The sequence below is a fragment of the Desulfurellaceae bacterium genome, from assembly GCA_021296095.1.
GTDB lineage: Bacteria > Desulfobacterota > Binatia > Bin18 > Bin18 > JAAXHF01.
Genome location: JAGWBB010000001.1, coordinates 1 through 96,636, shown reverse-complemented (window position 1 = coordinate 96,636; position 96,636 = coordinate 1). Strand labels below are relative to the sequence as shown.

97 protein-coding genes and 2 tRNA genes are annotated in these 96,636 nt (G+C 63.0%); 61 read left to right on the top strand and 38 right to left on the bottom strand.

Annotated features, from left to right (window positions below; genetic code table 11):
* From J4F42_00495 to gap, 11 genes are all read right to left on the bottom strand, one after another.
* The coding region (locus J4F42_00495) for a hypothetical protein (protein MCE2483959.1) at window positions 1–301 on the bottom strand (301 nt) is incomplete at its 3' end.
* A 227-nt stretch (window positions 302–528) separates the two neighbouring features.
* A tRNA-Phe gene (locus tag J4F42_00490) sits at window positions 529–601 on the bottom strand.
* 90 nt (window positions 602–691) lie between these two features.
* Window positions 692–1,660 (bottom strand): glutathione synthase, encoded by a 969-nt coding sequence (gshB, locus tag J4F42_00485; GenBank protein ID MCE2483958.1) that lies wholly within the window; start codon window positions 1,658–1,660, stop codon window positions 692–694.
* Between the two features lie 80 nt (window positions 1,661–1,740).
* Entirely contained in the window at window positions 1,741–2,475 is a 735-nt protein-coding gene (locus tag J4F42_00480; GenBank protein ID MCE2483957.1) for a 16S rRNA (uracil(1498)-N(3))-methyltransferase, read from the bottom strand.
* Window positions 2,476–2,488: 13 nt separating this feature from the next.
* The gene (gene prmA / locus J4F42_00475; protein MCE2483956.1) at window positions 2,489–3,385 is read right to left on the bottom strand and encodes a 50S ribosomal protein L11 methyltransferase; all 897 of its coding nucleotides are present in this window, start codon (window positions 3,383–3,385) and stop codon (window positions 2,489–2,491) included.
* 20 nt (window positions 3,386–3,405) lie between these two features.
* Window positions 3,406–5,991, bottom strand: coding sequence for an insulinase family protein (locus J4F42_00470; GenBank protein ID MCE2483955.1), 2,586 nt, complete (start codon window positions 5,989–5,991; stop codon window positions 3,406–3,408).
* A gap of 75 nt (window positions 5,992–6,066) precedes the next feature.
* Window positions 6,067–6,150: transfer RNA gene (locus tag J4F42_00465), tRNA-Leu, on the bottom strand.
* 96 nt (window positions 6,151–6,246) lie between these two features.
* Window positions 6,247–7,677 (bottom strand): FAD-dependent monooxygenase, encoded by a 1,431-nt coding sequence (locus J4F42_00460; GenBank protein MCE2483954.1) that lies wholly within the window; start codon window positions 7,675–7,677, stop codon window positions 6,247–6,249.
* A gap of 81 nt (window positions 7,678–7,758) precedes the next feature.
* Entirely contained in the window at window positions 7,759–8,178 is a 420-nt protein-coding gene (gene secG / locus J4F42_00455) for a preprotein translocase subunit SecG (GenBank protein ID MCE2483953.1), read from the bottom strand.
* Window positions 8,179–8,188: 10 nt separating this feature from the next.
* On the bottom strand, window positions 8,189–8,977 hold the full coding sequence (gene tpiA, locus J4F42_00450) for a triose-phosphate isomerase (GenBank protein ID MCE2483952.1): 789 nt from the start codon (window positions 8,975–8,977) through the stop codon (window positions 8,189–8,191).
* A 3-nt stretch (window positions 8,978–8,980) separates the two neighbouring features.
* On the bottom strand, window positions 8,981–9,988 hold the full coding sequence (gap, locus tag J4F42_00445) for a type I glyceraldehyde-3-phosphate dehydrogenase (protein ID MCE2483951.1): 1,008 nt from the start codon (window positions 9,986–9,988) through the stop codon (window positions 8,981–8,983).
* A 250-nt stretch (window positions 9,989–10,238) separates the two neighbouring features.
* On the opposite strand from gap, the gene tolQ reads away from it, so the two are divergent.
* The 30 genes from tolQ (at window position 10,239) to gspE (ending at window position 39,784) form a co-directional block, all read left to right on the top strand.
* Window positions 10,239–10,979, top strand: coding sequence for a protein TolQ (gene tolQ, locus J4F42_00440; GenBank protein ID MCE2483950.1), 741 nt, complete (start codon window positions 10,239–10,241; stop codon window positions 10,977–10,979).
* A gap of 39 nt (window positions 10,980–11,018) precedes the next feature.
* Window positions 11,019–11,468 carry a protein TolR gene (tolR, locus tag J4F42_00435; protein ID MCE2483949.1) on the top strand — a complete coding sequence of 150 codons (450 nt, stop codon included), beginning with the start codon at window positions 11,019–11,021 and terminating at the stop codon, window positions 11,466–11,468.
* Window positions 11,469–11,991: 523 nt separating this feature from the next.
* Window positions 11,992–12,357: a TonB C-terminal domain-containing protein gene (locus J4F42_00430; protein MCE2483948.1), complete on the top strand. Its 366-nt coding sequence runs from the start codon at window positions 11,992–11,994 to the stop codon at window positions 12,355–12,357.
* 59 nt (window positions 12,358–12,416) lie between these two features.
* Window positions 12,417–13,739 carry a Tol-Pal system beta propeller repeat protein TolB gene (gene tolB / locus J4F42_00425; protein ID MCE2483947.1) on the top strand — a complete coding sequence of 441 codons (1,323 nt, stop codon included), beginning with the start codon at window positions 12,417–12,419 and terminating at the stop codon, window positions 13,737–13,739.
* Window positions 13,740–13,995: 256 nt separating this feature from the next.
* Window positions 13,996–14,358, top strand: coding sequence for a peptidoglycan-associated lipoprotein Pal (gene pal / locus J4F42_00420; GenBank protein ID MCE2483946.1), 363 nt, complete (start codon window positions 13,996–13,998; stop codon window positions 14,356–14,358).
* 3 nt (window positions 14,359–14,361) lie between these two features.
* Complete coding sequence (gene ybgF / locus J4F42_00415; protein ID MCE2483945.1) at window positions 14,362–15,159, top strand: tol-pal system protein YbgF; 798 nt, start codon at window positions 14,362–14,364, stop codon at window positions 15,157–15,159.
* A gap of 34 nt (window positions 15,160–15,193) precedes the next feature.
* Window positions 15,194–16,117, top strand: a complete 924-nt coding sequence (locus J4F42_00410; GenBank protein ID MCE2483944.1) for a bifunctional riboflavin kinase/FAD synthetase — start codon at window positions 15,194–15,196, stop codon at window positions 16,115–16,117.
* A gap of 18 nt (window positions 16,118–16,135) precedes the next feature.
* On the top strand, window positions 16,136–17,131 hold the full coding sequence (locus J4F42_00405; GenBank protein MCE2483943.1) for an RluA family pseudouridine synthase: 996 nt from the start codon (window positions 16,136–16,138) through the stop codon (window positions 17,129–17,131).
* Between the two features lie 316 nt (window positions 17,132–17,447).
* Window positions 17,448–18,695 carry a transcription termination factor Rho gene (rho, locus tag J4F42_00400; protein ID MCE2483942.1) on the top strand — a complete coding sequence of 416 codons (1,248 nt, stop codon included), beginning with the start codon at window positions 17,448–17,450 and terminating at the stop codon, window positions 18,693–18,695.
* 143 nt (window positions 18,696–18,838) lie between these two features.
* Window positions 18,839–19,741 carry a 30S ribosomal protein S2 gene (rpsB, locus tag J4F42_00395; GenBank protein ID MCE2483941.1) on the top strand — a complete coding sequence of 301 codons (903 nt, stop codon included), beginning with the start codon at window positions 18,839–18,841 and terminating at the stop codon, window positions 19,739–19,741.
* Window positions 19,742–19,758: 17 nt separating this feature from the next.
* Entirely contained in the window at window positions 19,759–20,358 is a 600-nt protein-coding gene (gene tsf, locus J4F42_00390; GenBank protein MCE2483940.1) for a translation elongation factor Ts, read from the top strand.
* A 33-nt stretch (window positions 20,359–20,391) separates the two neighbouring features.
* Entirely contained in the window at window positions 20,392–21,129 is a 738-nt protein-coding gene (locus J4F42_00385; GenBank protein MCE2483939.1) for a UMP kinase, read from the top strand.
* Window positions 21,126–21,683: a ribosome recycling factor gene (gene frr / locus J4F42_00380; protein ID MCE2483938.1), complete on the top strand. Its 558-nt coding sequence runs from the start codon at window positions 21,126–21,128 to the stop codon at window positions 21,681–21,683. The genes J4F42_00385 and frr overlap by 4 nt, the downstream gene beginning before the upstream one ends.
* 77 nt (window positions 21,684–21,760) lie before the next feature.
* Window positions 21,761–22,591 carry an isoprenyl transferase gene (locus J4F42_00375; protein ID MCE2483937.1) on the top strand — a complete coding sequence of 277 codons (831 nt, stop codon included), beginning with the start codon at window positions 21,761–21,763 and terminating at the stop codon, window positions 22,589–22,591.
* A gap of 8 nt (window positions 22,592–22,599) precedes the next feature.
* Entirely contained in the window at window positions 22,600–23,391 is a 792-nt protein-coding gene (locus J4F42_00370) for a phosphatidate cytidylyltransferase (GenBank protein ID MCE2483936.1), read from the top strand.
* 27 nt (window positions 23,392–23,418) lie between these two features.
* Window positions 23,419–24,495: an RIP metalloprotease RseP gene (rseP, locus tag J4F42_00365; GenBank protein ID MCE2483935.1), complete on the top strand. Its 1,077-nt coding sequence runs from the start codon at window positions 23,419–23,421 to the stop codon at window positions 24,493–24,495.
* A gap of 52 nt (window positions 24,496–24,547) precedes the next feature.
* Window positions 24,548–25,267, top strand: coding sequence for a tRNA (adenosine(37)-N6)-threonylcarbamoyltransferase complex dimerization subunit type 1 TsaB (gene tsaB / locus J4F42_00360; GenBank protein MCE2483934.1), 720 nt, complete (start codon window positions 24,548–24,550; stop codon window positions 25,265–25,267).
* Window positions 25,268–25,324: 57 nt separating this feature from the next.
* Complete coding sequence (sucC, locus tag J4F42_00355; GenBank protein ID MCE2483933.1) at window positions 25,325–26,494, top strand: ADP-forming succinate--CoA ligase subunit beta; 1,170 nt, start codon at window positions 25,325–25,327, stop codon at window positions 26,492–26,494.
* A 79-nt stretch (window positions 26,495–26,573) separates the two neighbouring features.
* The gene (gene sucD, locus J4F42_00350) at window positions 26,574–27,470 is read left to right on the top strand and encodes a succinate--CoA ligase subunit alpha (GenBank protein MCE2483932.1); all 897 of its coding nucleotides are present in this window, start codon (window positions 26,574–26,576) and stop codon (window positions 27,468–27,470) included.
* Window positions 27,467–28,555 carry a tetratricopeptide repeat protein gene (locus tag J4F42_00345; protein ID MCE2483931.1) on the top strand — a complete coding sequence of 363 codons (1,089 nt, stop codon included), beginning with the start codon at window positions 27,467–27,469 and terminating at the stop codon, window positions 28,553–28,555. Before sucD ends, J4F42_00345 begins: the two co-directional genes overlap by 4 nt.
* Window positions 28,556–28,753: 198 nt before the next feature.
* Window positions 28,754–29,176, top strand: a complete 423-nt coding sequence (ndk, locus tag J4F42_00340; GenBank protein MCE2483930.1) for a nucleoside-diphosphate kinase — start codon at window positions 28,754–28,756, stop codon at window positions 29,174–29,176.
* On the top strand, window positions 29,176–30,198 hold the full coding sequence (rlmN, locus tag J4F42_00335; GenBank protein ID MCE2483929.1) for a 23S rRNA (adenine(2503)-C(2))-methyltransferase RlmN: 1,023 nt from the start codon (window positions 29,176–29,178) through the stop codon (window positions 30,196–30,198). Before ndk ends, rlmN begins: the two co-directional genes overlap by 1 nt.
* Before the next feature lie 134 nt (window positions 30,199–30,332).
* Complete coding sequence (gene mtnP, locus J4F42_00330) at window positions 30,333–31,187, top strand: S-methyl-5'-thioadenosine phosphorylase (protein ID MCE2483928.1); 855 nt, start codon at window positions 30,333–30,335, stop codon at window positions 31,185–31,187.
* A gap of 11 nt (window positions 31,188–31,198) precedes the next feature.
* Entirely contained in the window at window positions 31,199–32,206 is a 1,008-nt protein-coding gene (locus J4F42_00325; GenBank protein ID MCE2483927.1) for a glycosyltransferase family 2 protein, read from the top strand.
* A 37-nt stretch (window positions 32,207–32,243) separates the two neighbouring features.
* Window positions 32,244–33,584 carry a UDP-glucose/GDP-mannose dehydrogenase family protein gene (locus J4F42_00320; protein ID MCE2483926.1) on the top strand — a complete coding sequence of 447 codons (1,341 nt, stop codon included), beginning with the start codon at window positions 32,244–32,246 and terminating at the stop codon, window positions 33,582–33,584.
* 7 nt (window positions 33,585–33,591) lie between these two features.
* Complete coding sequence (locus J4F42_00315; GenBank protein ID MCE2483925.1) at window positions 33,592–34,533, top strand: SDR family oxidoreductase; 942 nt, start codon at window positions 33,592–33,594, stop codon at window positions 34,531–34,533.
* A 26-nt stretch (window positions 34,534–34,559) separates the two neighbouring features.
* Complete coding sequence (locus tag J4F42_00310; GenBank protein MCE2483924.1) at window positions 34,560–35,486, top strand: NAD-dependent epimerase/dehydratase family protein; 927 nt, start codon at window positions 34,560–34,562, stop codon at window positions 35,484–35,486.
* 9 nt (window positions 35,487–35,495) lie between these two features.
* The gene (gene lepA, locus J4F42_00305) at window positions 35,496–37,307 is read left to right on the top strand and encodes a translation elongation factor 4 (protein MCE2483923.1); all 1,812 of its coding nucleotides are present in this window, start codon (window positions 35,496–35,498) and stop codon (window positions 37,305–37,307) included.
* A gap of 72 nt (window positions 37,308–37,379) precedes the next feature.
* The gene (gene lepB, locus J4F42_00300; GenBank protein MCE2483922.1) at window positions 37,380–38,075 is read left to right on the top strand and encodes a signal peptidase I; all 696 of its coding nucleotides are present in this window, start codon (window positions 37,380–37,382) and stop codon (window positions 38,073–38,075) included.
* 11 nt (window positions 38,076–38,086) lie between these two features.
* Entirely contained in the window at window positions 38,087–39,784 is a 1,698-nt protein-coding gene (gene gspE / locus J4F42_00295) for a type II secretion system ATPase GspE (protein MCE2483921.1), read from the top strand.
* Window positions 39,785–39,819: 35 nt separating this feature from the next.
* Here the strand turns inward: gspE and J4F42_00290 are convergent, their stop codons facing one another.
* The 4 genes from J4F42_00290 to J4F42_00275 form a co-directional block, all read right to left on the bottom strand.
* Entirely contained in the window at window positions 39,820–40,260 is a 441-nt protein-coding gene (locus tag J4F42_00290; protein ID MCE2483920.1) for an NUDIX domain-containing protein, read from the bottom strand.
* Window positions 40,261–40,263: 3 nt separating this feature from the next.
* Window positions 40,264–40,749 (bottom strand): molybdopterin-dependent oxidoreductase, encoded by a 486-nt coding sequence (locus J4F42_00285; GenBank protein ID MCE2483919.1) that lies wholly within the window; start codon window positions 40,747–40,749, stop codon window positions 40,264–40,266.
* Window positions 40,750–40,842: 93 nt separating this feature from the next.
* Complete coding sequence (locus tag J4F42_00280; GenBank protein MCE2483918.1) at window positions 40,843–42,414, bottom strand: hypothetical protein; 1,572 nt, start codon at window positions 42,412–42,414, stop codon at window positions 40,843–40,845.
* A 60-nt stretch (window positions 42,415–42,474) separates the two neighbouring features.
* Window positions 42,475–42,837, bottom strand: a complete 363-nt coding sequence (locus tag J4F42_00275) for a DsrE family protein (protein ID MCE2483917.1) — start codon at window positions 42,835–42,837, stop codon at window positions 42,475–42,477.
* Between the two features lie 190 nt (window positions 42,838–43,027).
* Between J4F42_00275 and J4F42_00270 the strand changes: the two genes are divergently transcribed.
* From J4F42_00270 to metW, 3 genes are read left to right on the top strand one after another with little or no spacing between them, the layout of a single operon-like run.
* Window positions 43,028–44,326, top strand: coding sequence for an O-acetylhomoserine aminocarboxypropyltransferase/cysteine synthase (locus J4F42_00270; GenBank protein MCE2483916.1), 1,299 nt, complete (start codon window positions 43,028–43,030; stop codon window positions 44,324–44,326).
* Between the two features lie 31 nt (window positions 44,327–44,357).
* Window positions 44,358–45,578: a homoserine O-acetyltransferase gene (locus J4F42_00265; protein ID MCE2483915.1), complete on the top strand. Its 1,221-nt coding sequence runs from the start codon at window positions 44,358–44,360 to the stop codon at window positions 45,576–45,578.
* A 16-nt stretch (window positions 45,579–45,594) separates the two neighbouring features.
* Window positions 45,595–46,197, top strand: coding sequence for a methionine biosynthesis protein MetW (gene metW, locus J4F42_00260; GenBank protein ID MCE2483914.1), 603 nt, complete (start codon window positions 45,595–45,597; stop codon window positions 46,195–46,197).
* 59 nt (window positions 46,198–46,256) lie between these two features.
* On the opposite strand, the gene J4F42_00255 is transcribed toward metW, so the two are convergent.
* Window positions 46,257–47,180 carry a Dyp-type peroxidase gene (locus J4F42_00255; GenBank protein ID MCE2483913.1) on the bottom strand — a complete coding sequence of 308 codons (924 nt, stop codon included), beginning with the start codon at window positions 47,178–47,180 and terminating at the stop codon, window positions 46,257–46,259.
* A 127-nt stretch (window positions 47,181–47,307) separates the two neighbouring features.
* Here J4F42_00255 and yidD point away from each other — a divergent pair, with 127 nt between their 5' ends.
* Entirely contained in the window at window positions 47,308–47,604 is a 297-nt protein-coding gene (gene yidD, locus J4F42_00250) for a membrane protein insertion efficiency factor YidD (GenBank protein ID MCE2483912.1), read from the top strand.
* 15 nt (window positions 47,605–47,619) lie between these two features.
* Window positions 47,620–48,429: an exodeoxyribonuclease III gene (gene xth / locus J4F42_00245; protein ID MCE2483911.1), complete on the top strand. Its 810-nt coding sequence runs from the start codon at window positions 47,620–47,622 to the stop codon at window positions 48,427–48,429.
* Here the strand turns inward: xth and J4F42_00240 are convergent.
* Both J4F42_00240 and J4F42_00235 read right to left on the bottom strand, forming a co-directional pair.
* Window positions 48,426–49,376 carry a hypothetical protein gene (locus J4F42_00240; GenBank protein MCE2483910.1) on the bottom strand — a complete coding sequence of 317 codons (951 nt, stop codon included), beginning with the start codon at window positions 49,374–49,376 and terminating at the stop codon, window positions 48,426–48,428. The genes xth and J4F42_00240 overlap by 4 nt on opposite strands.
* 130 nt (window positions 49,377–49,506) lie before the next feature.
* Window positions 49,507–49,680, bottom strand: a complete 174-nt coding sequence (locus J4F42_00235) for a hypothetical protein (GenBank protein MCE2483909.1) — start codon at window positions 49,678–49,680, stop codon at window positions 49,507–49,509.
* Between the two features lie 137 nt (window positions 49,681–49,817).
* On the opposite strand from J4F42_00235, the gene J4F42_00230 reads away from it, so the two are divergent.
* Window positions 49,818–50,429, top strand: a complete 612-nt coding sequence (locus J4F42_00230; GenBank protein ID MCE2483908.1) for a urate hydroxylase PuuD — start codon at window positions 49,818–49,820, stop codon at window positions 50,427–50,429.
* A gap of 13 nt (window positions 50,430–50,442) precedes the next feature.
* On the opposite strand, the gene J4F42_00225 is transcribed toward J4F42_00230, so the two are convergent.
* A complete protein-coding gene (locus tag J4F42_00225) occupies window positions 50,443–51,591 on the bottom strand; it encodes an N-acetylmuramoyl-L-alanine amidase (protein ID MCE2483907.1) in 1,149 nt (382 codons plus the stop codon).
* 170 nt (window positions 51,592–51,761) lie between these two features.
* Window positions 51,762–52,016 carry a Trm112 family protein gene (locus tag J4F42_00220; GenBank protein MCE2483906.1) on the bottom strand — a complete coding sequence of 85 codons (255 nt, stop codon included), beginning with the start codon at window positions 52,014–52,016 and terminating at the stop codon, window positions 51,762–51,764.
* Window positions 52,017–52,174: 158 nt separating this feature from the next.
* On the opposite strand from J4F42_00220, the gene J4F42_00215 reads away from it, so the two are divergent.
* The 3 genes from J4F42_00215 (at window position 52,175) to J4F42_00205 (ending at window position 55,169) form a co-directional block, all read left to right on the top strand.
* On the top strand, window positions 52,175–52,942 hold the full coding sequence (locus J4F42_00215; protein ID MCE2483905.1) for an SDR family oxidoreductase: 768 nt from the start codon (window positions 52,175–52,177) through the stop codon (window positions 52,940–52,942).
* 28 nt (window positions 52,943–52,970) lie between these two features.
* Window positions 52,971–53,255, top strand: a complete 285-nt coding sequence (locus J4F42_00210) for an SEC-C domain-containing protein (GenBank protein ID MCE2483904.1) — start codon at window positions 52,971–52,973, stop codon at window positions 53,253–53,255.
* 138 nt (window positions 53,256–53,393) lie between these two features.
* Entirely contained in the window at window positions 53,394–55,169 is a 1,776-nt protein-coding gene (locus J4F42_00205; GenBank protein MCE2483903.1) for a gamma-glutamyltransferase, read from the top strand.
* 29 nt (window positions 55,170–55,198) lie between these two features.
* Here the strand turns inward: J4F42_00205 and J4F42_00200 are convergent, their stop codons facing one another.
* Both J4F42_00200 and J4F42_00195 read right to left on the bottom strand, forming a co-directional pair.
* Window positions 55,199–56,971 carry an Rne/Rng family ribonuclease gene (locus tag J4F42_00200; GenBank protein ID MCE2483902.1) on the bottom strand — a complete coding sequence of 591 codons (1,773 nt, stop codon included), beginning with the start codon at window positions 56,969–56,971 and terminating at the stop codon, window positions 55,199–55,201.
* Window positions 56,972–56,973: 2 nt separating this feature from the next.
* Entirely contained in the window at window positions 56,974–59,838 is a 2,865-nt protein-coding gene (locus tag J4F42_00195; GenBank protein ID MCE2483901.1) for a TIGR03960 family B12-binding radical SAM protein, read from the bottom strand.
* Between the two features lie 238 nt (window positions 59,839–60,076).
* Between J4F42_00195 and J4F42_00190 the strand changes: the two genes are divergently transcribed.
* From J4F42_00190 to J4F42_00180, 3 genes are all read left to right on the top strand, one after another.
* Complete coding sequence (locus tag J4F42_00190) at window positions 60,077–60,679, top strand: HNH endonuclease (GenBank protein MCE2483900.1); 603 nt, start codon at window positions 60,077–60,079, stop codon at window positions 60,677–60,679.
* A gap of 175 nt (window positions 60,680–60,854) precedes the next feature.
* Entirely contained in the window at window positions 60,855–62,213 is a 1,359-nt protein-coding gene (locus tag J4F42_00185; protein MCE2483899.1) for an AAA family ATPase, read from the top strand.
* A gap of 23 nt (window positions 62,214–62,236) precedes the next feature.
* Window positions 62,237–62,734, top strand: coding sequence for a hypothetical protein (locus tag J4F42_00180; GenBank protein ID MCE2483898.1), 498 nt, complete (start codon window positions 62,237–62,239; stop codon window positions 62,732–62,734).
* Window positions 62,735–62,780: 46 nt separating this feature from the next.
* On the opposite strand, the gene J4F42_00175 is transcribed toward J4F42_00180, so the two are convergent.
* On the bottom strand, window positions 62,781–63,389 hold the full coding sequence (locus tag J4F42_00175) for a Uma2 family endonuclease (GenBank protein MCE2483897.1): 609 nt from the start codon (window positions 63,387–63,389) through the stop codon (window positions 62,781–62,783).
* A 199-nt stretch (window positions 63,390–63,588) separates the two neighbouring features.
* On the opposite strand from J4F42_00175, the gene J4F42_00170 reads away from it, so the two are divergent.
* Together J4F42_00170 and J4F42_00165 are read left to right on the top strand one after the other, a co-directional pair.
* Window positions 63,589–66,015 (top strand): MMPL family transporter, encoded by a 2,427-nt coding sequence (locus J4F42_00170; GenBank protein ID MCE2483896.1) that lies wholly within the window; start codon window positions 63,589–63,591, stop codon window positions 66,013–66,015.
* A gap of 74 nt (window positions 66,016–66,089) precedes the next feature.
* Complete coding sequence (locus tag J4F42_00165) at window positions 66,090–67,553, top strand: dynamin family protein (protein MCE2483895.1); 1,464 nt, start codon at window positions 66,090–66,092, stop codon at window positions 67,551–67,553.
* An 11-nt stretch (window positions 67,554–67,564) separates the two neighbouring features.
* Here J4F42_00165 and J4F42_00160 read toward each other — a convergent pair whose 3' ends face one another.
* The 7 genes from J4F42_00160 to J4F42_00130 all read right to left on the bottom strand — a co-directional run bounded on the left by J4F42_00160 (window position 67,565) and on the right by J4F42_00130 (window position 71,618).
* Window positions 67,565–68,173: a Spy/CpxP family protein refolding chaperone gene (locus J4F42_00160; protein ID MCE2483894.1), complete on the bottom strand. Its 609-nt coding sequence runs from the start codon at window positions 68,171–68,173 to the stop codon at window positions 67,565–67,567.
* Window positions 68,174–68,189: 16 nt separating this feature from the next.
* Window positions 68,190–68,633 (bottom strand): hypothetical protein, encoded by a 444-nt coding sequence (locus J4F42_00155; GenBank protein MCE2483893.1) that lies wholly within the window; start codon window positions 68,631–68,633, stop codon window positions 68,190–68,192.
* Complete coding sequence (locus tag J4F42_00150; protein MCE2483892.1) at window positions 68,630–69,226, bottom strand: RNA polymerase sigma factor; 597 nt, start codon at window positions 69,224–69,226, stop codon at window positions 68,630–68,632. Before J4F42_00150 ends, J4F42_00155 begins: the two co-directional genes overlap by 4 nt.
* Before the next feature lie 90 nt (window positions 69,227–69,316).
* The gene (locus tag J4F42_00145) at window positions 69,317–70,024 is read right to left on the bottom strand and encodes a TetR family transcriptional regulator (GenBank protein MCE2483891.1); all 708 of its coding nucleotides are present in this window, start codon (window positions 70,022–70,024) and stop codon (window positions 69,317–69,319) included.
* A gap of 3 nt (window positions 70,025–70,027) precedes the next feature.
* Window positions 70,028–70,216, bottom strand: coding sequence for a hypothetical protein (locus tag J4F42_00140; GenBank protein ID MCE2483890.1), 189 nt, complete (start codon window positions 70,214–70,216; stop codon window positions 70,028–70,030).
* Between the two features lie 54 nt (window positions 70,217–70,270).
* The gene (locus tag J4F42_00135) at window positions 70,271–70,552 is read right to left on the bottom strand and encodes a hypothetical protein (GenBank protein ID MCE2483889.1); all 282 of its coding nucleotides are present in this window, start codon (window positions 70,550–70,552) and stop codon (window positions 70,271–70,273) included.
* 4 nt (window positions 70,553–70,556) lie between these two features.
* Complete coding sequence (locus tag J4F42_00130; GenBank protein ID MCE2483888.1) at window positions 70,557–71,618, bottom strand: hypothetical protein; 1,062 nt, start codon at window positions 71,616–71,618, stop codon at window positions 70,557–70,559.
* Between the two features lie 125 nt (window positions 71,619–71,743).
* Between J4F42_00130 and J4F42_00125 the strand changes: the two genes are divergently transcribed.
* Entirely contained in the window at window positions 71,744–72,352 is a 609-nt protein-coding gene (locus J4F42_00125) for a glutathione S-transferase family protein (protein ID MCE2483887.1), read from the top strand.
* Between the two features lie 45 nt (window positions 72,353–72,397).
* Here the strand turns inward: J4F42_00125 and J4F42_00120 are convergent, their stop codons facing one another.
* Window positions 72,398–73,132, bottom strand: coding sequence for a hypothetical protein (locus J4F42_00120; protein MCE2483886.1), 735 nt, complete (start codon window positions 73,130–73,132; stop codon window positions 72,398–72,400).
* A gap of 129 nt (window positions 73,133–73,261) precedes the next feature.
* Between J4F42_00120 and J4F42_00115 the strand changes: the two genes are divergently transcribed.
* Window positions 73,262–74,200, top strand: a complete 939-nt coding sequence (locus tag J4F42_00115; GenBank protein ID MCE2483885.1) for a cyclase family protein — start codon at window positions 73,262–73,264, stop codon at window positions 74,198–74,200.
* 30 nt (window positions 74,201–74,230) lie between these two features.
* Window positions 74,231–75,202, top strand: a complete 972-nt coding sequence (locus tag J4F42_00110; GenBank protein MCE2483884.1) for an NAD(P)H-quinone oxidoreductase — start codon at window positions 74,231–74,233, stop codon at window positions 75,200–75,202.
* Window positions 75,203–75,249: 47 nt separating this feature from the next.
* Here the strand turns inward: J4F42_00110 and J4F42_00105 are convergent, their stop codons facing one another.
* Window positions 75,250–76,299 (bottom strand): ParA family protein, encoded by a 1,050-nt coding sequence (locus tag J4F42_00105; protein MCE2483883.1) that lies wholly within the window; start codon window positions 76,297–76,299, stop codon window positions 75,250–75,252.
* Window positions 76,300–76,534: 235 nt separating this feature from the next.
* On the opposite strand from J4F42_00105, the gene J4F42_00100 reads away from it, so the two are divergent.
* The 3 genes from J4F42_00100 to J4F42_00090 all read left to right on the top strand — a co-directional run bounded on the left by J4F42_00100 (window position 76,535) and on the right by J4F42_00090 (window position 79,587).
* Window positions 76,535–77,137 carry a hypothetical protein gene (locus J4F42_00100; protein MCE2483882.1) on the top strand — a complete coding sequence of 201 codons (603 nt, stop codon included), beginning with the start codon at window positions 76,535–76,537 and terminating at the stop codon, window positions 77,135–77,137.
* A 35-nt stretch (window positions 77,138–77,172) separates the two neighbouring features.
* Entirely contained in the window at window positions 77,173–78,777 is a 1,605-nt protein-coding gene (locus tag J4F42_00095) for an FMN-binding glutamate synthase family protein (GenBank protein ID MCE2483881.1), read from the top strand.
* 87 nt (window positions 78,778–78,864) lie between these two features.
* A complete protein-coding gene (locus J4F42_00090) occupies window positions 78,865–79,587 on the top strand; it encodes a glutathione S-transferase N-terminal domain-containing protein (protein MCE2483880.1) in 723 nt (240 codons plus the stop codon).
* A gap of 59 nt (window positions 79,588–79,646) precedes the next feature.
* On the opposite strand, the gene hisA is transcribed toward J4F42_00090, so the two are convergent.
* The gene (gene hisA, locus J4F42_00085) at window positions 79,647–80,411 is read right to left on the bottom strand and encodes a 1-(5-phosphoribosyl)-5-[(5-phosphoribosylamino)methylideneamino]imidazole-4-carboxamide isomerase (protein MCE2483879.1); all 765 of its coding nucleotides are present in this window, start codon (window positions 80,409–80,411) and stop codon (window positions 79,647–79,649) included.
* Complete coding sequence (gene hisH / locus J4F42_00080) at window positions 80,389–81,063, bottom strand: imidazole glycerol phosphate synthase subunit HisH (protein ID MCE2483878.1); 675 nt, start codon at window positions 81,061–81,063, stop codon at window positions 80,389–80,391. Before hisH ends, hisA begins: the two co-directional genes overlap by 23 nt.
* Window positions 81,064–81,204: 141 nt before the next feature.
* Here hisH and J4F42_00075 point away from each other — a divergent pair, with 141 nt between their 5' ends.
* From J4F42_00075 to J4F42_00045, 7 genes are all read left to right on the top strand, one after another.
* Window positions 81,205–81,408, top strand: a complete 204-nt coding sequence (locus tag J4F42_00075) for a hypothetical protein (GenBank protein MCE2483877.1) — start codon at window positions 81,205–81,207, stop codon at window positions 81,406–81,408.
* A complete protein-coding gene (locus J4F42_00070; protein MCE2483876.1) occupies window positions 81,405–81,740 on the top strand; it encodes a toxin-antitoxin system HicB family antitoxin in 336 nt (111 codons plus the stop codon). The genes J4F42_00075 and J4F42_00070 overlap by 4 nt, the downstream gene beginning before the upstream one ends.
* A 140-nt stretch (window positions 81,741–81,880) precedes the next feature.
* Complete coding sequence (locus J4F42_00065; protein MCE2483875.1) at window positions 81,881–83,047, top strand: hypothetical protein; 1,167 nt, start codon at window positions 81,881–81,883, stop codon at window positions 83,045–83,047.
* 58 nt (window positions 83,048–83,105) lie between these two features.
* Window positions 83,106–83,795 carry an iron-containing redox enzyme family protein gene (locus J4F42_00060; GenBank protein ID MCE2483874.1) on the top strand — a complete coding sequence of 230 codons (690 nt, stop codon included), beginning with the start codon at window positions 83,106–83,108 and terminating at the stop codon, window positions 83,793–83,795.
* 93 nt (window positions 83,796–83,888) lie between these two features.
* Window positions 83,889–84,596 carry a hypothetical protein gene (locus J4F42_00055; GenBank protein MCE2483873.1) on the top strand — a complete coding sequence of 236 codons (708 nt, stop codon included), beginning with the start codon at window positions 83,889–83,891 and terminating at the stop codon, window positions 84,594–84,596.
* Window positions 84,596–84,823 (top strand): hypothetical protein, encoded by a 228-nt coding sequence (locus J4F42_00050; protein MCE2483872.1) that lies wholly within the window; start codon window positions 84,596–84,598, stop codon window positions 84,821–84,823. The genes J4F42_00055 and J4F42_00050 overlap by 1 nt, the downstream gene beginning before the upstream one ends.
* Window positions 84,820–86,331 carry a sodium:solute symporter family protein gene (locus J4F42_00045; protein ID MCE2483871.1) on the top strand — a complete coding sequence of 504 codons (1,512 nt, stop codon included), beginning with the start codon at window positions 84,820–84,822 and terminating at the stop codon, window positions 86,329–86,331. The genes J4F42_00050 and J4F42_00045 overlap by 4 nt, the downstream gene beginning before the upstream one ends.
* Before the next feature lie 33 nt (window positions 86,332–86,364).
* Here the strand turns inward: J4F42_00045 and J4F42_00040 are convergent, their stop codons facing one another.
* Genes J4F42_00040 through J4F42_00025 form a run of 4 tightly spaced genes read right to left on the bottom strand, consistent with a single transcriptional unit; the run spans window position 86,365 to window position 90,830 of the window.
* Complete coding sequence (locus J4F42_00040; GenBank protein MCE2483870.1) at window positions 86,365–87,063, bottom strand: EthD family reductase; 699 nt, start codon at window positions 87,061–87,063, stop codon at window positions 86,365–86,367.
* A gap of 45 nt (window positions 87,064–87,108) precedes the next feature.
* Complete coding sequence (locus J4F42_00035; GenBank protein ID MCE2483869.1) at window positions 87,109–88,164, bottom strand: LLM class flavin-dependent oxidoreductase; 1,056 nt, start codon at window positions 88,162–88,164, stop codon at window positions 87,109–87,111.
* On the bottom strand, window positions 88,161–89,909 hold the full coding sequence (locus tag J4F42_00030; protein ID MCE2483868.1) for an adenylate/guanylate cyclase domain-containing protein: 1,749 nt from the start codon (window positions 89,907–89,909) through the stop codon (window positions 88,161–88,163). Before J4F42_00030 ends, J4F42_00035 begins: the two co-directional genes overlap by 4 nt.
* Before the next feature lie 39 nt (window positions 89,910–89,948).
* Window positions 89,949–90,830, bottom strand: coding sequence for a symmetrical bis(5'-nucleosyl)-tetraphosphatase (locus tag J4F42_00025; GenBank protein ID MCE2483867.1), 882 nt, complete (start codon window positions 90,828–90,830; stop codon window positions 89,949–89,951).
* A gap of 455 nt (window positions 90,831–91,285) precedes the next feature.
* On the opposite strand from J4F42_00025, the gene J4F42_00020 reads away from it, so the two are divergent.
* From J4F42_00020 to J4F42_00005, 4 genes are all read left to right on the top strand, one after another.
* Window positions 91,286–92,848, top strand: coding sequence for a fibronectin type III domain-containing protein (locus J4F42_00020; GenBank protein ID MCE2483866.1), 1,563 nt, complete (start codon window positions 91,286–91,288; stop codon window positions 92,846–92,848).
* A 426-nt stretch (window positions 92,849–93,274) separates the two neighbouring features.
* Window positions 93,275–94,060, top strand: coding sequence for an enoyl-CoA hydratase/isomerase family protein (locus J4F42_00015; GenBank protein ID MCE2483865.1), 786 nt, complete (start codon window positions 93,275–93,277; stop codon window positions 94,058–94,060).
* Between the two features lie 8 nt (window positions 94,061–94,068).
* Window positions 94,069–95,355 carry an MFS transporter gene (locus tag J4F42_00010; protein MCE2483864.1) on the top strand — a complete coding sequence of 429 codons (1,287 nt, stop codon included), beginning with the start codon at window positions 94,069–94,071 and terminating at the stop codon, window positions 95,353–95,355.
* 113 nt (window positions 95,356–95,468) lie between these two features.
* Window positions 95,469–96,581: a hypothetical protein gene (locus J4F42_00005; GenBank protein ID MCE2483863.1), complete on the top strand. Its 1,113-nt coding sequence runs from the start codon at window positions 95,469–95,471 to the stop codon at window positions 96,579–96,581.
* The last annotated feature ends 55 nt before the right edge of the window (window positions 96,582–96,636 follow it).

Sequence of the window (96,636 nt, the reverse complement as noted above, 5' to 3'; positions counted from 1 at the left end):
TGTCTCGAAGACGCTCGAATGCTCCCCGCTGGTCGTCGTAACCGATAAATCGGTACCGGCCACGCATCTCTCGACCATGTTTGTCACACACCTTTTCAAAGGGACTGCTGTCTTGGCGCAACCATTTTTTGAGGATGGTGGCGACGGCATGTTTCGAGGTGTGCTCGTTTCCTCCACGTTCCACGAAGCTTGATTGGAGCGTGGTGCTGATCTGCTCGCGCCTGTAGATACGGCCAAGCTCGAAAATCTCGGGAATGCGGCAAAGCTCTCGCGCGGCTTCTGCCCCGAAAGGTTCTTTCATAAGAAAGTCCACTCGTACCTCCAATCTGTCCATATGGTCCTATGGGTCCATTAGGGTGGGTAAGGACCATATAGGCGTCAAGGTATGGTAAAGATTCCCAGAGCCATAGCGTTGGGTCTGGAAGCGCGCCTGCACGAAGGCTGGGCAGGTGTCATATGACTTGAAACAGACTGCAATCGGTACCTGAGAGCGTTCAGAAAGATCAATTTCTGATAGGAGAAGTGGTGTGGGCAGGGGCGGAATCGAACCGTCGACACGAGGATTTTCAGTCCTCTGCTCTACCGACTGAGCTACCTGCCCATGGAGGGACTGGCCGGGGCGCGTGAGACACGGGGTGTCCCGGCGCGTTCCGGTTTTGTACTGAATGCGCCCGACCGAGTCAAGACCGCCTCAGGCTTGCTGTTGGCGCTCTCCAACTTTCTGCTCGGCGAAGTCCATGACCTTGGCTTCGAGGCACACCTGGTCGAGCCGGTCGATTTCCTGCACGCCGGTCGGGCTGGTCACATTGACCTCGGTCAGATGCTCGCCAATGATGTCGAGACCGACAAAATACAACCCTTCACGGCGCAGGCGCGGCCCGATGAGGGCGCAGATCTCGCGGTCGCGCGGGGTGATAGCGGCCTTGATGCAGGTGCCGCCGACATGGATGTTGCCCCGATGTTCGTCGGCGCGCGGAACCCGCAGGGTGCAGCCCAGCGGCTCGCCGTTCAGGACGATGAGACGCTTATCGCCCTGCCGCACGGCCGGCAGGTACTGCTGGGCGATGATCGGCTCGCGTCCCTGTCTGGTCGCCGTTTCCAGGATGGAGTTCAGGTTGCGGTCCTGCCGCTGTACGTAGAAGATGCCCGCCCCGCCGTGGCCGTCGACGGGCTTGATAATCATCTCTCCGCCGAGTTCTTCGAGAAAGGCTTTGAGACGCTCGGCGTCCTGAGACACCAGGGTCGGGGGAATGACGGCGGAGAAGTTGAGGGCGAAGAGTTTTTCGTTGGCGGCGCGCAGACCGCCGGGATGGTTGAGCACCACCGCGCCTTCGTCCTGGGCCAGGTCAAGCAGCTGGGTGGCGTGCAGATAGGCGATATCGAACGGCGGGTCTTTGCGCATAAAGACCGCGTCAAAACCGCCCAGGGGCTCGACCGTCTGACCGAGAAAGGTGAAGTGCCGACCCTCTTCGCGCCGCAGCTCGATCCGCCGGGTGCGGGCCATGGGTCTGGTCCGCTCGATAAAAAGATCGCCCATTTCGATATAGGCCAACTCGTGACCGCGGCGCTGGGCTTCGAGCATAAAGACAAAGGTCGTGTCTTTGTCGATCAGAACGTCTTGGATGGGGTCCATGATAAAGGCAAAGCGCAGGCGTCCCATAAGGCAGTGCTCCAGTGCGGTAATAGGCTGGCAGCCTAGGCATTCGGCCCGGCAAAGGCAAGAGGGCGCCGGGTGCCGAGTCAGGGGGACTGTCGCCACACATACTGACACAGGCTGACGGCCGCGATGCTGGCCGTCTCGGCGCGCAGGATGGATGGACCGAGGCTGACGGGCGTAAAGCCGGCGGCTTGGGCTTGGTCGACCTCCTGGGGAGTGAAACCGCCCTCGGGACCGATCACAATCCACAGGCTGGACAGCGTTCGGTGGATGTCGGCAAAGGCTCTGAGGCTGAGCGTCCGCTCGTGTTCGGAGAACAGCAGCCTGGTCTCTGAGCCGGACGCGGCACCGAGGAGTTGGGCGAAAGAGTGGGGCGCCGTAATATGGGGCAGGCGGCTGCCAGACTGCTTTGCCGCGCTCTGGGCGATACGCCGCCAACGGGCCAGACGCTGGTCCTGGCGCTCCTGGGGCAGGCTAACGACCGTATTGGCGGAAAAAAAGGGCACGATGGTGTGCACACCGAGTTCGGTGACTTTCTCAATCACCAGATCCAGCTTGGCGCCCTTGAGCAGACCCAGCGCCAGGCTGAGGGCGAAAGACAGGGGCGCCGCATCAGTCACAGACCCGATGGCAATGGTGGCCGCCTGGGCAGAGAAGTGGCTGATTGTGCCGCGATATTCGATGCCCCGCTCATCGCGCAGGGCCAGTTGGTCGCCGATCTGGAGGCGCACGACGTGGCGCAGGTGGTGGTATTCTGGACCGCTCAGCACGGCCTGGGAGGCATGTACGGCGGAGGAGTGAACGAAAAACCGTCTCATCGTCCGTAGACTGCTACACCCGTTGGCGGACCAGGCTGACCCATTCGTCGGCCACAAGACGGGACTGTTCACGCCACACCGGAGCCGGGAAGGTGGCCTCCACGTCGGCGGCCTGCTCGGTCTGAATCCCGGACAGGATGAGGTGGCCGCCCGGCGTCGTGGCTCGGGTCAGGGGGGTGGCCAGCTCAATGAGCGTCTGGGCAAACAGGTTGGCGACAATGAGTGGAAATGTCAGCGACAGCGATTCGAGTGGCTGCGCGCTCAGTCGGACACCTGAGGTGATACGGTTGGCGGCGAGATTCTTGCGCGCCTCGTCCAGGGCGACCGGGTCGGTGTCCAGAGCCCAGATATCGGGGCAGCCGAGGCGGGCCAGCGCAATACTGAGAATCCCCGAGCCGGTCCCGAGGTCGAGTGCCCGGACCGGTGCGCCGTGGGCCAGGCACAGCGCCTCAATCGCCTCCAGACAGCTCCGCGTCGTGGCGTGGTGACCGGTGCCAAAAGCCATGCTGGGGTTAATGACCAGACACTCGCGTCGGGTCTGAGCCGGGGCCGTCTCCCAGGGCGGCAGCACCACAAAGCGTGAGCCGACCTCAAGCGGTGGAAAGTGTTCGCGCCACCGGTCCTGCCAGGACTGACTGTTAAGCGTCCTCAGCTGTACCGGGTGGGAGAGGTCGAGCTGGGGAAACAGCTGGGCGAGCTGGTCCAGGTAGCGGTGCAGGGCCGAACGCAGGGCCAGACCTGGGCTGTCGGCTGCAAAGAATGCCTGGACGGTCGTTGTTGGAGGCTGAGGGACGGCCGGGTCACGCTCGTCTTCTATCACTCCGAGCGATCCGCGTTCCATCAGGAAGTTTGACACCGCCTCGACCGCCTCGTGCGGAACCGTGACCGACAGGCACAGCCAGCGCTCCACGCCGTTCCTCCGTCCCGGCCCTACTTGCCCACCACAACCAGGGTCTCCGTGTGCTCATCAAAGTAAGTCCGGGCCACCCGCCGTATGTCTTCCTCGGTGACTGCGCCCAGCGCTCTGAGATACCGCCGCCCATTGTCATAGCCCAGACCGTAGAGTTCGTTAAAGGCCATTTCTTCGGCCTGGGAGCCGTTGGACTGAAGAGAGATTTCATAGCTGCCGGTCAGATACTTCTTGGCCTGTTCGAGTTCGGCCGGGTCAACCGGCCGCTGGCACAGCCGCCTCAGTTCGTGACGCGCCGCGTCGACGGCTTCGTCGACCTTGTTGGGATCGGTGCCGACATAGATCCCGAACGCGCCCGGGGCCAGCCCTTCGACACTGAAGGCGGTCACGGAGTAGGCCAGAGCGCGCTTTTCGCGCAGTTCGTAGAACAGGCGACCGCCCTGTCTGGACAGCAGCGCGTCAATGATTTTGAGGATGTAGCGATCCGGGTTGTCCAGGGCCACGCCCTGATAGCCCAAGACGATATGCGCCTGTTGTTTGTCGACCGCCTTGGTCTGGCGCCGCGTGCCTGTCAGGCGTGGCTCGGAGGGGGGGAGGGCCAGTTGGTCTGAAACGCTGGGTAGGCCTTCGAGGCTGGCCCGCAGGTAGGCGATGAGTTCGTCGCTATCCACGTCGCCGACCGCACTGACCACCAGCTGGCGGGGGTTCAGGACGGTGCGGTAATAGTCGGCCAGCTGCTCCTGGCGTAAAGCTTGTACGCTCTCCACCCGGCCCAGCGGCAGCAGGCGGTAGGGGTGGGTGGTGAAGATGGTGGCGTAGAACAGGTCAAAGGCGATCTGCGCTAACTCGTCCTCACGGTTCTTGAGGGCCAGCAGGATTTCGCGGCGGCGCTTTTCGACCTCATCGGCCGGGAAAATGGGCTGGAGCAGGGTATCGAGAAAAAGTTCCAGCCCGGTCGCCGCCTGGCTGGACAGAAACGAGCCGCTCAGACCCAGGCTGTTACGGCCCGAGAAACCGTTGAGACTGCCGGCCAGCGATTCAACGGCCTCGGTCAGTGCCAGGCGCGAGAAGCGCTGGCTGCCGCGGGTCAGCAACCCGGCGATGAGGTTGTTCATCCCGGCGCTGCGCTCGGTTTCAAACAGCACACCGCCCAGCATGCAGGCCTGGAGCGACACGACCGGAACACTGTGATGCTCCTTGACCAGCAGGCGAATGCCGTTGTCCAGTTCGGTATACGAGACCCGGTCGTTTTCGGGAGCCGAAACCGTGGGGGCAGGTTCCGTTTTCTGCCAGGCCTGAATGTCCGCCGCGCTCGGCAAGCCGGCCTGGGCCTCGGCTCCGAGCAGCACGAGCGACAGGCGGTCGGTCGTGAGATAGCGCTGCGCCACGCGCCGAATGTCTTGGCGGGTGACTGTGGCCAAACCGGCCAGATAGCGGTCTTCGTAGTCCGGGTCGTCAAACACGCTCAGAAAATAGCCCAGCTGGCGAGCCTGGCCCTGGACGGTTTCCCGTCGATAGGTGAAGTCGCTGGCCAGGTTTGTACGGGCCCGGTCGAGTTCGGCGGACGAGACCAGCCGCTGCTGGCAGTCGGCAATCGCGGCCAGCATGTCTTGCAGCGCAGGCCGGACTTTGTCCTGTTCCAGGGCGGCAGCGGCAATGAACAGCCCTGGGTCGGCCGGGCTGTAGGCGCTGGCCGAGATCCAGTTGACCAGTTCCTTTTCGACCTGCACGGTCTGGACCAGCCGCGAACTCTCGCCTCCGCCCAGGAGAAAGCCCAACAGGTCCAGGGCAAAAATGTCGGCGTGGTCGGCCTCGGGAATGGGAAAGCCCAGATACAGGTAGGATTCCTCAACGTTCATGTCGAGGCCGGACAGACGAGTCTGGCGCTGGGCCGGCTCGGCCGCCCGTGGTCGAGCCGGAAGCGGGCTGAGCGGGTAGGGACCGAACAGCTCGCGCACGTCGCCCTCCACGGCCCGACGGTCCACGTCGCCGACGACGACCAGGGTCATGTTGTTGGGGTGATACCAGCGTTGGTAGAAGTTGACGACGCGCTCGCGGTCGAGCGCCTCAACAGTTTCCCGAAAGCCGATCACCGGGCGTCCGTAGGGGTGGCTGGTATAGGCCAGGCGAAACAGCTCTGTTGCCGCGCGCGAGGTGGGAGAATCCTCGCCGCGCTTCCACTCTTCCATGACGACCTGGAGTTCTTTTTCCAGTTCGCGCGGATCAAAGCTCGAGTTGTGCATGGCATCGGCCAGGATATCGAGGCCGGTGCGACAGTGACGCGAGGCCAGGACGAGATGGTAGACGGTGTGGTCGGCAGAGGTGAAGGCGTTGATGTTGCCGCCGGACGATTCGACCTCGGCCGCAATCACACCGACCGGTCGCCGCTCGGTGCCCTTGAAGATCATGTGTTCGTGCACATGGGCGGCCCCGGCCACGTCGGGTGTCTCGTCCGCGCTGCCGGCCCTGACCCACACCTGAATGGCCACCACCGGGGCAAAGTGATCCTCCTGAATGGCCACCCGTAGGCCGTTCTCGAGGCGAAACAGGGAACGACTGTCTTCGGAGTCGGACGGGGCACGGAGCGTGGTCGAATCGTATGCCATGCCGTCCTGTGTCTCACAAGCTCCGGGGCGAGTCAATCAAGACCGGGACGGGCGGGAGAAAAAGGGGCGGGAGAGTGCGAGGAGGGGGACTTGAACCCCCATGGGTGTTACCCCACTAGGCCCTCAACCTAGCGCGTCTGCCAGTTCCGCCATCCTCGCACGACGGATAGAAAAACACGGATGCAGGCCGCATCCGCTGACGGCCACAGATCATAGCCGGACAAACGAATGCGGTCCAGAGGGGAGGGGGCGGGCCTACGGACTGAGGTGGGACGACGGCCCAGCCGCGTGTGTCGGCGGCCGGTCTGGAATCGGTGTCCTGGCGTGTTTCCCCACGCGCCGCCGGACGGCGTTCAGCACCACCCGGCCCATGATTGGCGGCGCAAAAAATGCCGACGGGGGCTCGAGCATATTGATGACTTGGCTGAGCCGACGGCGTACGACATGATCGTCAATCGCCGTGGCAAACAGCGCCTTCATATACGGGTCGAGTACGCGCGAGCCGGCAGACTGGCTGCCTTCGGTTAACGGGAAGCGAAAATCCGCCCCGGTCGCCAGCCGCCACGGATTGTCCTGGACTTTTGCCTGGGCACGAAAAAAATGCTGCGGCAAATCAGGCTCGTCAGGACCGTAGCGCTCGAGACACTCGGCCAGGACGACCGCGGATAAGGTCCCGGTTGTCATGCCTTGGCCATACACGGGGTTGAAGGCGCACACCGCGTCACCCAGGGCGATAAATCCGTCCAGGCGTTCGTGCCACTGCTCGTAGTGGCGAAAACGGTTGGCCATTGTGCGATGGCCGTACACCGGCGAAAGCGGCTCGGCCAGGCGCGCGGCTTCGGCCAGGATGGGGGAACGCAGGCGGCTCCCCAGGGCTTCCATAAAGCCGTCTTCATCGGTCGGGGGATACTCCTTGGCCACCCCGCCCAGGGTGATGATCCAGCGTCCATGCTCGACCGGAAACAACACCCCGGCCGTCAGCACCTCGGGTTCCTTCAGATCGATCCAGATACCCTTCCACCACCATTCCTGAGGCCAGCGCTCGGGGCTGGGCGCTTGAAACCAGCGCGAGCTATAGCCGGCAAAGGCGTTGACGACCGTCTCTTGGGGCGGCTCCAGACCCAGGGCCCTGAGCCACGCCGGCGCTTGAGAGGCCCGGCCGCTGGCGTCAACGACGAGGTCGGCGTCCAGCTGTGTCGGACCGCTTCCATCGGCCGAGCGGGCTGTGACGCCTGTGACCCGCCGGCGCCCATTGGTGGCGCTGTTCAGCGAGGTCACCGCAGTCTGTTCCAGGAGGGTGACGTTCGGCAGCCGACGAAACAGGCCACGGACGACGGATTCGATGAGATTGCGGCTGGCAAACAGCAGACTGAGTCCGTCTGGCCGGCGCTGACTCCAGCCGTATGGACGCAGGGTGGCAAAATCCATCCCAAAGTCGATCTCGTGCGCGCCGCCTTCACGCGCCAGATTGCCAAAGCCTGGGAACAGACGTTCCAGTTCGAGCCGTCCCCGGGCCAGCAGGGCATGGACGTGGCGGCTGTGTGGGACGCCCGATCTCTCGCCCACGCCTTCGGGGTAGGTGTCACGGTCAATGACGGTGACCCGGTCGTAGACCTGGCTGAGGACCCGGCCGGCGCTCAGGCCGGCCATGCTGCCGCCAATAACAATCGCGTGGGTCCGGCTCATCTTCTCACTCTCGTTGCGGCACGCTCAAAGGCCAGACCTGGCCCTATTGCGAAGCCGGATCCGATGCCTGGGCAGCTTCGCTCAGGGCAGCCGGCGCGGTTCCGGGCTGGTCGGGGCAGCGGCCTGTGGTTCGGTCGCCGCTTCAGGCTGGCCCGCCGTGCCGGAGTCGCCCGGGGCTGAGCCGGCCTCCGTGCCTGGAATGGCTGCCGGCAGCTCTTCCTGGACGCCCAGGCTCTCGGTCGAGATCGCGTCAAACAGGCTTTCGGTTGTCTGGCGGGATGCGCCGTAGGACAGAAAGAGAGAGGTCAGCATGAACAGAACCGCGATGCCGGTGGTGGTTTTGGTCAAAAAATTGCCGGCGCCCGAGCTGCCGAAGATGGTCTGGCTGGAGCCGCCAAAAACCGCCCCGACATCAGAACCCTTGCCGGTCTGGAGCAGGACGACCAGGACCAGGAAAAAACAGGCCAGAACGTGGACGAGAGTTACTAGCGTGTACGACATGATACGGCTCCTAACGGAAGTTGACGATGCGGGCAAAGGAGTCGGCCTGCAGGCTGGCCCCGCCGACTAGCGCCCCGTCTATGTCCGGCCGGGCCATGAGATCGTCGACGGTGTCGGGCTTTACACTGCCGCCGTACAACAGACGTGTCGTGTCGGCCGTGGCCGGACCGATCAGGCTACCCAAGGTCGCGCGTATGGCCGCGTGGACTTCCTGAGCCTGGTCGGGTGCCGCGCTGCGGCCCGTCCCAATCGCCCAGACCGGTTCGTAGGCGATCACCAAGCCTGTCAGGGCCGCCGGGTCTTGGTCCAGGTCTTGGGCCAGCTCTGAGTCCTGGAGGGCGCCCCGGATTTGACGGTCGATGACGGCCAGGGTCGCTCCGCTCTCACGCTCTTCAAGCGACTCCCCCACACACACGATCGGCAACAACCCGTCCCGCCGGGCGGCCCGGACCTTGCGGGCCACGCTCTCGTCGGTCTCGGCGAAGTATTGACGCCGCTCGGAATGGCCGAGAATGACGTAGGCACAGCCGGCTTCTTTGAGCATGGGACCCGACACCTCGCCGGTGAACGCCCCGTGCGGCTCCCAGTGGAGATTCTGGGCGGCTAAACGGATGGGCGTGTCGGCCAGCAGGCGGGCGGCGGTCTCCAGGGCGCTGAACGGCGGGGCGACCACGATTTCCCGCTGGGCGGGGTCGACGCCGCCCAAGGCCTGGATCAGGGCTGACAGCAGGCGCTCGGTCTCGGACCGGGTGCCGTGCATTTTCCAGTTGCCGGCGAGCAGGGGACGACGGGTGGCCATGGGCTAACTCAGGCTCTGGCCGATGTAGAGCGAGACGTCCCGCATCCGGTTGGAAAAGCCCCACTCGTTGTCGTACCAGGACAGGACTTTGACAAAGTTGTTGTCCATCACCTTGGTCAGGGCGGCGTCGAAAATAGACGAATGCGGGTTGCCGTTGAAATCGACCGAAACCAGTTCCTCCCGGCAGTACTGGAGGACGCCCTTGAGCGGGCCTTCGGCCGCCGCCTGCATCGCCTGATTGACCGCTTCGGCACTGGCTGTCTTGTCGAGTTCGGCGACCAGATCGACCACCGACACATTGGCCGTGGGAACCCGAACGGCCATGCCGTCAAGTTTGCCCTTGAGTTCGGGCAGGACTTCGCCGACCGCGCGGGCGGCGCCGGTTGAGGTCGGGATCATGGACTGGGCGGCCGCGCGGGCGCGCCGAATATCGGAGTGGGGCAGATCGAGAATACGCTGGTCGTTGGTGTAGGCGTGGACGGTCGTCATCAGTCCCCGTTTGACGCCAAACGTTTCGTGTAAGACCTTGGCGACCGGCGAGAGACAATTCGTGGTACACGACGCGTTGGAAATAATATGGTGCGAGGCCGGGTCGTAGCTGGCATGATTCACCCCGTAACACAGGGTTAAATCCGCCCCTTTGGCCGGGGCCGAAATCAGTACTTTTTTTGCTCCGGCAGACAGGTGCAGGGACGCCTTGTCACGGTCGGTAAACAGCCCGGTGCATTCGAGCGCCACCTCAACCCCGAGGGCTTTCCAAGGCAGGTCTGCCGGATTGCGTTCCTGGCAGACCTGAATGCGTTTACCGTTGACAATCAGAGCGTCCGGTTCGGCCGCAATATCGGCCTCGAGGCGACCGTGGACCGAATCGTAGCGCAACAAATGGGCCAGGGTTGCGGCGTCGGTGATATCGTTGATGGCCACAAATTCGAGCCCGGGTTCGTTGATGCTGGCCCGAAACAGATTCCGCCCGATCCGTCCAAAACCGTTCAGTCCTATGCGTACAGCCATATCCTCCCACCTTCGATAAAGATTATCCCTTGGCTGCCTGCATCTTTCCCCAAGCGGAAAAATCAGTCAAGGGAAGGCGTTGGATTAGGCCTTCCAGCCTCTCTGTTCGCCGCTCAGACGCAGGCCGGGGAATGGCGTGAGCGGGGAGGGTGGGCTACAATGAGCCGCAGCGTGCTGAGGAGCCGCTCAAATCCGAACGCGTCCGCGGCGTGTGGTTGGGCGGCTTGGTGACGAGGAGGCGGGGAACAGGATGGAAGATTCGCTCTTGGGCGCGGCTGCCCGGCAAACGTTTGCTCAGCCGACTGTACTCGAAATGGTCACCGGCTCCGGTCCGGTCGTCCAAGCCGTCCTCTACCTGCTGGTGCTGTTCTCGATCATCAGCTGGGCGATTGTATTCTTCAAATTCCGCCAACTGCTCCGCACCCGGCGCGAGTCTGAGCAGTTTACCGTGGTGTTCTGGGAGACAAAAAATCTGTCCTCCATCCACACCGCCAGCCTGGAGATGAAGGAGAGTGCGACGGCCCAGATCTTTCGCGCCGGCTATCAGGAACTGATGCGGATCACGCGTGCCCGCAAGCAGCCCCAGGATCCCGCCCACAAACCGGACTCCTTCGAAGACATTGACGAGGGCGGGGTCGAGAATGTCGAGCGGGCGATGCGCCGGGCCGCCCGGGAACAGCTGACCCGGCTGGAGAGCGGTTTGACCTTTCTGGCCACCACCGCCGCCACCGCCCCTTTCATCGGTCTGTTTGGCACCGTGTGGGGGATTATGAACGCCTTCCTGGGCCTGGGCTCAAGCACCGGCTCAACGATTCAGGCGGTCGCGCCGGGCATCGCCGAGGCTCTGATCGCCACCGCTATCGGCCTGGCCGCAGCGATTCCGTCGGTCGTGGCCTATAATCACTTCAGCCGTCAGGTTCGGCTGGTATCTCTGGGCATGGAAAACTTCCTGGCCGAGTTTCTGAATATTGCCGAGCGCCATTTTTTGTAGCCGGCGCACTTCCACCCGCCCGAAGCGAGGAGACAGACCGTGGCATTTGATGAGTTGGGCGATGGCAGCATGTCGCAGATCAATGTGACGCCCTTGGTTGATGTGATGTTGGTGCTGCTGGTTATTTTCATGGTCACCACACCGATACTTCAGCAGGGCGTTGGTGTTGAACTGCCCAGGGTAGAGGCCGACCCCATGGCCGGCCAGGAAGATCAACTGGTTGTGGCCGTCAGCCGGGAAGGGGAGGTGTATTTGAATGCGGCGGAGCTTGAGATTGAGGCCCTGCAAACGACTCTCGCAGCTGCGGTCCGCAACCGTCCGGATCAAACCGTGTATCTGCGCGCTGATAAAAACGTTATGTATGGCAGAGTGGTAGAGGTCATGGCTGCGGTCCGACGGGCCGGAGTGGCCAGGCTGGGCATGGTGACCGAAGCCTTGGGTGCAGACGCGGTGCAGACACAACCGACTCAAGAGATGACGGAGCAGTGAGCGCATACCCGCTCAGTTAGCTATGGCCTACCAGATCCAGCACAAAAAACGGTCCTACCCGGGCTTCGGTCGCATGCTCCTGGTATCTGTGATCTTGCACGCCGGAGCCATCGTCGGTCTGGTGACGGCTGGGGTGCGTAGCCCGGTCCAGCCCGCCAGACCCGAGCCGTATGTCGTTGCTCTGGTGGCCCCGTCCGCGCTTACCTCGCCTCCAGGCAGCCGGCCGGCCCCTGACCCTCCTCCGCTGAGCCGAGCTCAAGAGCCGCCCCCGGCACCGCCCGTTACCAAAGAGCCGGCGCCGTCGGTCAAAAAGCCGTCTCCACCCGCGCCCAAGCAGCAGGCCAAGCGACCTGTCAAAAAGCCGTCTCCACCCGCGCCCAAGCGGCAGGCCAAGCGACCTGCCAAAAAACCCAAGGCCCAGAAAAAACCAGCCGTCAAATCGGCCAAGCCACAACCGTCAATGTCTCGCCAAGCCCGTGAGACGCGACAGCTAGCCGAGGCTGTTGACCGTGTACGCCAGAACATGAGAACGGCCGAACGAACCGCCCGGCAACCGGTCGGGTCCAGAACGGTCGGCGGCTCCGGCTCTGGTGGCGGACCAGGCCGCCGACCGCCGGCCTTTGTCGGGTATACCGTCCTGGTTCAGCAGCGGGTCAAGGACAGCTGGATTGTCACCCATCAACAGGCCGGCTTAACCGCAGTAGTGCAGTTCGGTATCAGGCCCAACGGCGAGATCGCGGATATCGACCTGACGCGTTCGTCGGGCAATGCGGCATTTGATCAGTCGGCCCTGCGTGCCGTGCATCACGCCAACCCGCTCCCCCCGCCACCCGTGGAGCACCTGCATGAGTTTCTGTCCCAGAAAGTCCAGGTCGCTTTTGGCGAGTGAGCGATGACTGAAGCACGGGGGCGTGAGCCGAGACGCGGGCGGCAGAGCGAAGGCGGATGATGGGCAACTGGCAAGTCGAGACGTGGCGCGCGCGGCGGATCACGCTGAGGCGAACCTGCCGAATCGGGGTTGTGGGCCTGGCGGTGTTCCTCGGAGTGTGCCGCCCGATCCAGGCCCAGATCGAAATCACTGTACCCGAACCGGGCGGGGCAGGGCTGCCGATTGCGCTCTCGCCTCTGTCCCCGCAGCCAGCGGGTTCCGACCAGGGTCTGGGAGTGGCCTTCTCTGATATCATTGCCCGTGACCTCGACCTGTCCGGCGTGTTCCGGGTCATTGACCGCGGGACCTATCTTGAGGGGCCGGACAGAGTCGTGGAGGCCGAGATCAACTTTGGCCACTGGTCGGTGCTGGGCGCGCTGGCCCTGATGAAGGGCAGCGTGTGGCTCGAAGGAGACACGCTGACCGTCGAAGCGCGTCTGTTTGACGTTGCCCAGCGTCGGTACCTGGGCGGCAAGCGCTACCGTGGTCGGCGAGCGGACCTACGCAGAATGGCGCATCGTTTCGCCGACCATGTGATGCTGCTCCTGACCGGTGAGGAAGGTCCGTTCAACTCCAGAATCGCGTTTGTGTCCAACCGGGCCGGCGGGCGGGCCAAAGAAGTCTATGTCACCGACTTGACCGGAGCCGAGGTCGAGCGGCTGACTCACGCGAGAAGCCTCATCCTGGCACCGCACTGGAATCCTGGAGCGACCGATCTGTTCTATATTTCGTACAAGCGGGGCGGTCCCTATCCGTTTCGCTTTGAACTGCGTAGCGGCAAGGAGTGGCAGCTGTCGCAAACCATCGGCTACAGCGGACAGTGGTCGCCAGACGGGAAGACCATCGCCGTGAGCGGAGAAAGAAACGGCAATATTGATCTTTTTCTCCTCTCTCCCCAGGGACGTCTGCTCCGCCGTCTGACGACCAACCCTGGCATTGACGTCTCGCCCGCCTGGTCGCCAGACGGACGTCGCCTGGCGTTTTGTTCGAGTCGCAGCGGCGGACCGCAAATTTATGTGCTGGATCTCGCTTCGGGAAAGATCCGGCGGGTGACTTTCTCGGGCGCGTATAATACCTCGCCGACCTGGTCGCCCAAGGGTGGGCTGATTGCGTACACGAGCCAATCCCGTGGGATGCGGGTTAAAATCGCCGATATTGCCTCCGGCCGGGAGAGGACTGTGGCGGCTGGGGAGGATCCCTCCTGGTCGCCAGACGGGCGCTATGTGGTGTTGAGCGCGGACGGTCGGCTGTGGATTGCCAGTCAGGATGGCCGCAGCGTCAAACAATTGACGGCTGGGGGGGGAGATGATACTAGTCCGACATGGTCAGCTCGCCTCCAGTGAGTGGACCGAATCAGTGACATTCAGCAACAAACAATAAGGACTGGGCAGAACGATGCAGAGCCTCTTTCGGTGGTGTGGATGGGTGGGTTGCAGCCTGCTTGTTATAGTGTTCCTCAGCGCGTGTCCAGCTCGACAGTCCCCCCGCACGCCCGACTCTCCACCAACTCTCCCGCAGTCTCCTCAACAGTCCGGATTTGACATGGGCACCGCACCCGACGAGGATCCCTTGTCCGACCCTGGTAGGAGGACGGAGACGATGATTGCGGATGGACCTCAGGCTGGCGGGGAGTTGCAGGATATTCGTTTTGACTATGATGCCTTCGATCTCTCGCCGACCGCCCGAGAAGTCTTGCAGACCAATGCAGACTGGCTGCGCAGGAATCCGACGGCCCGGGTTGAGATTGAGGGCCACTGTGACAATCGGGGAACCGTGGAATACAATCTGGCCCTCGGCTCCGAGCGGGCGCGGTCGGCCTATGATTACCTTGTCTCTCTGGGCGTTGCCTCGGATAGGCTGTCGACCATCAGCTATGGAGAGGAAGCTCCTCTGTGCGCTGAGGACTCAGAGGCGTGTTGGCGGCAAAACCGCCGGGCTCACTTTCTGATCATTAGCCGGTGACTCGTGAAGGGACTCAGATTTTCTGTCGTGCTGCTGCCGCTCCTGGGCGCTTGTGCGACGCAGTATGACGTGCAGCGTGCCCAGGAGGGCAGTCAGGTTTTAAGGACCGGCATTGCCAATGTGGAAGCCTCGGTGACCGATGTGCGTCGAGAGGTGGCTGAGTTGAGGGGAACGCTTGAGACGGTCCAGCACCGTCTTGAGCGCGTCGCCCGCGAGCGCCCGACGCCTCAGGTTCAGGATCGGCAGGACCTGCAGGAGATGGAGGAACGTATCGCCAGGCTGGAACAGGCGGAGCGGAACCGCCCCTCGTTTCCGCCTCAGGGTCCGGTCGCCACCTCGTCTCTGTCGCAGTCCGACGAAGTGCCGCCGGACCCCGATATCCCACCCGTTTCGGCCCACGAGGTCGAACGGCCGCCCGAAATGCTCCGCGAACAGCAGGAGTATACCCTGGCTCTCGAGTTGCTGCGTGCCCAAGACTACGAGCAGGCGGTCCAACAGTTCCGGACGTTTCAACGGACCTATCCGGCCTCGGACATGGCCGACGACGCCTTGTACTGGATCGGCGAGATCTATTTCATGCAGCGCGATTACAACCGAGCGATTCTGGCGCTGAACGATGTCGTGCTCCAGTACGAGAAGGGCGATAGGCGGCCGGACGCCTTGGTCCGCCAGGCCGAGGCCTTTCTCGAAATCGGGGATCGGAACTCTCCCCGTCTGATTCTGCGCAAGGTGATGGACGACTATCCCGATTCTGCAGCCATCTCCAAAGCCAGATCCCTGCTCCAGTCCCTGGAACCCTAGTACCGTCCTCCCACCGTCGTTTGCCCGAGCACCCATGGAGATCATCCGGCATATCCTGCGCCAGCCCCGTCTGCCCCACCCAGTCGTGAGCCTGGGAAACTTCGACGGAGTGCATCTCGGCCACCAGACGATTCTGCGCCGTTTGGTCCAGGAGGCCGAGCGGCGTCGGGGAACGGCACTCGTTGTGACCTTTCATCCCCATCCGCTTTCGGTCCTGCGGCCCGCCCGCCCGCTGCCGTTGATTCTGAGCCTGCGCGAGAAATTAGACTCCCTCGCCCAGCAGGGGGTACAGCGGGTGGTGCTCCAGCGTTTTTCGCGCGCCTTTTCGCGCCTCAGCCCGGAGGAGTTCGTCGACCAGTATCTGGTTCGGGCCATAGGCGTCGAACACGTCATCATCGGCCATAACTTCAGCTTCGGCCGGGACCGTAGCGGCAGCGCCGAGGCGCTTGAGCGACTGGGCCAGCGCCATGATTTTGGGGTTGAGGTGGTCGGGCCGGTCCGGGTGCTGGACCGGGCGGTGAGCAGTTCGGCCATTCGGTCGCTGCTGAGCGCGGGCGATTTGGACGGGGCCACCGCGCTCCTGAGCCGCCCCTACACCGTCAGCGGCCGTGTCCAACAAGGCTTTCGGCGTGGACGCACGATCGGCTTTCCGACCGCCAATCTCCGGCCCCGGGCCGATCTGCTGCTGCCTGACGGCGTCTACGCGGTACGGATCGAGGTGGGCCAGCAGACCCGACTGGCTGGCGTAGCCAATGTCGGAGTCAACCCGACCTTCGGCCACAATGCGCGGACGGTTGAGGCCCATATCTTTGATTTCTCGGCGGACATCTACGGCCAGAGGCTGCGGGTCGGCTTTGTTGCCCGGCTGCGAGGAGAAAGAAAGTTTCCCTCCGTGCCAGACTTGGTCAGGCAAATCCGAGAGGATGCCGAGCGTGCGCGTACCCTCTTGGGCCGGTGAGGAGGTATAGACGGTCGCATGGCTGGGCAAGCAGCATTCCGGCCGGGACAGGTGAGCGGTGTCGATTCGCCGCGACGGTTTGTGATCTCGGCAGAGCACGGCGGCCAGCGTTTGGATCGGGTTGTCTCCAGCGTCATCGCCGCTACCCGCTCGCAGGCCAAGGTGTTGATCGATCAGGCCCGGGTGCTGGTCAACGGCCAGCCAAAAAAAGCTGGCTACTGCGTCCGGGTCGACGACACGCTGTGTATTGAGCCCCTGCTCGCAGCGCCGCCGCTGGCGGCTCCCCAGGCTATTCCCCTGGACGTCTTGTATGAGGATGAGGTTCTCCTGGCGATCAACAAACCTCCGGCCATGGTCGTCCATCCCGCGCCCGGACAGTGGCAGGGGACGGTCGTGAACGCGCTGTTGTTCCGCTGGGGCTGGCGCGATTCCGGCCACTCGCTGCGGCCCGGCATTCTGCACCGTCTGGACAAAGACACCTCAGGGGTCCTGCTCGTGGCCAAGGACGAGGGCAGTGCCGAGCACCTCGCCCGCCAGTTCCGGGCGCGTCAGGTCCACAAGACCTATGGGGCTGTCGCGGTGGGACGCTTCCGAGCCCAGACCGGACGGATCGAGCTGCCGATTGGCCGCCACCCGACCGACCGGAAGAAGATGTCCGTGCATGCCCGTCACAGTCGGGCTGCGCTGAGCCGTTACCAGGTTGTGGCCGAGGCCCAGGGGCTGTCCTTTGTCCGTCTGTTCCCCACAACTGGCCGCACCCACCAGCTGCGGGTGCATATGGCGGCGCTTGGCCATCCGCTCGTCGGGGATCAGGTGTATGGTCCGGCTCAGGCCAGACTGCGTGGAGCACCGGCCGTGGCGCAGACCTTTGGGCGTCAGGCCTTACACGCCGAGGCGATCCGGTTTTCCCATCCCGTCCAGGGGCGGATGATGACGATCCGCGCCCCCTATCCGCCGGATATGCGGGCCTTGCTGGGGGCGATGGGCGTTTCGGAGACGCGGCCCGTGAATTGACACTAGGCTGAAGATCAATTACGATGAGGACAGTTCAGCCCACACCAGACTCGTTCAGAGAGACACACAGCAGAAACCCCCCGTTCGCCGCTTTCTCCATCCCTTCCGGTTGAGAACTTTCCCGCATGGCACACACGGCTTCTGTCCGCCCGGCGGACCTGTCACGACCCGCCAAGGGCAGGACAGCTTTCTAGATTCACACATCGCACATTGCACGCAGTAAAGGGAGAATTTCATGGCTCGGTCGGCCGCTCGGCAACAAGAAGTGGAAGAGCCCCGGGATATCCGCATCGAGGTTGGTGATGAGGATGGCGGGCTGAATCTGAAGACGCTCAAGGAAAAGAAGATCAGTGAGTTGGCGAGAATCGCGCGTGGTTTCAGCGTCGATGGCACCTCGGGCTTACGCAAGCAAGACCTCATCTTCTCCATTCTGCAGGCCCAGGCCGAGCAGAGCGGGTATATCTACGGTGAGGGCGTGCTGGAAATTCTGTCCGACGGGTTTGGCTTCCTGCGCTCCCCGGATTACAACTATCTGCCTGGGTCCGACGATATCTACGTCTCCCCGAGTCAGATTCGACGCTTCAATCTGCGCACCGGCGATGTAGTCTCCGGCCAGATTCGTCCACCCAAAGAGGGCGAGCGCTACTTTGCCCTCCTCAAGGTCGAGGTCATCAACTATGAGGAACCGGAGCGCGCGCGCGAAAAAATCCTGTTCGATAATTTGACGCCCCTCTATCCTGAGGAGCCCTTGCGGCTCGAATACGACCCCGAGGCGTATACCGGACGGATCATTGATCTGCTAACCCCGATCGGCAGGGGCCAGCGCGGCCTCATCGTCGCCGCCCCGCGCACCGGCAAGACGATGATGTTGCAGAACATCGCCCAGGGCATTGTCAACAACCAGAAAGAAGTCATCCTCATCGTGCTGCTGATTGACGAACGGCCGGAAGAAGTCACCGATATGCAGCGCTCGGTGCACGCCGAGGTCGTCAGCTCCACGTTTGACGAGCCGGCCACCCGTCATGTCCAGGTGGCTGAGATGGTGATTGAGAAGGCCAAGCGCCTCGTCGAGCACGGCAAAGACGTGGTGATTCTGCTCGATAGCATCACCCGCCTGGCCCGGGCTTACAACTCGGTCGTTCCGCCCAGCGGCAAGCTGCTGTCGGGTGGGGTGGACGCCAACGCCCTGCGCGGTCCCAAGAAATTTTTTGGCGCGGCCCGGAATATCGAAGACGGCGGCAGCCTGACCATTCTCGGCACCGCCCTGATTGATACCGGCAGCCGTATGGATGAGGTCATCTTTGAAGAGTTCAAGGGCACCGGGAATATGGAAATTCACCTGGACCGGCGCCTGATGGACAAGCGCGTTTTTCCGGCGGTCGATATCAATCGGTCCGGCACCCGCAAGGAGGAACTGCTGCTGACCAAAGAGGTATTGAACCGGATTTGGATTCTGCGCAAACTGCTCTCGCAGCTCAATACCGTCGAGGCCATGGAATTCCTGATGGACAAGATAGAGGGGACGAAAGATAATGTCGAATTTCTGGAATCGATGAACCAGTAGCCGTTGCGTTCGTGCCCGCCGAGGGGGCGATTTTCCGTCCCGATCGGCTCTGGGCGCGCGTTGCAAAGCCCCCCCCCATTTGCTACAACTCTCGCACCGCAGAGCGCGACATCAGATCGCACAGTCAGAGGAAGGTAGGATTCATGACCGATATCACAATCAAGCAGCTGCTTGAGGCCGGGGTCCACTTTGGCCACCAGACCAGCCGCTGGAATCCCAAGATGAAGCCGTATATTTTCGGTGCCCGCAACGGGATCCACATCATTGACCTGCAACAGACCGTCGGCATGCTGCGTGAGGTGGCGAACTTTGTCTCGGGGTTGGTTGCCGACGGCGGCCATATTCTGTTTGTCGGCACGAAAAAACAGGCCCAGGACGTTGTGCGGGAAGAGGCCGAACGATGCGGGATGTACTACGTCAACAATCGCTGGCCGGGCGGGATGCTGACCAATTTCCAGACGATCAAGAAGTCTATTGAACGGCTGAAAAAGCTCGATGAAATGCTCGACACCCCCTCGATCAACGAGGCGCTGACCAAAAAGGAACTGTTGGGTATCGGCCGCGAGCGAGACAAGCTGATGGTGACCCTGGGCGGCATCAAGAACATGCGCAAGCTGCCGGACGCCATGTTTGTCGTGGACACCAAAAAAGAAGAAATTTCGGTCCGGGAGGCGAACAAGCTCGGAATTCCGGTCGTGGCTGCGGTTGATACCAACTGCGACCCGGATACGATCAGCCACAAGGTGCCGGGCAACGATGACGCGATCCGGGCCATCCGACTGTTTACCAGCGCGGTGGCTGAAGCGGCGCTTGAGGGCCAAGCCCAGCTTGAGGAGCGCCAGCAGGCCGAGGAAAAAGACACCGCTGAGACAGAGACGGCCGTGGCTGAGCCCGCGGCTGGCGCAGGCGAGGCCGAGGTCGCCGAAGCGGCTGTCGAGCCAGCGGCCGACACCGCCCCGGAACTCGCTCCCGCCGCAGCCCAGACGGCTCCAAGCCCCTCGGCCGAGCAGGCTGCTGAGGCCGAGGCAGACGGAGGTGATGAGTGAGCAACCAGAACACGAGCATGGCCCTGCTCAAGGAGGTTCGCGAGCGGACCGGAGCCGGAGTCGTTGATTGCAAGAAAGCCCTGAACGAAAGCGGTGGCGATATTGACAAGGCGATCACGTTTTTGCGTGAAAAGGGGCTTGCCGCAGCCGCCAAGCGAGCCGGCCGGGCTGCGGCCCAGGGAATTGTCGGCTCATACATTCACGCTGGCGGCAAGATCGGGGTGTTGGTCGAGGTCAACTGCGAAACCGATTTTGTAGCACGCACCGAGGAGTTTCAGCAGTTGGTCAAAGACCTCGGCATGCAGATTGCCGCCGCTCAGCCGCGCTATGTCCGGCGCGACGATATCCCGGCCGAGGAGGTGGAAAAAGAGCGGGGGATCTACCGCACCCAGACGCTGGCCGAGGGCAAACCCGAGAAGGTCATTGATCGTATTGTCGATGGACGCCTGGAGAAGTACTACGGAGAGAACTGCCTCCTCGAGCAGAGCTTTATCCGCGATACGGCCAAGACGGTCGAACAGCTGGTCAAGGAGATGGTCGCCCGCACCGGAGAAAATATTGTCGTTCGCCGCTTTTCCCGCTTCCAGATTGGCGAGGCCGCACAAGCCGCCGAGTAGTGCGGGGCGGGCCAGCCACGTTCAGCCGGAATCATGACTGACGATCCGTGTCCGCTGCCCTACAAACGGGTATTACTGAAAATCGGCGGCGAAGCGCTGGCCGGAGACGCCGGATATGGGATTGACGCGGCGGTCATGTCGCGGATGGCCAACGAGGTCAGGGAGGTCCACGACCTCGGCTGTGAAATCGCCCTGGTAATCGGCGGCGGGAATATCTTTCGGGGCCTGGCCGCCAGCACCCGCGGCATGGCCCGGGCAACGGCCGATTACATGGGCATGCTGGCCACCCTGATCAATAGCTTGGCCATGCAGGAGGCGCTGGAAACGGTTGAGGTCCAGACCCGGGTGCTGTCGGCCCTGAGCGTGTCGCAGGTGGCCGAGCCGTATATCCGGCGCCGGGCGACCCGCCATCTGGAAAAGGGCCGGGTGGTGATTTTTGCGGCGGGCACCGGCAATCCGTACTTCACGACGGATACGGCGGCCAGTTTGCGGGCCATGGAGATCGGGGCGCAGATCATTTTTAAAGCCACCAAGGTTGACGGCATCTACGATGCCGACCCGGTCCACGTCGCCGACGCCAAGCGCTATCACGAGGTCAGTTACATCGAGGTCTTGCAAAAAAACCTCAAAGTCATGGATTCGACCGCGATTTCTCTGTGTATGGACAACCGCCTGCCGATTCTGGTGTTCAGCATGCTGGAGACGGGCAATATCAAGCGAGCCGTGCTCGGGGAGCAGGTCGGAACCCTGGTCCATGGAGGGGCAGTATGAATGCGCAGCTACTGAACGAGTTGAAGAAAGAGGCGGACCATACCATCGAGTCTCTCAACAAAGAATTTCTCAAGGTGCGCACCGGCCGAGCCTCGGTGGCTCTTATCGAAGGGGTGATGGTTGACTGCTATGGAGCCCCGACGCCTCTGAACCAAGTGGCCGCCCTGTCGGCACCTGAGCCCCGTCTGCTGCTGGCCCAGCCCTACGACCAGCATATTATCGGCGATATCGAAAAGGCGATCTATAAAGCCGACCTGGGGCTGACACCGGTCAACGACGGCAAGGTCATCCGGGTGCCGCTACCCGAATTGACCGAGGAGCGCCGCAAGGAACTCGTGCGCCATATTCGGAAAATAGCCGAAGACTATCGAGTGTCGATGCGCAATCATCGCCGCAGCATCAATGACCGGATCAAAAAAATGCAGAAGAGCAAAGAAATGCCTGAAGACGAAGCGCGGGCCACGCAAGACCAAGTCCAGAAAGTGACCAACGAGTCGATCGACAAGATTGAGCAGATTTTGCGGGTCAAGGAAGAGGATTTGCTGTCGGTGTAGAGCCGGAAAAGCGTGCCGTTGAGCGGCGTGCCTTACCCGGTGGGGTGTGGACGCGAGTGATAAAGCAGAACCGACCGATGCAAAACGGCAGTCTTCAACTCAGGCTGGCCGGTGAAGGGCCGGCTGGACCGGGGCCTGTCCCGCAGGAGCTTCAGCACCTGCGGCTGGACCGGCTCCCCCGACACGTCGCCATCATCATGGACGGCAACGGTCGCTGGGCTCAGCAGCGTGGTCTGCCCCGGACCGAAGGCCACAAGCGGGCCAAAGAAACCGTCCGTACAATCGTCGAAACCAGCCACGAACTCGGCCTCTCGTATCTCACCCTGTACGCCTTCTCGTCAGAAAATTGGCAGCGTCCCAGCGCTGAAATCCGCGTTCTGATGAGCCTCTTTCGTCGTTATTTGCGCAGCGAACTCGACCGTCTGATGGACTACAATATCAGGCTGCTGGCCCTCGGCGATCTGGCCCGTCTGCCCGGGCCGGTCCGTTCGGCTTTTGACGAGGCGATCTCTACAACTCGACACAACACCGGTCTGACCGTTGTCTTAGCGGTCAGCTATGGGGCGCGTGAAGAGATTGTCTCTGCGGCCCGGGCCCTGGCCCGGGCCGTTCAGGAGGGCCGCCTGCGACCTGACGAGATTGATGAACAGACTGTTGCCCGGTATTTGTGGACGGCGGATATCCCCGATCCCGATTTTCTGATTCGGACTGGAAAAGAGATGCGGATCAGCAATTTTCTGCTGTGGCAGCTGGCCTATACCGAGCTGTACGTGACGGATACCCTGTGGCCGGACTTTGACCGTGAGCATTTTTTCCGCTCCCTGCTCGAATATCAGCGTCGCCAGCGGCGTTTTGGACGAACCGCCGAACAGCAGACCCTGAAAGGTCTCCGGCGGGCGGTAGGCTAGGCGCAGGTGTGCTCCGCGACCGACTCTTGACCGCAGCCCTTGCCCTGCCACTCCTCGTCGTCTGTATCTGCTGCGCCCCGGTCTGGGTCTTCTCCGCGACCGTTTTTCTGTTGACCTGTCTCGGGCTGTACGAATTCTTTTCGCTGACACGGGACCACAATCCGCTCCCCTGCGGTCTGGGACTCGGCTGGGGCGGCGGCTTGGCGGCAGCCATGTGTGTCGGGCCCGGCGCGCTGGTCGGCGCGGTGCTGACCGCCGGATTTTTTCTCACCTTTGCATGGGCTTTGCGCACGCCCCAGCCCGACAGGGGGCTGGCCGGAGTCAGTCTGACCCTGTTGGGGGTTGTGTACGTCGGTTTTTTGCTGCCCCACCTCGTCTGGGTCCGGCAGCTCCCGGACGGCGTCGGCTGGGTGTTTTTCCTGCTGCTGGTTGCTATGCTGGGCGATACCGGCGGGTATGCCGTTGGGCGGCTGTGGGGCACCCGTAAGCTCATCCCTCACATCAGCCCCGGTAAAACCCTTGAGGGCAGCGCAGGGGCACTGCTCGGCAGTCTGGGGGCGGCCTGGGTTGGCTGGGTGTGGCTGCTGCCGGAGCGGAGCTGGACCGAGTTGGGCGTGCTGGCGGCCGTCCTGGCGATCCTGGCCCAGATTGGAGATTTATGCGAGTCGGCGGTCAAGCGGGCGTGCGGGGCAAAGGATTCGGGCCGGCTGTTCCCCGGCCACGGTGGTCTGCTGGATCGGGCCGATAGTTTGCTTTTCCCGGCCGCCTTTATCTATTACTATGGTGCCCTGTGGGCCTAGCTTGTGACTTGCGATTGAGGAAGCCGTATGGATCTGTCAACTCTGGATGTGATTTGGAAAGTCGTCCTGGTCTTTGGCCTGATTGTGTTCGTGCACGAACTCGGCCATTTCAGCCTGGCCAAGCTGGTCGGCGTTGGCGTTGAGCGGTTCTCGCTCGGCTTTGGACCCAAGCTCGTCGGACGCACGGTTGGTGAGACGGAATACCTGATCAGTGCCGTGCCGCTGGGCGGCTATGTCAAGATGGTCGGAGAAGAAACGGGCGAGGAAATCGCCCCGGAAGATATCCCGCGTTCCTTTCCCCATCAGTCGTTGATGAGTCGTTTCCTGATTGTCGCGGCCGGGCCGTGCGCCAATATTGTGACCGCCTTTCTCCTGTTTGGCCTGGCCTTTGCCAGCTTTGGCATTCCGGTTGCGATAGACGAGGCCAGGGTCGGCGGAATCGTCCCTGATTCGCCGGCCCAGCGGGCCGGGCTGCAGCCCGGGGACGAGATTATGAGCATTGCGGGCAGCCGGGTGCAGACCTGGGAGGAAATGGCCGAACATATCCGCAGCAGTGGTGGGGCAGAACTCAGCCTGCAGGTCGGGCGAGCGGACGGCCCCCAGCCGCTTGAGGTGGTCGTCAGCCCGGAGTTGCGCCAGGGGATGGATCAAGAGGGACGCGAGCGATACGCGATTGGCATTATGCCGGCCACGCGTCTGGAACCGGTATCGGTCGGCCGCGCCGTGGTACTGGGGGCTGAGCAAACCTGGGCCATCAGCGTCCTGATCGTGCAGACCGTGGGCCAACTCCTCCACGGGGAGGTCTCGACCAAAGAGTTGGGCGGACCGATTCTCATTGCCCAGGTGGCCGGCCAGCAGGCCCAGCGCGGGCTGAGCTACCTCCTGCACTTCACCGCCGTCATTAATGTGAATCTGGCCATCTTCAATCTCCTGCCGATTCCGATTCTGGACGGCGGCCATCTGCTCTTTCTGTTCATCGAGCTGCTCATCGGCCGTCCTCCCAGCCTGCGCTCGCGCGAGATGGCCTTTCGCGTCGGCTTCGTGGTGATCATCTCGCTGGTCGTGTTGGTCTTCTACAACGATATTGCACGACTGGTACGCTAGCTGTGTCACCCCAGACGGACAACTGCATGGCTGAAGAAGGGGAGACGCAAGCGTGCTCGTCCTCGGCCTGGACACGGCAACCTGGCTGACCAGTGTCGGCTTGATGCGTGACGGGAGGGTCCTGGCCGAGGAGTCGCGTCAAGTCCGGACCGGGCACACGGATATCCTGTTGCCGCTCGTCCACCAGCTCGTGTCGCGGGCCGGCGTGGGGCTGAGCGAGCTGGACGGGATTGGGGTGTCAATCGGACCCGGCTCTTTCTCCGGCCTGCGGGTCGGCCTGAGCACGGCCAAGGGACTGTGTTACGCACTCGGGCTGGGTCTGGTCGGCGTGTCCACCCTGGAGGCGCTGGCGACGACCGTGGACGGTTGGCAGGGGCGGCTGTGTGCCCTGCTTGACGCCCGGAGAAAAGAAGTCTACGCGGCTGTGTTCACTCGCGACCAACACCGTGGGTTGCGACGGCTGAGCCCCGATATGGTGATGGCGCCGGATGAACTGTGGCCGCATATTACGCCTCCCTGCCTGTTTATCGGCGACGGAGCCGAGGCGTATCAGGAACTGATTCGAGACCGCTACGGTGACGCGGCCCGGTTTGTGCCGTGGGCCGACTGTCATTCCAGCGGCGTGGCGGTGGCCCGTTTGGCGCTGTCGAGGCTGCGGGCCGGCGAGTCGGACGATGCCGCAACACTGGTGCCGCGCTATGTACGCCTGTCGGAGGCTGAGCGGAAGCGACGTCAGGCCCGGTCAGCACCGTCCGGACCGGCCAAGCCCTAGACAGGCTAGGCGAATTTTGGCATTTTGCCAGCGTTTTGAGCGTGAGAGTGAGGACGTATGAATATTCATGAGTATCAGGCAAAAGACCTGTTGCGGCAGTACGGCGTAGCCGTCCTGAACGGTAAAATGGCCACCACGCCCGAGGCGGCACAGGTGGCGGCCGAGGAGTTGGGCGGCCAGCTGTGTGTGGTCAAGGCTCAGATCCACGCCGGCGGTCGGGGCAAGGCGGGTGGGGTGAAGCTGGCCAAGACGCCCCAAGAGGCGCGGGACATCGCGGCCAGCCTGCTGGGCAAAAACCTGGTCACCCACCAGACCGGCCCCGAGGGCAAGGAGGTCCAAAAGGTCTTTGTTGAGCAGGGCTGCGCCATTGCCAAAGAGTTCTATCTGGGCATGGTTCTTGATCGGGCAACGTCGCGTGTCACCGTCATGGCCAGCTCTGAGGGCGGGGTCGAGATCGAAGAGGTCGCCGCCCGCTCGCCCGAAAAAATTTTGCGCGAAGCGGTGGACCCGGCGCTTGGCGTCGGCGCCTTTCAGGGCCGAAAAATCGCCTACGGTCTGGGCCTGCCCAAGGAGGCCATTCCAAAAGCGGTCGCCTTTGTGACAGCCCTGTACCGGGCCTTTATCGAAACCGACGCTTCGCTGGTCGAGATCAATCCTCTGGTGCTGACCCAGGACAACGATCTGGTTGCCCTGGACGCCAAGATGGGCTTTGACGATAACGCGCTGTACCGTCAGGCCGAGGTTCGCGATCTGCGAGACGTATCGGAAGAGAACGAAAAGGAAATCGCGGCCTCCAAGTTTGACCTCAGTTACATCGCGCTCGACGGCGATATCGGCTGTATGGTCAACGGCGCCGGGCTGGCCATGGCCACCATGGACATCATCAAGCACTACGGCGCCGAGCCGGCCAACTTTCTGGATGTCGGGGGCGGGGCGACGACCGAAAAAGTGACCGAAGCGTTCAAGATCATTCTGTCCGATCCCAAGGTCAAGGGCGTTTTGGTCAACATCTTCGGCGGCATCATGCGCTGCGACGTGGTGGCCGATGGCGTAGTCGAAGCGGCCAAACAGGTCAAGCTGTCGGTGCCCCTGGTGGTTCGGCTTGAGGGCACCAACGTTGAACAGGGCAAGCAGATCCTGGCCCAGTCTGGACTCAATATCATCCCGGCCAGCGATCTGGCCGACGGCGCCAAGAAGGCGGTTGAGGCGGTCAGGGCGGCGGGCTGAGCAGCCTACCGACGAGAAAGGTGAACGATGATGATCACCTCATCAGGAAGAGATCATCGTTCACCTCTGGAGAAGTCGCGTGAGTATTCTTGTGAATAAAGACACCAGAGTGGTTACCCAGGGCATTACCGGTTCAACCGGTCAGCTCCACACCCGGGCCTGCCGGGAATACGGCACCCAGATGGTGGCCGGCGTGACCCCGGGCCGGGGGGGGACCGATTTTGAGGGCATTCCCATTTTCAACACCGTTGCCGAGTCGGTGGCCGCAACCGGCGCCAACGCCTCGGTGATCTATGTGCCCCCGCCGTTTGCCGCGGACGCGATTCTTGAGGCGGTTGATGCCGAACTCCCATTGGTGATCTGCATCACCGAGGGCATTCCTATTTTGGACATGGTCCGGGTCAAGCGCTATATGGCCGGCAAGGCGTCCCGTCTGATCGGGCCCAACTGTCCCGGCGTCATTACGCCGGGGGAGTGCAAGATTGGCATCATGCCGGGCTATATTCACAAGGCGGGCAACATCGGGGTGGTGTCGCGTAGCGGGACGCTGACCTACGAGGCAGTTCATCAGCTGACCCAGCTCGGGATCGGGCAGTCCAGCTGTGTCGGTATCGGCGGCGATCCGGTCAACGGAACCGGCTTTGTCGATGTGTTGCGCCTGTTCCAGGACGATCCACAGACCGAAGGGGTGGTGCTGATCGGTGAAATCGGGGGGAGCGCCGAAGAAGACGCAGCCGCCTTCATCCAGGCTCATATGACCAAACCCGTGGCTGCCTTTATCGCTGGGCAGACCGCGCCCAAGGGCAAGCGCATGGGCCACGCCGGGGCGATCATTGCCGGGGGCTCGGGCACGGCCGCAGAAAAAATTTGGGCCTTTGAGCAGGCCGGCGTGCACACGATTCCCAGCCCAGCCGAGATGGGAGTGACCATGGCCAGGGCGATGGGCATTGCGGTCGAGGAGCCGGCCGGTTCGTGAATCCCGAGCGTCTGTTTGAGCGCGCCGAGCGCGCCCGCCACGCTAGTCGCTTTGCCCCCGCCCTTGACCTCTACCGGCAGGCCCGGATCGCCTACGCCGATGAGGGGGATCCTGACGGAGAGCGCGATGCCTGCATCGGCATCGGTGACTGTCTGCGTATGCTAGGCCGCTTCGGTCTGGCCAAACGGGCCTATGCCAGGGCGGTCGGCCTGTCCGAGGCGCTGCACGACCCGGAAGGCTTGGCCGAGAGCCAGGCCGGTTTCGGTCTCAGTCTGCGCGCCCAGGGCAATCCCGAACGCGCTTTGCCCTATCTCCAGCACGCCCGTCGGCTGTACCGTCGCGCCCAGGCTGCCCAGGGCGAGGGTTTCATTCTATGGGCGCTCGGCAGCACCTACCGCTTTTGTGGCGACTTGCGCAAAGCGATCAGGTATTTCACAAACGCCTTAGCCCTGGCCCAGCAGCAGGGCGATGGACCCGGCACCGGCTATGCCCTGTGTGGTTTGGGCGGCGCTTCGCGCCTGATGGGTCGCTTTGCCGAGACCCAGGACTACTATCAGCGGGCAAACGCGCTGTTCGAGGCCGAAAAAGACACCTATGGGCGCGCCTACTCCTACTGCGGGCTGGGCAATGCCGCACGGATGCGCGGCGACTACACGACGGCCATGCGGCTGTTTGCCCGGGCCGAGAAGCTCTACGCCCGTATTGGTGACACCGCCAGCTTTGCCTATACCGTCTGGGCGATGGCCACCGTCCACAAGATGCGTGGTGACTATCCCCTCAGCGCCCAGACCTTTGCCCGGGCTCGGGATCTGTTCCGGAAAACCCGGGATGCCCGTGGCGGCATCTACTGTCGGCTGGGGACGGGTGAGTTGGCGCTGCTGCGGGGCAGATACAAAACCGCCCGCACCGCTTTCAGCCGCTGTCTGGAAAGGGCCGAGCAACTCGGCTACCACGCCGAAGCGTGCCACGCCCGGACCGGGCTGGCCCTGCTCGACGATACGCCCGACTGGGCTGCGGTCAAAAAATCCCACCGTCGGTGCGGCCTGCACTTCACCCCGCCGCCGCCGCCCTTGAATCTGCCCTGAATCCGTCCTGAACGCTGTCCTGAACGGGACGGCACGGACGGGTGGACTCCGAAACGGACGGCGCGTTGGGTACTGTCCTAATTTGAGGTTTTTCCCTCAACAGAAACAGTGGCTTACAGTTCAAAATAGGACAGCACCGCGCGTTGACCCCCTTTTGCCCTCCCGCTACACTGACCCGACGCTGAAGAAAGGACCAGCATGCAAGAACGTACCCTGTCGATCATCAAGCCGGACGCCGTGCAAAAGAATGTTGTGGGTGAGATTCTGGGTCGGTTTGAACGCGCCGGTCTCAAGATCATTGCGGCCAAGCTGTTACAGCTCAGCAAGGCCGAGGCCCAGGGATTTTACGCCGTCCATAAGGAACGCCCTTTTTTTGACAGCCTGACAACGTTCATGTCGTCCGGACCCATTCTGGTCTCGGTGCTCGAAGGTCAGGACGCTATCCAAACCAACCGGCGGCTGATGGGCGCGACCAACCCGGCCGAGGCCGAGCCGGGGACGATTCGCAAGGACTTTGCGACCGATATCGAGAAGAATGCCGTCCACGGCTCCGACGGGCCGGACACCGCCCGTCAGGAAATCGCCTATTTCTTCGGTGCGATGGAGCTCCACACGTCTTAATGTCACACGACATTAAAGAACTCAGCCGAGCCGAGCTTGAACAGTGGTGCCTCGACAACGGTCACACCGCCTTTCGGGCTCGGCAAGTCCTGCGCTGGCTCTATCGGCACGGGACCGCCAGTTTTGCCGACATGAGCGATGTGTCGGTCGCCCTGCGGGAGCACCTGAGCACGGTCTTTTCGATTGGCCGTCTGGCCCGTGTGCGAACCTCGGTGGCTGCCGACGGGACCCGCAAATATCTGTTTGGTCTGGCCGATGGACGGCGGATCGAGAGCGTCCTGATTCCCGCTCCGGGCCGTCAAACCTTGTGCATCTCGTCCCAGTTTGGCTGTGCGATGGGGTGTGCGTTCTGCGCTACGGCTCGGATGCGGCCGGTGCGGAATCTGACCGCCGGGGAGATCGTCGCTCAGGTGTGGGAGATCCAGCGCGAGCTGGATGCTGACCAGCAACTGACCAATGTGGTGTTCATGGGCATGGGCGAACCGCTGGCCAACTACGATCAGGTGGTGAAAGCCATTGAGGTACTGACCGCCGAGTGGGGACTCAGTTTTTCTCCCCGCCGCGTCACGGTCTCCACGGTCGGGCTGGTGCCGCAGATGCAGCGTCTGCTGGACGAGACCCGGGTCAATCTGACCGTCTCGCTGAGCGCGACCACCGATGAACTGCGTACCAGACTGATGCCGGTCAACACCCGCTATCCCCTCGGACAGCTGCTCGACGCGTGCCGCAGCCTGCCGGCCCGCTCGCGGCGGCGTCTGACCTTTGCCTACACCATGCTGGCCGGGGTGAACGACGGTCTGGCCGACGCCCGGCGGCTGGTCAAACTGCTGCACGGCATCCCCGCCAAGGTCAACCTCATCCCCTTTAACACTTTTCCCGGCTCGAATTTTGCGTCAAGCCCGCGCCTCCACATCGACCGTTTTCGCCAGCTCCTGTTGGATAAAGGCGTGCTGGCGACGATACGCGAAAGCCGCGGCCAAGATGTCCTGGCCGCGTGCGGCCAGCTGGCGACCCAGGGCTGATAGCGCGTCCGGAACAACACAGTGAACAATGACACAGTGAACGATGATGACCTTCTGAGCGAAATGATATCAGCGTTCACTGTGATAACCAATTGATGAGAAGAGATCATCGTCCACTTTGCGAGGACACAGGCATGGCAACACTCGGTGTAATCGGCGGCAGTGGGCTGTACCAGATGACCGGGCTCAACAACGGCCACTGGGTGTCGGTTGAGACCCCGTTCGGCGCGCCCTCGGACGACTACTTTGTGGGCGAGCTTGGCGACGTGCGGCTGGTCTTCCTGCCCCGTCACGGTCGGGGCCATCGGATCCTGCCCTCGGAGTTGAACTTCAGAGCCAATATCTACGGAATGAAGAAGCTCGGCGTGGAATATCTGGTCGGAGTCGGGGCGGTGGGCAGTCTCAAGCAGGACATTGCGCCCGGCCATCTGGTCATCCCCGATCAGTTCATTGATCGGACCCGGAGTCGGATCGGGACCTTTTTTGGCCGCGGCCTTGTTGCCCATGTGTCTTTTGCCGATCCGGTGTGCGCGTCGCTGTCGGGGCTGTTGGCCGAGGTCGGCCGCGGACTCGGGGCGACGATCCACGTCGGCGGGACCTATGTGTGCATGGAGGGGCCCCAGTTTTCGACCCGGGCCGAGTCTTTTCTGTACCGGAGTTGGGGGGCCGATGTGATTGGCATGACCAGTCTTCAGGAGGCCAAGCTGGCGCGCGAGGCCGAGTTGTGTTTTGCCAACCTGGCCCTGGCCACCGACTACGACTGCTGGAACACCGAGGCTGGTGACGTGGTGATTGAGGAGGTGTTGGCGATTCTCAACACGAATGTCACGACCGCCCAGCAGATCGTCCGCGAGGCAGCGGCCCAACTCCCGGACCGTCAGGCCTGTGCCTGCGCCCAGGCGCTGAAAGACGCCATTATCACCGACCGCAGCCTGATTCCGGCCGAGTTGAAGCACGAGCTTGAGCCCTTGATCGGCAAGTATCTCTGAGCGGCTCAGCCATGAGGCATGACACGTCGACGCCCCAGCCCGCAGCCCCGGCTCCGCCAGCCGTCACCCCCGACCCAGAGCCATATCTGTCGGTGGTCGTGCCGATCTACAACGAGGCCGAGAATCTGCGGCCGCTGTGTCAGACCCTGTCCGAGGTCTTGTCGGCAAGCAGCTGGAGCCACGAGGTGATCATGGTCGATGACGGCAGCAGCGATGGCAGTGCCGACATCCTGGTTGAGTTGCATCAGGCCTACAGCTGGCTGAAAGTCGTGCGCTTTCGGCGAAATTTTGGCCAAACGGCCGCCTTGGCGGCCGCCTTCGCCCATGCCCGGGGCGAGGTGATTGTGTCGCTGGACGGCGACCTGCAAAACGATCCGGCCGATATCCCCAGGCTCGTGGCCAAGCTCAACGAGGGCTACGATCTGGTCAACGGCTGGCGGGTTGATCGGCAGGATCCGTTTTGGCAGCGCCGCCTGCCGTCCCAGATTGCCAACTGGGTGATCTCGCTGCTGACCCAGGTCAAGTTGCACGACTACGGCTGTACCCTCAAAGCCTTCCGTCGTCATATCGCCAAAGACCTGAAGCTGTACGGCGAGATGCACCGCTTCATCCCAGCCCTGGCCCGCGATCTGGGGGCGACGATTACCGAGATGCCGGTCACCCATCATCCGCGCACCCGTGGCACTTCCAAGTACGGTCTGGCGCGGACCCTGTGGGTGATCCTGGATCTCTTGACGGTCAAGTTTCTTTCGAGCTATGCCACCCGCCCGAGCCATTTGTTCGGCTTGCTGGGCTTTGTGTCGCTGGTGGTCGGCGGCCTCATTACGACCGTCTTGGGGGTGCAGCGTCTGTTTTTCGCGGTTGAGCTGTCCAACCGTCCCCTGCTGCTGCTCGGTCTGCTGCTGATCGTGACCGGTGTCCAGTTCCTGACCATGGGGTTGATCGGCGAGATGCTGGTTCGCACCTATCACGAGAGCCAGGAGAAGCCCATCTACTGGATTAAAGACGTGTTGGAATGAGAACCGGGAGTCAGCGGCTCCGGGAGCAGGAGAGACTATGCGGCTGTGTGTTATTGGGACCGGCTATGTGGGACTGGTGGCGGGAACCTGTTTTGCCGAGAGCGGCAATGAGGTGGTGTGTGTGGATATCGACCGGCACAAGATCGCCGAGCTGAACGCCGGCCAGGTGCCGATCTACGAACCCGGTCTGGCCGAGCTGCTGCGACGCAACGCTGCGGACGGCCGGCTGCGGTTTTCGACCGACCTGGCTGCGGCGGTCAAGGACAGTCTGGTGTGCTTTATCGCCGTGGGCACGCCGTCTGATGGCGACGGGTCGGCCGATGTCCAGATGGTGGTCGAGGCCGCTCGGAGCATTGCCGGTGCCATGCCGGGCTATCGGATTATCGTCCTCAAGAGTACGGTCCCGGTTGGGACGGCTCAGACGGTCCAGCAGACGATGGCGGCGCTCACCGAGCATCCGTTTGACATTATCTCGAATCCCGAGTTTCTCAAGGAAGGGGCGGCCGTTGAAGACTTCATGAAGCCCGACCGGGTTGTCCTGGGCGGCGCCGACGAGCGCGCCCTGTCCGTTCTGCAAGAGCTGTACGCTCCGTTTGTCCGCACCGACAATCCGATCCTGGTCATGGATAACCGCAGCGCAGAAATGACCAAGTACGCGGCCAACGCGTTTCTGGCCACCCGCATTTCGTTTATTAACGAAATCGCTCGGCTATGCGAAGAAATCGGGGCCGACGTGGCCGAGGTGCGGCGCGGCATGGGATCTGATCGGCGGATTGGGCACGCCTTTCTGTTTCCCGGCGTCGGCTACGGTGGCTCGTGCTTTCCCAAAGACGTGCAGGCCGTCATCCGGACGGCTGAACACCACGGCGTGGACTTCTCGTTGCTGAAGGCCGTTGAGGCGGTCAATGCTCGGCAGAAGCGGCTGTTGGTGGACAAGGTCCAGCAGACCTTCGGCTCCGATCTCAGCGGACGCAAGCTGGCCATCTGGGGCTTGGCCTTCAAGCCCCGCACCGACGATATGCGCGAAGCCCCGTCGCTGGTCATCATTGAGGCGCTGTTGGCCGCCGGGGCCAGCCTGGCGGTGCACGACCCGGAGGCGCTCGACCGGGCGCGTCAGCTGTTTGGCGCGCGTGTGTCCTACCACCGGGGCAATTACGAGGCTCTGGACGGGGCGGATGCCCTGCTGATTGTCACCGAGTGGAACGAGTTTCGGCGGCCGGACTTTGCCCGTATGCGGGCGGTGATGAAGACGCCGATCATTTTTGACGGCCGCAACCTGTACGAGCCGAGGATGATGGCCCAGGCGGGCTTTCGCTACTATGCGGTCGGCCGCCGGGCCGTCGGCCATACCTCCCCGGATACGGCGTCCGCAGCCTGAGGCGGCCATGGCACGCATTGTCGTAACGGGTGGGGCGGGCTTTATTGGCTCGCATCTGTGCGAGCGCTTTTTGGCCGAGGGGCACGAGGTCATCTGTATCGATAACCTGGTGACCGGTAACGCCGATAATATTGCCCATCTGTTTACCGAAGATCGCTTTTCCTTCATCCCCCAGGATGTGACAACGTATCTGCACGTCAAGGGCGAGCTGGACGCGATCCTCCACTTTGCCTCCCCGGCGAGTCCGACCGATTACCTGGAATTGCCGATTCAGACCCTCAAGGTCGGCTCGCTCGGCACGCATAAGGCGCTGGGCTTGGCCAGAGAGAAAGGCGCCCGCCTGCTTCTGGCCTCGACCTCCGAGGTCTACGGCGATCCGCTCGTCCACCCCCAGACAGAGGACTACTGGGGCAACGTCAATCCGATTGGGCCGCGCGGGGTGTACGACGAGGCCAAACGCTTCGCCGAAGCGCTGGTCATGGCCTATCAGCGCAGCCACGGCCTTGAGACGCGGATCGGGCGTATCTTCAACACTTATGGGCCGCGGATGCGGCTCAGGGACGGCCGGGTGGTGCCCAATTTTATTTCCCAGGCCCTGCGGGGCGAGGACCTGACCGTGTATGGCGATGGCAGCCAGACCCGCAGCTTTTGCTTTGTTACGGATCTGGTCGAGGGGATCTGCCGGCTGCTGCGCTCGAACTATGACGGACCGGTCAATCTCGGCAATCCCCAGGAGATGTCGGTGCTGGATTTTGCCAAGCTGATTATCGCCCTGACCGGCAGCCAGAGTCAGATTGCCTTCCGACCGCTGCCGGCCGACGATCCCCAGGTTCGCCAACCGGATATTCGTCTGGCGCGGCGTGTGCTGGAGTGGCAACCCCAAGTACCCCTCGAAACCGGACTCAGACAGACCATTGCCTATTTTCGGGATCGGCTCGAACACAACTAGGCGGGGGCGGGACAGGAGGAGCAGGTATGCGGATTCTGGTGACCGGGGGGGCGGGGTTCATCGGCTCCCATGTTGTGGACGCCTATATTGCGGCCGGCCATGCGGTTGTTGTGGTTGACGACCTATCGACCGGCAAGCGCGAAAACCTCCACCCCCGGGCGCATTTTGTCCGAGCCGCCATTCAAGACCCGGACGTGCGGCGCCTGCTGCGTGAAGAAAAAGTCGAGGTCGTCAACCACCACGCCGCGCAGATGGACGTGCGGCGTTCGGTGGCCGATCCGCTGTTTGACGCCCGGGTGAATATCCTCGGCCTGCTGAACGTGCTCGAAGGAGCCCGCCAGGCCGGGGTGGGCAAGATCATCTTTGCCTCATCGGGCGGAACGGTGTACGGTGAGCAGCAGGTGTTTCCGGCCGATGAGAGTCATCCTACCCGGCCGATCAGCCCCTACGGCGTGAGCAAGCTCAGCGGCGAGCAGTATTTGTCTTTTTATCATGCCGCATACGGGCTGCCGTATGTTGCGCTGCGCTACGCCAACATCTACGGACCGCGCCAGGACCCGCACGGCGAGGCCGGGGTGGTGGCGATTTTCAGCCAGCGCCTGCTGGCCGGAGAACAGCCGGTGATTCATGGCGACGGCGAGCAGACGCGCGACTACGTGTTTGTCCACGACGTTGCGCGGGCGAACGTGGCGGCGCTGGGAGTGGACTATACGGGCGCGCTGAATATTGGTACTGGACGGGAGACCAGCGTTAACACGCTGTTTCGGCAGTTGCGTCGCCTGACCGGGGCCGACGCCGCCGAGCAACACGGACCAGCCCAAGCCGGAGAGCAACGCCGGAGTGTCCTGGCCGGGGATCGCGCCGCGCAGATACTGGGCTGGCGTCCGCAGGTCGCGGTTGTCGATGGGCTGGAGCGGACGGTGGCCTTCTTTCGAGACCGCCAGGACGGATAGCGGGATTCCATGAACAGCAGCCTGATTCGCAACTTCAGCATTGTCGCCCACATCGATCACGGCAAATCGACGCTGGCCGACAAGCTGCTGTCATATTCGGGCTCAATCAGCGAACGCGAAGAGGCGACCCAGTTTCTGGATACCATGGATCTGGAGCAGGAGCGGGGGATTACGATTAAGGCGCGGACGGTGCGCCTCGGCTACCAGGCCCAGGACGGCGAGACCTACTGCCTGAATCTGATCGATACCCCCGGCCATGTTGACTTTTCCTATGAGGTCTCGCGTAGCCTGTCGGCGTGCGAGGGCGCCGTTCTGGTTGTTGATGCCGTCCAGGGGGTGGAAGCCCAGACCCTGGCCAATACCTATCTGGCCCTGGACCACTCGCTGGAAATTCTGCCGGTCATCAACAAAATAGACCTGCCTAGCGCCGACCCCGAGCGCGTGCGAGCCGAATTGGAGGACGTGATCGGTCTGGACGGCAGCGAGGCCGTTCTGGCCAGCGCCAAACACGGACGCGGGATTCTCGACGTGCTGGAAGGGATTGTCCAGACGGTTCCCCCGCCTCAGGGCAACGCCCGGCGGCCGCTCAGCGCCCTGGTGTTCGATAGCTGGTTTGACCCCTACCAGGGAGCGGTGGTCCAGGTGCGTGTCTTTGACGGCGTGCTGCGGGCCGGGATGCGCATCCAGTTCGTATCAACCGGCATGGTCTACGAGGTCGGCCAGATCGGCGTGTTTGCCCCGCGGCCGCTGGCCGTGTCCGCGCTGGGGCCCGGCGAGGTGGGCTTTGTGATGGCCAACATCAAGACGGTGACCGAGGCCCGGGTCGGGGATACGATTACCGACGCTGAGCGACCGACCCGACAGCCCTTGCCCGGCTTCAAGGAGGTCAAGCCGATGGTGTTCAGCGGCCTCTATCCGGTCGAGTCCCACCAGTATGACGCGCTACGCGATGCCATGGAAAAACTCCGGCTGAACGACTCCTCGCTGAGCTATGAAAAAGAGAGTTCTTTGGCGCTCGGGTTTGGCTTCCGGTGCGGTTTTTTGGGCCTGCTGCACATGGAAATCGTCCAGGAGCGCGTGGAACGTGAGTTTGGTCTGGATCTGATCACCACCACGCCGACGGTTGAATACCGGGTGCGGACGCTGGACGGCGACTCGCTGCTCGTCGATAATCCGGCGCTATTGCCCCCGGTCCAGGAGATTGCGGCGCTTGAAGAGCCGTTCATTCTGGCCACCATCCACGTCCCGACCGATTATCTCGGCAACGTCCTGCAGCTGTGTCAGGAACGGCGTGGCGTCCAGCGCGAGCTGAAATACCCAGCCCCCCAACGCGTCATGGTGCTGTACGAGCTGCCGCTCAATGAGGTCGTGGTTGACTTCCACGACCGCCTCAAGTCGGTCACCCGGGGCTATGCGTCGCTCGACTACGAGTTGCTTGACCTCCGGCCGGCCGATCTGGTCAAGCTCGACGTGCGCATCAACGGCGACATCGTGGATGCCCTGTCGCTGATCGTCCACCGCGATCAAGCCTACAGCCGGGGGCGTGAGCTGGTCCAGAAAATGCGCCAGCTGATTCCGCGCCAGATGTTTGAGGTGGCGGTCCAGGCGGCCATCGGCAACAAGGTCATCGCCCGTGAAAGCGTCAAAGCCCTGCGCAAAAACGTCACCGCCAAGTGCTACGGAGGGGATATTACCCGTAAGCGAAAACTGCTAGAAAAGCAAAAAGAGGGGAAGCGGCGTATGAAGCAAGTCGGACGGGTTGAGATTCCCCAGGACGCTTTTCTGGCTCTGCTGCGGGTTGGCGAAAAAGGGGAACGATGATGACCACCGCGTCGAGCAGAGATCCTCGTTTACCTTTTGCCAACGGTCTGTGCCGGGGGCGCTAGGCGGGCTATGGCCAAGCACAAACCGTCCGCACGGGTCGCCTTCGAGCCGGACCCTCCGACTGCCGGAGACAAGCCGGTGGCCGCCTCGCGGGCCAAGCTCAGGCAAAAATCCGTTGTCCGGGAATATACCGAAGCCCTGCTGGTGGCCCTGCTGCTGGCCCTATTCATCCGCAGCTTCATCGTCCAAGCCTTTAAAATCCCCTCGGGTTCGATGCTGACAACCCTCCAGGTCGGCGATCACATCCTGGTCAACAAGTTTCTGTACGGGCTGCGTCTGCCGTACCCTCTCGATCTGCCCCTCGTCCTGTGGGGGCAACCCCGGCGCGGTGACGTCATTGTCTTTGTCTACCCCAAAGACAGCAGCAAAGACTTCATCAAACGGGTGGTGGCGGTTGGTGGAGATACGGTCGAGATCCGGCATAAACAACTGCTCATCAACGGCCGGCCGGCCGACGAGCCGTACGCCACCTTCGCCGAAGCCGATCAGGAACGGCCGGGGCCACGCGATAACGTTGGGCCGATTCGCGTCCCGGCCAACCGGCTGTTTGTGATGGGTGATAACCGCGACCACAGCCACGACAGCCGGTTTTGGGGCTTCGTCGATGTGCACGATGTCAAGGGCAAAGCCTTTCTGATCTACTGGTCCTGGGACGGGACCGACCGCTGGGTGCGCTGGGAGCGCCTGGGATCGCTGATTGACTAGGGCGGTGCGTGATGAGTCGGCTCGATGAGTTGCTACTGGCGACCGGCAAGCTGTCCTCCGACGATCTGCGTCGGGTCCAGCTGGTCCAGCAGCAACGTGGCGAACCCATGGAACGTCTGCTGCTCGAACTCGGTTTCATGTCCGAGGACGATCTGCTGCCCGTGCTGGCCGACTACTACCGGGCGCCGCTGATCGGAGTGCGCGACTTTCCGCAAGATCCTCCCGCCCTCGACTCTATTAACCCGGCCTATTTTCGTCAGGCACGCATCTGCCCGCTGCGTGTCGAGGACGGCCAGCTCGTCGCTGCCATGGCCGATCCGGGGGATGTCGACACGATCGAAGCCCTGGAGAAGGCGACCGGTCTGCGTGTGGTGCGCCGGCTGGCGCGCGAACGTGAGCTGCTTGACGCACTGAGCGCCTACGACACCGAGGGAGACGGGTCGCCCGACGGTCTGGAAGCGAACAACGGGGAGGGCGGCTATCTCGAAGAGGATCAGGACGTTGTCGCCCACCTGCGCGACCTGGCCAGCGAGGCCCCGGTCATCCGCCTCGTCAACGTCATGATCTCTCGGGCCATGGAACAGCGCGCCTCAGATATCCACATTGAGCCGTTTGAAAAGGAACTGCGGGTCCGCTACCGCATTGACGGCATCTTGCACGATATCGAGTCTCCGCCGCGCTGGATGCAGGCCGCCCTCATCTCGCGCGTCAAGCTGATGGCCAAGCTGAATATCGCCGAACGCCGCCTGCCCCAGGACGGGCGGATCAAGCTGCGCATGCTCGGCCGTGAGGTGGACCTGCGGGTCTCGACCCTGCCGACGCTGTACGGAGAGAGCGTTGTCCTGCGTATTCTCGACCGCTCCAGTATTACGCTCAGCCTCGAATCCTTAGGCTTTCCGGCCGATACCCTGGAGTTGTTCGAGGCCCTGATTGCCAAGCCCTACGGCATGATCCTGGTGACGGGACCGACCGGGAGCGGAAAAACGACTACGCTGTACGGGGCTTTGGACAAAATCAACTCTCCAGACAAAAAGATCATTACCATCGAGGACCCGGTCGAGTACCAGCTGAGCGGTGTCAACCAGGTCCACGTCAAACCCCAAATCGGCCTCAGCTTTGCCTCGGGGCTGCGTTCCATCGTGCGCCAGGACCCGGACGTCATTATGATCGGTGAGATTCGTGACTATGAAACCGCTGAGATTGCCATCCAGTCCGCGCTGACCGGTCATCTGGTGTTCTCGACCCTGCACACCAACGATGCCGCTGGGGCTATCACCCGGCTCCTGGAGATGGGGGTTGAGGACTATCTGTTGGCCTCCTCGCTGCTGGGGGTGATGGCCCAGCGCCTGGTCCGCTCATTATGCCGCCAGTGCCGCCGTCCCAGCCATAGCGGGGTGGGGTTTGAGGGGCATGGGCTCGGGTCAAACGGCGTTGCCAACGGCGTGTCGTCCGCTCCGTCTCTGACCTATGAAGCGGTCGGCTGTGAGGCCTGCGCCAACACCGGCTATCACGGTCGGCGGGGCATCTTTGAGCTGATGTCTGTCGATGAAGACATCCGCCCGCTGATTCTCAAACGCGCCTCGGCCGACATAATTAAGAACCGGTCCACTGCCGCCCAAGGCATGCGCGTCCTGCGCGACGACGGCTGGCGGACGGTGAGTCAGGGCCTGACAACGGTGGCCGAAGTCCTGCGGGTGACCCAAGAATAGGCGAGTCCGTCACACGGACGGGGGCGGGTCTGAAGCTAGGGCGTGCGAGCGACGGACGGTCTGTCTGAAGTCCAGTGTTCCACCGCGGCCCGGGCCACCGGGCTGAACACCTCGGCCACAGCCTCGACGAGCTGTGACAGCCCGACCCAGCACCGCTGGCGGTCGGTTTCATACGTCGTACACTCGCCGGCGACGCTGGCGGCAAAGAAAAAAAATGGCTGCGCCGCTCCGCCAGCCTCACCCGCCAACCTGAGCGTGGCTAACAGGCGTCCGACCTCAACCGTATAGCCACTCTCCTCGGCACACTCCCGGGCGGCTGCCCGCTCCAGATTTTCTCCCGGCTCAACCGTGCCGACCGGAAAAATCCAGCTGTGGGGATGTTTGCGGCTGGTGATCAGCAACACCTCAGGCTCGGCTGTGGCCGTGGGGCGGGTGGCCACAACACCGGCTTTGGCTGGCGGTATATCGAGGGGCATGACCTAGTCTTTGGGCAGGTGCTCATGGCCCGGTTGTTCGTGGTGAGCTTGGTGCGATACCGGGCTGGTCGGACGGACATCCCGACCGGGTTCGTGGCTCAGGTGCAGGCGCCCCAGAAATTTGACGTTGGCACACGCGTCAACCTCGCCAACCGCACACTCCTCGACATTGGGAATAAAAAAGCGAAATGGGCCGCCTTTTTTGGTCGGCAGCGGTGCATCCCCCAGCCGATAGGCCACAATGGCGTCCTGCACGGCTGTGATGGGCAGGCTGGCCGAAAATTTTCCATCGCTGGATTCGAGGGTCATATACCGAGCGCTGTCCGCGGGGCTGACCCGCTCGAGCAGAGACCGCAGGCGAACACCGCCGCCGTCACGGCCGGGAATAAACTGCCCGACATCGGCGATCTGGCCGGGCAGCCGAGTCAGGTCGCTGAAGCTGAAAGCCTGGGGAGTGGAAACCTCACCCTCTATGCGGAGCTGTGTCATGTTTTCGTCTCCTGAAGGTCTGGGGGTTTATGGACGGCTTGTAGCAGCAGACGGTCCCCAAAGAAAGGCCATACTGTGTCGGTATCAGCGGGTCTACAGTGGATAGCGCTCCCGTAGCCGGGCGGCGGCTTCGACCATGACCGCCAGCTTGTGCTCGGCCTGCTGGGCCGAAACGATGGGGTTGTCGGCAAAGGTGGCAAAGCCACAGTCCGGGTTGAGCAGGACCCGTTCCGGTCCGAACAGGGCGACGGCGCGCTCGGCCCTGGCCAAAACCTCCTCAAGGCTTTCCGTGGCCTGATGCTTCTGGTTGACCACACCGACGCCGATACGCGCCTCGGCCGGCAGCGCGGCCAGGACCTCCATATCGCCGGCCCGCGGGGTACACAGCTCGAGGAAAAACGTCCCCACCGGCAGCTTTTGCAGGAGCGGGATGAGTGGCACATAGTCGCCGGCCAGGGCAACGCTCTCGTCCGGGGTCCAGTTGCCGCGGCAGATGTGTAGGCCCAGGCGTTCGCGTGGCAGACCTGCGACGACCTGTTGAATGAGCGATGCGGCCAAGGCGAGTTCGGCTGCGGGTTCGCGTTTTTCTCCCAGGGCGCCGCACATGAAGGTGCGGTTGGTGATCGTGCCGCTGAAGACGACCTCGGTCAGAACCGGCTCGTCAAGCTGGACCAGGGACACGCCGGCGGCCAGCAGATGATGCACCTCCTCGCGCAGCACCCGGACAATGTCGGTGGCGAGGTCTTCACGGGTGTCGTAGGCCCGGTCTGAGATACATTCCATCCACATCGTCCGGGTCAACAGGTAGGGGCCGGGCAGGGCGACTTTCAGCGGCGCCGGGGTCAGACCCCGCAAGAACTCGGCCTCGTGAACGGTGAGCGAACGGCTGCGCCCCAGGGGACCGAACACTGCGGGATGGCGGACTTTACCGGCCGGCACGTCCAGGGCGCGCAGTTCGCGCTCAAATTCGTGCGGGTCGTCAACATAGGGCAGCAGGTCGGTGATGGGGATCAGCTGACAGTTGTCGAGCAGGCCGCCCACAAAGCTGGCATAGTTGTCGCGGTGCTGCTCACCGTCGGTCACGACCTGGACCCCGGCCCGCTGCTGGGCGGCAACCGCCAGACGCACCGCGTCTTCGGCCGTGCGTGAAAACTCGTCGTCCGGCATCCGTCCTTCGAGATGGTCGTTCAGCGCCCGCAGCAACCACGGCGGACGCGGCCAGCTGCCGATGTTCATGACCGACAGCGGGGCAATAGCCGAGGCGGGCTGAGGGGCCGGCAACTGGTCGGGAATGACCACCTCTTTGATTGGCTGGGTGATCGGCGCCGGTTCCCTGTCCGTGCGCGGCGTTCGCGTTTTTTTGTGCCGATGCTTCTGGACAGGTGACGGCGTTGGCACCCGGTCGGCCGGCTTGTGATGCGGCCCTTTGGAGACCAGAAAACTGTTCTGCTGGCCGCGCCGGATATGGGAGACCAGCTCATTCTTGGTCAGACGGCACCAGGCCGGCAGGTCTTCGACGACGGAGGATTCGGTTGACAGAATCTCGAGCAGCTGGCCTAGAGTGAGCGGATCGATATGTTTGCGGATCAGCAACAGCAGACCGTTTCCGCAGTCGAGATCGCCACCGTCAAAACTGTCGTGCGGCTGATACGGGTGCTCATCCATTGCCATGACTCCTGCGCTCTCGTCTCTGAGCTGCAGCGACAAGCGGGAGAACGATTCGGATCAGTACGACACACACGGTGTGCCGTCGGCCAGATACTCGATCAGCTTGGCTCCGCCTACGATCTTCGCCCCCGGCACCAGACTGTTTTCGTCCAGGCCCCGTCTCTTGAAGCACGGCGAGCACACATAGATCGTCCCGCCGGCTTCGGCGTAGTTTGTCATCAGCTCTTTGAGGGGCAGAAATCCGTCTTCACGGATATCGTCGGCATAGCCGCTGACGGCCAAGCGCACGCCTTCGGTACTCAAAAATACCAGGGTTTCCTGATCGGAGCCGACCGCGGCATTGGCAATCACAAAGGCGACGGTGGCTTTATCCGGGTTGTCTTTGGCGTGGGTGAGAGAAACACAGAATTTACCTGGCATGGGATCCTCCTTCGCCTGTTGGTGACAGGCCGATGGGGGCATCATAGCCAGCCGTACCGGGTCCTGCAACGCGGGCCGCAACACTCAGCGTCTTGCTGCCCCACGTCTTCTCCCGCTATACTCGGACGAACGCCAGCCACCTTGGCAAGAGGGACGAGGCCGAACCTGGCATCACGAGGGAGAATAACGCATGAGCGCCAACCAGACGCATGAGCGCCAATACGGATTCAGCACCCGTCAGCTGCACGCCGGCCAACAGCCCGATCCGACCACCGGCAGTCGGGCGGTGCCGATCTACCACACCACCAGCTATCAGTTCAAAGACACCGGGCACGCGGCCGACCTGTTTGCCCTCAAAGAGCCCGGCAATATCTATACCCGCATCATGAATCCGACCAACGATGTCCTGGAACAGCGCCTGGCCTCGCTCGAAGGCGGGGTCGGCGCCCTGGTTTCCAGCAGCGGCCACGCGGCCCAGATGATGGCCATCATGGCCCTGTGCGGGCAGGGCGATCATATCGTCAGCAGCAGCCGCCTGTATGGCGGGACGTATAACCAGTTCACCCACACCTTTCCGCGCATGGGGATTACGACGACCTTTGTCGATCCGACCAAACCCGAGGAGTTTGCCGCCGCGGTCCAGCCCAACACCAAGATTCTCTACGGTGAGACCCTGGGAAACCCGGACATTACAGTTTTTCCGTTTGACGAGGTGTCCGAGGTGTCGCGGGCCCACCATATTCCGATCATGATCGACAACACTTTTGCCACGCCCTACCTGTGCCGGCCGTTTGACTGGGGGGCGCACATTGTGACTCACAGCACAACCAAGTTTCTGAGCGGGCACGGCACGGCGATTGGGGGGGCGATTATTGATGGCGGCAATTTTGACTGGCGAAGCGGCCGCTTTCCCAATTTCACCGAACCGGACCCGTCCTATCACGGCTTGGTGTACGCCGACCTGGGCGCCCCGGCCATGATTCTCAAGTCTCGGGTGCAGATCCTGCGCGACGTGGGCGGCTGTCAGGCGCCGTTTGACAGCTTCACCACCCTGCTGGGAGTTGAGACGCTGAGTCTGCGTATGCAGCGCCATGTCGAAAACGCTCAGCAGGTGGCCGAGTTTCTCGACACCCATCCCGGGGTCGAATCGGTCGCCTTTCCCGGCCTGGCCCAGCACCCGGACCACGCCAGAGCCCAGAAATATCTGCCCCGCGGCGCCGGATCGATCCTGGGCTTTCGGATCAAGGGCGGGCGTGCGGCGGGCGAGACCTTTATCAACAGCCTCAGACTTCACAGCCATGTGGCCAATGTCGGGGACGCCAAGAGTCTGGCTATCCACCCGGCCAGCACGACCCACAGCCAGCTCAACGAGGACGAGTTGCTGAGTGCCGGGGTATCGCCCGATTTCGTCCGGCTGAGTGTCGGCATAGAAGACGCCGATGACATTGTGTGGGACCTGGACCAGGCCCTCAGGGCGGCCAGCAGCTAGCGCTCCGGCGGAGAGCTGACCGAGACAACCCATGAGCAGTACTGGCGATGTCGGCATTGTCCAGCCGCACCAACTCACCTTTGCCCAGCAGCAGCCGTTTCCGCTTGACAGCGGGACAACGCTGAGCCCGGTCAGCCTCGCCTATGAGACCTACGGGCAGCTGAACGCGGACCGCTCGAACGCCATTCTGATCACCCATGCGCTGAGCGGGAGTGCCCACGCCGCCGGCCACTACGAGCCCGAGGACGGGCGTCTGGGCTGGTGGGACGACTGCATCGGACCGGGCAAGGCCTTTGATACCGACCGCTTCTTTGTCATCTGCAGCAACGTCCTGGGCGGCTGTTACGGCTCGACCGGTCCGGCCCATCTCGACCCGGCCACCCAGACGCCGTACGGCATGCGTTTCCCGGTCGTGACTATCGGCGATATGGTCCGCGCCCAGGTTCGGCTGGTGGATCACCTGGAGATTGACCGGTTGCTGTGCGTGGCCGGCGGCTCAATGGGCGGCATGCAGGCCCTGGAGTGGGCAGCCGCGCATCCGAAGCGCGTCCGGGCGGCCATCCCGGTCGCCACCACGGCCCACCACAGCCCGATGCTGATCGCGCTGAGTGAGGTCGGTCGCCAGGCCATTTACGCAGACCCGGCCTGGAATAACGGTGATTATTACAGCGCCGAGGCCAAACCCGACGCCGGGCTGGCCGTGGCGCGGATGGTCGGCCATATCACCTATCTGAGCGAAGAGTCCATGCAGCAGAAGTTCGGCCGTCGTTTGCAGGGTCGCGTCCGCTACGGCTATGAATTTCGGACCGAGTTTCAGGTCGAAAGCTATCTGAAATACAAGGGCAATAACTTTACTCGCCGGTTTGACGCCAATAGCTATCTGTATATCACCAAGGCGATGGACTATTTCGACCTGAGCGCCACGACCGGTTCCCTGGCCGCCGCGTTTGCCAACTCGGCTGGGCTCAAATATCTGGTCGTCAGCTTTACCAGCGACTGGCTGTATCCGAGCTATCACAGCAAAGAGCTGGTCAGCGCGTTGACCGCCGCCGGGGCCGATGTGACCTATCTCGACGTACAGAGTTCGTGGGGGCACGACGCGTTTCTGCTCGAAGTCGAGACCATGACCAGTTTACTCGGCAGTTTTCTTGACCGCCTGGTCCACGATGAGGGTATCACTGTGCCCGCCGGCCCCTCGTCCCATCCGCCGACCCGCAATCAAAAGGGGCGGAAGACCGGGGTGGCTGCATGAGCGGGCAGACCACGCTGTGAGCCCTGTCAGCCTGCGTTCCGACCTACTCGTCATCGCCGATCTGGTGCCCCCCCAGGTCCGTATTCTTGACCTGGGGTGTGGGGACGGCGCCCTGCTCGAGTACCTCGTCCGCGAGAAACAGGTGACCGGACGGGGCATCGAGTTGGGCGAGGATGGGATTCTGACCTGTGTCCGGCGCGGTTTGAGCGTGCGCCAGGGCAACCTCGAAGAGGGGTTGGCCGATTATCCGGCGGCCAGTTTCGACTATGTGATCCTGAGCCAGACGCTGCCGTTTCTGGACGATCCGGCCATGATCGTCGAGGAGATGCTGCGGGTCGGCAAACAGGCGATTGTCAGTTTTCCCAACTGGGGCTATTGGCGGTGTCGGTTTGAGCTGCTGCTGACCGGGCGCATCCCGCACGCCTCTGACCTGCCCGAACGCTGGCATCAGGCGCCCCGCTGGCAGGCCTTTACGGTGGCCGACTTTGGCGACTTCTGCCAGCGGCTGGAAGTCCGCATCGCGCAGGAGCGCTATCTGGCCCACACGCGGCGCCTGAAGAACGTCCGCTATAAAAATCTGCGGGCGACGACGGCGGTGTTCAGCCTGGAAAAATGCTGAGCCAAAAAAACGGGGCCTCCCCCAAGGAGACCCCGTTTGCTGCGAGGCAGAGGGCTGCCTTACGACAGCGCCTTGTCCAGCGTCTCGACCGACGGGGCAAAATAGAACGAGCCCGACGCCGGGTTGCTGTACGATGTCAGCCGGTCGCGTAGCTGGCCATCCATCCCATACATGGCCCGCATGCGCTCGCGTAGCGGCGCCTGAGACTTGCAGAAGGCCATGAAATACAGGCCGACCGTTCCATCGTGGAAGGCATACGGCGTCGAACGGCGGGAGATCTCGTCACGTTTGGGCGTGCTCTCATCGCCCGTTTTGCCCTCACGTAGCTCGTGGTGCGCCAGGTGCGAGTGGGGGGGCAGGGGGGACAGCTTGGCGGATTCTTCCCCCTTGGTCCGGCCAAAGACTTTTTCCTGTTCATCAACCGGCAGCAGATTCCAGGCCTCAAGGTCATGGATCCAGCGCTGGGCGATGATAAAGCTGCCGCCCGCTCCGGGTTCCCCGTCCGGAACAATAGCCACCTCGACATCGCGCTCGGGGTCGGGGTTGCCGGTCCCGTCTTTGAAGCCGGTCATGTCAAAGGAGTTGCCATAGATGAAGGTCATGGTCTCGCGGGCGACGCGCATGTCCTCCCTGAGCGCCCGGCGGGCGTCAAACTGCGTCTTCCAGACCTTGTCTTTGTCGTCGTGGTTCAGCCAGAACAGCAGCTCTTCTTGGGTCCCCTTGGCCTCTTTGCCGCTGCCATCAACAGACCGAAAGGTTTCGTAGGGCTGAAAATCGCTGGGCACGTCATCCGTCAGGTCTGACAATAGGCTCGGACCGACGCCGATGGTCAGGTTGATACCCTGATCGTCGCAGTCTTTACGGAGCTGGGAGACAGCAGACTTGATCCGACCCATATCCGCGCCGTCCAGCCGGCTCAGATGGACGTACCATTGATGCTGACCCATATCCCTGTTCAGTACGGCAGGTTGAGGTGTTGCCATGTAATCCTCCTCTCTAGAATTTGCTACTCCCCGTCTTATCCAGCCCGGCAGGGACTGTCAAGATTAGTCGCCTATCCCAGCCTGGCCGCCGGTGTCCTTTTGGCTGCGGCTGGGATAGATTGGGTGCATGGATCGGCACGACACAGCAGCCTGCGGCATCCGGGCCGGCCTCGGCGCGATGGGGTGCCGGAGTCTGATCGGGCTGCTGCGCGTCTATCAGCGCCTGGTGTCGCCGCTCCTGCCGGCCGTGTTCGGCCCGCAGGCCGGCTGCCGGTTTCTGCCCAGCTGTTCCCAGTACGCCATCGAGTGTTTTCAGCTTCACTCCTTTTTCCGGGCCCTGGGTCTGACCCTCAAACGCCTCGGCCGCTGTCACCCCTGGTGTGCTGGCGGCTGCGATCCAGTTCCCCGACCGCGCCTCCGCTAATCGCAGGAAGGCTTCATGCGCATTATCTCGTGCAATCTCAACGGTATCCGCTCGGCCGCCCGCAAGGGATTTTTTGTCTGGCTAGCAGACCAGCAGCCCGATCTGGTGTGCGTTCAGGAGCTGAAAGCCCAGGAGGCCGATCTGTCTCCCGCTCTGCGCCAACCCCCGGGGCTGAGCGGATATTTCCATCCGGCCGAGAAACGTGGCTATTCCGGGGTCGGGGTGTATGCCCGGCGCCCGCCAGACGCCCTGCGGTGCGGCTTGGGGCACGCCGATATTGATGCCGAGGGACGCTATCTGCGGGCCGACTTCGGCCGGTTGAGCTTGGTGTCGCTGTACCTGCCGTCGGGCTCAAGTTCGGAGCAGCGCCAGGCGGCCAAGTATGCGTTCATGGAACGTCTGGCGCCCGAGCTGCGCGCGCTGCGGACCAGTCGTAGACATGTGGTGGTGTGCGGAGATTGGAATATCGCCCATACCCAGAAGGATCTGAAGAACTGGCGCTCGAATCAGAAAAATTCGGGTTTTTTGCCCCAGGAACAGGAGTGGCTGAGCCGCGTCTTTGACGAGATCGGCTTTGTCGACGTGTTCCGACGCCTGAATCGCGAACCTGAGCAGTATACCTGGTGGTCAAATCGGGGGCAGGCCTGGGCCAAGAACGTTGGCTGGCGGCTGGACTACCAGATTGCCACCCCTGGCTTGGCGGCCAAGGCTCGCCGGACGTGGATTTATAAAGACCAGCGCTTTTCCGATCATGCGCCGCTGACTATTGATTACGCCTACGAGCTTGCCCCGGCTCGCAAAAAGCGGGCTGGCCGGGCGGCCTAGTCCGATTCCGTGCGGTCCGCATCAAACAGGTCCTGCAAACCCGAGGCGAACAGCCCAGCCACGCTGCGGGCGATCAGCTCGGGCAGCTCGTGCGGCCGACAGCCGGACGCCGCAGGATGGCCACCGCCGTCGAACATCTGGGCCAGCTTGGACAGGTCAACCTGGCAGTCCGGGGAGCGGCGCAGACTGACCCCCCCATGTTTGCGGTCATAGAGGACAAAGACGGTGTTGGTCGCCTGTTTGCCCCAGCTGTCCCCGATTTCGCTCGGATAGCCGTCACACACCGCGCAGACCAGGCTGCTGCCGTCCGGTCCTGCCCGCCGGACTCTGCTGCGCTGGGCCAGGGCGAAACTGTCTTTGATCTCGCGGGTCGATTGTTCGTAGGCCGCCCGCATGGCCGGGCTGTAGGTGATATCGGCATCAATATCGAGCAGGGCGTGGTAGGCGTCGAGATTGTCATCATCGGTGCCGGCCAGGGTGCTGACGGTTAAGGCCAGCTCACGCGAACCGGGGATGGCGTGGATCCAGCGGTCGTTGTCATCGGCCTGGGCCACAACCGGCGCAAAGGCCCGAAACGCCTCGTTGGCTTGGTCGCTGGCGGCCAGCCGCCGCTCCAGATATTCGTACACCAGGCGGGCGCCTGACACGGCTTCGCTCAGCTCATAGTCGGTGAAGGGGGCGTGGATTGCCCCACTGGCATGCCGGGCGAGAGCCGTCCGGTGGTGGTCGAACCAGTACAGCTTGACGCCCCTGTCCGCGAGTTGCCGCAGGTGGGTGTTAGTCGCTTCCTCAGTCCACGAGATGTCGGTGATCCACACCTCGCTGCCCGCAGGGGTGTGCTCCGGGCTGATCGAGCGCAGCACCTGGTCAATACGGCTATTTGAGGCGAAGCGGGGAATCAGTCTGGCCCCAGCCCGGTAGCGGGCAACCGCCACGGCTGCGGCCACACCATCCAGGCAGCCCGGACCGTGACTGACGATATAGACGCATGGAGGGCTGGATTCGGGGCTGTTTACGCGTCGCATGGGGGAGGTTGTATCGGGTACTTTAGCCGGGTATGTCACGGACTGACGCGGCTCAGCGGGTCCGGGCGGTGTAATCGCACGATTTGCTCTCGCACGCCCAGTAGAAGCCCTTCTTCGAACCAAAACCCGCGTACTGGACAACCCGAGCGCTTTCTCCACACACCGGACAGGGACGTTTGTGCTGCGAACTTTTTTCTTTCCTGGCGCCTCTTCCTCTTTCGGCCATGGGCTTCCTCCTGAGGTCCGGGTACGGACTACCCCAGCATACGCATCTCGGCCCTGTCTGCCAAGCCCGCCCGCCTCGCTTGCCGACGGGTGGCGTGGTCCTTGTCACACCGTGACCGGGTGTGACACAACAGGCCCATGCTGGTTGATGGCCATGATCTCGTCCAGGCGCTGTTTCGCTGGCTGCATATCCTGGCTGGGGTGACGTGGATCGGTCTGCTGTATTTCTTGACTTTTATCCATGTCCAGCTCACTCCCGCGCTCCGTGGCCAGCTCATCCCCCAGCTCATGCTGCCCACCCTGGTGTGGTTGCGGTGGGGGGCGATGCTGACCTTTTTGTCGGGCTGCGTATTGCTGCTGTGGAAGTATTTCTTGCTCGGCAGCGGCCTGAGCGGTGCGGGCGGTTTGCTGGGGTCAAGTGCCGGGTTGTGGATCAGCTGTGGGGTGGTCCTGGGCACGATCATGTGGTGGAACGTGTGGTTTGTGATCTGGCCGATCTACCAGGCTGTCCTCGGTCGGACGGGGGAGGGCGCTGAGACGGAACGGCCGCCACGCGCCAGGACTGCCCTCCTGGCCGCGCGCGTCAACACCGTGCTGTCGGTGCCGCTCGTGTTTACCATGCTGGCTGGGTCGGGCCACGCGCCGTCCATTCCGTTTCAGCCCGTTTGGCTCGTCCTGGTGCTCGGCCTCGGCTGTGGGCTGGCCTGTTTGCTCATTGTTCTGGGCGGTCGGCAGGCCGACACGCCCTGATCGACAACCCGGCCTACAGGTTTTTGTCCGGTTGGCTGAGGAATTTGGCAATACCCTGGTACATGCCTTCGGCTAGGTCGTTCTGGTAGGCGGGGGACAGCAGCAGGCGGCGTTCTTTTGAGTTGGTCAGAAACCCGGCCTCGACCAGCACACAGGGCATATCCGCCCCGACCAGGACGTAAAACGGCCCTTTTTTGACGCCAAGATTCCGGACCTGCGGGTTGCGCTTTTTGGCCTGGGCGACTAGGGCCGTTTGGAGATGCCGGGCCAGGTCGATCGAGGGGTCTGCTTTGCCGTTTTGCAGCAGCGCGCTGACCAGATTCGAGACGTAGGTCCTGGCCGGAACCGGATTCGCCAGGTGGAGCAGGCCGTTCTCAAAGGCGGCCAGCCGTCTGGCCGCCCGGTCGTTGGTGTTGTTGAGATAGTAGGTCTCGATCCCCTGGGCCTTGGAGTTCTTACTGGCGTTGGCGTGCACCGAGACGAATAAGCTGGCTCCGGCCGCATTGGCCCGGGCGGTTCGCTCCTCCAGGGGAATGAAGGTGTCGTTTGTCCGTGTAAACAGGACCTCAACCGGCAGACGGGCTTCGAGTTTGCGAGCCAGGTGTTTGCTCAGCGACAGCACCACATCTTTTTCTCTGACGCGACCGCGTCCCAGGGCTCCCGGGTCTTTGCCGCCGTGGCCCGGGTCAATCATGATCTTCTGACGCTCGACCTGCCGGTCCGCCGGCGGGGCCGGTTGAGGCTGACGCCCGCGTATATCAATAACCAGACGGTAGGGCGCATACAGGGCAAAGGCGCGGTGTTCGTCGAGCCGCTCGACATCCAGGACAACCCGGACCGTGCTCGGATCAAATTGCCCGGTGCGCACCTGTTTGAGCAGGCCCTGATGGATCGGGATGGTCCGCGGGGTGCGCGCGCCGAGTCCGGCGGAGGAGAAGTCGATGACAATACGCGGCGGCCGCCGACTGGCCGGATCGGCCGGCAGGGTGAACAGGCGATGGCGGGCTTCTCCAGACAGGGTGATGACCACCCGGGTGTATTCCCGGACTGAGGTATAATGGATGCGCTCAAGGACGCGCAGATCGGCCGCGTCGGCCCTGCCCAGCAGCAGGCCCAAGCTGACCACCAGCGTCACCAGACGTAAACCGCTCAGACCTTGCATACGATCCCGCGACCGAGGGCGGGAAGATGTGGGGTATGACCATCCCCATCCGAGAGGCATTCCCGCGTCCATCCGCTTCCTCATCTCCATCTGCCTCAAGACATCCCACTCTACCAGACGACCGGACAGCCATGCAACTCGGGAGAGGCTTTGGGGATTCTGCAGTCCCATCAGCAGAGATCGCTCAGCGGGATGGCCTCGTCAATCAGCATGACCGGGATATCAGCCCGGATAGGATAGCAGTACCGACGGTCTTCACGGACGAGCGCGGCTTCCAGCGGAGTCGTGATGGGGGTGCCGCCCCGGTTGGCCAGTCTCCCTTGACCGATACGCCGGTTGAGCCGGTCGAGGAGTGGCGCGTCGGCCAGGTAGACAGGTTGCCGGGTTTCGGGGCATACCAAGATGTCGAGTAATTCCTGACGCACGATCACTCCTCGGTCGCATGTCCGGCTGAGGCAAATCGCCTCAGCTATGCCATACGGGCCGTATGGGTGCAATCCAGATTACCCTGCCGGACCGGCTTGGCCGCTGTCTTGCCTCGCCCCCGACGGCTGGATACAAGAGGAGGGGGAAAGGATGCGATATGAGCGGACACCCTCTCTTCGATCTGTCGGGCAAACGGGGCTATGTCACCGGAGCGGGCTCGGGGCTCGGCCGGGCTATAGCGTGCGGTCTGGCCGAAGCCGGGGCGTCGGTCGTGGTCAGCGATATCAACCCGGACGCCGCCCACCAGGTTGCGGACGAGATTCGCAGCGCCAGCGGCCAGCAGGCCTGTCCGCTTCAGACCGATGTCGCTCAGGCGGCCGCGGTCGAGGAGCTGGTCAACTTTACCGTCGAGCAGCTCGGCGGACTCGATTTTGCGTTCAATAATGCTGGCATCCTTAAGATCGTGAAGCCCGAAAACCTCAGTCTGGAGGACTGGCACGCCGAGCTGGATGTCGATATGACCGGGGTCTTCCTGTGTGCCCAGGCGGCCGGGCGGTACATGATCGCCCACGGTGGGGGCAAGATCATCAACACCGCCTCCATCTCGGGTCTGGTCGTCAACTCGGGCCTGACCTACTCGGTTGCCAAGGCCGGAGTGATCCAACTCACCCGGGTGCTGGCCATGCGCTGGGCCAGACATCGGGTGTATGTCAACTGTTTCAGCCCCGGCTATATTCGGACGGGCATGACCGCTCCGCATCTGACCCGGCCCGAGGTCGAGCAGGAGATGGTTCGTCAAACTCCGCTGCGCCGGGTGGGTGAACCGCAGGATCTGCTCGGGACGGCTATTTTTCTTGCCGCGCCCGCCTCGGATTTTGTGACCGGCCAGAATATTATTGTTGACGGCGGGGTCACGCTCGCCTAGACGGCCGTCAGGCCCAGGAGGGTGGGGTATGGCCAGAAAACGTCACGGGATCAGGCTGTCTTCGGCCTTGCCGAACCGCAAGCCGGTCGAAACCCGGCCGCGTTCCGTCCCGCAGGTCGGTCGGAACGATCCGTGTCCGTGCGGGAGCGGCAAGAAATACAAAGCCTGCCATGCGGCCACGGGTGAGCGCTACCTGGCCAAGATCGCCAAGGAACGGGACAGAGAGCGGCTCCAGCAGGAACGGGCGCGCCTCAAGGCGGCCGGCGTCCCGTGGTATCGGCGCCTTTTTGCGAAACCCGGCGCTCCGTCTTAGCAGACCGTATGGTCACAACACCGTATGTTTCTCTCTGTTCATATCAACGCTGCCGAGCAGGCAGCCTCTGCATCATCGAGGCGCAGCAGTGTGCGGGGCGAAGGTCAGCTCCGGGCTCTGTTGCCAAGGAGGTGACGTGTGGCCATAGCCCATGATCGTGAACATACCGACGTGACCCGCACCACGAGCCGGCCGGTGATACACGGCACCCATGGTATCGTGTCCAGCGGCCATGCGCTCACCTCTATGGCCGCCATGCGCCTGTTGCTGAGCGGCGGCAATGCCTTTGACGCGGCTGCGGCCGCCGGTCTGGCTGCGGCCGTGATCGAGCCGACGGCGTCCTATTCCCTGGCCGCCGAAGGGGTCGGCATGCTGTACCACGCCGCCAGCGGCGAGCTGCGCGCCCTGAGCGGACAAGGCGTGGCGCCGCACGCCGCCACCGTAGACGCCTTTCGCGCCCGTGGTCTGGACAAGATTCCAACCGGTCCGGGCGCCCAGGCCCACCTGTCTTTCACCGTCCCAGGGGTGGTTGATGCCTATCTGCTCCTCTTGGAGCACTACGGCACCAAAACGCTCGGGGAGGTTTTGGCCCCGGCCATCGACTATGCCGAGCGTGGCTTTCCCATGTACGAATACATGCACCGCATGCTCCAGGGGCCAGAGACCCTGGCGCAATTCCAGCTCTACCCGCCTGGCGGCACGGCGGTGTTTTATCCCGGCGGGCAGGTGCCGGCCGTGGGCAGTCTGTTCGTCCAGCCCCAACTCGGCCAAACTCTGCGTTTGCTGGTTGAAGCCGAGGGCAAAACGCCGGGCTCACGTCGGGACGGCCTGCGGGCGGCACGGGCGGTGTTCTATGAGGGAGAAATCGCCCGGCGCATGGTCGCCTTCTCTGAACGTGTCGGCGGGTTCTTGCAGCCTGGCGACCTGGCGCAATATCGGGCGCGCTTCGAGACGCCCATCCACACCGCCTTTGCCGGCTGCACCATCCATACCCAATCGACCTGGACCCAGGCCGCCGTCCTGCTGCAAGCGCTCAACATGCTGGAGCACGTCGACCTCCCCGCCCTGGGGCATAATTCTCCAGCCTACGTGCATACTCTCACCGAGGTACTCAAACTCGCCTTTGCCGACCGCGAACGCTACTATGGCGACCCTCTGTTCGCCGCCGTGCCGCTTGAAGGTCTGCTCGACAAGAACTACGCCGCAGGGCGCGTGACAGGCGTTGGCACGCGGGCCTGCCCGGAACTGCCCGCGTGTGGGATGCCACCCGGAGCGTCGAGCCCACCGTCCCGCGCGCCGCAGGCAGCGGCGGCCGGCAGTCCGCCCGCCTCGGAAGAGGGCACGACCCATCTGGCGGTGATTGATCGCGACGGCAATATCGTCTGTCTCACCCCAAGCGGCGGCGTGTTCCGCAAATCGGTTTTCGTGCCGGAACTCGGCTGTACGCTGAGCACCCGCAGTGAGATGTTTTTTCTCGACGACACGCACGCCAACGGACTGCAACCCGGCAAGCGACCCCGCACAACCCTGGTGAACTATCTGGTCTGTCGCGATGGCCAGCCGATCATGACCTTCGGCTGCCCGGGCGGCGACGACCAGACTCAGGCCAATCTGCAGCTGATGCTTAACGTTCTGGTCTTTGGCATGAATCCACAACAGGCGGTGGAAGCTCCCCGCTTTTCGACCCAGAGCATGCCCAACTCATTTTACCCGCGTGTCTACTACCCGGGTGTCCTCAACCTCGAAGCGGGTTTTCCAGACATGGTGGCCGAGGCTCTGGCTGCCCGGGGGCACACCATTCACCGTGTTGGCGCGTGCGGCATCGGAGCAGTAGTCACACAGCGTGACCCACATAGCGGCGTCTTGGCGGCCGGCGCCGACCCACGTCGCCCAGGCTACGCCGTGGCTTGGTAGGCGTGGAGCACAAGCACATGTGGTCCGGCTCAGCCGCTGTCTGACGCTGCGGCCCGACGGCTACGCGAGCGTGTTCCGCGCTTGCCGGTCTTGCTCGGCGACGGCGGAGCCGGCTCGGGCCCGACGGCTTCGACGGTGTACTCTTCGAGATGCATGCTGGGCGTTGCCCGCAAAAAGAAACGCTTGCCCAGGCGCCGTTCCAGGTCCTCAAGGTGCGCACTCTCTTCGTCGTACAAAAAGGTGACGACCTCGGGATGGGCTTTAATCATCAGCGTCGAGGCATGCGGATGTGAGGCCGCGGCCTTGGGTAGATGGCGAAAGATCGTATAGGCCAGGGTTGGCACCGAGCGCAAGACGCCGTTGCCGTTACAGTACGGACACGGGTCACACAGCTGCTGCTTGAGGTTCTCACGGGTACGCTTGCGCGTCATCTGGACCAGCCCCAGTTCGCTGATCTTGCGCATATTGCTGCGCGTCTTGTCTTTTTTCAGCGCCGCCCGCATGGTTTCGGTCAGCTTGTTGCGGTTGGCCGCCCGCTCCATGTCGATGAAATCCACGATGATCAACCCGCCCAGATTGCGCAGGCGGAGCTGTTCCACAATAACCTGGCTGGCCTCCAGGTTGGTGCGCAGCATGGTCTCTTCCTGGTCACGCTTGCCCACAAAGCGACCGGTGTTGACATCGATGGCGGTCAGCGCCTCGGTCTGATCGACCACGATGTGGCCACCCGATTTGAGTTCCACCCGGCGCTCCAGAGCTTTGGCGACCTGGGGCTCGACCTTGTAGTGATCGAAGATCGGCTCCGGCCGGTCATAGTGCTGGATGCGGCTTCGCGAGCGGGGCAGGAAGGTGGCCGCAAACTCCTTGAGCCGTTCATAGTCGTCGGGATTGTCGACCACCACCTGATCCACCTCGGCGGTCAGCAGATCCCGAATAATGCGCAGCGTGACATCCATGTCCTCGTGCAGCAGCGCGGGGGCAGAGCTGGTCTCGCGTTTTTTGCTGAGACCACTCCACAGCCTGAGCAAAAATCGCATGTCGCCCTGAATCTCTTTCTTGGTCAGGCCCTCACATGCGGTGCGGACGATGAAGCCGCCCTCGGCCTTCATGTCGGCGACGATTTCGCGCAAACGCTTGCGCTCTTTAGGGTCGGCAATGCGGCGCGAGACGCCGATATGACCGGCCGTCGGGGTATACACCAGATGGCGCCCGGGCAGGGAGATGTGAGAGGTCAGTCGCGGCCCCTTGGTGCCGATCGACTCTTTGGCGACCTGGACCAGGATTTCCTGATTTTTTTTGATCTTCTCTTCCAGCGGCAGCAGCGGCGCTGAGGCGCGCCGGCGTCGCCCGCGCCCACCCGAACCGGTCTTGGCCGAGGGGCTCCGTTTGGTCTGGTCGGACGAGTCCTCAGGCGTGTCGTCCGGTTCGTCGTCCGCGTCGGCCTCGGCGAGTTCGTCCGGGTCTTCCGCTCCATACTGCCGGTAGGCGGCGCTCAGCGCGGCGGTGTCCAGTTCTCCGTCGTCCGCCCCGGCGGCGTCCTCGTCCTCATCCTCGGCGTAGCCGGCCGGAAGCGTCCCGCCAAACAGATCCGAGGCGTGGATGAAGCCGGCCTTTTCCAGGCCGATATCGACAAAAGCGGCCTGCATGCCGGGCAGCACCCGGGTGACGCGGCCGAGATAGATATTGCCGGCGACATTGCGCTGTTGGGTTCGTTCGATGTGAATTTCGACCAGGGCGTTGTTCTCCAGGAGGGCCACCCTGGCCTCATAGGGGGTTGAGTTAATAATGATTTTCTGCGGCACGTCTATCCATTTCGTGCAGAAGCCGGCGGCGTGGGCGAGGCTGGCGGCCGCTCCGCTTCTGTCGGGTCTACTGCCACCTCCACGGGGGCATGAAATACGGTCTGAATTTTTGTCACCCGCAGGATTTTTGCCTCTTCCTCGGATAAGTCTGCCAGGGCGCGGAGAAATTCCTGAGGATTGAGTGTTCCCTTTGGGGTGACGGCGATCTCAAGGCTCAGCGCGTGGGGCGTGCTCAGCCTGAGCTGGCGGACGCAGCGCTTGGCGTCCAGGGTTTTGACGCCCCGGCGGTTGCGTTTCTGAAGCGGAAAGCTCGGGGCGGCGGCAAACCGGTTGAAACACCGGGTCCAGAACGCGGCGGTCCGTTTGTCGGCGGGCAGCGAGTCGAGTGTCACCCGGTAGCGGCTGGCCTGTATGCGGGCTTCGATACTCGGTGCCTTCAGGGCGATGGCTTCGGCCCGCTGAATAGCCAGGCCAGCCGGCAGCTGGGTGTGTAGTCGTTCGGCCAGCTGGCCCGGAGCGAGCGCCTCGGTCAGGACAATATCAAAGAACTCTTCCTCGCTCTCCATCCCGAGCGGCAGGGCAGGGCCAAAGCTCATCCGTGGGCTGGGGTGGAAGCCCTGGCTGTAGGCGACGGGCAGTTTGGCCCGCCGGGCTGCCCGGGTCAGCACAGTGATGAGTTCCCGCGCACCCAGAAAGCGGGCCTCCTCAAGCCGGCTGTAGGCGACCCGGATACGCACCACGCCAGCCTTGTGGTCGCCCTGGCTGACCGCGATGGTGTTGGGATCGCCGGCCAGCCATTCCTCGGCATTGCCGCTGGGAACGGGAGAGTCTGAAACCGGCCCTGCACCCTGGGGGCTGAGGGAGGGCCCTTTGCCCTTTGCCCTCTGCCCTTTGCCCTTTGACTTTTCCCCTGTGTCCGCCCGCTTCTCCTGCATCGCCTGCCACTGCCGGGTGCCCCACAAGCTGTGCTCCGGCAACACCCGTCTGGCCCAGCCGTCAACGTCCGGCCCGCGATGTTCGGCCCCTTTTGCCCCACTCAGATGGTAGGTCACATTGCGGACGGTCTGAAAATCGCACGCCCCGCAGTACGAGCAGCGCTCAACGCTGCAATCCGGGGTCAGCGTGCCTTCAAACGCCTTGGCCAGATCGCGTTGCAGCCATTTCTTGGTCACCCCGCTGTCGAGGTGATCCCAGGCCAGGCTTTCGTCCAGAAGACGCCGGCGCAGATACCAGTCCGGGTCCACACCGTGCTGGGCAAAAGCCTGCTGCCACAGGTCGAGCCGAAACTGATCGGTCCAGCCGTCAAACCGGCAGCCCAGCCGGTAGGCGCTGATCAGGGGGCCGGTCAGCCTTCGGTCGCCCCGTGCAAACACGCCCTCCAGCCACGACAGCCGGGCCTCGTGCCACTTGAACTGAATGCCGGCCCGCCGCAGTTCGCGGCGCAGCAGCTGCTGGCGCGCCTCAGTTTCCTCCAGACTGACTTGGCCCGCCCACTGGAACGGGGTATGCGGCTTGGGCACAAAGGTCGAGACGCTGGCGGTGACCTGGCGGCGGTGTTTGCCCACGGCCGAGACCTTGCGGCTCAGGTCGATAATGCCGCGCAGGTCTTCTTCGGTTTCGCCCGGCAGGCCGAGCATGAAGTAGAGTTTGACGCTTTTCCAGCCGAGGCCGAACAACACCCGGGCGGCCTCCAGCAACTCCTCCTCTTTGTACTCTTTCTGGATGACATCGCGCATCCGCTGAGTGCCGGCTTCCGGGGCCAGGGTAAAGCCGGTTTTGCGCACCCGGCGGATCTCTTCCAGGATATGCGGCGAGAGGGCGTCAACCCGGGTAGACGGCAGCGACACCGACACCTTGAGGCCAGAAAAGCGATTCATGATCTCGCGCAGCAGCGGGTTCACACAGCTGTAATCGCCGGTACTGAGGCTGAGCAGCGAGACCTCTTCATAGCCGCTGTCTTCGACCAGGGTGTCGATCTGCTGCTGCAGGGCGCGCGGGTCGCGCTCACGCAGGGGACGGTAAATATAGCCGGCCTGACAGAAACGACAGCCGCGCACGCAGCCGCGCATGACCTCGACCGCAATCCGGTCATGGACGATGTTGACGTTGGGCACGACCTGCCGGGTGAGCTGGGGGATGGAGTTGAGGTCGGTGACAACGCGCTTGTGGACGAGCGGCCGGTCGGGGAACTGGGCGGCAATGTCGCTGAGCGTACCGTCCTGGTTGTAGGCGGGCCGAAAAAACGCCGGTACGTAGACGCCGGGAATACGGCTCAGGGCGGTCAGCAGATCCGTCCGGTTTGTCCCGTCCCAGGCCAGATACGTCTCACAGATATCAAAGATCGCTTCCTCTCCGTCGCCCAGCAGAAACGCGTCGATGCACGCGGCAAGCGGCTCGGGGTGAAAGGCGCACGGTCCGCCGGCAATAATCAGCGGATGGGTTTCGTCCCGGTCCTCAGACAGGAGCGGAATCCCGCCCAGGTCCAGCATCATCAGGATGTTGGTATACGTCAGTTCGTACTGGAGGCTGAAGCCGACAATGTCGAAGGCCGACAGCGGGGTATAGGTCTCAAGCGAGACGAGCGGCAGTCCCCGCTGGCGCAGCGCGGCTTCCATATCCACCCACGGTGCATATACCCGTTCGGCCTGCAGGTGCGGACGCTCGTTCAGCAGGTTGTACAGAATCTGGAGCCCGAGGTGGGACTGGGCCACCTCGTAGACTTCCGGGAAAGCCAGGGCGAAACGCAGCCGAACCTGGGCCGAATCTTTGACGACCGTCCCTCGTTCTCCGCCGGTATAGCGGGCCGGCTGGCTGACCAGGGGCAGGAGATCGGCATACGCATCTCGGAGATGGCTGGATGTCTTCACGGTGTCGCCTTTACAGACGCAACTATACACAAGGAAGCCGCCGGGCGCCAGTGTGAAGGCCAGCGGCGCCCGGCGACGGTCGGCCCGGCATGAATTTTTCGTCTCTCTTGCCCGGTCGGCCCGGCCCCAAAATCTTGACAGCCCACCGGCCTCCGGCTACGGTGGCGGGAAAAATTCTTGTTCGTCAGGGACTTACGAGCCGTGAAAAGACGGCTCGTTCGGGAAAGACATGGCAGCCATGAGTGTACTCAATACCAAGGTGCTGGTGCTCAACCGATCCTACTTTCCTGTCCACGTCACCTCGCTGCGGCGCGCGTTTTCCCTGCTCTACCAGGGGGTGGCCAAAGCCGTTGATGATCAGTACCAGACCTTCGATTTCAACAGCTGGAGCGCCCTGTCGGCATCCTTGAACGACGAAACCATCGGTCTGGTCGGCCAAGCCATCAAGGTCCCACGCGTCATCCTGCTGGTTGCCTACGACCGGGTGCCGAAGCGGCGGGTGCGTTTCTCGCGCTTCAACGTCTTTGCCCGCGACAAGAACACCTGTCAGTACTGCGGCCGGCGCCTGCCGCGCTCGGAGCTGAACCTCGACCATGTCGTTCCACGCTCCAAGGGCGGTACCTCGGGCTGGGACAACGTGGTGTGCTCGTGTTTTGCCTGCAACCGCAAGAAAGGCGGTCTGCTGCTCGAAGAGACCCACATGCGGCTGATCGAGAAGCCCGTTCAGCCGGAGTGGACGCCGTTCATGATCGAGACCTTCAGCTTCAAGCGCTACCGGGAGTGGCTGCCGTATCTGAGCGAGGTCGACGCGGCGTACTGGAACACCGAGCTGGAGCGTTAGTCTGGTGGTCGTGCCGACGCATTGTGTGCGCTGATTGGCATCGAACAGGATCACATCACGGACTTTCTGCTACTTGCCGACGTTCTTCGGCTCCTTGTCCTCATGGGTGCAACGAGCAGTGCCTGCCCGCTATTATGCTGTTGTCGGTGTTGAGGCGAAGAATGGAGACACTGTCATGGACAGTATCACACTCGAAAATTTCCGTTGTTTCCGGGAGAGGCAGACCGCCCATTTGGCTCCGCTGACCCTGCTCGTCGGTGAGAACAGCACCGGCAAGACCTCATTCATGGCGCTGATCCGGGCGCTGTGGGACATTGCTTACGAGCATGAGATTCCAGACTTTAAAGAAGAGCCCTATGATCTTGGAAGTTATGAGGAGATCGTCCACCACCGGGGCGCAAGAGGAGGCCGAGCTAAGACCTTCGAGGCGGGCTTCAACGTTTCCCCAAGCCTGAAACCCAACGGTCAGTCCTATTGTTTCGAGGTGACTTTCGGAAAGACGGGGACTGCGCCGATCCCTGTGGGAGCACGGCTTGCCCGTGAAGGTGGCTGGATCGAGGTTCTTTTCGAGAGAAACTACCACTGTCAGGTCAGCTTTGGGACGCCACGGGGCGCTTGGAGGTTGAAGACGCCCTATATTCGTCGTGTCCGATTAGATGCCTATGACGACCGGATTTCAGTTTTTTTCTCTATTCCACGGATATTGAAGGAGTTCATAGATCGGAGAAATATAGAGCTAATCACACCACAAGGCTCCAGTTCGCCTACCGATGAAGATTTTGACCTCATCGAACAACTGAACCTCACTCTCGACCGGGACAGTTATCGCTATCGCGAAGAGACGCCACCTTATGCCAGCGCACCCGTCCGCTCCTACCCGCGCCGAACCTACGACCCTACTCGTCTGATCCGGGATGCCGAAGGCGTTTTCGTTCCCATGTATCTCGCCAACATGTACTTCAGCGACCAGAACGGGTGGGCCAGACTGAGAAAAGCGCTTGAGAACTTCGGGCGAGATGCAGGTCTTTTCGATGAAATCTCTATTAGGCCACTCGGGAAAAAAGATAGCGAACCTTTCCAAGTGCAGGTCAGAAAGTTTGGCCGCCGACTAAAAGGTCCTCAGCGCAACCTCGTTGATGTCGGCTATGGCGTCAGTCAGGTGCTACCCGTAATAACCGAATTGCTGAGCCGAGAGGCGCCGTCCCTGTTTCTGTTGCAGCAACCAGAAGTGCATCTTCACCCCAGCGCCCAAGCCGCTCTTGGAAGCTTATTCTGCCAGGTCGCCGGACCGGAGCGTCAATTGATAGTCGAAACACACAGCGACCACTTGCTGGACCGAGTGCGTATGGACGTACGCGACGAAGAGACGAAATTGAAGCCCGAGGACGTTTCCGTCTTGTACTTTGAACGTGAGGACCTGGACGTTCACATTCATTCGTTACGATTTGACGAACAGGGAAACGTCTTGGACGCCCCGCCAGGCTACCGACAGTTCTTCATGGAAGAAATGCGAAGGTCTTTATGGAAGAGATGAAATCCGCATGGACCTGAAGAAGAATGTGCGCAATTGTTGACGTCAACGTGGCTCACGAGGTGTTCGGAGATAGCCCATCACCTCCAGCAGAGAAGTTCTATGAGTGGCTCGAAAGTGGAGGGGGCAGGCTGATTGTTGGCGGCAAATTGCTCAAGGAGCTTGAAGAGACTTCGCCAGACTTCAGACGCTGGGGGGTGGCGGCCCAGCTTGCTGGAAAAATGATAACCGTGAATGAGAGAGAAGTTGAGACGAGAACACGGCAAATCGAACGCGAGGGGGCAATTAGGTCAGACGATCCTCATATTCTTGCCTTAGCCCAAGTCAGCGGAGCTCGGCTATTATATTCTAACGACCGAGATCTCGGCGACGATTTCAGAGATAGAAAATTAATCGAAAATCCGCAGGGAAGAGTCTATACGACGCGTAGGGATAAAAACGCTCCTCAGGCACTGGATAATACGAAGTTCCGTCGTAGCCATCGAGAACTGTTGAGAAGAAACGTATGCCGAAAACCGGATTGATCCCATCCACATCAAATGACTGCCAGCCGGCTTCGTCAGGGTTCGTTCAGGACAAGTTCAGCACGTCCAGGCGCAGCACGAAGCCCGGCAGCACCGGGTCGCCGCGAAGCGTGGGCGGACCGTCGCGCCGTTCGACCGGTCGCCCGGGCCGATAGATATACGCCCGTTTTTCTGACGGATCGAGCAGCCAGGCCAGGCGCGCGCCGTTGTCGATATACTCCTGCATCTTGTCCTGTAAGGCTGACAGCTGATCGCTCGGCGAGCGCAGTTCCAGCACAAAATCCGGGCACAGGGGAGCAAAGCCTCGTCTCTGCTCCGGGCTGAGGGCGTGCCAGCTCTCTCGCCTGACCCAGGCGGCATCCGGTGAGCGGATGGCCCCGTTCGGCAGGCGAAAGCCGGTCGAAGAGTCAAACGACAGTCCGGTTCCATCTCGCTTGGCCCAAGCCGTCAGCGTGTAGGCAATTTCACTGTTCTGCCGGCCGGTTTCTGAGCCCGTTGGCGCCATGATGACCAGCTCCTTGTCGGCAGTCAGCTCAAACCGCAAATCCCGGTTCTCCCGGCACAGCTCGACGAACTGCTGCTCGGTCAACCGAGCCGCCTCGACCTTGAGCCGAAACGGAACATTCAAGACCGTCTGTGCTATTGCCTGTGACATAGCTGATCCCCATTTTTGCGCCGTGACACCGTCTCTGCCGAGACTAGAGCCTGGCTGTGGGCTTTGCAAGGCGGCAGCGGTCTTCGGCGTGATCGCTCCCGTGTTGCGGGCCGACCCTGAACGGTGCTTGACGCGGTTTGGTTTGGATGGGATGGTCAGGGCCGCGGGCTGAGCGACACCAGCCAGGAGGAAGCGTGCCATGAGTGAAACAGAGCAGAACACAGACCAGGCTTTTCTGTACCGCCTCGGCGAACAGCTGATCGCGCGGCGCAAGATCGTCTTGAGCGGCGTTGCGGTGGCGACGTTGATATTTGCCGCCTTTGCCTTTCAACTCGATCTGATCACCCGTTTTGACGAACAGCTGCCGCAGGATCACGAGTTCATCCAGACCCATAACGAATATGCCGAAGAGGTCGGCGGAGCGAATACACTCCAGATCATGCTGGAGGTCAAGGAAGGGACCATCTTTACCCGTGAGACGCTGGGCAAGGTCTTTGAGATGACCAAGCGGCTCGATACGATCTACGGCGTCAACCACGACCTGATTAACTCTCTAGCCCACCGAACCAACCGGCGTATCCAGCTCAAGGGCGGCGGCCTGACCGAGATCGAGCCGATCATGGAACGCGCCCCGCAGAACGAGAACGATGTGCGCCGGGTGCGGGAGATCGTCTACACCACCCCCAATCTGTACGGGGTGTTGGTATCGCTCGACGAAAAAGCCACCCTGCTGCAAGCCACGTTTATCGAGGGCCGGATCGATCATCGGCGGCTGTTTGACGAAGTCATGGGCGCGGTGGTCGAGCCGTTCAGCGACGACAACACGACCATCCACGTTGCCGGCCACCCGGCGCTGTACGGCTGGGTGTACTACTACGCCACGCAGGTGTACTGGATCTTTTTGGCAACCACCTTCCTGATGTGGCTCTGTCTGTATCTGTATTTCCACGACATCCGGGGCGCCCTGCGGCCGACTATCACCGGGGTGGTGTCGGCCATCTGGGGGCTGGGCTTTATCAAGATGATCGGCTTCAGCCTTGACCCGCTGACGCTGGTCATCCCGTTTTTCATTACCGCCCGGGCGGTCAGCCACTCGGTGCAGATGCACGAGCGCTATTACGAGGAATATCAGAAGGCCGACTGGCAGAAGGAACCGGCGATTGTGGCCGCCTTTGCTCAGCTGTTCGTGCCGACCCTGTCGGGCATTCTAACCGATGCACTGGGGGTGCTGGTCATCCTGTTCGTCCCCATCGTGCTGCTCCAGAAGCTGGCCATCAGTGCCGCGGTGTGGATCCTGGCCATTACGATCAGTGAGCTGTTGCTCAATCCGATCGTCTATCACTATCTGCGCGAACCCGACGTGCGGATTGTCCTCAAACGCAACGAGGGAGTGTTCAAGCGCACCCTGAGCAGCCTGGCCGCAGTCCTGCTGTCGCCGGCGGGCAAGGCCCTGACCCTGGCCACCTGGCTGGGACTGATGGTCGGCAGCGTCTATTTCTGGCAACACCTCGTCATCGGCGATCCCAGCGCGATCTCGCCCCTGCTGTACCGCGACTCTCCGTACAACACCGCCCATGCCCGCATTCAGGAAACCTTTGGCGGGGTGGAAAACCTGATGGTCATGGCCGAACGCACCCTGCCCCAAGACACCGGCGCGTCTGAGGAAGGCTTGAGCGCCCGGGAAATCCTGGAGCGGCGCGACTCGCAGCCGTCGCTGATGAACCCCGAGGTCTTACCCTGGATTGAGAGCTTCCAGCGCTATCTGGAGCGCGATCCGGCGGTCGGCGCGAGTTTCTCGTTTGTCGATATCCTGGGCGCGGTCAACGGCACCGGCGATCCAAAGTGGAACGTCCTGCCCCGGTCCCGCACCCAGGTGCTGATGGCGATCTCGGGCTACTTCTTTGGCGTCTCGCACAGCGAGAGCGCGCGGGTTATCGACTATCAGTTCCGCCACGCGCCCATCCATTTTTACCTGACCGACCACAAGGGCGATACCGTGCGTCGGATCATCCAGCGGGCCCGCGAGTATATTGCCGCCAACCCCCTGGAGACCGCCCGCTTCCGTCTGGCCGGCGGACCGATCGGGGTGCTGGCTGCGGCCAATGAGGAGCTGCTCACAAACGACATTCTGGTCAACATCCTCGGCTTTGGCACGATCTTTCTCATCCTGGTGGTGACCTACCGGTCGCTATTGGCGGGGGTATACATGATCCTGCCGCTGTTGGTCGCCAACGCGATCATCAACGCCTACATGGGAGCGCGGGATATCGGCATCAACATCCATACCCTGCCGGTCGTCACGGTCGGGGTCGGCTTTGGCATTGACTATGCCTTGTACATCGTCAGCCGGATTATCGAGGAACAACAGCCCGGAGAAACGCTGGACACGGCCGTCTTGCGGGCGCTGGTCACCTCGGGCAAGGCGGTCACCTTTACCGCCCTGACCATGGTGCTTGGGACCCTGTTCTGGACCATGTCGAGCCTGCGTTTCAGCGGCGAGATGGGGCTGTTGCTGGCGCTGTGGATGGGGGTGAGTTTTCTGGCCACGATGACCCTGCTGCCGGTGTTGATCGCGCTGTTCAAGCCGGGCTTTATCACCAAGCGGTTGGCCCAGGCCGCCGCCTGAGGCACCAGGCAGGCGACGCTCGGGGCAGGCGCACACCACACCGCTCTGGTGTCTCAGTGGCAGGGGAAGCCCGCGTGCTGTTTGGACGCAAGACCGCTCACCCGGACCGTCTTGAGGCGGCTCTTGAGACACATATCCAGAACGAACTGGAAGAGGAGGGAGCGGTCTTTCTGGCCGTGGTGGCCGGCCTGCGCAAACTGGATGGCGTCGCCCGCCGGCTGGGATTTTTCTCGCCCGCCGAGTCCTACACCCGTCAGGTGCCGTGGTGGCCGATCATCGCTGTTCTGGGGACGTATTCGGCCGGTAAATCGACCTTCCTCAACGACTATCTCGACTATCCCTTACAGCTGACCGGCAACCAGGCTGTTGACGACAAGTTTACCGTCGTGTGTTACGGCCAGGACGCCCAGGTCCGGGCGCTCCCAGCCCTGGCGCTGGACGCCGACCCACGCTTCCCGTTTTACAAAATCAGCCGCGAGCTTGAGGCCTCGGCACCGGGCGAGGGCGAGCGCATGGACGCCTATCTCCAGCTCAAAACCTGCCCCAGCCAGGTGGTTCGGGGCCGGATTTTTATTGACAGCCCCGGCTTTGACGCGGACGAGCAACGCACCGCGGTGCTGCGTCTGACCGACCACATCGTCGCCCTGTCCGACCTGGTGCTGGTTTTTTTTGATGCCCGCCACCCAGAAGCGGGCTCGATGCGGGATACGCTTGAGCATCTGGTCGAGAAGACGATCCGGCGGGCGGATTCCAGCAAATTTCTGTACATACTGAACCACCTGGATGCGACCGCCCAGGATGACAACGCCGAACAGGTGGTGGCCGCCTGGCAGCGCGGCCTGGCCCAGAAGGGCCTGACCGCCGGGCGTTTTTATCACACCTACAGCCGCTCGGCGGCGCCCCCGATTGCCGACCCCCAGGTCCGGGCCCGGTACGAGGCGCTGCGCGAACACGACCACGCCGAAATCCAGGCCCGTATTCAGCAGGTGCGGACCGCCCAGGCCTACCGTGTGGTGGGAACCCTGGAGCGCTCGGCGAACGAGCTGGAGCGACAGCTGATTCCCCAATTGCGGGCCATGCTGCGCGGCTGGCGGACAGGGGTCGTGTGGCGGGACGGGTTACTGCTCGGAGGGGGGCTGGTCTTGCTCGGGCTGCTGGCTTGGTTCGGCCTTGGCGAGCTGCTCCTCGGCCTGGGGGGCGGGGGCCTGGGTGTGGTGGCTGTCGTGGCCGGTTATGGACACTGGCAGGTTCGCCGCCGGGTGCGTGAGCGGATCATCACCGCCTTGCGTCGAGACCAGGCCGACCAGCATGTAGACAATCTGGTCGAGGCCTTTCAGCACAGCACGCGCTGGTATCGGAGTATTTTTCGCACCGAACCGGCGACCTGGAATGCCCAGACCCGGGCGACCGTCGATAAGGTCCGGGCCGAGGCCGACCGCTGCGTCCAACAGCTCAACGATATCTATACCAATCCGTCCGGGACGGCCGGCCGCCACACCGCGTCGTCCGCTACGCCGCCGGAGCAGTCCGGGCAATAGGCTGGCGCGGCTCAGTCCGGCCGTTCCGATCTGCGTTTGCCCCGATGCCGGCCGCGTTCAAACACGGCCTGACAGCCCGGGGACAGGGCAGCCCAGTTGTCGCTGAGACATTGCAGCGAGGCCCGGCCCGGCCCGGCCTCGGGGCACAGCTCGGCAAGATTGGTCCGACACGCGCCAAACCGTCCCCCTCGCCGGCGACCGGGGCGTTTTTCCTGGCGTAGTGCGGTCAGGGCTTGACGTTGTTCCGAGCTGAGTAGAGCCCGAATCTGCAACATCGCCCGCAGGCGGTTTTTGCGGATCTCGGTTCGCAGCGCGCCGATCCGTTCGGCGTGCTGCATGACCGCGGCTTCGTCCGGGCTGTCCTGCTCCAGCAGCCCGCGCATCTCGGTCCGCGCCTGCTTCAGGGAAGTGCGGATTTCCCGCCCCCTGGCCCGCGCCTCCTCGACCAGGCTCTGGATGGCCTGCCGGGTGGTTTCGTCAATCCCGAGCTGCTCGGCGTGTTTTTCGATAAAACGCGCGGCCGGAGGACCGGCGTGCCGAGACCGTCCCGGCTGTTCGCCGCTGGCCTCGGGGACACTCAGCCCGAGCAGCAGTACGCACACACACACAACACGATACATATTCTCTCCTTTCACTTCAGCTTTCCAAAAAAATGCTTGCGATCGCCGCATAGTCGTCCGGTAGCAGCCCGGGCTGCTCAGCCTCTTCTTCGTCGGCCGGCTGCAAGGCCAGCAGATACTCCCAGTCGTCCGGGAGGTCAGATACCGAATCTTCCGCAGACACGACAAGTGTCCGCGTTTGTGTGGCCGACACCACCGGGGCAGGGCGGACCGGCGGGTCGCCCGACTCAAACCCAAACCACCCGCCCAGACCGAACACCAGCGCGGTGGCGAGCGCGGCCGTTGCCAGCCCGGGAAGGAGCGCCGCCCGGCGTCGCGTTTCAAGCCGGGCGGCGAGCCTCGCGTCCCAGGCGGCCCGCTGGCCTGGGCTGAGGGGGGGCGGGGCATAGTGGTCGGCCAGGCGTGTGACAAACTCCGTGTCTGTCTGCCCGGGCGACCGGTGTGTGGACGCTGTACTCATCGGTCGTGCTCCGTGGCCGGCCCAGCCTCCAACGGGCTGAGGTCGGCCAGCTCGGTCCGTAAACGGCCGAGGGCGCGGTGCAGATGGCTCTTGACCGTCCCGCTGGGCTTGCCCATCAGCTCGGCACATTCACGAACGGTGAATCCTTCCAGATGGACCAGGACAAACGCCTCGCGCTGACTGCGGCTCAGATGTTCCAGCGCTGCGGCTATGCGTTGCCTGACAAAAGGATCAGTGTCCTCCGGAGCCGTCCCGCTCGGCTGTGGAGCGTGTTCGGGGACGGACGGATTCCACACCTGCTGCCAGCGGTCGCGCACCGCACGCCAGCGACGGTAGGTCTGAGCCTGGCGGACCAGGATGCGATAAAACCAGGTCTCGAGGCGGGCCTGGTGCCGAAACGTGCCAAGCCGCTGATAGGCCCTGACAAAGGCGTCCTGGGTGATGTCCTCGGCCGCCTCGGCGTCGCCGCCGACTAGCCGCCAAGCCAGGCGTCTGGCGCGTTCCCGATGGGAGCCGACCAGCAGCCCGAAGCGGTGTTCCAGCTCCAGCTGCCCGGCGTCTGGCCGCTCGACCCGGGCTTCAACGGTTTCCACTCCCCCGGCTCCGTGCATACTTCTTTAGACCCCTGAGACAGGCGTTTGGGTTACACGACCGGCCAGCGGCCAAGGCCGGAGCGGTCCGTGTCAGGCGGGTGGGTCGGAACGGGAGGCGGGCTGGAGCTGCTGCTGGAGGGAACTCAGGGTTTTTTCGACCCGCTCCAGGCCGGACAACAGTTCGTGCTGCGGGTCATCGCGCAGATAGCCGTGCTCGACGAGGTCAATAAAGATCCGCGCCACCTCATCCGCAGCCAGCGGACCGTCGGGCTGGTACCACTGGTACAGCCAGTTGCACATGCCCAGGATGGCGAACGACAGCAGCTTGACCGGCAGGCGGGCAAACTGGCCGGATTCCACGCCCTGGCGAATCACCCCCTCGATCAGCCCATCGTAGACCCGTCGCTCGGCCCGCGAGCGCTCGGCCATGTCGGGCGGCAGATTGCCCTCTTCGCTGAAGTAGACGGTCAGAAAATTGCGGTGATCGGCCATCAGACGGACTTGATGGCGGATGATCTGGCGCAGTTTTTCGGCCGGCGGAATGTCTTGTTCGCAGATGTGGCGCAGGCCGCGTTGGAAGATGGCGATGGAGCGCTCAAAGACCCGAATCAGCAGTTCTTCTTTGCTCGGACAGTAGCGGTACAGGGTCACCCGCGAGATGTCGAGCCGCTCGGCGACCATCTCCAGGGTGGTGGCACGGTAGCCGTGCTCGCCAAAGCAGGCGGCCGCAGCCTGGAGGATGGATTCCTCCCGCAGGGCGTGTTTACCGCTCTTGGCGGGCACTTTCTTCAAAGCCATGGCCTAGCCCTGCACCAGCTGCTCCACACACTGGCGCAGCGCCTGTTGGGCCTTGTCGCGCAGCACGGTCTGGCTGTTATTGGCGATCGGGTGGGCAATCACGGCGAACGGATAATCCGCCATGCCCGAAACCCGGGCCATGACCTGGGCGGTTTGGACAAAGCGGTCGGTGATGATGGCGGTGGCCGCCACGCCGGCTTTTTCAGCGCTCAGGGCGTCGTGCAAACTGCACGACGAGCAGCTGCCTCAATCGCCGACGGCCGAGATGACGGCCTCACAGCGCGCCATCTCGGTCACCAGCTCTGGGGGGGCGGGCCGGCTGGCGTCGGGCTTTCTGAGCCGCACGACATGGGCCACGCCATACTCGGTCCGCAGCAGCTCCTCCACATGGTCGAGCAGCTCGCGGACTTTGATTTTGCTGTTGTCCAACAGCCCCAGGGTGCAGCCGTGCAACGAGGTCAGACGCGGCACCCGTCCGTTTTGGTCCACGGCTTGCTCAAAGGTCGGACTCAGAACGCGGATACTCATACGCCTATTCTCCTCCCGACGGTGTGACCGGCCTGGTCACCGCCAGCGCCTTGGACCCCAGCCAGGGCGGCACGACCGCGCCAAAGCCGCCCGCCGGCCCGCCTGCGGCAACCACCAGCAGATCCTCTGGGGTGCGCAAGGCGCAAAATTCCTGGTCCGGTCCGCCGCCCCGGTTGACGATAGCGGCCTTGCCGACGCCGGCCCAGTCGCTCCGCCTGACCCGGGCGCGGCGGTACACATACTCCTGGATGTCGTGTTTCTGCCAACCGGCCGCAGCCAGCAACTCGCGCAGCTGTTTGGGAATGACCAGCCCGTAGTTGCCCGGCCAGATCGAGTAGGTCAGCATATTGTGACGCATCTCAGCGGCAAAGGTCTCGACGATTTCCTCGGGGTCGTGGGTCCACTCGTTCATGGTCTGGCGGGGCGATTCGCAGGCCATGACGGTGACGGCTGACATGCCCTCGGCCACGCCGCGCTGTTGGGCCAGCGGCAGCCACGGGCTGTCCTCCTCGTCTTCGGCGAGACACAGCGAATACTTGCCCGGATGGCCCAGGGTGGAGCGGTCCAACTGGCCGGGCACGCAGCCCAGGACATTGATCAGCACCAGGCGCACCGCCCGGCCAATCGTCGCATTGGCCCGATTGCCGGTGCTCAGCACATTATGGGTGGCGTTCATGCCCAGGGTCTGGCGGATGGGACCGTTGACCACAATGCACTGGGCGCTGCCGCCGGTACTGGCCGTGCTGCCGTGCAGGTTGAACGGCTCCTCGCACATGGCTTGCAGGACGGCGACCAGGACCGGCATGTAGCTGGGCAGACAGCCCGCCATGACGGCGTTGATGGCCACTTTTTCGGCCGTCAGGGGCCGCTGCCGGACGCGTTCGATGCCGATGATCGTGTCTGGGCTGAGTCCCGCCGCCCGCAGACAGGCGCTTACCCCGTAGGCGGTGGGCGGGACAATAGGCAAGCCATCGGTCCAGCCCTTGTCTTGGTAGAACTCGTTGACCTGGACGGCGTCGCTCAACTCAAAGGCTTCGGATTGCAGGATCGGGTCGGGCAGGGGCATAGGATGTCTCCTGGGGCGAAGCATAGCCTACATCGGGCTCCGTCGGAAGCGGTCTCAGCCCGCCCGTCTAGCTCCGGTGTATCGGCTGGTATAGGTTGAGCCCAGACTTCAGCAAGGAGGATGGTATGAAAGTTCACGACAGCAAAGCCGCCCCCAACCCGCGCCGGGTCCGCATCTTTGTGGCCGAAAAAGGGCTCGATGTCCCGTTCGAGGAAGTTGATATTATGAACGCGGTCAACCGTCAGGCTGAGTTCCGGCAGAAAAACCCCATGGGCACGGTGCCGGTGCTGGAGCTGGACGACGGCACCTGTATTGCAGAAAGCGCCGCCATCTGCCGCTATTTTGAAGAAATCCAGCCCGAGCCGCCGCTATTGGGCGTTGATGCCACCGACCGGGCCGTGGTGGCCATGTGGGACCGCCGCATGGAGTTTGAACTCCTGCTGCCGATTGCCGATTCGTTCCGTCAACACCACGCGTTTTTCAAGGGTCGCATCGAGCAGTGCCCAGAGTATGCCGAGGTGGCCAAGCGGCGGGCCGTCCAAAATCTGGCCTGGCTCGATGAGGTCCTGGCCGACCGGCAGTTTGTCGCCGGCGAACGCTTCAGCGTGGCCGATATTACCGCCCTGTGCGCGGTTGATTTCGGGCGGGTGTCGAAGATCGGCATTGCTCCGGAGCAGAAAAATCTGGCCCGCTGGCATGAAGCCGTGTCGGCACGGCCCAGCGCCAAGGCCTAGGCAAGAAGTCACAGGGCAAATGTAGGAGCGAAGGATTTTTCGTCCCTACGTGTCTTCCCTATACTTTCGCATGGTGGCCAGGCTGTGGGCCTGGTGGTAGCGCAGGGCGTCTGGCGGATAGCGGTGCTGCCGGCCGTACACGCACTGGTAGCGGGCGTGACATGCGTCCGCACAGTCCTGGCTGGCCGTCAGCCGATATTGAACGCAGCCCTGAATATCCCAGCCGCGCCCGGCGCTGACCGCACCCGCCGGGCAGGCCTGGATGCAGGGCTTTTCGGCGCAGTCAGGGCAGGGATCAAAGCCCGCTGCCGGGGGCGGGAGGTGGAGGTCTCGGTCAAGCAGCACCGCAGCGCGCAGAGCCAGCCACGGACCGTAGACCGGGTGAAGCATGATGCCCAGCCGGCTTGGCCCGGCCAGACCTGCGGCCTGAGCCAGGTGCATGAACGAGACCGGCTCGGTCCAAAAACGAAACGGATAGGCATACCGGTACCGCGCACCCGAGGATGCCAGAATCGGCGTCAGGCTGCGTTCGACGACTTCGACCGTGTAGTCATCCAGCGGGTGCGGGTCGTCCGCATGACGGGTCGCATAGGGGCGGAAGCCGGTCCAGAAAGCGCCCCCTCCGTTGCCGATGACGATAACGCTTCGGGTCTGCGCCAGGAGCGGCTCCAGGCCGTAGGTGGCGGGCACGAGCGCCTCGTAGGCCGCCCGGCTCGTCGTGCCGATCAGGTTCAGTCCGTAGGCGGCCAGCGCGTCCGTGAGTCGAGTCAACAGATCCATCTTCAGTTTGCTCAGCCCGTGTTCAGAGCCCGTCCAGGTGTAGCACAGCCGTCCGCCGGCTGGCCAGCCTGTTTTTCTTGACAGCTCTGATGGGCGCTGCCTATGATGCCGGCCAAAGGAGGGACGGCTATGGCAGCCAACCGTGATCTGAGCGAAGCACAAGTCAACGAGTTTTTCACCAGCCTCAGCAACTGGGGCAAATGGGGTCAGGGCGACCAGCTGGGGGCGCTCAACTATATTACGCCGCAAAAGCGGGCCCAGGCCGCGGCCCTCATCCAGGACGGGCAGGCCGTGTCCATGTCGCTGCCCCTGGCGACCGAACCTGGTCCTGATAATCCGACCCCGGTGATGCACCTCATGATGCAGACCGGGTCCAAAGAAGAGAGTAGTGCCGCGCCGATTCCGTACAGCGCCGACTACTTTGCGATTGCCCCCCACGGCCTGGCCAACACCCACCTCGACGCGCTGTGCCACGTCTTCCACAAGGGCCAGATGTATAACGGCTATCCGTCAGAGGATGTCGGGGCCAAGGGCGCCCAGAACGGCGCTATCGACGCGCTCAAAGACGGGATCGTGTCTCGGGGCGTGCTGATCGACATTCCCCGCTTGAAGGGCAAGGAGTGGCTCGAACCCGGAGAGGAAATCACCCCGGCCGATCTTGACCAGGCCGAACAGGCCGGCGGCTTTCGGGTCGAGAGCGGGGACGTGCTGTTTGTCCGCACCGGACGCCACGCGCGGCTGAAAGCCACCGGGCCGTGGGACTCGTTCAACGACGGCATGGCTGGGCTTGGGGCGGCCTGTTTGCCGTGGCTGCACGCCCGCGAAGTGGCCGCCATGGCCGGCGACGGCGCCAGCGATGTGCTGCCCAGCGGCTATGAAAAGCTGCTGCTGCCCATCCATGCCGTCACGATTGTAGCCATGGGCCTGCACCTGATAGACAACTGCGACCTTGAGGCTGTCGCCCTGGCCTGCGCCCAGCGCTCGCGCTGGACGTTTCTGTCGGTCATTGCTCCGCTGGTGCTGGTCAAGGGAACCGCTTCGCCGGTGAATCCGCTGGCCGTATTTTAAGACCCCCGTCCCCGGCGTCTACAACGGGCCATGCGAGCCATTCGTTTTCATCAGTTCGGCGGGCCCGAGGTGTTGCGCTACGAGGAGGTGGCTGAGCCGGCCGTTGGAGACGAGCAGGTTCTGATCAAGGTGGCTGCGGCCGGAGTGAACTATTCTGACCTCGGTCGGCGCCAGGGGCGCTATCCGTCAGCCTTCCCACTGCCGCTGACGCCCGGTCTGGAGGTGGCCGGCCAAGTCGTTCAGGTCGGCGCTGAGGTCAGCACGCTGCGGGTCGGCGAGCGGGTCATGGCCTGGGTCGGCGGTGGCGGTTATGCCGAGTATGCCACCGCAGCGCCAGACGCGGTCTACCCTGTACCCGATTCCCTGAGTGTTGAGGCTGCGGCCGGCATGCCGGTCGTCTTTGCGACCGCCTATCACATTCTGAAAACCAGCGCGCGTGTCCAGCCCCAGGATTTTGTCCTGGTCCAGGCTGCGGCCAGCGGGGTCGGCACGGTCGCCGTCCAACTGGCCAAGCTGTGGGGCGCCCGTGTGTTTGCCACGGCGTCGAGCGAGCAAAAACTGCAACGCTTACGTCAGCTGGGCGTCGAGGAAGTCATCAACTACACCGAGCACGACTTTGTGTCCGAGGTGCTGCGCATGACCGACCGACGCGGGGTCGATGTCGTGCTGGAGTGTGTCGGCGGCGACGTGTTGACACGGAGTTTGGACTGTCTGGTGCCGATGGGCCGGCTGGTCGTGTATGGTCGGGCCAGCGGCTCCCTGCCTCTGCTCGATGCTGCGCAGATTCTGACCCGTAATCTGACGGTCAGCGGGCTGCATCTGGGCCTGCCGCCGTGGCACGCCGCCCTCCACCGCCAGCCGATGCAGGAGTTGCTGGCCATGGTCCACGCCGGCACCCTCAGGCCGGTCCTTGACCGGACGTTTCCGCTCGCCCGGGCGGCCGATGCCCATCGGTATCTGGCCGCCCGGCGTACAATGGGGAAAGTTGTTTTGATTCCCTAGCCGCGCCCGGCCGCCTTCGCCCTGTCTCGCCCGGCGGATGCCTATGCCTAGTGGGACGACGCGACGGCCTTGGCCGGCTGGGCCTGGGCTGTAGGCCGAGCCGGGTCGGGTCGGTCCTGGGCTGGACCGTCGAGCTGAATGAGCGGCGTGAGACGACGCGGTGCGGTCGCTGTCCCAGTCTTGGGGGCTGATTCGTCCCTGCCTTTGTACAGCCGCCACCAGGCAAACGAGCTGTTTTTGACCGGGCTCGGATTGAGGCCGAAAAGCTGGGCGATTTCCTGCCACACCCGGGTATGCAGATGACGGAAGAAGTCGCTGCTCTCGAAGTCTTTCTCAAGAACGGCCGAACTGGAATCGGCCATCAGACGCTGCGCCCAGCTGTCGAACGGAAGCGGGGGCAGAAAGGAAAAGGCCCTGAGCTTGGTGGCCATGTCCATCATCCCGGCATGAACTTTATTGGCCAGGAAATAGCTGCGCGAGCGGTGTTGGAGGCGTTTGTTCAGCTCGGTCACTTCGGTGAACATGCGCAGCGAGGTGGACCAGCTGATCTCGTCCTCTTCCATGAGGATGATGTTCATATCGCTGAGCGTTGCGGCGGCCAGGCTGAGGCTGCCCAGGCCGGCCTGGGTATCGAAGATCAGATAGGTGGCGTCCAGCGATTTGTCGGCAAAACGCCGCAGATGGGCGACCTTTTCGAGCGCCAGGTCGAGCTCGATCCGCGTCGACTGCTGCCAGTCCGGGCGCTCACTTTCCACGGAAGCGGGCAGCACGAAAAGACGATCCAGGCGCTGGTACAGCGCGGCCGCGGAGTGCTCCTGGCTCTCACTCTTGGGCGTCAGCGCGGCTTGCAGGGTCTCGAACAGCGCGGTCTGGGTGTTGTCATCACCGGTCAGGTAGTCGAAGAGTGAAAAGGGAACTTGATCAAGTTCGATTTTATTGCGAAACGCCATGAGGGTCAGCCCGCTGACCGATAGGTCTAAATCAGCCAGCAAGACCTTACAGTTTTCTTCGCGTTGAATGATCCGGGCCAGACTAGACGCCAGCAAGGTTTTCCCTACACCGCCTTTTCCACTGCACAGCGAAATCGTCCTCAGCATCGTATCCTCCGATCTCGACCTTCCGTCGTTCCCAACCTACGCTGTCTCCTAGCGTTTTCTTAATCTCTCAGCCGCACAGAAACAAGGGGGTGACGGACCGGCGGCGCGCCGAACCGCCTCTCGACGCACCATTTGTGCCGAATGGGGATCGCCTCAGACCCCGGTGTTTGATATCGGCCGGGGAGGATGGCGTGGGGAGGGACGGGGAAACGAGGGGCAGGTCGAGGAGTCGAGCATGGATGAGCTGCGCTACTGGACTGCGTGCGCGTTGCTGATTGGCCTCCCGCCGGGGCTGTTGTTCTGGCTGTGCATCCACCCCTTTGCCGGATTTTGGCGCAGGCGGGGGCCGGGCTGGACCTACGGTCTGGTGGGGGCTGGGCTGAGCCTGCTGGGTGGGGGCCTGTTTGCAGTCCGCAGCGCGCTGCTGGCCACCGAGTACGGGACGAATGCGGTGTGTCTGGGGCTGGCCGGGCTGAGTCTGGGCGGGGCCGGCGCGCTCACTCACCAGCACCGGAAACACCTGACCCTGCGTATTCTGGTCGGGCTGCCCGAAGTCAGTCCCCAGCGCCATCCACCCCGCCTGTTGCAGGAGGGGGTGTATGCCCGCATCCGACACCCGCGCTATGTGGAAGTGTTCCTGTCGGTGCTGGGCTTTGCCCTGGTGGCCAATTATCTGCTTATCTACGTCTGGGCGGCGCTGAGCCTGCCGCTGCTGTACGTGATCGTCGTGTTTGAAGAGCGGGAGCTGCACCAGCGTTTTGGTCCGGCCTATGCTGAATACTGCCGGCGGGTGCCGCGGTTCGTGCCGCGTCGCCGGGCTGAGCGGGCAGGGGGCTGAGCCGTCCGCAGTGTGAGAGGAAAGGGAAACCTGCCATGCGGAGAGTCTTTATTCTGGCCGTGCTTGGACTTGTGGTCGTGTCTATTCCGGCCGCGCTGTTCGCCCCAGCGCTGCTGTGGTCCTGGCTGGTGCTCGGTCCGCTGGTCGGAGTAGGGCTGTGCGACTATGTCCAGACCTCGCACGCGGTGCTGCGCAACTTTCCCCTGATCGGGCATGGGCGCTACCTGCTGGAACTGATCCGGCCCGAGATCTACCAGTACTTTATTGAGGACGAGACCGAAGGCGTGCCCTTTGGCCGCGACCAGCGCAGCCTGGTCTACCAGCGCGCCAAACAGGTCCGGGATACGGTGCCGTTCGGCACCAAGGAAGATGTGTATGGGGTGGGTTATGAGTGGGTCAACCACTCCCTGGCCCCGCTCCAGTTTGAAGCCAGCGACCTGCGGATTGCCATAGGCGGGCCAGACTGCACCCAGCCCTATTCGTCCAGCATTCTGAATATCTCGGCCATGAGCTACGGCTCGCTCAGCAAAACCGCCGTCCTGGCCCTGAATCACGGCGCAAAAATGGGCAACTTCGCCCACAACACGGGCGAGGGCGGATTGAGCCCCTACCACCTTGAGGGTGGAGGCGACCTGATCTGGCAGATTGGCACCGGCTATTTTGGCTGCCGGACGCCGGACGGCGCGTTTTCGGCCGAGCGCTTTGCCGACAACGCCGCTCGGCCGCAGGTCAGGATGATTGAACTCAAGCTGTCCCAGGGCGCCAAGCCGGGTCACGGCGGCATCCTGCCGGCGGCCAAGCTGACCCGGGAGATTGCCGCCATCCGGGGCGTGCCGTTAGGCCGGGATGTGGTGTCCCCGCCCGGCCACTCGGCGTTTTCGAGCCCGGTCGGGCTGCTTGAGTTCATCGCCCGCCTGCGCCAGCTGAGCGGCGGCAAACCCGTCGGTTTCAAGCTGTGTGTGGGCAAACGGCGCGAGTTTCTGGCGATCTGCAAGGCCATGGTCCAAACCGGGATCAGCCCCGACTTCATTACGGTTGACGGGGGTGAGGGCGGGACCGGGGCGGCCCCGCCCGAATTCTCCGACCATATTGGCGTGCCGCTCGTCGAGGGCCTGATCTTTGTCCACAACGCCTTGGTCGGCTATGGGCTGCGGGATACCATCCGGGTGTGCGCCAGCGGCAAAATCACCTCCGGTTTCGACATGGTCAAACGGCTGGCGCTGGGAGCCGACCTGTGCGCTTCGGCACGCGGCATGATGATGGCCCTGGGCTGCATCCAGGCTCTGCGCTGCAATTCAAACCGCTGTCCGGTCGGCGTCACCACCCAGGATCCGCAACTGGTGGCCGGTCTGGTGCCGGCCGACAAAAGTGCGCGGGTCATGGGCTTTCACACCGAGACCATCGAAAGCGTGAGCGAGATCATGGGCGCGATGGGCATCGCCCATCCGGACGATCTGCGGCCGTGGCACATCCTGCGTCGCACCTCGCCGACCGAAATCCACCACTATGGCGAGATCTACGAATTCCTGCGGAATGGGGATTTGCTTAGCGGCCCGCTGCCACTCAGCTACAAACGGGCGTGTGAAGCCGCCCGGGCCGACACCTTTGCCTCCGGCGCCGACGGCCAAGATTCTGGCTGAAGCGCCTGCTTGTTCCAGTCGGTCGAATCGGTATAGGCTGACACACCGCCCGCTCGGGCGAGACGGTTGGAAAAGGAGGCGCATCGCATGATTGATTTACACTATTGGCCCACGCCGAACGGCAAAAAGGTGACCATTCTGCTCGAAGAGTGCGGCATGGCCTACAACATGATTCCGTGCAATATCGGCCGGGGCGATCAGTTCACCGACGAGTTTCTGAAGATCTGTCCCAACAATCGGATGCCGGCCCTGGTTGACCATGACCCCATCGGCGGGGGCGAGCCGATCAGCATTTTTGAATCCGGGGCGATGATGATGTACATCGCCGAGAAGGCCGGCAGGTTCTATCCCCAAGACGTGCGGGGGCGCTACGACGTCAACCAGTGGCTGATGTGGCAGATGGCCAATCAGGGCCCCAAAAGCGGCGAGTGTGGGCATTTCCGGCGCCTGGGCGATGAGCAGGGCGACCAGACCTATGCGGTCCGACGCTTCACCGACGAGGTCAACCGGCTGTTTGGCGTGTTGAACAATCAACTCTATCGGCAGCGCTACCTGGTCGGCGATGAGTACACGATCGCCGATATGATCTGTTATCCGTGGACGGTCAACTGGGAAGCCCAGGGCCAGGACATCAACGAGTTCAAATACTTCACGCGCTGGTTTGAGGAACTCTCGGAACGCGACGGGGTGAAAAAAGGCATGGCCGTCGGCAGCGAGCTGTCGATGGACTTCTCCAAGCTGTCGCAGGAAGAGAAAGACCGCCTGCGCAAGATGCTCTACAACCAGCGGGCGCGCCCGGTTCCGGAATAGGCAAGACGCCGCTTTCATGGCCGGCTATTTTGCACCCACACGGCAAAATAGCCGCTGCCTTAGTTTTGCCCTTTGCCCTTTGACTTTTGACTTCCTGCCGACCGCCGTCCGAGCCGAATCGCCTCGGCCAGGTCTACCGCACCGGTATACAGCGCGCGGCCGATGATCAGGCCGCGGATACCGTCGGCTTCACCCGCCAGCAGCAGTTCGACGTCCCGCAGGCTGGCCACGCCGCCGGAGGCAATGACCGGAATCTCAAGCGCCCGGGCCAGGGTCCGGGTGGCTTCGATATTCACCCCCTGTCCGGTGCCGTCCCGGGCGATATCGGTATACACAATCTCGCCAACGCCCCTGGCTTGGCACTGTTTGGCAAGCGCAGTCGCGGCGAGTTCGGTGGCCTGGGTCCAGCCCTGGACGGCGACTTTGCCGTCCCGGGCATCAATGCCGACCGTAATCCGGCCCGGAAAGCGTTCGCACGCCTCGGCCACGACCTCCGGCTGCCGATACGCCACCGTGCCCAGGATGGCCCGCTGTACGCCGAGCGAAAACACCCGCTCAATCGCTGCCAGGCTGCGCAGCCCGCCGCCGAGCTGGACCGGAATGTCCAACGCCCGGCAGATGCGGGCTACGGCGTCCGTATTCACCCCGGCGCCCGACACTGCGGCGTCGAGATCGACCACATGGAGCCGTTCGGCGCCGGCGGCCTGCCAGCGCCGCGCCACGCCGACCGGATCGTCGGAATACACGGTGGCCTGAGCCATGTTGCCCTGGTACAGGCGCACGCACTGGCCGGCCTTGAGATCAATGGCTGGGATGATGTCCATGGGAGTGGGCAGCCCGGGAGTGATCCGTGACAACCTTACCGAAGTTGGCCAGGATTTGCAGGCCGATGGCCTGGCTCTTTTCGGGGTGAAACTGGGTCGCAAAGATATTGTCCGCCCACACGCTCGACGCAAACGGGATGCCGTACTCGGTCGTGGTCGCCACAATGCCCGGGTCGGCCGGCAACGGATAGTAGGAGTGGACAAAATACACCGCCGCACCCTCGGGCACGTCGGCCAGATGCGGGGCCGCCCGCTCGATGTGGAGCTGGTTCCAGCCCATGTGGGGAATCTTGTGGGGACCCTCCTCGCCGGTCAGCAGGGCTGGATCGAAGCGCTCGACCGTGCCCTTGAGGATGTCCAGACCCCGCACCCGGCCAAACTCGACGCTTTCCGAAAACAGGATCTGCATGCCGACACAGATCCCCAGCAGCGGGGTGCCGCTGTCGGCCACCCGATGGACGGTGTCGATGAGCTTGCACTCGGCCAGCCCGTTCATGCACGCGCCAAACGCGCCCACCCCGGGCAGGATCACCCCGGCGGCAGCCTCAATGCGCTGCGCCTCACGGGTGATTTCGGCCGCATAGCCCATCTTCTCGCAGCCTTTTTGGACGCTGCGCAGATTGCCCATACCGTAGTCAATGATCGCGATCATGCCAGCGGCATTATTTCCTCGGCCCGGCGAAGAATCAAGCCGTAGTTGATCGGATCGAAGCATAAGCTCTGTCTTGTTGACGATGATACTGAATGCGGTATCATCGAGTCGGTGCCTGGAGGGGAAAAACTTTTCGATTCCATGAAAGCCAATCCGAAGGCGGACTGGACACCCGACAACGTCAAAACGGTGGCGCGGACCTATGGTCTGACCGTGCGGCAGCGAGGCACTAGCCATGCGGTACTCACGAATGCTTCAGGGCAACATTTGACGATTCCCATGCACAAGCCCATTAAGCCCATTTATATCAAACGCCTGATAGCACTGATCGAGGCAGGACAATGAAATTTGAGGACTATGCAATCAGCATTGACCCCATCCCCGAAGATGAAGGTGGAGGCTATCTGGTCACTATGCCCGACTTGCCCGGCTGTATGGCGGATGGCGAGACCGTAGACGCCGCTATCGCGGAAGCTCGCGACGCTTTCGAGGCGTGGGCCATGGCCGAACGCGAAGACAAAGGTGAACTGCCCGCACCAAAAACCTACAGCGGGCAGTTCGTGCAGCGCATTCCCAAGACCCTGCACATGCGGCTCGCTAAGCGAGCGGCGAGCGAGGGGGTCAGCTTGAATCAACTGGCCGCAACGTTTCTTGCCCAAGGGCTCGCCAGCCGATGAAGCGCTGGTTGACGTCCGCCGTCGAGACCGTCGTCACAAGCATCAAGCCGCCGCCGGCTCTCGGCAAGCTTGGGCGGCCTTGATCCCGTCCCGAACAAGGGCGTATAAAGCCAGCAGAATGGATGGAGGAGGGACAAGCCATGGCCCAGTCCATTAAGGATCAGGTTGCCGTTATTGGAGCTGGCTGCATCAAATTCGGAGATAATGTCGATCAGGGCTACGAAGACATGGCGGTCGAGGCCGCGTTTGCCGCCTTTAACGACGCCAAGATCGGTCCCGAAGAGATTGACGCGGCTTGGCTCGGCACCTACTCGCCGGCCCAGGGCCACGGCAAGGCTGCGGTCTCCCTGGGCGATGCGCTGCGCTTGTACAACAAGCCGATCTCGCGGGTCGAAAACTTTTGCGCGACCGGAACCGACGCCTTCCGCCATGCGGTCATGGCGGTTGCGGCCGGGCTGTACGACATGGCTCTGGTGCTGGGGGTGGAGAAGTATAAAGACCGTCCGGGGCGCGGCTTGGCCCGCGAGGGCGTGCACCCCTACCACAACGACGGCTCGACCGCGCCCGGCTTATTTGCCCTGGCCGCCACCCGTTACATGCATACCTATGGGCTGAGCCGCGAGAGCCTGGCCAAGGTGTCGGTCAAAAACCACTACAACGGCTCCCTGAACCCCAAGGCTCACCTGCAAAAGAAGGTCTCCACCGAAGAGGTCTTGACCGCACCTATCGTCGCCTATCCGTTTGGGCTGTACGACTGCTGTCCGACGACCGACGGGGCGGCTGCGGTGGTGGTGTGCCGCTCGGATCTGGCCAAGGAATACCGCGACGACTACATACTGGTCAAAGGCGTTGGTCTGTCGGTCACCAGCGGCCGGCCCTTCATGGACCCGACCTACGATTACCTCGGCTTTCAGGCCACCCAGCACGCCTCGGCCCAGGCCTACGCCATGGCCGGCATCACCGACCCGCTCGCGGAGATTGACGTGGCCGAGGTCCACGACTGTTTTACCTGGACCGAAATCGCCAACTATGAAGACCTGGGCTTTGCTCCCAAAGGTCAGGGCGCGGGCCTGATCGAAGAGGGCCGGACCGCCCTGGACGGCGACATGCCGGTGAACCCGAGCGGTGGTCTCAAGTCGTTCGGCCACCCCATTGGGGCCAGCGGGGTGCGCATGGTGTATGAGATCGTGACCCAGCTGCGCGGCCAAGCCGGCCTGCGTCAGGTAGCCGATCCCCGGCTGGGCCTGGTCCACAACGTCGGCGGGCCGGGCGCGGTGTCGTGCGTTGCGGTCCTCGGCCAGCCCTGAGATACAGACGACCCCTCGGCCTGGACCTCTTCTTCCCGGCCATCTTGTGGAGGCGAATATGAAGAACATTGTTGACGAAATCTGTGAGCGCGCCCTGGATATCGCCCCGCAGGTGCCGTGGCTGGTCGAGCCCCTGACGCCGGGCCGTGGGCAGGCCTTCATTCTCCAGCATATCCTGCGCAACCGGCTGTTCAGTGCGGTCATTCGGCCGTCCTGGATCAGTCGCTGCCCGGACCTGGCGGTTGTCCGCAAAACCATCGGCCAGATGCGTGAGGAGTTGGTGTATGACGACGAAATCGCCCAGCCCCACACCACGCTGCTGTGGCAGATGGGCCGCAACGTCGGTCTCAGCAACGAGCAGATGGATACCACCCGTCCTGTTCCGCTGGTCAACGTGGCCCTGAATGTGTGGGAACATATCGCCCGCACCCGGCACTGGGTGGCCGGCTGGCTGGCCACCTCGGTCGATGAGTTCCTGCTGACCGCCATGCCGGGGTCGCATAATTTTCGGGCCGCAGCCTGGCAACAGACCTACGATCTGAACGACGAGCAGGTCTTCTTCTTCACCTACCACACCAAGGCCGACGACGACCACGCCGGACGGAAAGTCTGGGAGCCAATTACCCGCCATGTGACCACCGATGCCGAGCGTGAGGAAGTGCTCGACGGTATGGAGTTGGCGCTGACCGGCTGCACGCTGTTTGAGTTGGGCGATGAGATTGATCGGCAGGCGGCAAGGCAAGGCTGAAGGCTGACCGGCGGAAAGAGTGCCCTGCCGATCAATCCCCAGCTCAAACGCCTGGTTGACCTGGCCCCGCCCTACTGGGCGGGCGAGGCTGAGGTGGTGTGGGCGTATTTTCAGAGCCCGACCCGGACGACCGAGACCGATCTGGTGTGGCTGCGCCGCCAGTGTTTCAAGGAGATCTGGGGCTCCGGGGTGGGGGATAAGAAAAAAGGGCTGTTTCAAGGGCCGGTCGCCTATTTGAGCGAGGTGTTTGACAAGATTGACCGGGAGGTTGATCGCCACGCCGTGCTTGATGTGATCGACGATCTGCGGACCGAATTTGCCCATTACTGCCTGTTTGCCGATATCCATGACTGGCTGAGCGGCGAGAAGCTCAACCCGCACATGCTGCGCGGCTGGCGGGCTGACGACGAGCTGGCCCGCCTGCGCTACGAGTACCGCGAGCGGCGGGGCCGGCTGGGCTATTTTGCCGTGCGCTTCACCGAGGGCGGCTACTGTAGCATGTACGCGGCCGGTATGCGGCTGGCCGGCTCGGGCCAGCTCAACGACCGCATCGCTCAGGCCTGCGAGCAGGTCTACACCGACGAGATTGGACACATGCGGGCCGGCTATGTCGGTCTGGCCGAGCAGCGGCTGTCTGCGGCCGAATGGCAGGAGATCGCCGACATGATCCGCACGATCCTGATCCAGCGGCTGCATATGCGCAACGAACAGTTCAGCTATCCGCTGTCGGCCGAGCGTATCCGGGCCATCCAGGCGGGTGATATCGAGCCGCTGGCGTTTGATTACAGCGGGCTGGATTGATGAGAGAGCCGCTACAAGCCTGGATCTGGATCATCGTTGGCGTCCTGCTCTTCTTCAGCGTGCCGTATTTTTTTGCTGGCACCTACGAACCGCTCGTCTTCGGTCTGCCCTTGTGGTTCCTCGTGTGTTTGGCCGCCTGTGGGCTGCTGGTGGCTTTCACCGGCTATGTGATCCTGCGTCGCTGGCGCCTGGCCGATGCCGTCCTTGAGGGCGAGGACGACGCATGAGCAACGGCCAGGGGCTGGGTTTTGAGGCGCTGATCATCCTCAGCCTGTACCTGTTGAGCCATATTCTGATTGGCTATTTCGCCTTTCGGTCGGGCGGGACGTGGGTTGCCAAAGACTACTTCCTGGGCGGCAAGACCACCGGAGCGGTGGTGCTGTTTTTTGCCATGCTGGCCACCAAGTTCAGCGGTAACACGTTTTTTGGTCTGCCCGGCCGGTCGTATCGGATCGGGCTGATGGCCGTGTCGCTGATCCCGTTTACCCTGGCCATCAGCCTGGCTTTCCTCACCTATGCCCCCCGCCTGTACGTCTTATCGAAAAAGTACGACTATTTGACGCCGGCCGATTATTACGCCGACCGCTTCCAGAGCCACACCCTGCGGCTGTGCGTGTCGGTGTCTTTCATCCTGGCGGTCATTCCCTACCTGCTGATTCAGACCGCAGCCATGGGCCACGCCTTTGTCGGTTTCAGCGGCGGTCAGTACGCGTTCAGCACCGGGGTGGTGTATATCGGGACGGTCATGCTGGCCTACGTCCTGCTGAGCGGCTGGCGGGGCGTGGTGTGGGCCGAGGTCTTGCAGGGCTCGCTGTTGTTGGGCGCCATCGTGGCTGCGGCGGTCTTCGTGGTGTCACACCAGGGCGGGCTGGCTGCGGTTGTGGACCGGGCGCTGGCCGTAGCGCCGGAAAAAGTGGCCGTGCCGTCCTCGCTGACCGAACTGACCCGGTCGTATTTCCTGGCCATCCTGGCCTTTGGGCTGGGCGGGGCGATGTATCCCCAGATTGTCCAGAGCGTGTATGCGGCCAGGAGCGAGCGAGCCCTGCGGCGCGGGCTGGCACTGATGCTGCCCAACTATTTTCTGATTCTGTTGTGTGTGGTGCTGATCGGCATGGTCGGGATCGTGCAACTCGACCCGCTCGGCACGATTGAGGCTGACCAGGTCCTGGCCCAGCTCATGGGCCAGCACGCCGGCCACGCCTATTGGCTGACGATTTTCGTTTTTCTAGGCGCGGCCGCCGCCGTCATGTCTACCGCCGCCGGTGTGCTGCTGAGCCTGTCGTCCATGCTGACCCACGACATCTACCGTCACTACCTGCGACCCCAGGCCAGCGAGAACGAGATTGGTGCCATCGGGCGGGTGTGTACCGTTCTGATCCTGGTCAGCGTTACCGCTCTGTCCCTGCAACCGCTGACCACCCTGTGGCAGCTGACCATCATCAAGTTCGAGTTCCTGATGCAGCTCTACCTGCCGCTGATCCTGGGCCTGTACTGGCCGCGCTTCTCCAGCCGCGCGGCCTTGGCCGGGCTGCTGGCCGGTATCCTGACCGTGGCCGGGCTGATGCTCGGTGGCGTTGGCTATATCTGGGTGTGCGATCCGGGGCTGTGCGGGTTTGTGGTCAACGCTGCGGTGGCGGTGGGTCTGACGCTCCTCAGGCCGGCGGAGACCGCCGAACAGCGCCACACCCAGCAGCGCTTTTTCGCCCTGTTCAGCGCGAACCCGGGCAAATCCTAAGGGATTCTTCCGCTGTCAGCCGTTCGGTATTCCTCATTTCCCCGTTCCCGCGCCAGGCCACACCACCCGATTCTCTTCGGTCAGCAGATGCACCAGATGGTCTGGATCGACAAACTTGGGCCCGTCGGCCTGAGCGCCGTCTTTGTAGGCTGAGGAGTTCAGGGCGTACTGCAGGTCGGCCATGGTCTCAAACCAGATCTGGGCCACCCCATCGTAGGCCGGCTCGTCTTTGTCGTAGGCGGACGGGACGACATGGCACTGGACGTAGCGCCGCATGCCGGGCAGGTCCAAGGCCAGCGGTCCGTGCACCTCGCGCCAGTAGTCCGAGAATTCCTCGGGGCTCATGCCGGGTTTGCGCTTGATGAAGGAGACGCGTTTGACGAGGTCGTCGTCCTGGCCGATTGGCTCTCCGGCCAGCATGACGTGGTCGTGGGTGCGGAGACGGGTGACCTGCTTGAGGTTGACAAAGTTGGGTTCGTCCACATACGCGCCGTTGCGATACTCCGGGCTATCGAAGGCTGCCTTGGCCGCTGCGGCGTCGTCCAGCCAGATTTCGACAATGCCGTCGTGGGGCGGGTTTTTGCTGACAATCGGCGGGGTGTGGTTTTGCACGTAGCGGCGAATGCCGGGAATGGTGCCGGCCAGGGGGGCGTGGACGTTCCGCCAGTGGTCTGAGAAGGCCTGACGGCTCAGACCGTCTTTGCGCGTGATCAGAAAATGCAGGTGCAGCATAGGTTCTTTCCTTCTTGCAGATGCAGGTTTCGGCTGTCGGGCAAACTACAGGTGGCGGACCGCAGGCATGACCTCCTCGGCAAAGCGTCGCAGGCTGGTCAAGACCTCCTGGTGGGGCACCAGGCCGCCCGGATTAAACCAGCAGATGAGCTGGTCCATGCGACAGCCGGCGGCAATGTCCCGAATCTTGTCGATGCACCGCGCCGGCGGGCCATACAGCCCCATGCTGGCCTCAATCCGCTCCCAGGTCATGGCTTCGACCCGTTTGACGATGGCCCGCAGATAGTCGTACTGGGCCGAGTCGTCGCGCGCCCCGAGCCGGGCCTGGATACCGATGGCCCGAAAGTAGTTGAGAAAGCTCGGCTCGACGTGGCGCCGGACCTGCTCCAGACTGTCGGCCACAAACACCGGGAAGGCAATCGCCACGTCCTGTTTGCCCGGATCGTGACCCGCCTCGGCAAAGGCGGTCTGATAGCGCCCGATATGTTCGGGTAACTTGTTGTTCCGGTTGATCGGCGAGGCGACAAACACCGGATAGCCCTTTTGGCCGGCAAACACGGCCGTCTCGGGACTGTTGGCCGCAATCCGCAGCGGCGGGTGGGGCTGCTGGACGGGTCTGGGCACGACCCGCGTGTCCGGCACATGAAAATATTTGCCGTCGAAACGGCACACCTCGTGCGTCCAGGCGTGGTGGATCAGCGACAGCGCCTCAACAAAGCGTTCCCGGCCCTGTTCGCGCGGCACGTCAAAGCCCTGAAAATGAATCGCAATCTCCCCCCGACCGACGCCGAGTTCCAGGCGCCCGCGACTCAGCACATCGACCACGGCCGCCTCCTCAACGGTCCGCAGCGGATGCTGGAGCGGCAGCAGGGCGACCGCCGTGCCCAGCCGAATGCGTTCGGTGTGCTGGGCAATGACTGCGGCAAAGACCAGCGGCGCGGGCATGATTGAGAAGTTGGGGTTGAAGTGCAGCTCGGCCAGCCAGGCCGTGTCAAAGCCGAGCTGGTCGGCGTACTGAATCTGCTCCAGGGTTTGCTGGTAGCGGGTCGTCGGGTCTTGCTCGGGCGCACACGGCAGTTGGTAGAACAGACCGAATTTCATACCCGGGGATTCCTTCCTGTTGGGGTCCGGACGGCTGTGGCGGCCAGGGGCTGCACCTCCACCGCCTGCACGTCTTCAATAACCCGAATCACAATCGGCTCGCCACGGTTACGGACCCGCAGTTCGTGGCGGGCAAAGGGGCTGACATCGAGACCGGCATACGCGGCCAGCTGCTCGGAGATGACCAACTGGCACTGATACTCCTTGGTCAGGTCCTGAAGGCGGCTGGCGACATGCACGGTATCGCCGACCGCAGTCAGGTAGGAGGCCACACCCCGGCCCATGCGGCCGACCACGGCCGGCCCGGTATGAATCCCGATCCCCAGCCGGAGCGGCGCGTCGAGTTCCTCGCTCAGGCTCAGGCTGAGCCCGGCCAGCCCGTGGACCATCGCCCCGGCCGCGACCAGTGCCTGACGGCTGGCCGTCTGCGGGTTGGCCTGCACGCCGAACAAGGCCATCACCCCGTCACCGGTAAACTGGTTGGCAATGCCGCCCGCCCGTTCGATGGCATCGCCGACGACCTCGAAATACCGATTGAGCAGAAACACCACGTCGTAGGGCAGCTTATGTTCGGAGATGCGGGTAAAGCCGCGCAGGTCGGCAAACAACACGGCGACCTCTCGCTCCTGGCCGGCCAGATAGCCGGCCTGGGCAAAGCCGTCGCTGGCCTGGGCTCTGGCCGGCAGGAGTGGAACCACGGCCAGGTCGTGGGTCGGCCGTAGCTGGCAGGCCAGCCGGACGTTTGGTGGGGCACCGACCCGTCTCAGCACCCGCTGCTCGGCTTCGCTGCTGGTCGGTAGCAGCTCAAGGCCGCGTACAATCCGCACCCGGCAGGTCGAACACCGACCGCGCCCGCCGCACACCGAGGCGTGCTGGACACCGGCCCGACGGCTGATTTGCAGCACGCTGGCGCCCTGGGGGGCGGTCAGCGTCTGGCCGGTCGGGTAGGTGATCTGAATCGCCCGCTGAGACTGGAGAGCGAGCCGCAGGACGACCCGGATGAGGCACACCCCGAGCACACCGAGCGCATAGCCGCCAACCATCCACAGTCCGGTTTGCTGCAGGATCGCCTCCTGGGCCGGGCTCGGCACATTGACGGTCTGAAACAGCGCCTCGGTCCAGCCCGGCTGCTGGGCCAAACGGGCGACTTCTCGCCCGGCCTGACTGAAACCGAGCAGGGCCAGCACCGGCAGCACCAGGGCCAGACTGTAGAGGACGGCGGCCAGGCGCGGATACCAGGGCTTGAGGCGCAGCCAGAAGTGGAGACCCATGCAGCCGTGCAGCCAGGTCAGGACGAGGTGCACGGACTGAGTCAGGCCCAACCCCGGGCTCAGTTCCCAGTAGAGCAAGACAATAAATGTGTAGGAATCGGTCGTCTGGAACCAGTCGTGGGCCAGCCGGGTGCCAACGATGTGAAAGATCAACAGCGGGGGGATCAGAAAGCCGAAGGCGAACTGAAACCGCTCGCGGGGCGACAGGCGCGAGTGGCGGTAGTAGTAGACCGAAACCAGGGCCAGCGCCACATGCACACTCAGCGAGCCGTATAAGAGCAACGAGCCGACTCGACTGCGCCACACCAGCACAAACCACTCGCGGCCGGCCTCCATCGCCGCCAGGGACACCAAGCCCAGCGCGTGGTTGAGCAGGTGCAGGCTGACATAGCAGAACAGGACGAGCCCCGACCCCAGCCGCAGCCGCTGGAGTACGCTTTGGCGGGTGAGGACAGTGCTCAGCTTAGGAAGCATACAGCTCTTCCATGATCTCTCCGAACGCGGTCCGGCGGCTCAGGCAAGCCCGGGCCGCGCCGTCTCCTGGCAGGCAACACTGGTGCGCCGTCCGGTCTCCAGGCACATGGCGGTCAGCCGACCGCCCCACACACAGGCCGTGTCCAGACCATGAATGCCCGGTGCGCTATAGCCACCCAGACTGGCCCAGTGGCCAAAGACAAGCTCGTGCCCGGCGTGAGCCCGATGTGGAATGGCAAACCACGGCAGGTAGGTCTGCGGTTGGGTGCCCGGCGAGCCTTTATGCTCCAGGCCAAGCGTCCCGTCGGCGCGACAGTAGCGCAGCAGGGTCAGGCAGCTGGCGGTATAACGGCGCCGGGCCTTTGCCGGGCCGGATGGGAGCCAGCGTCGGCAGGTTTTGTGAGTGATATCGGCCAGGTGGGCGACGAAGTCGGGGCCTTGCAGGTCGGCTTCGAGAGCCCGGGCGTGTCGTTGAGCCTCGGCCAGGGTCCACTGCGGCGGCAGACCGGCGTGGATCAGGCTGATGCGCCGGGTATCACAAAGTGAACCATGATGACCACCAATCAAGAGGAGATCATGGTTCACTTTGTCTTGGTACAACAGGGGGCGGTGTCGCAGCCAGTCGAGCAGGGCGTCGCGGTCGGGCGCTTCGAGGATGTCCCGCAGCGTATCCTTGGGGGGCAGTTTGCGCTGGCCGTGGGCAACCGCCAACAGGTGGAGGTCGTGGTTGCCCAGCACGCACACCGCCCGCTCACCGAGGTCGGCGACAAAGCGCAGGACCCCAAGCGATTCAGGTCCCCGGTTGACCAGGTCGCCGGTCAACCACAGGGTATCGTGCCGACGATCAAAACGAATCGCCTCCAGCAGCGCCATCAGGCTGGCAAAGCAGCCCTGGACATCGCCGATCGCATAGGTCGCCATGTTCGCGTTCCCATTCAGTGGGCTTCGGCCGGAATCTGCACCCAGGCTTCAGGAATTGCAGACTCGCTCACTGTGTTGCCTCCTGTGTGGCGACGGATTATGCCCGGTTTCCCGCGCGTTGTGCAAGCGCGTCGGCGTGTCGGGCCTGGCAGATCTCGTGGGTGATGTCAGCGTGACAGGCGGAGGGGAAACCGCTAGGCTGATTCGTAACATCGGCGATGCGGTCTGTTCATTCACAGGGTGGTCTATTCCGGCAAGACAGACGCAGCGGGACACAACAGGGCGACCAAGCCATGGCAACCATCCTTCCGCGAATGCGTGGGGTCATGAGGCTAAGCGTTGCAGCGCTGCAGGCGGCGCTCGTGGTGACGTTGGTTGCCATGGTCACTTCGGCATTCGCACAAACCCCGCCAGCCGCGCCGACCAATCTAAGAGCGGCGCCTGGGGATGGGGAAGTGAGACTGACCTGGGACGATCCGGACGACCCCACCATCACCGGCTACGAGTTCCGGGCGCGGATCACAGACGTGGAGCCCGAGGAGTGGCGGCCGGACTGGACCGCCATCCCGAACAGCGACGCGACCACTACGACCGCGACGGTCTATCAGCTGGGCAACGGCGTGAACTTCACCTTCGGGATCCGGGCGGTGCGTGGGGATGACAAGAGCGTCAAGGGTGCTGGAGTGCATGTAACGGCAACGCCGAGAGCACCAAGGCCGCCGCCGCCGCCCCCGCCGGGCACGGGCAGAAGCGGAAGCAGCCGAGACCGGCACGGCAACACGCCTGCGCGGGCGACCCCGGTTTCGCTCGGTGAGACTGCGCCCTGGACGGCGTCTATCACCGGCCGGATCAATACCACGCGTGATAGCGACTATTTCCGGCTCGGCGTGCCCCACGACGGGGTGCTGGTAGTCGAGACGACCGGTTCGACCGATACCGTGGGCACGGTCTGGCAGGACGGCCAGGAGTTGACCATGGCGGACAGCGGCGGCGCGGGGCGGAACTTTCGGCTAAGCACCAGCGTGGAGGCTGGGACTGTCGTGATAGCCGTGGAGGGCAATGGGAACCGGACCGGGGCGTATACCTCGAGGATCAGCCTGCTGGTCAGCTTTCTGGAGAATCCCGGTCCAGAGTCCTTTCAGAGCGACCTTGGCGTCATCTCGGGCTGGGTATGTGACGCCCAGCAGATTGATATTCTCTTCGATCCTGGGACCGAGGCGGAAGTGCGCTTTCAGGCCGCGTATGGCACCAGCCGGGCAGACACGGCCGACACCTGCGGCGATATGGCCAACGGCTTCGGCCTGTTGTTCAACTGGAATCTGCTGGGCGCCGGCGAGCGTACCGTCGCGCTCCTGGCGGATGGGATCGAATTGGGTCGGGCCACGGTGACCGTGACAGCCCTGGGGCAAGGAGCAGCGGAAGAATTTCTGGAGGGCGTGGCCGGAGAGTGCGTGGTGGAAGACTTCCCGGCTGTTGGGGAAACGGCTCGGCTGGTGTGGCAGCAGGCCAATCAGAACTTTGTGATTGCGGGCGAGAACGCGCCGGTCGGGGAGAACACGGCCGGCGCGGACGCCCTGGAGGGGCATCTGGAGAATCCCGGTCCAGGGGCCTTTCAGAGCGGCCTGGGCGTCATCTCGGGCTGGGTGTGTGAGGCCCAGCGGATTGACATTGTCTTCGATCCTGGGACCGAGGCGGAAGTGAGCTTTCAGGCCGCATATGGCACCGACCGGGCAGACACGGCCGACACCTGCGGCGACACCAACAACGGCTTTGGCCTGTTGTTCAACTGGAATCTGCTGGGCGCCGGAGAACATGCGGTCGTGGCTGTGGCGGATGGGGTCGAACTGGGCCGAGCCGCTGTGATTGTGACCACCGTGGGGGAGGGAGAAGCGGAAGAGTTTCTGGAGGGTGTGGTTGGAGAATGTGTGGTGGAAGACTTCCCGGCTGCCGGGAAGTCGGTCCGGCTGGTGTGGCAGCAGAGGCTGCAAAACTTTATGATCGCTCCGCCGGGGCCGTAACGCGGCATCTGCCGTTCGAGAACCCTTCGCCGTGTCTCACTGCTTCCCCGTGTTCCAGGCTTCTGATAGGCTCCCGGCCATGAACCCGGCGCGGAAGCGAGCGACCTATGCGGACCTGCTCCAGGTCCCCGAGCGCTTCATTGCAGAGATTATTGATGGTGAATTGACGACTGCGCCAAGGCCGTCCTTCCCCCACGCACGCGCCGTTTCCATCATCTCCCGTCAACTCGATCCCTTTGACCAGAGTTCTGGGGGTTCCGACGGTCCTGGGGGCTGGTGGATTCTCTTTGAGCCGGAATTGCACCTTGGCGCAGACATTCTCGTGCCTGATATCGCTGGTGGCTGGAGTCAGCGGGATAGGGGCAGCACGTTTGGGAGAAGGGTTCACGTGCTTCGGGATTCTTCAGAACCTGAACCGAGGAGACTATGGAACTGGTACTTTTGGACAAACAGGACCGGATCGGAACGCTGACGCTCAACCGACCCGAAAAGCTGAACGCCATGAACCCGGCGCTGCTGGACGAATTTTCCGAGGCCATCGCCTCGGTTAGCGCCGATGAGGAGATCAAGGTGCTCATTATCCGGGGCGCCGGGCGGGCGTTTTCGGCCGGCTATGACTTGGCCGGCGGCGGTGGGGCAAAAACCGTTGACGCCGACCGGACCACGCTGCAACACATGATCGAGCGCTGGCTCAGCCTGCGCGAGCTGCCCAAGCCGGTGATCAGCATGGTCCACGGCTACTGCCTGGCCGGGGCGAGCCAGATCTGCGCCTGCTCGGATGTCATTTTCATGGCCGACACCGCCCGGCTCGGCTTTCCGTCGCTGCCCGCCGGGGCGGGTTTTGTGAGTTCGATGTGGAACTGGATGGTCGGCCCGCACCGGACCAAATATATGGCGTTTTTGCCGGGCAGTCAGATCAGCGGCAAAGAGGCCGAGGCCATGGGCTTTGCCACCCGGACGTTTCCGGCCGAGACCCTGGAAGCCGAAACCTATCAATACGCCCGGCGGGTGGCCAAGGTGCCGGCCGAAAAGCTGCGGCTGGAAAAGCTGGCCATCAACCGCGCCATGGACCTGCAAGGCTTTCGGACTGCGGTTCTGGCCGGCGCCGAGTACGACGCCATTTTCCACTTCGGCTCGGGCAACGACGAGATTCGGCGTGTCAGAAAAGAACGTGGGCTGCGCGGCGCCATCCAGTGGTACGAGGAGCAGTAGGAACACCTGTGCCAAACTCATCCCCGGTGAAGCTCACATCCGACCTGACCGCCAACACACAAACAGACTCCACTCTGGCTGACCAACGGGCCGAACGCCCCTCGGTCGCGCCATCGGCCGACTACCTGTGGTTCGTGGCAGGCGTGGGCTCGTGGTTTACCGCCTTCGGCATGCAAGGGGTGTTGTTCTCGTGGCTGGTCGTTGGTGTCTTGCAGGCCAACGCGGACTGGGTCGGCATTGCCCAGAGCGCGCTGATGCTGCCCTCGATCCTGCTGGTCCTGCTCGGCGGGGTGGTGGCCGACCGCAGCGACCGACGGTCGTTGTTGCTGATCCTGCACCTCCTCGCTGCCGGTCTGTCCGGGTGTCTGGTGCTCATTGTGGCCCAGGGCTGGCTGTCGATGAGCCTGCTGATCGGCTACGCCTTATGCATGGGCACGGTGCAGGCGTTTGCCATGCCCGCCCGCGACGCCCTGCTGTCAGAGGTTGCCGGTTCGAACATGCTCCGGGCGGTGGCCGGGATGACGCTGACCCAGTGGCTGTCGCAGGCGCTGGGCGCACTTCTGGCCGGCAGCGCGCGCTGGCTGGGCATCGTCCCCGCCCTGTGCATGTACGGGATCGTCATGCTGGCCGGCGCGCCGACACTGCACAAGCTGCCGCCGCCCTCGCACGACGCGCAGGGGCGAGCCCGGGCCGGTCTGGGCGAGATTGTGGCGGGCCTCTGGGAGGTCTTCGCCTCACCGATTCTGCGTCCCTTGCAGCTGCTGGTGATGACGGTCGGGATCGGCTTTATCGGCCCCTATCTGGTTGTCCTGCCGATTCTGGTCCGCGACTTCTACGGCGGCGACGTGGCTCTGCTCGCGGCCCTGAACATGGCCTTTCCGCTGGGTACGATATTCGGCGCCGGAACCGTCCTGTGGCACGGCGGTCTGCGGCGCAAGGGGCTGGCTCAAGTGCTGGCCTTGCTGGTCGGGGCGGCGTGCGTTGGCAGCCTGTCGTTCGGCCTGCCGTTCTGGGGCGCCTTATTGGCCGTCGGGGTGTGGGGGACGAGCGCGTCCATTTTCATGAGTGCCGGGCGGACGGTGTTCCAGGAGCAGGCGCGGCCCTCCCACCGCGCCCGAGTGCTGTCGGTCTACACGCTGGGCTTCATGGGCACGACCGGGCTGGTCGGGGCGCCCCTGGCCGGCGTGCTGGTCGATTGGCTCGGCCCGCTTGCGACCTGTTTGGTTGCCAGCGGGGCGATGGTTGTCGCCGTCCTGGGGATAGCCGCCTGTACCCGGGTGACCCGGCTGGAGTAAGCCAGATAACGCGACTTGTGAAATACAATTTTTTGGCGAATTTTCGGCTACCACGCCGCTGGTAGTGACCGGGTGGTCGTCCATCTGGGAAATGTGGAAAAAGGTAGGCTCCTATGAAACCGGCTCAAGAGTGGTCTGAAGCTGAGCGATTCGTGTGGGAGAAAACCTGCGCTGGCGAAGAAGCCGATTTCAATATCCGGGAGAACAAGAAGCTCGATCCGAAGTCGTCAACCGGCTGGGATGGCCGACGAATCTCGTCGGGGTTCCTTGAAACGATCCTGTTCGAGAAGCAGTGTCGAGAGAAGGTAACGCGAAAAGGCGTGAGAATCCTCGGCGCCTGTTTTTCTGACGAGATCGACCTGGAAGATGGATACCTGCCTTGGTCGTTGAGGTTACGTTATTCACGTTTTGAGAATAGGCTGAACATGGGTGGACTACAAGCGGAGAGACAGGTTTCGCTTGAGGGCTCGTTCGCGAAGGGACAGCTGAACTTGGCCTCCGCTTTGATCGGAGAGGCTCTCTTCGTCCGTGCTGCTACTTTTGAGGAGGTCATGCTCCGGGGCACGCAGATCAAAGGCCAACTTTCTATGATCGGTGCCAGAGTGAGGGGCAAACTAGACATGGCCTCCGTCTTGATCAGCAAAGATCTGCTGATGGGCAGTGCCACTTTCGAAGAGGTGATGCTCCGGGGCATGAGGGTCGGAGGTCAACTTTCTATGAACAGCGTTACCGTCACAGGCACGCTGGACTTATCCTCCGTCTCAATCGGCGGTGCTCTCTTGATGGCAGAGGGAGCTACCTTCGAGACAGTTGTTCTCCGGGGGGCGCAGATCGGAGGCCAACTTTCTATGATTGGCGCTACCGTGAAGGGCGAGCTGGACTCAGCCTCCGTCTCAATCGGCGGTGCTCTCTTGATGGCGGAGGGAGCTACCTTCGGGAGGGTTATGCTCCGGGGGGCGCAGATCGGAGACCAACTTTCTATGAACAACGCTAGCGTCACAGGCACGCTGGATATGGACTCTGTCTCAATCGGCGATTCTCTCTTGATGTGCGATGCTGTCCTCGGGAAGGTTATTCTCCGAGGAGCACAGATCAAAGGCCAACTTGCCATGAGGTGCGCTACCGTCACGGGCGAACTAGACATGACCTCCGTCTCGATCGGCAATTCTCTCTTGATGGACAGTTCCACTTTTACCGACGTAAACCTAGGGTCTGTCATCAGTTAGGAGACATCCTTGGGGATTCCTCCCCTGCTGAGCTATACTGCTCGCAGGAGCCAGA

Excerpts from the sequence above, each read along its gene's own strand:
- gshB (MCE2483958.1), bottom strand. The coding sequence starts at position 1,660 with ATGGGACGCCTGCGCTTTGCCTTTATCATGGACCCCATCCAAGACGTT.
- J4F42_00480 (MCE2483957.1), bottom strand. The coding sequence starts at position 2,475 with ATGAGACGGTTTTTCGTTCACTCCTCCGCCGTACATGCCTCCCAGGCC.
- J4F42_00470 (MCE2483955.1), bottom strand. The coding sequence starts at position 5,991 with ATGGCATACGATTCGACCACGCTCCGTGCCCCGTCCGACTCCGAAGAC.
- J4F42_00460 (MCE2483954.1), bottom strand. The coding sequence starts at position 7,677 with ATGAGCCGGACCCACGCGATTGTTATTGGCGGCAGCATGGCCGGCCTG.
- secG (MCE2483953.1), bottom strand. The coding sequence starts at position 8,178 with ATGTCGTACACGCTAGTAACTCTCGTCCACGTTCTGGCCTGTTTTTTC.
- tpiA (MCE2483952.1), bottom strand. The coding sequence starts at position 8,977 with ATGGCCACCCGTCGTCCCCTGCTCGCCGGCAACTGGAAAATGCACGGC.
- gap (MCE2483951.1), bottom strand. The coding sequence starts at position 9,988 with ATGGCTGTACGCATAGGACTGAACGGTTTTGGACGGATCGGGCGGAAT.
- tolQ (MCE2483950.1), top strand. The coding sequence starts at position 10,239 with ATGGAAGATTCGCTCTTGGGCGCGGCTGCCCGGCAAACGTTTGCTCAG.
- J4F42_00430 (MCE2483948.1), top strand. The coding sequence starts at position 11,992 with ATGAGAACGGCCGAACGAACCGCCCGGCAACCGGTCGGGTCCAGAACG.
- tolB (MCE2483947.1), top strand. The coding sequence starts at position 12,417 with ATGGGCAACTGGCAAGTCGAGACGTGGCGCGCGCGGCGGATCACGCTG.
- pal (MCE2483946.1), top strand. The coding sequence starts at position 13,996 with ATGATTGCGGATGGACCTCAGGCTGGCGGGGAGTTGCAGGATATTCGT.
- J4F42_00410 (MCE2483944.1), top strand. The coding sequence starts at position 15,194 with ATGGAGATCATCCGGCATATCCTGCGCCAGCCCCGTCTGCCCCACCCA.
- J4F42_00405 (MCE2483943.1), top strand. The coding sequence starts at position 16,136 with ATGGCTGGGCAAGCAGCATTCCGGCCGGGACAGGTGAGCGGTGTCGAT.
- rpsB (MCE2483941.1), top strand. The coding sequence starts at position 18,839 with ATGACCGATATCACAATCAAGCAGCTGCTTGAGGCCGGGGTCCACTTT.
- tsf (MCE2483940.1), top strand. The coding sequence starts at position 19,759 with ATGGCCCTGCTCAAGGAGGTTCGCGAGCGGACCGGAGCCGGAGTCGTT.
- J4F42_00385 (MCE2483939.1), top strand. The coding sequence starts at position 20,392 with ATGACTGACGATCCGTGTCCGCTGCCCTACAAACGGGTATTACTGAAA.
- frr (MCE2483938.1), top strand. The coding sequence starts at position 21,126 with ATGAATGCGCAGCTACTGAACGAGTTGAAGAAAGAGGCGGACCATACC.
- J4F42_00375 (MCE2483937.1), top strand. The coding sequence starts at position 21,761 with ATGCAAAACGGCAGTCTTCAACTCAGGCTGGCCGGTGAAGGGCCGGCT.
- rseP (MCE2483935.1), top strand. The coding sequence starts at position 23,419 with ATGGATCTGTCAACTCTGGATGTGATTTGGAAAGTCGTCCTGGTCTTT.
- sucC (MCE2483933.1), top strand. The coding sequence starts at position 25,325 with ATGAATATTCATGAGTATCAGGCAAAAGACCTGTTGCGGCAGTACGGC.
- ndk (MCE2483930.1), top strand. The coding sequence starts at position 28,754 with ATGCAAGAACGTACCCTGTCGATCATCAAGCCGGACGCCGTGCAAAAG.
- rlmN (MCE2483929.1), top strand. The coding sequence starts at position 29,176 with ATGTCACACGACATTAAAGAACTCAGCCGAGCCGAGCTTGAACAGTGG.
- mtnP (MCE2483928.1), top strand. The coding sequence starts at position 30,333 with ATGGCAACACTCGGTGTAATCGGCGGCAGTGGGCTGTACCAGATGACC.
- J4F42_00325 (MCE2483927.1), top strand. The coding sequence starts at position 31,199 with ATGAGGCATGACACGTCGACGCCCCAGCCCGCAGCCCCGGCTCCGCCA.
- J4F42_00320 (MCE2483926.1), top strand. The coding sequence starts at position 32,244 with ATGCGGCTGTGTGTTATTGGGACCGGCTATGTGGGACTGGTGGCGGGA.
- J4F42_00315 (MCE2483925.1), top strand. The coding sequence starts at position 33,592 with ATGGCACGCATTGTCGTAACGGGTGGGGCGGGCTTTATTGGCTCGCAT.
- J4F42_00310 (MCE2483924.1), top strand. The coding sequence starts at position 34,560 with ATGCGGATTCTGGTGACCGGGGGGGCGGGGTTCATCGGCTCCCATGTT.
- lepA (MCE2483923.1), top strand. The coding sequence starts at position 35,496 with ATGAACAGCAGCCTGATTCGCAACTTCAGCATTGTCGCCCACATCGAT.
- lepB (MCE2483922.1), top strand. The coding sequence starts at position 37,380 with ATGGCCAAGCACAAACCGTCCGCACGGGTCGCCTTCGAGCCGGACCCT.
- gspE (MCE2483921.1), top strand. The coding sequence starts at position 38,087 with ATGAGTCGGCTCGATGAGTTGCTACTGGCGACCGGCAAGCTGTCCTCC.
- J4F42_00290 (MCE2483920.1), bottom strand. The coding sequence starts at position 40,260 with ATGCCCCTCGATATACCGCCAGCCAAAGCCGGTGTTGTGGCCACCCGC.
- J4F42_00285 (MCE2483919.1), bottom strand. The coding sequence starts at position 40,749 with ATGACACAGCTCCGCATAGAGGGTGAGGTTTCCACTCCCCAGGCTTTC.
- J4F42_00280 (MCE2483918.1), bottom strand. The coding sequence starts at position 42,414 with ATGGATGAGCACCCGTATCAGCCGCACGACAGTTTTGACGGTGGCGAT.
- J4F42_00275 (MCE2483917.1), bottom strand. The coding sequence starts at position 42,837 with ATGCCAGGTAAATTCTGTGTTTCTCTCACCCACGCCAAAGACAACCCG.
- J4F42_00270 (MCE2483916.1), top strand. The coding sequence starts at position 43,028 with ATGAGCGCCAACCAGACGCATGAGCGCCAATACGGATTCAGCACCCGT.
- J4F42_00265 (MCE2483915.1), top strand. The coding sequence starts at position 44,358 with ATGAGCAGTACTGGCGATGTCGGCATTGTCCAGCCGCACCAACTCACC.
- J4F42_00255 (MCE2483913.1), bottom strand. The coding sequence starts at position 47,180 with ATGGCAACACCTCAACCTGCCGTACTGAACAGGGATATGGGTCAGCAT.
- yidD (MCE2483912.1), top strand. The coding sequence starts at position 47,308 with ATGGATCGGCACGACACAGCAGCCTGCGGCATCCGGGCCGGCCTCGGC.
- xth (MCE2483911.1), top strand. The coding sequence starts at position 47,620 with ATGCGCATTATCTCGTGCAATCTCAACGGTATCCGCTCGGCCGCCCGC.
- J4F42_00235 (MCE2483909.1), bottom strand. The coding sequence starts at position 49,680 with ATGGCCGAAAGAGGAAGAGGCGCCAGGAAAGAAAAAAGTTCGCAGCAC.
- J4F42_00230 (MCE2483908.1), top strand. The coding sequence starts at position 49,818 with ATGCTGGTTGATGGCCATGATCTCGTCCAGGCGCTGTTTCGCTGGCTG.
- J4F42_00225 (MCE2483907.1), bottom strand. The coding sequence starts at position 51,591 with ATGCAAGGTCTGAGCGGTTTACGTCTGGTGACGCTGGTGGTCAGCTTG.
- J4F42_00215 (MCE2483905.1), top strand. The coding sequence starts at position 52,175 with ATGAGCGGACACCCTCTCTTCGATCTGTCGGGCAAACGGGGCTATGTC.
- J4F42_00210 (MCE2483904.1), top strand. The coding sequence starts at position 52,971 with ATGGCCAGAAAACGTCACGGGATCAGGCTGTCTTCGGCCTTGCCGAAC.
- J4F42_00190 (MCE2483900.1), top strand. The coding sequence starts at position 60,077 with ATGAGTGTACTCAATACCAAGGTGCTGGTGCTCAACCGATCCTACTTT.
- J4F42_00185 (MCE2483899.1), top strand. The coding sequence starts at position 60,855 with ATGGACAGTATCACACTCGAAAATTTCCGTTGTTTCCGGGAGAGGCAG.
- J4F42_00180 (MCE2483898.1), top strand. The coding sequence starts at position 62,237 with ATGTGCGCAATTGTTGACGTCAACGTGGCTCACGAGGTGTTCGGAGAT.
- J4F42_00175 (MCE2483897.1), bottom strand. The coding sequence starts at position 63,389 with ATGTCACAGGCAATAGCACAGACGGTCTTGAATGTTCCGTTTCGGCTC.
- J4F42_00170 (MCE2483896.1), top strand. The coding sequence starts at position 63,589 with ATGAGTGAAACAGAGCAGAACACAGACCAGGCTTTTCTGTACCGCCTC.
- J4F42_00160 (MCE2483894.1), bottom strand. The coding sequence starts at position 68,173 with ATGTATCGTGTTGTGTGTGTGTGCGTACTGCTGCTCGGGCTGAGTGTC.
- J4F42_00155 (MCE2483893.1), bottom strand. The coding sequence starts at position 68,633 with ATGAGTACAGCGTCCACACACCGGTCGCCCGGGCAGACAGACACGGAG.
- J4F42_00145 (MCE2483891.1), bottom strand. The coding sequence starts at position 70,024 with ATGGCTTTGAAGAAAGTGCCCGCCAAGAGCGGTAAACACGCCCTGCGG.
- J4F42_00135 (MCE2483889.1), bottom strand. The coding sequence starts at position 70,552 with ATGAGTATCCGCGTTCTGAGTCCGACCTTTGAGCAAGCCGTGGACCAA.
- J4F42_00130 (MCE2483888.1), bottom strand. The coding sequence starts at position 71,618 with ATGCCCCTGCCCGACCCGATCCTGCAATCCGAAGCCTTTGAGTTGAGC.
- J4F42_00125 (MCE2483887.1), top strand. The coding sequence starts at position 71,744 with ATGAAAGTTCACGACAGCAAAGCCGCCCCCAACCCGCGCCGGGTCCGC.
- J4F42_00120 (MCE2483886.1), bottom strand. The coding sequence starts at position 73,132 with ATGGATCTGTTGACTCGACTCACGGACGCGCTGGCCGCCTACGGACTG.
- J4F42_00115 (MCE2483885.1), top strand. The coding sequence starts at position 73,262 with ATGGCAGCCAACCGTGATCTGAGCGAAGCACAAGTCAACGAGTTTTTC.
- J4F42_00110 (MCE2483884.1), top strand. The coding sequence starts at position 74,231 with ATGCGAGCCATTCGTTTTCATCAGTTCGGCGGGCCCGAGGTGTTGCGC.
- J4F42_00105 (MCE2483883.1), bottom strand. The coding sequence starts at position 76,299 with ATGCTGAGGACGATTTCGCTGTGCAGTGGAAAAGGCGGTGTAGGGAAA.
- J4F42_00100 (MCE2483882.1), top strand. The coding sequence starts at position 76,535 with ATGGATGAGCTGCGCTACTGGACTGCGTGCGCGTTGCTGATTGGCCTC.
- J4F42_00095 (MCE2483881.1), top strand. The coding sequence starts at position 77,173 with ATGCGGAGAGTCTTTATTCTGGCCGTGCTTGGACTTGTGGTCGTGTCT.
- J4F42_00090 (MCE2483880.1), top strand. The coding sequence starts at position 78,865 with ATGATTGATTTACACTATTGGCCCACGCCGAACGGCAAAAAGGTGACC.
- hisA (MCE2483879.1), bottom strand. The coding sequence starts at position 80,411 with ATGGACATCATCCCAGCCATTGATCTCAAGGCCGGCCAGTGCGTGCGC.
- hisH (MCE2483878.1), bottom strand. The coding sequence starts at position 81,063 with ATGATCGCGATCATTGACTACGGTATGGGCAATCTGCGCAGCGTCCAA.
- J4F42_00075 (MCE2483877.1), top strand. The coding sequence starts at position 81,205 with ATGAAAGCCAATCCGAAGGCGGACTGGACACCCGACAACGTCAAAACG.
- J4F42_00070 (MCE2483876.1), top strand. The coding sequence starts at position 81,405 with ATGAAATTTGAGGACTATGCAATCAGCATTGACCCCATCCCCGAAGAT.
- J4F42_00065 (MCE2483875.1), top strand. The coding sequence starts at position 81,881 with ATGGCCCAGTCCATTAAGGATCAGGTTGCCGTTATTGGAGCTGGCTGC.
- J4F42_00060 (MCE2483874.1), top strand. The coding sequence starts at position 83,106 with ATGAAGAACATTGTTGACGAAATCTGTGAGCGCGCCCTGGATATCGCC.
- J4F42_00050 (MCE2483872.1), top strand. The coding sequence starts at position 84,596 with ATGAGAGAGCCGCTACAAGCCTGGATCTGGATCATCGTTGGCGTCCTG.
- J4F42_00045 (MCE2483871.1), top strand. The coding sequence starts at position 84,820 with ATGAGCAACGGCCAGGGGCTGGGTTTTGAGGCGCTGATCATCCTCAGC.
- J4F42_00040 (MCE2483870.1), bottom strand. The coding sequence starts at position 87,063 with ATGCTGCACCTGCATTTTCTGATCACGCGCAAAGACGGTCTGAGCCGT.
- J4F42_00035 (MCE2483869.1), bottom strand. The coding sequence starts at position 88,164 with ATGAAATTCGGTCTGTTCTACCAACTGCCGTGTGCGCCCGAGCAAGAC.
- J4F42_00030 (MCE2483868.1), bottom strand. The coding sequence starts at position 89,909 with ATGCTTCCTAAGCTGAGCACTGTCCTCACCCGCCAAAGCGTACTCCAG.
- J4F42_00025 (MCE2483867.1), bottom strand. The coding sequence starts at position 90,830 with ATGGCGACCTATGCGATCGGCGATGTCCAGGGCTGCTTTGCCAGCCTG.
- J4F42_00015 (MCE2483865.1), top strand. The coding sequence starts at position 93,275 with ATGGAACTGGTACTTTTGGACAAACAGGACCGGATCGGAACGCTGACG.
- J4F42_00005 (MCE2483863.1), top strand. The coding sequence starts at position 95,469 with ATGAAACCGGCTCAAGAGTGGTCTGAAGCTGAGCGATTCGTGTGGGAG.